Source organism: Streptomyces sp. SUK 48 (genome assembly GCF_009650765.1).
In the GTDB taxonomy this organism is placed as follows: domain Bacteria; phylum Actinomycetota; class Actinomycetes; order Streptomycetales; family Streptomycetaceae; genus Streptomyces.
The window spans coordinates 6,432,814-6,546,411 of the sequence record NZ_CP045740.1 but is presented as its reverse complement, the minus strand read 5'-3'; the positions used below and the strand labels follow the sequence as shown (position 1 = coordinate 6,546,411).

General features: G+C 72.1%; 101 protein-coding genes and 6 pseudogenes (2 of these 107 cut by a window edge). 33 read left to right on the top strand and 74 right to left on the bottom strand.

Annotation, left to right across the window (positions count from 1 at the left end):
• Together argH and GHR20_RS29030 are read right to left on the bottom strand one after the other, a co-directional pair.
• Positions 1 to 923 carry the 5' portion of an argininosuccinate lyase gene (argH, locus tag GHR20_RS29035; RefSeq protein WP_153814834.1) on the bottom strand. The gene continues 505 nt to the left of window position 1, outside the view, so the window shows 923 of its 1,428 coding nt (coding positions 1-923); the start codon lies at positions 921 to 923; its stop codon lies off the left edge, out of view.
• Positions 924 to 1,025: 102 nt separating this feature from the next.
• Positions 1,026 to 2,219: an argininosuccinate synthase gene (locus GHR20_RS29030; protein WP_153814833.1), complete on the bottom strand. Its 1,194-nt coding sequence runs from the start codon at positions 2,217 to 2,219 to the stop codon at positions 1,026 to 1,028.
• 97 nt (positions 2,220 to 2,316) lie between these two features.
• Between GHR20_RS29030 and GHR20_RS37755 the strand changes: the two are divergent.
• Both GHR20_RS37755 and GHR20_RS29025 read left to right on the top strand, forming a co-directional pair.
• Positions 2,317 to 2,537 (top strand): annotated as a pseudogene (locus GHR20_RS37755) (pyridoxamine 5'-phosphate oxidase family protein); the annotation flags it as partial.
• Between the two features lie 5 nt (positions 2,538 to 2,542).
• Positions 2,543 to 3,255 (top strand): annotated as a pseudogene (locus GHR20_RS29025) (L,D-transpeptidase family protein).
• 54 nt (positions 3,256 to 3,309) lie between these two features.
• Here GHR20_RS29025 and GHR20_RS29020 read toward each other — a convergent pair.
• Positions 3,310 to 4,830: a HAMP domain-containing sensor histidine kinase gene (locus tag GHR20_RS29020; protein WP_153814832.1), complete on the bottom strand. Its 1,521-nt coding sequence runs from the start codon at positions 4,828 to 4,830 to the stop codon at positions 3,310 to 3,312.
• Between the two features lie 14 nt (positions 4,831 to 4,844).
• On the bottom strand, positions 4,845 to 5,591 hold the full coding sequence (locus tag GHR20_RS29015; RefSeq protein ID WP_111585316.1) for a response regulator transcription factor: 747 nt from the start codon (positions 5,589 to 5,591) through the stop codon (positions 4,845 to 4,847).
• A 248-nt stretch (positions 5,592 to 5,839) separates the two neighbouring features.
• Between GHR20_RS29015 and GHR20_RS29010 the strand changes: the two genes are divergently transcribed.
• From GHR20_RS29010 to GHR20_RS37745, 6 genes and pseudogenes are all read left to right on the top strand, one after another.
• Positions 5,840 to 7,192: a ferric reductase-like transmembrane domain-containing protein gene (locus tag GHR20_RS29010; RefSeq protein WP_153814831.1), complete on the top strand. Its 1,353-nt coding sequence runs from the start codon at positions 5,840 to 5,842 to the stop codon at positions 7,190 to 7,192.
• A 10-nt stretch (positions 7,193 to 7,202) separates the two neighbouring features.
• A complete protein-coding gene (locus GHR20_RS29005) occupies positions 7,203 to 7,712 on the top strand; it encodes an FMN-binding protein (protein ID WP_153814830.1) in 510 nt (169 codons plus the stop codon).
• A complete protein-coding gene (locus GHR20_RS29000) occupies positions 7,705 to 8,478 on the top strand; it encodes an FAD:protein FMN transferase (RefSeq protein WP_243878151.1) in 774 nt (257 codons plus the stop codon). Before GHR20_RS29005 ends, GHR20_RS29000 begins: the two co-directional genes overlap by 8 nt.
• A 97-nt stretch (positions 8,479 to 8,575) precedes the next feature.
• Positions 8,576 to 8,782: a hypothetical protein gene (locus tag GHR20_RS28995; RefSeq protein ID WP_148027625.1), complete on the top strand. Its 207-nt coding sequence runs from the start codon at positions 8,576 to 8,578 to the stop codon at positions 8,780 to 8,782.
• A 158-nt stretch (positions 8,783 to 8,940) separates the two neighbouring features.
• A pseudogene (locus GHR20_RS37750) lies at positions 8,941 to 9,765 on the top strand (ABC transporter ATP-binding protein); the annotation flags it as partial.
• A gap of 203 nt (positions 9,766 to 9,968) precedes the next feature.
• Positions 9,969 to 10,700, top strand: a complete 732-nt coding sequence (locus tag GHR20_RS37745) for an ATP-binding cassette domain-containing protein (RefSeq protein WP_243878150.1) — start codon at positions 9,969 to 9,971, stop codon at positions 10,698 to 10,700.
• Between the two features lie 24 nt (positions 10,701 to 10,724).
• On the opposite strand, the gene GHR20_RS37740 is transcribed toward GHR20_RS37745, so the two are convergent.
• From GHR20_RS37740 to argC, 8 genes and pseudogenes are all read right to left on the bottom strand, one after another.
• Entirely contained in the window at positions 10,725 to 11,081 is a 357-nt protein-coding gene (locus GHR20_RS37740) for a hypothetical protein (RefSeq protein WP_243878149.1), read from the bottom strand.
• Positions 11,063 to 11,509 (bottom strand): zf-HC2 domain-containing protein, encoded by a 447-nt coding sequence (locus tag GHR20_RS37735; RefSeq protein WP_243878148.1) that lies wholly within the window; start codon positions 11,507 to 11,509, stop codon positions 11,063 to 11,065. The genes GHR20_RS37740 and GHR20_RS37735 overlap by 19 nt, the downstream gene beginning before the upstream one ends.
• Positions 11,499 to 12,085, bottom strand: a pseudogene (locus tag GHR20_RS28980) (sigma-70 family RNA polymerase sigma factor). Before GHR20_RS28980 ends, GHR20_RS37735 begins: the two are co-directional and overlap by 11 nt.
• A 128-nt stretch (positions 12,086 to 12,213) precedes the next feature.
• A complete protein-coding gene (locus GHR20_RS28975; protein ID WP_037651166.1) occupies positions 12,214 to 12,759 on the bottom strand; it encodes an arginine repressor in 546 nt (181 codons plus the stop codon).
• A 7-nt stretch (positions 12,760 to 12,766) separates the two neighbouring features.
• Positions 12,767 to 13,975, bottom strand: coding sequence for an acetylornithine transaminase (locus tag GHR20_RS28970; protein ID WP_153814829.1), 1,209 nt, complete (start codon positions 13,973 to 13,975; stop codon positions 12,767 to 12,769).
• Positions 13,972 to 14,880: an acetylglutamate kinase gene (gene argB / locus GHR20_RS28965; protein WP_153814828.1), complete on the bottom strand. Its 909-nt coding sequence runs from the start codon at positions 14,878 to 14,880 to the stop codon at positions 13,972 to 13,974. Before argB ends, GHR20_RS28970 begins: the two co-directional genes overlap by 4 nt.
• Positions 14,877 to 16,028: a bifunctional glutamate N-acetyltransferase/amino-acid acetyltransferase ArgJ gene (gene argJ / locus GHR20_RS28960; RefSeq protein WP_153814827.1), complete on the bottom strand. Its 1,152-nt coding sequence runs from the start codon at positions 16,026 to 16,028 to the stop codon at positions 14,877 to 14,879. The genes argB and argJ overlap by 4 nt, the downstream gene beginning before the upstream one ends.
• Positions 16,025 to 17,053, bottom strand: coding sequence for an N-acetyl-gamma-glutamyl-phosphate reductase (gene argC / locus GHR20_RS28955; protein ID WP_148027620.1), 1,029 nt, complete (start codon positions 17,051 to 17,053; stop codon positions 16,025 to 16,027). Before argC ends, argJ begins: the two co-directional genes overlap by 4 nt.
• A gap of 191 nt (positions 17,054 to 17,244) precedes the next feature.
• Here argC and GHR20_RS28950 point away from each other — a divergent pair, with 191 nt between their 5' ends.
• Positions 17,245 to 17,940, top strand: a complete 696-nt coding sequence (locus GHR20_RS28950; protein ID WP_153814826.1) for a DUF4232 domain-containing protein — start codon at positions 17,245 to 17,247, stop codon at positions 17,938 to 17,940.
• A 58-nt stretch (positions 17,941 to 17,998) separates the two neighbouring features.
• Positions 17,999 to 18,739 carry a VOC family protein gene (locus tag GHR20_RS28945; protein WP_153814825.1) on the top strand — a complete coding sequence of 247 codons (741 nt, stop codon included), beginning with the start codon at positions 17,999 to 18,001 and terminating at the stop codon, positions 18,737 to 18,739.
• A gap of 70 nt (positions 18,740 to 18,809) precedes the next feature.
• Here GHR20_RS28945 and GHR20_RS28940 read toward each other — a convergent pair whose 3' ends face one another.
• The 4 genes from GHR20_RS28940 to GHR20_RS28925 all read right to left on the bottom strand — a co-directional run bounded on the left by GHR20_RS28940 (position 18,810) and on the right by GHR20_RS28925 (position 24,430).
• Complete coding sequence (locus GHR20_RS28940) at positions 18,810 to 19,202, bottom strand: GtrA family protein (RefSeq protein ID WP_111585257.1); 393 nt, start codon at positions 19,200 to 19,202, stop codon at positions 18,810 to 18,812.
• A complete protein-coding gene (locus GHR20_RS28935) occupies positions 19,199 to 20,149 on the bottom strand; it encodes a glycosyltransferase family 2 protein (protein WP_111585256.1) in 951 nt (316 codons plus the stop codon). The genes GHR20_RS28940 and GHR20_RS28935 overlap by 4 nt, the downstream gene beginning before the upstream one ends.
• Positions 20,150 to 20,184: 35 nt before the next feature.
• On the bottom strand, positions 20,185 to 22,752 hold the full coding sequence (locus GHR20_RS28930) for a YfhO family protein (RefSeq protein ID WP_153814824.1): 2,568 nt from the start codon (positions 22,750 to 22,752) through the stop codon (positions 20,185 to 20,187).
• A gap of 244 nt (positions 22,753 to 22,996) precedes the next feature.
• Complete coding sequence (locus GHR20_RS28925; protein WP_194859018.1) at positions 22,997 to 24,430, bottom strand: PLP-dependent aminotransferase family protein; 1,434 nt, start codon at positions 24,428 to 24,430, stop codon at positions 22,997 to 22,999.
• On the opposite strand from GHR20_RS28925, the gene GHR20_RS28920 reads away from it, so the two are divergent.
• Both GHR20_RS28920 and GHR20_RS28915 read left to right on the top strand, forming a co-directional pair.
• Positions 24,429 to 25,343 (top strand): DMT family transporter, encoded by a 915-nt coding sequence (locus tag GHR20_RS28920; RefSeq protein WP_153814823.1) that lies wholly within the window; start codon positions 24,429 to 24,431, stop codon positions 25,341 to 25,343. The two genes, GHR20_RS28925 and GHR20_RS28920, sit on opposite strands and share 2 nt — an antisense overlap.
• A 20-nt stretch (positions 25,344 to 25,363) precedes the next feature.
• Positions 25,364 to 25,561, top strand: coding sequence for a DUF1918 domain-containing protein (locus GHR20_RS28915; protein WP_111585314.1), 198 nt, complete (start codon positions 25,364 to 25,366; stop codon positions 25,559 to 25,561).
• 68 nt (positions 25,562 to 25,629) lie between these two features.
• Here the strand turns inward: GHR20_RS28915 and GHR20_RS28910 are convergent, their stop codons facing one another.
• Positions 25,630 to 26,922, bottom strand: a complete 1,293-nt coding sequence (locus tag GHR20_RS28910; protein WP_153814822.1) for a family 10 glycosylhydrolase — start codon at positions 26,920 to 26,922, stop codon at positions 25,630 to 25,632.
• Positions 26,923 to 27,096: 174 nt separating this feature from the next.
• Between GHR20_RS28910 and GHR20_RS28905 the strand changes: the two genes are divergently transcribed.
• Entirely contained in the window at positions 27,097 to 27,972 is an 876-nt protein-coding gene (locus tag GHR20_RS28905) for a 3-hydroxybutyryl-CoA dehydrogenase (protein WP_111585251.1), read from the top strand.
• Positions 27,973 to 28,167: 195 nt separating this feature from the next.
• Complete coding sequence (locus tag GHR20_RS28900) at positions 28,168 to 28,428, top strand: hypothetical protein (RefSeq protein ID WP_111585250.1); 261 nt, start codon at positions 28,168 to 28,170, stop codon at positions 28,426 to 28,428.
• 66 nt (positions 28,429 to 28,494) lie between these two features.
• Here the strand turns inward: GHR20_RS28900 and GHR20_RS28895 are convergent, their stop codons facing one another.
• The 10 genes from GHR20_RS28895 to infC all read right to left on the bottom strand — a co-directional run bounded on the left by GHR20_RS28895 (position 28,495) and on the right by infC (position 39,406).
• On the bottom strand, positions 28,495 to 29,031 hold the full coding sequence (locus GHR20_RS28895) for an NUDIX hydrolase (RefSeq protein WP_111585249.1): 537 nt from the start codon (positions 29,029 to 29,031) through the stop codon (positions 28,495 to 28,497).
• A gap of 65 nt (positions 29,032 to 29,096) precedes the next feature.
• Positions 29,097 to 30,437: a transcriptional regulator gene (locus GHR20_RS28890; RefSeq protein ID WP_111585248.1), complete on the bottom strand. Its 1,341-nt coding sequence runs from the start codon at positions 30,435 to 30,437 to the stop codon at positions 29,097 to 29,099.
• Between the two features lie 194 nt (positions 30,438 to 30,631).
• Positions 30,632 to 31,681, bottom strand: a complete 1,050-nt coding sequence (locus GHR20_RS28885) for a PP2C family protein-serine/threonine phosphatase (RefSeq protein ID WP_153816169.1) — start codon at positions 31,679 to 31,681, stop codon at positions 30,632 to 30,634.
• A 281-nt stretch (positions 31,682 to 31,962) separates the two neighbouring features.
• Positions 31,963 to 34,479, bottom strand: coding sequence for a phenylalanine--tRNA ligase subunit beta (gene pheT, locus GHR20_RS28880; RefSeq protein WP_153814821.1), 2,517 nt, complete (start codon positions 34,477 to 34,479; stop codon positions 31,963 to 31,965).
• On the bottom strand, positions 34,479 to 35,600 hold the full coding sequence (pheS, locus tag GHR20_RS28875) for a phenylalanine--tRNA ligase subunit alpha (protein ID WP_148027611.1): 1,122 nt from the start codon (positions 35,598 to 35,600) through the stop codon (positions 34,479 to 34,481). The genes pheT and pheS overlap by 1 nt, the downstream gene beginning before the upstream one ends.
• Positions 35,601 to 35,731: 131 nt before the next feature.
• Positions 35,732 to 36,862 carry an ATP-binding protein gene (locus tag GHR20_RS28870; RefSeq protein ID WP_148027610.1) on the bottom strand — a complete coding sequence of 377 codons (1,131 nt, stop codon included), beginning with the start codon at positions 36,860 to 36,862 and terminating at the stop codon, positions 35,732 to 35,734.
• A 50-nt stretch (positions 36,863 to 36,912) separates the two neighbouring features.
• Positions 36,913 to 37,773 carry an RNA methyltransferase gene (locus GHR20_RS28865; protein ID WP_111585243.1) on the bottom strand — a complete coding sequence of 287 codons (861 nt, stop codon included), beginning with the start codon at positions 37,771 to 37,773 and terminating at the stop codon, positions 36,913 to 36,915.
• 179 nt (positions 37,774 to 37,952) lie between these two features.
• Positions 37,953 to 38,336: a 50S ribosomal protein L20 gene (gene rplT / locus GHR20_RS28860; RefSeq protein WP_037651207.1), complete on the bottom strand. Its 384-nt coding sequence runs from the start codon at positions 38,334 to 38,336 to the stop codon at positions 37,953 to 37,955.
• Positions 38,337 to 38,434: 98 nt separating this feature from the next.
• Complete coding sequence (gene rpmI, locus GHR20_RS28855; protein ID WP_004933563.1) at positions 38,435 to 38,629, bottom strand: 50S ribosomal protein L35; 195 nt, start codon at positions 38,627 to 38,629, stop codon at positions 38,435 to 38,437.
• A gap of 114 nt (positions 38,630 to 38,743) precedes the next feature.
• Positions 38,744 to 39,406: a translation initiation factor IF-3 gene (infC, locus tag GHR20_RS28850; protein ID WP_181516519.1), complete on the bottom strand. Its 663-nt coding sequence runs from the start codon at positions 39,404 to 39,406 to the stop codon at positions 38,744 to 38,746.
• A 382-nt stretch (positions 39,407 to 39,788) separates the two neighbouring features.
• Here infC and GHR20_RS28845 point away from each other — a divergent pair, with 382 nt between their 5' ends.
• Complete coding sequence (locus tag GHR20_RS28845; protein ID WP_111585240.1) at positions 39,789 to 40,145, top strand: DUF1844 domain-containing protein; 357 nt, start codon at positions 39,789 to 39,791, stop codon at positions 40,143 to 40,145.
• Position 40,146: 1 nt separating this feature from the next.
• Here GHR20_RS28845 and GHR20_RS28840 read toward each other — a convergent pair whose 3' ends face one another.
• From GHR20_RS28840 to GHR20_RS36930, 3 genes are all read right to left on the bottom strand, one after another.
• Positions 40,147 to 40,878: an SseB family protein gene (locus GHR20_RS28840; RefSeq protein WP_153814820.1), complete on the bottom strand. Its 732-nt coding sequence runs from the start codon at positions 40,876 to 40,878 to the stop codon at positions 40,147 to 40,149.
• Positions 40,879 to 41,015: 137 nt separating this feature from the next.
• Entirely contained in the window at positions 41,016 to 42,176 is a 1,161-nt protein-coding gene (mycP, locus tag GHR20_RS28835) for a type VII secretion-associated serine protease mycosin (RefSeq protein WP_153814819.1), read from the bottom strand.
• Positions 42,173 to 43,990: a hypothetical protein gene (locus tag GHR20_RS36930; RefSeq protein WP_194859017.1), complete on the bottom strand. Its 1,818-nt coding sequence runs from the start codon at positions 43,988 to 43,990 to the stop codon at positions 42,173 to 42,175. Before GHR20_RS36930 ends, mycP begins: the two co-directional genes overlap by 4 nt.
• A gap of 196 nt (positions 43,991 to 44,186) precedes the next feature.
• Between GHR20_RS36930 and GHR20_RS28825 the strand changes: the two genes are divergently transcribed.
• A complete protein-coding gene (locus GHR20_RS28825) occupies positions 44,187 to 45,389 on the top strand; it encodes an amino acid deaminase/aldolase (RefSeq protein WP_153814818.1) in 1,203 nt (400 codons plus the stop codon).
• 67 nt (positions 45,390 to 45,456) lie between these two features.
• On the opposite strand, the gene GHR20_RS28820 is transcribed toward GHR20_RS28825, so the two are convergent.
• Positions 45,457 to 46,077, bottom strand: coding sequence for a TetR/AcrR family transcriptional regulator (locus GHR20_RS28820; RefSeq protein WP_153814817.1), 621 nt, complete (start codon positions 46,075 to 46,077; stop codon positions 45,457 to 45,459).
• Positions 46,078 to 46,180: 103 nt separating this feature from the next.
• On the opposite strand from GHR20_RS28820, the gene GHR20_RS28815 reads away from it, so the two are divergent.
• Positions 46,181 to 47,713: an FAD-dependent monooxygenase gene (locus tag GHR20_RS28815; protein WP_243878147.1), complete on the top strand. Its 1,533-nt coding sequence runs from the start codon at positions 46,181 to 46,183 to the stop codon at positions 47,711 to 47,713.
• A gap of 44 nt (positions 47,714 to 47,757) precedes the next feature.
• Here GHR20_RS28815 and GHR20_RS28810 read toward each other — a convergent pair whose 3' ends face one another.
• Genes GHR20_RS28810 through GHR20_RS28800 form a run of 3 tightly spaced genes read right to left on the bottom strand, consistent with a single transcriptional unit; the run spans position 47,758 to position 51,315 of the window.
• On the bottom strand, positions 47,758 to 48,540 hold the full coding sequence (locus tag GHR20_RS28810) for a 3-oxoacyl-ACP reductase (protein WP_111585236.1): 783 nt from the start codon (positions 48,538 to 48,540) through the stop codon (positions 47,758 to 47,760).
• Positions 48,537 to 49,910: an aldehyde dehydrogenase family protein gene (locus tag GHR20_RS28805; RefSeq protein ID WP_153814816.1), complete on the bottom strand. Its 1,374-nt coding sequence runs from the start codon at positions 49,908 to 49,910 to the stop codon at positions 48,537 to 48,539. The genes GHR20_RS28810 and GHR20_RS28805 overlap by 4 nt, the downstream gene beginning before the upstream one ends.
• Before the next feature lie 46 nt (positions 49,911 to 49,956).
• Positions 49,957 to 51,315 (bottom strand): glutamine synthetase family protein, encoded by a 1,359-nt coding sequence (locus GHR20_RS28800; protein WP_148027603.1) that lies wholly within the window; start codon positions 51,313 to 51,315, stop codon positions 49,957 to 49,959.
• Between the two features lie 95 nt (positions 51,316 to 51,410).
• On the opposite strand from GHR20_RS28800, the gene GHR20_RS28795 reads away from it, so the two are divergent.
• Positions 51,411 to 52,148, top strand: a complete 738-nt coding sequence (locus GHR20_RS28795; protein WP_153814815.1) for an FCD domain-containing protein — start codon at positions 51,411 to 51,413, stop codon at positions 52,146 to 52,148.
• 47 nt (positions 52,149 to 52,195) lie between these two features.
• Positions 52,196 to 52,882: a gamma-glutamyl-gamma-aminobutyrate hydrolase family protein gene (locus GHR20_RS28790; RefSeq protein WP_153814814.1), complete on the top strand. Its 687-nt coding sequence runs from the start codon at positions 52,196 to 52,198 to the stop codon at positions 52,880 to 52,882.
• 172 nt (positions 52,883 to 53,054) lie between these two features.
• On the opposite strand, the gene GHR20_RS28780 is transcribed toward GHR20_RS28790, so the two are convergent.
• Entirely contained in the window at positions 53,055 to 53,987 is a 933-nt protein-coding gene (locus tag GHR20_RS28780) for a LysR family transcriptional regulator (protein ID WP_153814812.1), read from the bottom strand.
• 71 nt (positions 53,988 to 54,058) lie between these two features.
• Between GHR20_RS28780 and GHR20_RS28775 the strand changes: the two genes are divergently transcribed.
• Positions 54,059 to 55,228, top strand: a complete 1,170-nt coding sequence (locus GHR20_RS28775; RefSeq protein WP_153814811.1) for a TDT family transporter — start codon at positions 54,059 to 54,061, stop codon at positions 55,226 to 55,228.
• On the opposite strand, the gene GHR20_RS28770 is transcribed toward GHR20_RS28775, so the two are convergent.
• From GHR20_RS28770 to GHR20_RS28755, 4 genes are all read right to left on the bottom strand, one after another.
• Complete coding sequence (locus tag GHR20_RS28770) at positions 55,140 to 55,862, bottom strand: helical backbone metal receptor (RefSeq protein WP_153814810.1); 723 nt, start codon at positions 55,860 to 55,862, stop codon at positions 55,140 to 55,142. The genes GHR20_RS28775 and GHR20_RS28770 overlap by 89 nt on opposite strands.
• Positions 55,859 to 56,431: a helix-turn-helix domain-containing protein gene (locus tag GHR20_RS28765; RefSeq protein WP_111585228.1), complete on the bottom strand. Its 573-nt coding sequence runs from the start codon at positions 56,429 to 56,431 to the stop codon at positions 55,859 to 55,861. Before GHR20_RS28765 ends, GHR20_RS28770 begins: the two co-directional genes overlap by 4 nt.
• A 373-nt stretch (positions 56,432 to 56,804) precedes the next feature.
• Positions 56,805 to 58,607 (bottom strand): ABC transporter permease/substrate binding protein, encoded by a 1,803-nt coding sequence (locus tag GHR20_RS28760; protein WP_153814809.1) that lies wholly within the window; start codon positions 58,605 to 58,607, stop codon positions 56,805 to 56,807.
• On the bottom strand, positions 58,600 to 59,685 hold the full coding sequence (locus tag GHR20_RS28755; RefSeq protein WP_111585226.1) for a betaine/proline/choline family ABC transporter ATP-binding protein: 1,086 nt from the start codon (positions 59,683 to 59,685) through the stop codon (positions 58,600 to 58,602). The genes GHR20_RS28760 and GHR20_RS28755 overlap by 8 nt, the downstream gene beginning before the upstream one ends.
• A gap of 246 nt (positions 59,686 to 59,931) precedes the next feature.
• Here GHR20_RS28755 and GHR20_RS28750 point away from each other — a divergent pair, with 246 nt between their 5' ends.
• Together GHR20_RS28750 and GHR20_RS28745 are read left to right on the top strand one after the other, a co-directional pair.
• Positions 59,932 to 60,861: a 5'-3' exonuclease gene (locus GHR20_RS28750; protein WP_243878411.1), complete on the top strand. Its 930-nt coding sequence runs from the start codon at positions 59,932 to 59,934 to the stop codon at positions 60,859 to 60,861.
• Positions 60,862 to 60,993: 132 nt separating this feature from the next.
• The gene (locus tag GHR20_RS28745) at positions 60,994 to 61,872 is read left to right on the top strand and encodes a siderophore-interacting protein (protein ID WP_153814806.1); all 879 of its coding nucleotides are present in this window, start codon (positions 60,994 to 60,996) and stop codon (positions 61,870 to 61,872) included.
• Positions 61,873 to 61,899: 27 nt separating this feature from the next.
• Here the strand turns inward: GHR20_RS28745 and GHR20_RS28740 are convergent.
• Together GHR20_RS28740 and GHR20_RS28735 are read right to left on the bottom strand one after the other, a co-directional pair.
• Positions 61,900 to 62,831 (bottom strand): annotated as a pseudogene (locus GHR20_RS28740) (5'-nucleotidase).
• Positions 62,832 to 62,887: 56 nt separating this feature from the next.
• Positions 62,888 to 63,469 (bottom strand): GNAT family N-acetyltransferase, encoded by a 582-nt coding sequence (locus tag GHR20_RS28735; protein WP_153814805.1) that lies wholly within the window; start codon positions 63,467 to 63,469, stop codon positions 62,888 to 62,890.
• A gap of 47 nt (positions 63,470 to 63,516) precedes the next feature.
• On the opposite strand from GHR20_RS28735, the gene GHR20_RS28730 reads away from it, so the two are divergent.
• Positions 63,517 to 64,464, top strand: a complete 948-nt coding sequence (locus GHR20_RS28730; protein ID WP_153814804.1) for an RluA family pseudouridine synthase — start codon at positions 63,517 to 63,519, stop codon at positions 64,462 to 64,464.
• Between the two features lie 10 nt (positions 64,465 to 64,474).
• On the opposite strand, the gene GHR20_RS28725 is transcribed toward GHR20_RS28730, so the two are convergent.
• From GHR20_RS28725 to GHR20_RS28650, 16 genes are all read right to left on the bottom strand, one after another.
• Complete coding sequence (locus tag GHR20_RS28725) at positions 64,475 to 65,974, bottom strand: cytochrome P450 (protein WP_153814803.1); 1,500 nt, start codon at positions 65,972 to 65,974, stop codon at positions 64,475 to 64,477.
• A 39-nt stretch (positions 65,975 to 66,013) separates the two neighbouring features.
• The gene (locus tag GHR20_RS28720) at positions 66,014 to 66,634 is read right to left on the bottom strand and encodes an ATP/GTP-binding protein (protein WP_111585221.1); all 621 of its coding nucleotides are present in this window, start codon (positions 66,632 to 66,634) and stop codon (positions 66,014 to 66,016) included.
• Positions 66,615 to 67,016 carry a DUF742 domain-containing protein gene (locus tag GHR20_RS28715; protein WP_243878146.1) on the bottom strand — a complete coding sequence of 134 codons (402 nt, stop codon included), beginning with the start codon at positions 67,014 to 67,016 and terminating at the stop codon, positions 66,615 to 66,617. The genes GHR20_RS28720 and GHR20_RS28715 overlap by 20 nt, the downstream gene beginning before the upstream one ends.
• A gap of 146 nt (positions 67,017 to 67,162) precedes the next feature.
• Positions 67,163 to 67,567: a roadblock/LC7 domain-containing protein gene (locus tag GHR20_RS28710; protein WP_037651243.1), complete on the bottom strand. Its 405-nt coding sequence runs from the start codon at positions 67,565 to 67,567 to the stop codon at positions 67,163 to 67,165.
• Positions 67,564 to 69,222: an ATP-binding protein gene (locus GHR20_RS28705; RefSeq protein WP_237520028.1), complete on the bottom strand. Its 1,659-nt coding sequence runs from the start codon at positions 69,220 to 69,222 to the stop codon at positions 67,564 to 67,566. The genes GHR20_RS28710 and GHR20_RS28705 overlap by 4 nt, the downstream gene beginning before the upstream one ends.
• Before the next feature lie 316 nt (positions 69,223 to 69,538).
• Positions 69,539 to 72,391: a DEAD/DEAH box helicase gene (locus GHR20_RS28700; protein WP_148027590.1), complete on the bottom strand. Its 2,853-nt coding sequence runs from the start codon at positions 72,389 to 72,391 to the stop codon at positions 69,539 to 69,541.
• Positions 72,392 to 72,475: 84 nt separating this feature from the next.
• Positions 72,476 to 73,417, bottom strand: coding sequence for a twin-arginine translocase subunit TatC (gene tatC / locus GHR20_RS28695; RefSeq protein ID WP_181516501.1), 942 nt, complete (start codon positions 73,415 to 73,417; stop codon positions 72,476 to 72,478).
• A gap of 47 nt (positions 73,418 to 73,464) precedes the next feature.
• Positions 73,465 to 73,752 (bottom strand): Sec-independent protein translocase subunit TatA, encoded by a 288-nt coding sequence (gene tatA / locus GHR20_RS28690; RefSeq protein WP_111585216.1) that lies wholly within the window; start codon positions 73,750 to 73,752, stop codon positions 73,465 to 73,467.
• Positions 73,753 to 73,985: 233 nt separating this feature from the next.
• Positions 73,986 to 74,180 carry a hypothetical protein gene (locus GHR20_RS28685; protein WP_111585215.1) on the bottom strand — a complete coding sequence of 65 codons (195 nt, stop codon included), beginning with the start codon at positions 74,178 to 74,180 and terminating at the stop codon, positions 73,986 to 73,988.
• A gap of 64 nt (positions 74,181 to 74,244) precedes the next feature.
• Complete coding sequence (locus GHR20_RS28680) at positions 74,245 to 74,538, bottom strand: hypothetical protein (RefSeq protein WP_181516500.1); 294 nt, start codon at positions 74,536 to 74,538, stop codon at positions 74,245 to 74,247.
• A 253-nt stretch (positions 74,539 to 74,791) separates the two neighbouring features.
• Positions 74,792 to 75,811: a WYL domain-containing protein gene (locus GHR20_RS28675; protein ID WP_111585214.1), complete on the bottom strand. Its 1,020-nt coding sequence runs from the start codon at positions 75,809 to 75,811 to the stop codon at positions 74,792 to 74,794.
• 14 nt (positions 75,812 to 75,825) lie between these two features.
• Positions 75,826 to 76,827: a WYL domain-containing protein gene (locus GHR20_RS28670; protein WP_111585213.1), complete on the bottom strand. Its 1,002-nt coding sequence runs from the start codon at positions 76,825 to 76,827 to the stop codon at positions 75,826 to 75,828.
• Between the two features lie 148 nt (positions 76,828 to 76,975).
• Positions 76,976 to 77,347, bottom strand: coding sequence for an FKBP-type peptidyl-prolyl cis-trans isomerase (locus tag GHR20_RS28665; protein WP_111585212.1), 372 nt, complete (start codon positions 77,345 to 77,347; stop codon positions 76,976 to 76,978).
• Between the two features lie 83 nt (positions 77,348 to 77,430).
• A complete protein-coding gene (locus tag GHR20_RS28660) occupies positions 77,431 to 78,432 on the bottom strand; it encodes an FKBP-type peptidyl-prolyl cis-trans isomerase (RefSeq protein ID WP_111585211.1) in 1,002 nt (333 codons plus the stop codon).
• 149 nt (positions 78,433 to 78,581) lie between these two features.
• Positions 78,582 to 79,943 (bottom strand): Pup--protein ligase, encoded by a 1,362-nt coding sequence (gene pafA, locus GHR20_RS28655; protein WP_111585210.1) that lies wholly within the window; start codon positions 79,941 to 79,943, stop codon positions 78,582 to 78,584.
• A gap of 9 nt (positions 79,944 to 79,952) precedes the next feature.
• The gene (locus GHR20_RS28650; RefSeq protein WP_111585209.1) at positions 79,953 to 81,212 is read right to left on the bottom strand and encodes an MFS transporter; all 1,260 of its coding nucleotides are present in this window, start codon (positions 81,210 to 81,212) and stop codon (positions 79,953 to 79,955) included.
• Positions 81,213 to 81,334: 122 nt separating this feature from the next.
• Here GHR20_RS28650 and GHR20_RS28645 point away from each other — a divergent pair, with 122 nt between their 5' ends.
• A complete protein-coding gene (locus GHR20_RS28645) occupies positions 81,335 to 82,357 on the top strand; it encodes a LacI family DNA-binding transcriptional regulator (RefSeq protein ID WP_153814801.1) in 1,023 nt (340 codons plus the stop codon).
• A gap of 57 nt (positions 82,358 to 82,414) precedes the next feature.
• On the opposite strand, the gene prcA is transcribed toward GHR20_RS28645, so the two are convergent.
• From prcA to arc, 6 genes and pseudogenes are all read right to left on the bottom strand, one after another.
• Positions 82,415 to 83,164, bottom strand: coding sequence for a proteasome subunit alpha (gene prcA / locus GHR20_RS28640; protein ID WP_153814800.1), 750 nt, complete (start codon positions 83,162 to 83,164; stop codon positions 82,415 to 82,417).
• 61 nt (positions 83,165 to 83,225) lie between these two features.
• Positions 83,226 to 84,070 (bottom strand): annotated as a pseudogene (gene prcB / locus GHR20_RS28635) (proteasome subunit beta).
• Positions 84,022 to 84,621, bottom strand: coding sequence for an endonuclease VII domain-containing protein (locus GHR20_RS28630; RefSeq protein WP_194859015.1), 600 nt, complete (start codon positions 84,619 to 84,621; stop codon positions 84,022 to 84,024). The pseudogene prcB and the gene GHR20_RS28630 overlap by 49 nt, the downstream one beginning before the upstream one ends.
• A gap of 32 nt (positions 84,622 to 84,653) precedes the next feature.
• Positions 84,654 to 84,872, bottom strand: a complete 219-nt coding sequence (locus GHR20_RS28625; RefSeq protein ID WP_037651273.1) for a ubiquitin-like protein Pup — start codon at positions 84,870 to 84,872, stop codon at positions 84,654 to 84,656.
• Between the two features lie 172 nt (positions 84,873 to 85,044).
• The gene (dop, locus tag GHR20_RS28620) at positions 85,045 to 86,556 is read right to left on the bottom strand and encodes a depupylase/deamidase Dop (protein ID WP_343234398.1); all 1,512 of its coding nucleotides are present in this window, start codon (positions 86,554 to 86,556) and stop codon (positions 85,045 to 85,047) included.
• A 232-nt stretch (positions 86,557 to 86,788) separates the two neighbouring features.
• The gene (gene arc, locus GHR20_RS28615) at positions 86,789 to 88,555 is read right to left on the bottom strand and encodes a proteasome ATPase (RefSeq protein ID WP_111585203.1); all 1,767 of its coding nucleotides are present in this window, start codon (positions 88,553 to 88,555) and stop codon (positions 86,789 to 86,791) included.
• 519 nt (positions 88,556 to 89,074) lie between these two features.
• Here arc and GHR20_RS28605 point away from each other — a divergent pair.
• Entirely contained in the window at positions 89,075 to 89,377 is a 303-nt protein-coding gene (locus GHR20_RS28605) for a ferredoxin (RefSeq protein ID WP_111585202.1), read from the top strand.
• 25 nt (positions 89,378 to 89,402) lie between these two features.
• Here GHR20_RS28605 and GHR20_RS28600 read toward each other — a convergent pair whose 3' ends face one another.
• From GHR20_RS28600 to GHR20_RS28590, 3 genes are all read right to left on the bottom strand, one after another.
• Positions 89,403 to 89,981, bottom strand: coding sequence for a hypothetical protein (locus GHR20_RS28600; RefSeq protein ID WP_153814799.1), 579 nt, complete (start codon positions 89,979 to 89,981; stop codon positions 89,403 to 89,405).
• 241 nt (positions 89,982 to 90,222) lie between these two features.
• The gene (locus GHR20_RS28595) at positions 90,223 to 91,125 is read right to left on the bottom strand and encodes a tRNA (adenine-N1)-methyltransferase (protein WP_111585200.1); all 903 of its coding nucleotides are present in this window, start codon (positions 91,123 to 91,125) and stop codon (positions 90,223 to 90,225) included.
• A gap of 38 nt (positions 91,126 to 91,163) precedes the next feature.
• Positions 91,164 to 92,348 carry a site-2 protease family protein gene (locus GHR20_RS28590; RefSeq protein ID WP_243878145.1) on the bottom strand — a complete coding sequence of 395 codons (1,185 nt, stop codon included), beginning with the start codon at positions 92,346 to 92,348 and terminating at the stop codon, positions 91,164 to 91,166.
• 1,006 nt (positions 92,349 to 93,354) lie between these two features.
• Between GHR20_RS28590 and GHR20_RS28585 the strand changes: the two genes are divergently transcribed.
• Both GHR20_RS28585 and GHR20_RS28580 read left to right on the top strand, forming a co-directional pair.
• Positions 93,355 to 94,233: a RecB family exonuclease gene (locus tag GHR20_RS28585; RefSeq protein WP_243878410.1), complete on the top strand. Its 879-nt coding sequence runs from the start codon at positions 93,355 to 93,357 to the stop codon at positions 94,231 to 94,233.
• A gap of 14 nt (positions 94,234 to 94,247) precedes the next feature.
• Positions 94,248 to 94,919, top strand: coding sequence for a response regulator transcription factor (locus tag GHR20_RS28580; RefSeq protein WP_111585198.1), 672 nt, complete (start codon positions 94,248 to 94,250; stop codon positions 94,917 to 94,919).
• Positions 94,920 to 95,007: 88 nt separating this feature from the next.
• On the opposite strand, the gene GHR20_RS28575 is transcribed toward GHR20_RS28580, so the two are convergent.
• From GHR20_RS28575 to metH, 3 genes are all read right to left on the bottom strand, one after another.
• Entirely contained in the window at positions 95,008 to 96,612 is a 1,605-nt protein-coding gene (locus GHR20_RS28575) for an ABC transporter substrate-binding protein (RefSeq protein ID WP_153814798.1), read from the bottom strand.
• Positions 96,613 to 97,049: 437 nt separating this feature from the next.
• Positions 97,050 to 97,751, bottom strand: coding sequence for an HAD family phosphatase (locus GHR20_RS28570; RefSeq protein WP_111585196.1), 702 nt, complete (start codon positions 97,749 to 97,751; stop codon positions 97,050 to 97,052).
• Between the two features lie 182 nt (positions 97,752 to 97,933).
• Entirely contained in the window at positions 97,934 to 101,449 is a 3,516-nt protein-coding gene (gene metH / locus GHR20_RS28565) for a methionine synthase (protein WP_153814797.1), read from the bottom strand.
• A gap of 313 nt (positions 101,450 to 101,762) precedes the next feature.
• On the opposite strand from metH, the gene GHR20_RS28560 reads away from it, so the two are divergent.
• The 5 genes from GHR20_RS28560 to GHR20_RS28540 all read left to right on the top strand — a co-directional run bounded on the left by GHR20_RS28560 (position 101,763) and on the right by GHR20_RS28540 (position 108,132).
• On the top strand, positions 101,763 to 102,527 hold the full coding sequence (locus tag GHR20_RS28560) for an IclR family transcriptional regulator (protein ID WP_111585194.1): 765 nt from the start codon (positions 101,763 to 101,765) through the stop codon (positions 102,525 to 102,527).
• 353 nt (positions 102,528 to 102,880) lie between these two features.
• A complete protein-coding gene (locus GHR20_RS28555) occupies positions 102,881 to 103,672 on the top strand; it encodes an MIP/aquaporin family protein (protein ID WP_111585193.1) in 792 nt (263 codons plus the stop codon).
• A 74-nt stretch (positions 103,673 to 103,746) separates the two neighbouring features.
• Positions 103,747 to 105,285 carry a glycerol kinase GlpK gene (glpK, locus tag GHR20_RS28550; protein WP_111585192.1) on the top strand — a complete coding sequence of 513 codons (1,539 nt, stop codon included), beginning with the start codon at positions 103,747 to 103,749 and terminating at the stop codon, positions 105,283 to 105,285.
• A gap of 48 nt (positions 105,286 to 105,333) precedes the next feature.
• Positions 105,334 to 106,950 (top strand): glycerol-3-phosphate dehydrogenase/oxidase, encoded by a 1,617-nt coding sequence (locus GHR20_RS28545; protein ID WP_153814796.1) that lies wholly within the window; start codon positions 105,334 to 105,336, stop codon positions 106,948 to 106,950.
• A 252-nt stretch (positions 106,951 to 107,202) separates the two neighbouring features.
• A complete protein-coding gene (locus tag GHR20_RS28540; RefSeq protein ID WP_111585190.1) occupies positions 107,203 to 108,132 on the top strand; it encodes a PAC2 family protein in 930 nt (309 codons plus the stop codon).
• A 185-nt stretch (positions 108,133 to 108,317) separates the two neighbouring features.
• Here GHR20_RS28540 and mshC read toward each other — a convergent pair whose 3' ends face one another.
• From mshC to GHR20_RS28520, 4 genes are all read right to left on the bottom strand, one after another.
• Positions 108,318 to 109,547, bottom strand: a complete 1,230-nt coding sequence (gene mshC, locus GHR20_RS28535; protein ID WP_153814795.1) for a cysteine--1-D-myo-inosityl 2-amino-2-deoxy-alpha-D-glucopyranoside ligase — start codon at positions 109,545 to 109,547, stop codon at positions 108,318 to 108,320.
• 93 nt (positions 109,548 to 109,640) lie between these two features.
• A complete protein-coding gene (locus GHR20_RS28530) occupies positions 109,641 to 110,468 on the bottom strand; it encodes an SCO1664 family protein (protein ID WP_111585189.1) in 828 nt (275 codons plus the stop codon).
• The gene (locus GHR20_RS28525; protein ID WP_153814794.1) at positions 110,432 to 111,022 is read right to left on the bottom strand and encodes a DUF3090 domain-containing protein; all 591 of its coding nucleotides are present in this window, start codon (positions 111,020 to 111,022) and stop codon (positions 110,432 to 110,434) included. Before GHR20_RS28525 ends, GHR20_RS28530 begins: the two co-directional genes overlap by 37 nt.
• Before the next feature lie 97 nt (positions 111,023 to 111,119).
• Entirely contained in the window at positions 111,120 to 111,806 is a 687-nt protein-coding gene (locus tag GHR20_RS28520; protein ID WP_111585187.1) for a histidine phosphatase family protein, read from the bottom strand.
• A 62-nt stretch (positions 111,807 to 111,868) separates the two neighbouring features.
• On the opposite strand from GHR20_RS28520, the gene corA reads away from it, so the two are divergent.
• Positions 111,869 to 112,870 carry a magnesium/cobalt transporter CorA gene (gene corA, locus GHR20_RS28515; RefSeq protein WP_161215498.1) on the top strand — a complete coding sequence of 334 codons (1,002 nt, stop codon included), beginning with the start codon at positions 111,869 to 111,871 and terminating at the stop codon, positions 112,868 to 112,870.
• Positions 112,871 to 113,009: 139 nt separating this feature from the next.
• Here the strand turns inward: corA and GHR20_RS28510 are convergent, their stop codons facing one another.
• Positions 113,010 to 113,598, bottom strand: partial view of an LLM class F420-dependent oxidoreductase gene (locus GHR20_RS28510; RefSeq protein ID WP_153814793.1) — the 3' portion only. It continues 467 nt past the right edge of the window; the window shows 589 of its 1,056 coding nt (coding positions 468-1,056); its start codon lies off the right edge, out of view; its stop codon occupies positions 113,010 to 113,012.

Sequence of the window (113,598 nt, the reverse complement as noted above, 5' to 3'; positions counted from 1 at the left end):
ATCAGGCGGCCGGACTTGCCCCGGGCCAGCTCCGCGATGTCCGGGTTCTTCTTCTGCGGCATGATCGAGGAGCCGGTGGAGAACGCGTCGTGGAGGGTGACGAAGGAGAACTCCTTCGTGTTCCAGATGATGATCTCCTCGGCGATCCGGGAGAGGTTCACGCCGATCATCGCGGTGATGAAGGCGAACTCCGCGACGAAGTCCCGGGAGGCCGTGCCGTCGATGGAGTTGGCGGCGCTGCCGCGCTCGAACCCGAGGTCCGCGGCCACCGCCTCCGGGTCCAGGCCGAGCGAGGAGCCGGCGAGGGCGCCCGAGCCGTACGGCGACACCGCCGTGCGCTCGTCCCACTGGCGCAGCCGCTCCGCGTCCCGGGACAGGGACTGCACATGGGCGAGGACATGGTGGGCGAAGAGCACCGGCTGGGCGTGCTGGAGGTGGGTGCGGCCGGGCATCGCCACGTCCGGGTGGGCCTCGGCCAGGCCGATCAGGGCGTCCTGGAGGTCGGCGATCAGGCCGCCGATGATCCGGGCGTGGTCCCTGAGGTACATCCGGAAGAGGGTGGCCACCTGGTCGTTGCGGGACCGGCCGGCGCGGAGTTTGCCGCCGAGGTCCGGGCCGAGGCGCTCCAGCAGGCCGCGCTCCAGGGCCGTGTGCACGTCCTCGTCGGCGATGGTGCCGGTGAAGGAGCCGTCGGCGACGTCCGCCTCCAGCCGGTCGAGCCCGGCGATCATGCGGGTCAGCTCGTCCTCGGTGAGGAGTCCGGCCTGGTGCAGCACGCGGGCGTGGGCACGCGAGCCGGCGATGTCGTAGGGCGCGAGCCGCCAGTCGAAGTGGACGGACGCGGACAGCTTCGCCAGGGCCTCGGCGGGACCGTCGGCGAAACGGCCGCCCCAGAGCCGTACGTCACCGCTTTTGCTGCTCACTGCGTTGCTCCTCGGAATGATGTCTCTGTGCCACCGCCTCCCCACCCTTGCAGGTGAGGAGGCGGCCGTCGGCGTGATGCGTGCGAGGTGAACCCGTAGGGGTTACGCGAGATCCCGCTTGGCGGCGATCTTCGACGACAGGCTGTAGATGTCGATGAAGCCCTTGGCCGCGGCCTGGTCGAAGCTGTCGCCGGTGTCGTAGGTGGCGAGGTTGAAGTCGTACAGCGACGACTCGGAGCGCCGGCCGGTGACGACCGCGCGGCCGCCGTGCAGGGTCATCCGGATGTCGCCGTTGACCTGCTGGCTGGCCTCGTCGATGAAGCCGTCCAGGGCGCGCTTGAGCGGGGAGAACCACTGGCCGTCGTAGACCAGCTCGCCCCAGCGCTGCTCGACCTGGCGCTTGTAGCGGGCCAGTTCGCGCTCGACCGTGACGTTCTCCAGCTCCTGGTGGGCGGTGATCAGGGCGATCGCGCCGGGGGCCTCGTAGACCTCGCGGGACTTGATGCCGACCAGGCGGTCCTCGACCATGTCGATCCGGCCGATGCCCTGGCCGCCCGCGCGCTCGTTGAGCTGCTGGATGGCCTGGAGGACGGTGACGGGCCTGCCGTCGATCGCGACCGGGACGCCCTGCTTGAAGCTGATGACGACCTCGTCGGCCTCGCGCGCGGTGGCGGGGTTGGAGGTGTACTCGTAGATGTCCTCGATCGGGGCGTTCCAGATGTCCTCCAGGAAGCCCGTCTCGACGGCGCGTCCGAAGACGTTCTGGTCGATGGAGTACGGGGACTTCTTGGTGGTGGCGATCGGGAGCTGCTTGGCCTCGCAGAAGGCGATCGCCTTGTCCCGGGTCATCGCGTAGTCGCGGACCGGGGCGATGCACTTCAGGTCGGGGGCGAGGGCGACGATGCCGGCCTCGAAGCGGACCTGGTCGTTGCCCTTGCCGGTGCAGCCGTGGGCGACGGTGGTGGCGCCGTGCTTCTGGGCGGCGGCCACGAGGTGCTTGACGATCGTCGGCCGGGAGAGGGCGGAGACCAGCGGGTAGCGGTCCATGTACAGGGCGTTGGCCTTGATCGCCGGGAGGCAGTACTCGTCGGCGAACTCGTCCTTGGCGTCGGCGACCTCGGCCTCGACCGCGCCGCACGCGAGGGCGCGCTTGCGGATGACGTCCAGGTCCTCGCCGCCCTGGCCGACGTCGACCGCAACGGCGATGACCTCGGCGCCCGTCTCCTCGGCGATCCAGCCGATGGCGACGGAGGTGTCCAGACCGCCTGAATAGGCGAGTACGACGCGCTCGGTCACGGGTTTCTCCTCACAGTGCATTCGCTGACATGCATGAGTATGCAGGGTTCCGCATGATTCGTCAATCACCCCTCCGGGTGACTGCGCGAGAACGGGCGGATCACGCGCGCTCGTCGTCGTGCACGCCGAGTTGGTGCGGGACGCCTGCGGGTCCGCCGTCCCCTTCATGGCGTACGGGAGGAGCGCGATCTGCCCGAGCGGCGCTTCGCGCGGCAGGACGACGCCTCCCCGAACGACTGCTTCACCAGGAAGGAGCACATCGCCCGGAGCCTGGACGGACCGCCCGGGCTGCCGTCGCCGCTGCCCCCGTCTAGCGTCTGGGCATGCGCCCCGGTGTCGTCGCCAGCCTCGTGTCCGCCTCCCTGCTCGGCCTGCTCGGGGCCGCGCCCGCGCCGCGCGCGCCGGTGCCGGTGCCGCTGCCCGCGCGCCTCGCGGACACCGGCGGCGGGAGCCAGCTGATCATCGCGCGGGCAGCGGACACGTCGGCCACGACGGGCACGGTCACCTGGTGGGACCTGCGGGACGGCACCTGGACGCAGGCCGGTTCCGCGCCGGCGCGGTTCGGGGCGAAGGGACTGGTCGAGGGGAACGCGCGCGTCCAGGGGACGGACACGACGCCGGCCGGGTTGTACGACCTGCCGTTCGGGTTCGGCGTCCGGGCGGCGCCGGCCGGGACGGGGATCTCCTACCGGGCGGTGACGGAGAGTTCCTGGTGGTGCGAGGACAACGCGTCCTCCTCGTACAACCGCTGGACGGATCCGCTGCCGGGCGACTGCCGGGCCGCGGAGGCGGAGCGGCTGAGCGCCTACGGCACGCAGTACGCGTACGCGCTCGTCGTGGGGTTCAACTACCACCGGCCGGTGCGGGGGCGGGGGCGGGGATCTTCCTGCACGTCGACGGGGCCGGAGCCACGGCCGGGTGTGTGTCGGTGCCGGAGGATGCCATGCGGCGGATTCTGCGGTGGGTGGTGCCGGGGGCGGCGCCGCACATCGCCATCGGCACGGAGGGCGGCGCCACCGCGGTCACCCGGTACTGAGCTCGCCGTGCGCCCGCGCGGCGAGGCGCGTACCGGCGCGGCCCCGCGCCCCGTTCAGGCGGGCAGGCAGACCCGGAACGTCGTGGCGCCCGGGGCGCTCTCCACGCCCACCGTGCCTCCGTGCGCCTCCACCACCGCCGACACGATCGACAGGCCGAGGCCCGCGCCGGTGGCGGACGCGTCGCCGTGGCGGCGGTGGTCGGCGCGGGTGAAGCGTTCGAAGACGGCGGAGTCGAGGTCCTCGGGTATGCCGGGGCCGTCGTCGTGGACGGAGAGGGTGACGGCGCGGGCGCCGGCGTCGGGGCCGGGGTCCAGGGTGATGGTGACCTTGGTGCCAACGGGTGTGTGCAAACGCGCGTTGGCCAACAGGTTGGCCAACACCTGGTGGAGGCGGTGGGCGTCGCCGGTGACCGTGACCGGGTCCGCCGGGAGGTCCAGGGCCCAGCCGTGGCCGGGACCCGCGGCGCGGGCGTCGGTGACCGCGTCCAGGACCAGCCGGGTCAGGTCGACCGGGCCGCGCTCCAGCGGGCGTCCCGCGTCGAGGCGGGCGAGCAGCAGCAGGTCGTCCACCATCAGGCCCATCCGCGCGGACTCGGCGGCGATCCGCTCCAGGGCCCGGGTGACCTCCGGCGGCACCGGGCCCGGGTGCAGCAGGCCCAGTTCGGCGTGGCCCCGCACCGAGGCGACCGGGGTGCGCAGCTCGTGGCTGGCGTCGGCGGCGAACCGGCGCAGCCGCTCCTCGCTCGCGTGCCGCTTGGTGAGCGCGTCCTCGACATGGCCGAGCATGCCGTTGAGGGCCGCGGCGACCTGGCCCACCTCGCTGTGCGGGTCGGCGACGGGGGCGCGCGCGGGCAGCGCCACCACGCCGCTGGCGAGCGGGAGTTCGCTGACCCGGGCGGCGGTGGCGGTGACCCGGCCGAGGGGGCGCAGGGACCAGCGGACCCAGAGCGCGCCGCTCACCCCGGCCGTCACGAGGGCGAGGCCGAAGACGATTCCGGCGACCAGTTCCAGCCGGTGCACGGCCGCCTCGACGGGCTTCAGCGGGAGCCCCGCCATCAGTACGTCGCCGTCCCGGCCGGGGGTGGCGAGTACCCGGTAGTGGCCCAGGGCGGAGAGTTCGACGGTGTGCGGGTGGCCGTCGTCGGGGACGCGGGCGAGGCGTTCGGCGTCCCGCGCGGTCAGGGTGATGTCCAGGTCGACGGATAGGTCGCCGGAGCGGATGAGGCCCTTGTCCGTGACGGCGCCGCCGCGCAGGCAGGCGCCGAAGGTGCCGGTGGCCATCCGGCGGGTGTCGGCGTCCTCGTCCCCGTCGTGGTCGTCGGGCAGCCTGCCGTCGTGCTCCAGGCTCTCCGGGAACCGGGTGCCGACCTGGGCGAGCTGCTCGTCCAGGCGCTGGGTGAGGAAGCCGTTCAGCTCGACCACGGCGGCCACCCCGACCGCGGCGCAGCTCACCGCGAGCAGCACGACCAGGCCGAAGGTGATCCGGGCGCGCAGGGTGCGGAACCGGGGCAGCCGGGCGAGCAGGCCGACGGGTCCCGTCCGGCCACCGGAGGCCGCCCGGCCACGTGACGTCATCCGGTCATGCGACGTCACCCGGTCACCGGTTTCAGTACGTACCCCGCCCCGCGCACCGTGTGGATCATGGGCTCGCGGCCGGCGTCGATCTTCTTGCGCAGGTAGGAGATGTACAGCTCGACCACATGGGCCCGGCCGCCGAAGTCGTAGGACCAGACCCGGTCGAGGATCTGCGCCTTGCTGAGGACGCGGCGGGGGTTGCGCATCAGGAAGCGCAGGAGCTCGAACTCGGTCGGCGAGAGTTCGATCAGCGCGCCGGCCCGGGTCACCTCGCGGGCGTCCTCGTCCATCACCAGGTCGCCCACGACCAGCCCGGGGTCCTCCTCCGGCTCCGGGCGGCGGGCCATGCCGGCGCGGCGCAGCAGTCCGCGCAGCCGGGCCACGACCTCCTCCAGGCTGAAGGGCTTGGTGACGTAGTCGTCGCCGCCCGCGGTGAGCCCGGCGATCCGGTCCTCGACCGCGTCCCGCGCGGTGAGGAAGAGCACGCACACCTCGGGCTGGGTCTCGTGCAGCCGGCGCAGCACGGTGAAGCCGTCCATGTCGGGGAGCATCACGTCCAGCACCACGGCGTCGGGCATCAGCTCGCGCGCCGCGGCGAGGGCGGCGGCGCCGTCGGCGGCGGCGCGCACCTGCCAGCCCTCGTAGCGCAGGGCGCCGGTGAGCACCTCGGCGAGGTCGGGGTCGTCGTCCACGACGAGGACGCGCAGCGCGGTGCCGTCGGGACGGGTGAGGGCCGGGCGGCCGGAACGGGTCGTGTTCATCGCGCCTCCCAGCATCGCGGGTGCGCGCGGCGGCCGGTCCCCGCGGCGGCTCTGAGTTTCCTCTGAGTCGGCTCGGCGGGTGTCGTACTGGCTGGTCAGAGCGGTTGGTGAGAGCTCTCTGAGACTTCTGTGAGAAGGCTCTCGGAGATCCGGCCGCGGGCCGCTTCTCAGAGGTGACTCAGAGCCGGGTCCCGCACAGTGGCTGCGCCGGCCGGTGGTCCGGACGGCGGACGGAGGGAACGGCACTGATGACAGCCGTGGACATGGGACGGGCGGCGCCGCCCCGGCCGGGGGCCGCGCGACGCTCCCTGGCGGGGCCGCTGCGGGCGGTGCTGTGGGCGGGGGCGGCGGCCGTCGTCGCGCTGTGGTGGACGGACACCGACTCCGTGGTCGGTACGGCCGGCCGGCTGACCGGCGCGGGGCGGCTCGCCGGACTGTTGTGCGGGTACGCCTGCGCGGTGCTGGTCGCCCTGATGGCGCGGGTGCCGGCGCTGGAGAACCGGGTGGGCGCGGACCGGGTGGCGCGCTGGCACGCGATGGCCGGGCGGTACACGGTGTGCCTGCTGGTGGCGCACAGCGCGCTGATCCTCGGCGGGTACGCCGCGCAGGACCGGGCGTCGCTGTGGCACGAGACGGTCACCGTGGTGCTGGACTACCCGGACATGCTGAAGGCCACCGCCGGCACGCTGATCCTGTTCGCGGTCGGCGTCACCTCGGCGCGGGCGGCCCGGCGCCGGCTCCGGCACGAGGTCTGGTACCACCTCCATCTGCTGACGTACGCGGCCGTGTTCCTGGCCTTCTTCCACCAGGTGTCGCTGGGCGAGCAGTTCAGCGGCGAGCCGGTGGCCACCGCCGCCTGGTACGCGCTGTATCTCGGGGTCGCGGCGCTCGTGGTGTGGTTCCGGGTCCTCGTGCCGGTCCGGCTCAACCGGCGCCACCGGCTGCGGGTGGAGTCGGTACGGCGGGAGGCGCCGGGGGTGTTCTCGGTCGTGGTGCGCGGGCGGGACCTCGACCGATTGGGGGCGCGCCCCGGGCAGTTCTTCCGCTGGCGGTTCCTCGCCGCGGGCCTGGCCTGGACGTCCACGCCGTACTCCCTGTCGGCGCCGCCGCGCCCGGACCGGCTGCGGATCACGGTGAAGGCGCTGGGCGACCACAGCGCGGCGGTGTCCACGCTCCGGCCCGGCACCCGGGTGTGGGCGGAGGGGCCCTACGGGGCACTCACCGCCGACCGGGCCACCGGCGGGCGGACCCTGCTGATCGCGGCCGGGGTCGGCATCACCCCGCTGCGGGCCCTGTTCGAGACGCTGCCCGGCGAGGTCACGCTGCTGTACCGGGCGCGTTCGGCACAGGACCTGGCGCTGGGCCGAGAGCTGGAGGCGATAGCGCGGTGGCGGGGCGCCGAGGTGCTGTACGCGCTGAACGGTCCGCATGGTGAGCGCCCCCGCATCACCGCCGAGTCGCTGCGGGCGCGGTTCCCCGATCTGCCCGCCCGTGACGTCTACGTCTGCGGGCCCCACGGGTTCGCCCGGGACGTGTACGAGGCGCTGCGCGCGGCGGGGTCGCCGGACCGCCGCATCCATCACGAGTCGTTCGAGCTGTGAGGCCGAGGTCATGCACGCGTTGAGGAAGAACCGCCCGCTGCGCCGCGTCGTGCTGGCGAGCGCCACGACGGTCTCCGCCGTGGTCCTGCTGCTGTCCCTGAAGCCGCACACCAGCCCGGGACTCGCCCTGGGCGCGTCGGCCCAGGCACCCTCGGGCGGCGCGAACGCCCCCGCCGCGTCCGGGAGTTCCCCGGCACCGGGAGACTCCCCGGCGGCCGGGGGCGCCCCCGCCGCCGGAGGTGCCGCGAAGACCGTCACCGGCGAGACCGCGCGGACCCGCTGGGGCCCGGTCCAGGTACGGGTGACGGTCACGGGCGGCAGGCTCACCGAGGTGGCGGCCGTCCGGTACCCGACGGAGAACCCGCGCGACCGGGAGATCGACGGCTACGCGCTCCCCCGGCTGCGGCGCGAGGCGCTGGCCTCGCAGAGCGCGCGGATCGACACGGTCTCGGGCGCGACCTACACCAGCACCGGCTACCGGCAGTCCCTGCAGTCCGCCCTGGACCGGCTCCATGGGTGAGGTCGTGCGGCACGCGGAGGAGGTGATGGGGACCGTGTTCTCCTTCGAGGTGCGGGGCGGCCGGTCGAGTGCGGTGCGGGCGGCGCTCGACGAGGCGGTGGCCCGGCTGCACGCCATGGACGCGGTGTTCAGCACCTGGCGCCCGGACAGCGCGGTGTCGCGGCTGGCCCGGGGCGAACTCGCGGTGGAGCAGTGCCCGCCGGAGGTCGCGCTGGTGCTGGGGCTCGCGGCGCGGGCGGAGCGGGTCAGCGAGGGCTGGTTCAGCGCGCGATACCGGGGGGTGCCGGACCCCACCGGGATCGTCAAGGGATGGTCGGCGGAGCGGGCGGCGCGGCGGCTGGCCGGGGTCGCCGGGGTAACCGGGGTGAGCGTCAACGGCGGCGGTGACGTACAGACGCTCGGCGCCCCGGAGCCGGGGCGCTCCTGGCAGGTGGGGATCGCGGACCCGCTGCGGCCGGGCGAGCTCGTCGCGGTGGTGTCGACGGCGGGGGCGGGCGAGCTGGCCGTCGCCACCTCGGGCACGGCCGAGCGGGGCGCCCACATCGTGGACCCGCGCACCGGACGGCCCGCGGTCACCGACCTGGTGGCGGTGACCGTGGTGGCACCCCGGCTGACCTGGGCGGACTGCTGGGCGACGGCCGCGTTCGCGCGGGGTTCGCGGGCGGGTCTGCGGTGGCTGGAGTCGCTGCCCGGCACCGAGGGACTGCTGATCACGGCGGACGGCGAGGTGCTGCACACCGAGGGACTGTCCATGGACAGAGCGTGAAAAAGGGGTTGAAAGGGAAATTTTTTCGCTCAGGAGCCATCCGCGTCGCGTTCTCGGACGTATTACCTGTGCAGCGAAATTTTCCGGGAGGAACGCTATGGCTATCTTCAGCAGTCTGCTGCCCAAGGGTTGCGGCGGCGGCCGCGGTCACGACCACGGCCACGGCCGTTACGACGACGACCGCTTCGACGCCTTCGACCGCTTCGACCGCCACGGAGACCGGCACGGCGACCGCCACGGTGGCCGCGACCACGGACGCGGTGGCCACGGTCACGGCGGCCGCGGCGGCCACGGCGGCTACTGACCGACCCGCACAGGCTGAGCGGACCGGGGCCCGGAGGACCCGGTCCGCCCGGCCGCTGTCCGAGGAACGCATCCCATGGCGCAAGTCCTGCGGCGTCTGCTGTCCTGGGGGACCCCGACGGCTCCTCCTCCGACACCCCCGAGGCATCCGGCGATGTCGTGGCGGCCGCGCCCGTGGTCTCCCCGCGCGCGGTCTTCCGCCGGTTCTGGCCCTACACGCGCGGCAACCGGCGCTGGCTCGTCCCGCTGCTGCTGCTCAGCCTGACCGGACCGGTCATCGACGCCGGGGAGCTGTGGCTGTTCAAGAGCGTCGTGGACCAGGTGCTGGTCCCCCGCGACCTGCGCCCCTTTCTGTGGATCGCCCCGGCCTACCTGGGGCTGATCCTATGTTCCGGCGTCCTCGGCTTCGCCGACGAGATGACCTCCACCTGGGTCGGCGAGCGCTTCCTGCTCTCCCTGCGCCGCGATGTCTTCCGGCATGTGCAGGGCCTGTCCCTCGGCTTCTTCGAACGCCGCCGGCTCGGCGATGTGCTCTCCCGCGTCACGGGTGATGTGGACGCGGTCGAGACCTTCCTGCTCTCGGGCGTGGCGGACGCCCTGTACTACGTGCTCCAACTGGCCGTCTTCGTCGGCCTGCTGTTCTATCTGAGCTGGGATCTGACCCTGCTCGCGCTGGTCATCGTGCCGCTGTTCTGGGGCGCGGCCCGGCACTTCTCACGGCTGATCAAGGACGCCTCCCGGGAGCGCAGGAGGCGCACCGGCTCGCTCAGCGCGATCGCCGAGGAGGTCCTCGGCAATGTCGCGCTGGTGCAGGCGTACAACCGGCAGAGCTGGGAGGCGCGCCGGTTCGAGCGGGAGAGCGTGGGCCGGTTCCGGGCGGTGATGGCCTCGACGCGGATACGGTCCCTGTACGCGCCCCTCGTGGAGATCATCGAGGTGGCGGGCGGGCTCGCGGTGCTGGGCCTCGGCACCTGGAAGCTGTCCCAGGGCCAGCTCACCCTGGGCGGGCTGCTGGTCTTCCTCGCCCTGATCGGCAAAATGTACAGCCCGGTGCACGGCCTGTCCGGGCTCGGCACCACCTTCTACACCGCCGCCGCCTCGGCCGAGCGGATCATCGAACTGCTGGACCAGCGGCCGCAGGTCACCGAGCGCCCCGGTGCCCGCCCCTCGGCCGGGCGCGCGGGGCGGTGGAGTTCGACGGCGTCTGGTTCCGCTACCCGGGCACCACGCCGTGGGCCCTCGCGGACGTGTCCTTCCGGGTGGCGCCCGGCGAGACGCTGGCGCTGGTCGGGGCGAGCGGCGCGGGCAAGTCCACCGCCGCGCGGCTCCAGCTGCGGTTCTACGACCCCGACCGGGGCGCGGTCCGGCTCGACGGCACCGATCTGCGCGATCTGCAGCTGGCCGACGTGCGCGAGAGCGTCGCGGTGGTACTCCAGGAGACCCTGGTCTTCCACGGCACGGTGCGGGAGAACATCGCCTACGGCCGCCCGGAAGCCGCCGAGGCGGAGATCGTCGCGGCGGCGCGCGCGGCGGACGCGCACGAGTTCATCGAACGGCTCCCGGAGGGCTACGACACCCTCGTCGGCCAGCGCGGCCGTACCCTGTCCGGCGGCCAGTGCCAGCGCCTCGCGATCGCCCGCGCGATGGTCAGGGACGCGCCGGTGCTGCTGCTGGACGAGCCGACCACCGGGCTGGACGCGCGTTCCGGCCGCCGGATCATGGAGCCGCTGCGCCGGCTGATGGCCGGGCGGACCACCATCGTCATCTCGCACAACCTGCTCACCGTGCGCGACGCCACCCGGATCGTGGTGCTCGACCGGGGCCGGGTCGTGGAGGACGGCGCCCACAAGGATCTGCTGGTGCGCGACGGGACGTACGCCCGGCTGCACCGGCTGAACACCGGCACCGTGGTGTCGTAGCTCTCGCCGTCCCCGTGGCCGCCCTCACGTCTGCTGGGACGGCGCATGCGTCTCCCGGGTCAGTACGTGCCCGGTCTGGAGGTGGGCGCGGGCGAGGACCGTGCCGTCGGTGGAGGTCAGCCGGGCGCCGGAGATCGCGTCCGCGTCGACGGGCGCCTGAGCCCCCCAGTGGCCCTGCCCGTTGCGCACGGTGAAGTCGCCCACCCGCACGGTCGTACCGTCGGAGCGCTCCAGCACACAGCTGACCCGGCCGGTGTACGCGCTGCCGTGCCCGGCGAGGTCGACGCTCACGAAGATCCAGCCGGGGCTGCCGGGATGGGCGTAGACCTCGCCGATGGGTGAGCCGTCGGCGGAGTCCGCGGTCATGTCGCCGACCAGCATCGGCTCGGACTCCATGGTGCGCGGGGACGAGGCGGTGACCGTCTCCACGGCGGTGCCGATGCCCCAGCCGGCGAACCCGGCGACCACGGCGAGACCGGCCGCGGCCGCCCCAGCCGGATCCGGGCCCGGCGCGCGCGGCCGCGCAGGACCGGGAACGCCAGGGTGCGCGCGCCGGTGCGCCCGTCCGCGGCCGCCTGCTGGGCGAGGCTGCGGGCCACCCGGGTCTCGAAGCCCAGCGGCGGCTCCTGGCAGGGCAGCAGGCCGATCAGCCGGTCGCCGACCAGGGTCAGCTGCCGGACGAACTCGCGGCAGTCCGCGCAGGTATCCAGATGGGCGACCGCCTCCGCACGCTCCCGCCCGGGCAGCACGCCCAGCGCCAGCTCGGCGCCGATCTCGCGCATTTTCTCGCAGTTCGCGTCACTGGACATGGCCGCCTCGCTCCGGAGCCGACAGTGTGGTGCGCAGTTTGCCCATCGCCGCTCTGATGCGGGTCTTGGCGGTGCCCAGCGGGATCTGTTCCGTGTCGGCGACCTGCTGGGCGGTCATTCCGTAGATGCCGGCCATCATCAGGGCCCGGGCCTGTTCGCGGGGCAGCCGGGAGACCGCGGCCCGCAGCCGGGCGGACGCCTCGTCGGCCAGCGCCCAGCGCTCGGGGTCTCGGTGACGGTGCCGAGGAGGGCGTCGAGGTCCTCGGGGGCCACCGGCTCGGTGCGCCGGGCGCGTACGGCGTCGATGGCCAGGTTGTGCGCGATGGTGGTCAGCCAGGTGGTGACCGAACCACGGCGCGAGTCGTAGATCTGCGCGTGCCGCCACGCGCGCTCGAACGTCTGCTGGGCGACGTCCTCGGCGAGCTGACGGTCCCCGGTGACGGCCATGGCGACGCCGAAGACCCGGTGCTGGAAACGTCGCACGAAGACGACGGCCAGCTCCTGGTCTCCGGTGGCCAGCCCGGACAGCAGAGCCTCGTCCGGGAGGCGACCCACGGGGAACCGCAAACCCGACACACCTCTTTATACGGCCGACGGCCACAAGGGGATTGCCGCTCCCATTCTCCGCCGGGGTGCCGGGGCCCGCATGCCGGTCGGCGCCGGGCACCGGGTCGGGGCCTCTCCCGCGGATCAGGCCGGGCGGCTCAGTGGCCGTTCTGCGCGAGCTTGAGCAGATGGTCCGCGAGGGCCTGGCCGCCGGTCGGGTTGCGGCTGATCAGCAGCAGGGTGTCGTCGCCGGCGATGGTGCCGAGGATGTCGTGGAGTTCGGCCTGGTCGATGGCCGAGGCGAGGAACTGGGCGGCCCCGGGCGGGGTGCGCAGCACCACCAGGTTGGCCGATGCCTCCGCGGAGATCAGCAGCTCCTGGGACAGACGCCGCATCCGCTCCTCCTTGGCGGACTCGCCGAGCGGTGCGCGCGGGGTGCGGAAGCCGCCCTCGCTGGGCACGGCGTAGATGAGGTCGCCGTCGTTGTTGCGGATCTTGACCGCGTTCAGCTCGTCGAGGTCCCGGCTCAGCGTCGCCTGGGTGACGCTGAGCCCGTCGTCGGCGAGCAGCTTGGCCAGCTGGCTCTGCGAGCGCACGGGCTCCCGGTTGAGGATGTCCACGATCCGGCGGTGCCGTGCGGTGCGCGTCTGCGGCACGGCGGGCCCGGCACCTGTCTGCTGCTCGTGCTCCTGCGCCTGGCTCATCGTCGTCTCATTCTCCGGATCGTCCGTCCCCGCCTGCGTCGAGGATGCCGGGCAGCGCCTGGAGCAAGGCGCCCGCCTCGTCGTCGCGCAGGTTCAGCGGGGGCATGAGCCGTACGACGTCGGGGGCGGGGGCGTTCACCAGGAACCCGGCCTCCTGGGCCGCCTGCTGCACCTCGTGCGCGCGCGGCCCCGTGAGCACGATACCCAGGAGCAGGCCCGCGCCCCGGACATGGTCGACCAGCGGGTGGCCGAGCGCCTCGATGCCGGCGCGCAGCTTCTCGCCCTGCCGCTTCACGTTCTCCAGCAGCCCCTCGCCCTCGATGGTGTCCAGGACGGCGAGGCCCGCGGCGCAGGCGACCGGGTTCCCGCCGAAGGTCGTACCGTGCTGGCCCGGCCGGAGCAGGTCGGCGGCGCGGCCGAAGGCGACGGTGGCGCCGAGCGGGAGGCCGCCGCCGAGCTGCTTGGCGAGGGTGACCACATCGGGCAGCACGCCCTCGTGGGCCTGGTAGGCGAACCAGGTGCCGGTGCGGCCGACGCCGGTCTGCACCTCGTCCAGGACCAGCAGGGCGCCGGTGGCGGCGGTGATGGCGCGGGCGGCCTTGAGATAGCCGGCCGGGGGCACGACGACGCCGTTCTCGCCCTGGACCGGCTCGATGATCACCAGGGCGGTCTCGTCGGTGACGGCCGCGGCCAGGGCCTGGGCGTCGCCGTAGGGCACATGGGTGACATCGCCGGGCAGCGGCCGGAAGGGGTCCTGCTTGGCGGGCTGCCCGGTGAGCGCGAGGGCGCCCATCGTACGGCCGTGGAAGCCGCCCTCGGTGGCGACGACATGGGTGCGCCCGGTGAGCCGGCCGATCTTGAAGGCGGCCTCGTTGGCCTCGGCGCCGGAGTTGCAGAAGAACACCCGGCCCTCGCGGCCGAAGAGCTGGAGCAGCCGTTCGGCGAGCGTGACGGGCGGCTCGGCCACGAACAGGTTGGAGACGTGCCCGAGGGAGGCGATCTGCTTGCTGACGGCGTCCACGATCGCCGGGTGGGCGTGGCCGAGCGCGTTGGTGGCGATGCCGCCGACGAAGTCGGTGTACGCGCGGCCCTCGGCGTCCCACACGGTGGCGCCCGCGCCGCGCACCAGCGGCAGCCGGGGGGTGCCGTAGTTGTTCATGAGCGCGCCCTGCCAGCGCCGGGTCAGGTCCTGGTTGCCGTTCTGCTGCCCCGTCACGGTGCGTCCCCTTCGGGCTCGTCGGGCACGACCATGGTGCCGATGCCCTCGTCGGTGAAGATCTCCAGCAGGATGGAGTGCTGTACCCGGCCGTCGATGACGCGGGCGGTGCGCACGCCGCCGCGCACCGCGTGCAGGCAGCCCCGCATCTTGGGCACCATGCCGGAGCTCAACTCCGGCAGCAGCTTCTCCAGTTGGGTGGCGGTGAGGCGGCTGATCACCTCGTCGGAGTGCGGCCAGTCCTCGTAGAGGCCCTCGACATCGGTGAGGACCATGAGAGTTTCGGCGCCAAGGGCCGCAGCGAGTGCCGCAGCCGCCGTATCAGCATTGACGTTGTAGACATGACCGTCGTCCTGACTGCGGGCGATGGAGGAGACGACCGGGATGCGGCCGTCGGCGAGCAGGGCCTCGATGGCGCCGGTGTCGATCGCGGTGATCTCGCCGACGCGCCCGATGTCGACCAACTCCCCGTCGATCTCGGGCAGATGCTTGGTGGCGGTGATGGTGTGCGCGTCCTCGCCGGTGAGGCCGACGGCGAGCGGGCCGTGCTGGTTGAGCAGGCCGACCAGTTCGCGCTGCACCTGTCCGGCGAGCACCATCCGGACGACGTCCATGGCGTCCGCGGTGGTGACCCGCAGCCCGGCCTTGAACTCGCTGACGATGCCGTGCCGGTCGAGGGCGGCGCTGATCTGGGGGCCGCCGCCGTGCACCACGACCGGTTTGAGCCCGGCGTGCCGCAGGAAGACGACGTCCTGGGCGAAGGCGGCCTTCAGCTCCTCGTCGACCATGGCGTTGCCGCCGAACTTGATGACGACGGTCTTTCCGTGGTGCCGGGTCAGCCAGGGCAGCGCCTCGACGAGGGTCTGCGCCTTGGGCAGGGCCGTGTGCTTACGGGTCGGGGTCATGAGGAGTAGGCGCTGTTCTCGTGGACGTAGTCGGCGGTCAGGTCGTTGGTCCAGATCGTCGCGGTCTCGGCGCCGGCGGCGAGGTCGGCCACGATGTGGACCTCGCGGTAGCGCATGTCGACCAGGTCGCGGTCCTCGCCGACGGAGCCGTTCTTGCAGACCCAGACGCCGTTGATGGCCACGTTGAGCTGGTCCGGCTCGAAGACGGCGCCCGTGGTGCCGATCGCGGACAGGACGCGGCCCCAGTTGGGGTCCTCGCCGTGCAGGGCGCACTTGAGGAGGTTGTTGCGGGCGATGGAGCGGCCCACCTCGACGGCGTCCGCCTCGCTGGCCGCGCCCACGACCTCGACCTTGATGTCCTTGCTGGCCCCCTCGGCGTCGCCGATGAGCTGGCGGCCGAGGTCGTCGCAGACCTGCCGTACGGCCTCGGCGAACGCGTCGTACTCGGGGGTGACGCCGGAGGCGCCGGAGGAGAGCAGCAGCACGGTGTCGTTGGTGGACATGCAGCCGTCGGAGTCGACCCGGTCGAAGGTGACCTTGGTGGCGGCGCGCAGGGCCTGCTCCAGGGTGGCGTCGTCCACGTCGGCGTCGGTGGTGATCACGACCAGCATGGTGGCGAGGCCGGGGGCGAGCATGCCGGCGCCCTTGGCCATGCCGCCGACGGTCCAGCCGTCCCCGGTGACGACCGAGGTCTTGTGCACGGTGTCGGTGGTCTTGATGGCGATGGCGGCCTTCTCGCCGCCGTGCTCGGACAGCTGGGCCGCGGCGGTGCCGATGCCGGGGAGCAGCTTGTCCATGGGCAGCAGGACACCGATGAGGCCGGTGGAGCAGACGGCGACCTCGATGGCGCCGCGGCCGAGGACCTCGCCCGCCTTCTCGGCCGTCGCGTGGGTGTCCTGGAAGCCCTGGGGGCCCGTACAGGCGTTGGCGCCGCCGGAGTTGAGGACCACGGCGGAGACCTGGCCGCTCTTCACGACCTGCTCGGACCACAGGACCGGCGCGGCCTTGACGCGGTTGGCGGTGAAGACGCCGGCGGCGGCACGGCGGGGCCCGTCGTTGACCACGAGGGCCAGGTCGGGGTTGCCGTTCTGCTTGATCCCGGCGGCGATACCGGCCGCCCGGAATCCCTTGGCTGCCGTGACGCTCACGGTGCGACTCCGATCGTGGAAAGCCCGGTGGTCTCGGCGAGACCCAGGGCGAGGTTCATGCTCTGGACGGCACCGCCGGCGGTGCCCTTGGTCAGGTTGTCGATGGCGCTGATCGCGATGATGCGGCCCGCGGCAGCGTCGTACGCGACCTGCACCTGAACGGCGTTGGAACCGTGGACGGCGGCCGTGGCGGGCCACTGCCCCTCGGGCAGCAGACACACGAAGGGCTCGTCGGCGTACGCCTTCTCGTAGGCGGCGCGCACGGCCTGCGCGTCCACTCCGGGCAGGGCCTTCGCGCTGCACGTGGCGAGGATGCCGCGGGGCATCGGGGCGAGGGTCGGCGTGAAGGAGACGGTGACCGGCTCCCCCGCGACCGCGCCGAGGTTCTGGATCATCTCGGGGGTGTGCCGGTGGCCGCCGCCGACGCCGTACGGCGACATGCTGCCCATGACCTCGCTGCCCAGCAGGTGCGGCTTGGGCGCCTTGCCCGCGCCGGAGGTGCCGGAGGCGGCGACGATCACGGCCTCGGGGCCGGCGATCCGCGCCGCGTACGCCGGGAAGAGGGCCAGGGTCGCGGCGGTGGGGTAGCAGCCGGGGACGGCGATCCGCTTGGAGCCGGTGAGCGCGGCGCGAGCGCCGGGCAGCTCGGGCAGGCCGTAGGGCCAGGTGCCGGCGTGCGGGGAGCCGTAGAACTTCTCCCAGTCGGCCGCGTCCCTCAGCCGGAAGTCGGCGCCCATGTCGATCACGAGCACGTCCGGGCCGAGCTGCTCGGCGACGGCAGCGGACTGTCCGTGCGGCAGCGCGAGGAAGACCACGTCGTGCCCGGCGAGGTTCGCCGCGGTGGTCTCGGCGAGCACCCGCCCGGCCAGCGGCCACAGGTGCGGCTGGAGCGCGCCGAGCCGCTGCCCGGCGTTCGAGTTCCCGGTCAGGGTCCCGATCTCGACCTCGGGGTGCGCGAGGAGCAGCCGCAGGACCTCTCCGCCCGCGTACCCGCTCGCCCCGGCAACCGCCGCACGTACCGCCATGTCCGTCCTCCTCTGGATGGCATGACTATACGCAGCATTGCACGTTTATGCAATGAGTATGCAGGGCGGGACGTCCGGGGCCGCTCCGAGGCCGTGACAGAACGCGGACAACGTGGAGAACCGCCTGTAACTGGCTGCGCGATACAAATATTTCCGACCACGCGCATTGCACTGTTTCTGGGGGAAACACCGTGAAGACCACTCGTATCATCGCACTCACATCCCTGGGCCTCGCCGCCACCCTCTCGCTCACCGCCTGCGGTGACGACTCCGGCAAGGGCACGTCCTCGAAGGGCTCTTCGGCCTCGTCCGCGCCCACGGACTCGTCCTCGGCGTCGTCCTCCTCGTCCGCGGACGGCGGCGCGCCGTCGCAGGGCGGCTCGGGCTCCGGCGGCTCGGCGGCCGGACAGTCGGCGTCGTCCTCCGGCGGGAGCGGCAAGTCCGGCTCCGGCGGCACGGGCGGCGGGACGGCGACCGGGGGCAAGGTCACGTTCTGCCGGACGGCGAACCTGGCCATCGACGCCGTCGACGCCTCGCCCGACAAGGTGTCCGGCAGGATCGACATCACCATGGTCAACCGGGGTTCGACCACCTGCTCGGCGACGGGTTTCGCGGGCGTCGACATCAAGGACGCCGACCACACCTCCAGCCCCGTCGACCGCGGGCACGCCGAGCCGCGTATCACCGTCCTGAAGCCCGGTGACGCCGCCGTCTTCGACATCGCCTACGACATCGACTCCAGCGGCAAGAGCCTCACGTCCCCGACCGACATCCTGGTGACGCCCCCGAACGAGACCCACACCGTGGACCTGAAGTGGCCCGCGGGCGCGAAGCCGGTCAAGGGCTCCTACATCGGTGTCCAGGTCTTCCCGACGCACAACAAGTAGGGGCGGCGGCCGTGAGACCCCGGATTCCGTCGGGCGCCGGCCGCATAGGATCGCCGGCATGGCGCTGCGACCCGTCCAGGTGAACATCGAGGCCCTCGACCCCTGGGCGGCCGGCCGGTTCTGGGCGGCGGCGCTCGGCTGGAGCGCGTCCCGCGCCGGAGCGGCCACTCACGTCGGACCCGCGGGCGGCCCCGTCCGGCCGGACCCGGCCCAGGTCGGCATCGGCCTGGTGCCCGTCCCGGATGCCAAGACGGCGGTGAAGAACCGCGCGCACCTCGATCTCGCCACCACCTCCCCGGCCCACCAGGCGGAGCTGGTCGCGTGTCTGACGGAGCTCGGCGCGACCCCCGTCGACGTGGGGCAGGGCGAGGTGCCCTGGCGGTGCCTCGCCGACCCGGAGGGCAATGAGTTCTGTGTGCTGGAGCCCCGGGAGGTCTACCGGGACACCGGGCCGATCGCCGCGATCGTGGTCGACTGCGCGGATCCGCGCGCCATGGCCCGGTTCTGGGGCGCGGCGACGGACTGGACCACGCACCGCGTGACCGCCGATCTCGCGGTGCTGCGCTCCCCCGAGGGCACCGGCCCCCACCTGGAATTCCTCCGCACGCCCGATGCGAAGACCGCTCCGGACCGGGTCCGCCTCGACCTGCTCCCCCGCCCGGGCGACGACAGGGAGGCGGAGGCGGCCCGGCTGCGGTCCCTCGGCGCCACCGGTCTCGGCCTTGCCCGGGGCGACGCCCCGTGGACCTGCCTGGCGGACCCGGAGGGCCACGAGTTCCGCGTGCTCGAGCCGTCCTGAGCCGCCGCCGAAACGGCTTTCGGAGATCGCCGGGCGAGGGGCGGGGTGCGCTCCGGCCGGTCGCCGGGGATCATTCCCCGGCCGCCACCCGCGGCGACGCCCCCGGCAGCATGATCCAGCGGGACACCACGAAGGTGATCGGGATCGCGGCCGCCGAGGCGAGCAGGGGGGCGAAGCGGCTGCCGGCGTGCAGGACGTCCACGATCACGTACACGCCCACCGTGGTGATCACGAAATTCGCGGCATTGGTCAGCGGGAACAGCAGGAATTTCCGCCAGGTCGGCCGTATGCGGTAGGTGAACCGCGCGTTGAGGAAAAAGGAACCGATCATGCTCAGCGCGAAGGCGAGAACATGCGCGGCGAGATACGGCAGCCAGGTGAGGAAGAGCAGGTAAAGACCGTAGTAGACGGCCGTGTTGAGCACGCCGACCACGGCGAAGGTGATGATCTGTCGCGCTATCAAGGAATGAGATCTTTCGTCCGTTCCACATTGGTCGCCTTCACCAGGAAGTGCGGGCGGCCCTTCACCTCGTAGTAGATGCGGCCGGTGTACTCCCCGATCACTCCCAGCATCACCATCTGTACACCGGCGAGGGCGGTGACCGCGGTGATGATGGTGACATATCCGGGCGTCTGCACACCGTGCAGCAGCGCGGCGACCACGATCCACGCGGTGTAGAGGCCGGCGCACAGCAGCAGGCTGATGCCGAGCCAGAGGGCGGCGCGCAGCGGACGGTTGTTGAAGGAGAGGACGCCGTCGAGGCCGTAGTCGAGCAGTCCGCGCAGGCTCCAGGAGCTGCTGCCGGCCTCGCGCACGGCGTTCTCGTACGCGAAGGTGGTGCTGGGGAAGCCGACCCAGGCGAACAGGCCCTTGGAGAAGCGGTTGTACTCGGTCAGCCCGAGCACCGCGTCCACCACCCGGCGCGACAGCAGCCTGAAGTCGCCCACGCCGTCCCTGAGTTCGACGTCGACCAGGCGGTTGACGAGACGGTAGTAGAGCCGGGCGGTGAGCGTGCGGGCGAGGCCGTCGCCGGTGCGGGTGCGGCGGGCGATGACCTGGTCGTAGCCCTGTTCGCGCAGCCGGACCATGCGGGCGATCAGCTCGGGCGGGTGCTGGAGGTCGGCGTCCATGACGACGACCGAGTCGCCGGAGGCGTGCCGCAGCCCGGCAAGCAGGGCGGCTTCCTTGCCGAAGTTGCGGCTGAAGGACACGTAGCGCACCCGCGGGTCGCGGGCGGCGAGGCGTTCGAGGACGGCGAGGGTGCGGTCGCGGCTGCCGTCGTCGACGTACACGAACTCCATGTCGTGGCCGAGCGGCAGCAGTTCGTCGGAGATCCGCTGGACGGCTTGGTGGAAGCGGTCCAGGACGGCTTCCTCGTTGTAGCAGGGCGCGACGATCGATATCAGCATGGCGGAGGTCCCCCAGGGGCGCGGTCGGATCGCGGTCAGGGCGCGGCTGTCACGCGCTCGCGCGCTGCCGGTGGTGTGGTCGGGGCGGGCGTCGGGACACGTCGGCGGCGAACCGCGGTCGCGGCGGTGAGCAGCAGGAGCGCCGCGAGCGAGGCGAGGCCGACGGCCGTGCCGAGGCGGCAGCCGGGTGGGTGGAAGGTGCAGGTCAGGCTGGTCTCGGTGCCGTCCAGGGGGACGGCGATCAGTCCGTGGTACTGCCGGGCGGGGCGGGCCGGGCCGTCCCCCGCGGCGCAGCGCCAGCCGGCGATGCGGGGCGCGGCGAGGACGGCGAGTCCCCTGCTCCCCGGGGGGAGTTGGGCCCGTACGGTGCCGTCGGAGACGGTGACGGAGGTGGCGCCGCCGGCCTTGAGGCGGGCGGCGGCGGCGCTCAGCCGGGCGGTGTCCAGACAGCCGACGGCACCCGGCGGGATGCGGCCGGGCCGGTCGGGGACCAGGTCGATCCGTACCCGCCCGGAGGCGGGGGCGCGGCCCAGCGGCTCCATGGCGGCCAGGGCGCGCCCGCGGTCGTAGTGGAACGGGGCGGCGCTCTCCGTGCCCCCGGCGAGCCGCGCGGTGCCGGAGAACTGCGGGGCGGCCAGGTACACCTGGGTGCCGGCCGGGCAGCGGGCACCGATCGCCGGCCCGGCCTGCGCGGTGCCCGAGCCGACCCGGCGGCCGGGCGCGGGGGCTCCGTCGTCGCCCCGCACGGTGATCCGGGGCACGGTGTAGACGCGGCTGCCGAGCAGCAGTTCCTGGTTGCGGTACGGCGAGGAGCCGAAGGGCGCCGCGTCGGGGTGGGTCCGCACGGTCACCAGGGGCGGCACGTCCCGCCGGGTGACGGTCGGCGCGGCGGTGTCCGCGGGCTGGTGGGTCTGGTGCGGGTCGGGCGGGCTGTGCACCCGGGCGCCGACGGAGAAGAGCACGTCGGTCACGGCGTTGTCGAGGCTCTGCACGCCCCGGCCGCCCGAGGTCCAGCCGCCGCCGAGGGCGGTGAGGGTGCGGGTCAGGACGTCGGAGGTCAGGCTGCTGTAGTAGGCGGCGCCCTGGCCGCCGACCGCCAACGGGTCGTTGGCGACGGTCTGTTCGCGGCCGGGGTCGGTGCGGTAGCGGGGCCAGCCGTCGGCGCGGGCGATCGCGGCGGCCTCCAGTCGCTGCCGCTCGCCCCAGGGCGCGTAGTCGTCCAGGTGTTTGAGACGCAGTCCGCTCGCCACGGCGGCGCCGGCGGCGCTCTCCCCCGCCTGTGCGCCGAACAGCACGAGCACGGCCAGCACGGCGAGCCGGCCCCGCTCCCCGCTGCGGCGCAGCAGGAGAAGCCCGGTGAGCGCCCCGGCGACGCCGAGCAGCAGCACCGGCCAGGTGTGCGCGTGGATCAGGTGCGTGCCGGTCGCGGCGGTGACGATGAGGGCGAGCAGGGCGGCCGCCGCGCCGAGGGCGGACAGCCCCGGCGGGCCGTACGCCAGCGCGTGCCAGGCGGCGATGACCAGCAGCCCGCACAGCACGAAGCTCTGCCGGTAGGAGCTGCCCTGGGGAACGGCGAAGGCGTGCCAGGCCAGGCTGGTGGGCGCCCATTGCAGGGAGAGGGCCACCAGGAGCACCAGCGCGGTCCAGCCGGCGCGGACGCGGCCGGGGACGGCCCGGTGGAAGGGCAGGGCGAGGGCGAGGAGCAGGGCGGTGGTGCCGACGTAGAGCGCCGGGGAGCTGTAGTCGTACGTCGCCGGGAGCAACCGGGCCAGCAGGTTCCCGGCCGGCACCGGGTGGAACGCGGCGAGGCGGCCCGGGTAGGCGTGCCGGGTGCCGAGGTAGACGACGGCCAGCAGCGGGGCGGCGAGGCCCGTGCCGAGGAGGACGGTGAGTACGGCGCGGCCGGCGGCGGCGAGGGCCCGGCGGCGCGGTGGGGCGGCGAGCAGCAGCCGTACCAGCAGGACGAGTGCGGCGCCGAGGGTGGCCATGTAGGCGGTGTAGAAGTTGGCGCTCCAGGCGAGCGTGACGATCAGTACGCCGAGGACCCGGCGCCGTCCGGCGAGAGCCCACTCGCCGACCAGGCAGAGCAGGGGCAGCGCGATCAGTCCGTCGAGCCACATCGGGTTGTAGTCCGCGGCGAGCGTCCAGCCGCACAGCGCGTACGACGCCCCGAGCAGCCCCGCCGCCCACCAGCGGCCGGGCCGCAGTCGGAGCAGCAGCCAGGCCATGGCGGCCGCGGCGGCCGCGATCTTCAGGACGGTGATCACGTACACGGCGAGGTCGATCCGGTCGCGCGGGAAGAGCGCGACGAGGGGTGCGAACGGGCTGGAGAGATAGGTGCCGAAGTCCGGCAGGAAGCTGGAGCCGTATCCGGACTGCCAGTTGACCAGGAGGCCGCCGTCCGCCCTGCCGTGCAGCAGGTCCCAGAGATGGGCGTGCAGCGGCACGTACTGATTGCCCAGGTCGTTGACGCTGCGGGTGCGGGAGCCGAAGGGATAGTTGCCGGCCAGCAGATCACCGGCGCACAGGGCCACGCCCGCCACGAGGGCGGCGAGCGACGCGGCGGCCCGGCGCCTCGCACCCGGCACGGTCGAACGGTCCATCGGTCGGCAGACCCCCAGTGAATTCACCTTGGATTTCGCCAACCTAGACGGGACGGCATTCCGATCGGTTGTGCCCGCGACGGAAGTTGATGCGTTTTACGGCGAACCTCACCGGAAATTGGACGAGATGATGTCCGGCCGGGAAACTCGGCCTTTCCTGCGCGTTATTCACAGATGTTTTCAAGGTGACGTGCTTTTCGGGCCGCACAGGCCGACGCCAGGTGCCCACACCGGCGGTCTCCCCCTACAGCACCTCGTCGCACGCCGTCCGCAGCCGCCGTACCCCCTCCGTGATCTCTCCGACGCCCGCCACCGCGGCGAAGCTCAACCGGACGTAGGAAGCGGGGGGTTCGGCGCTGAAGTAGGGGCGCCCCGGAGTGAGGGCCACACCGGCGCGCAGGGCGGCGGCGCCGAACGCGTCGTCGTCGGTGCCCTCGGGCAGCCGCGCCCACAGGTGGTAGCCGCCGGACGGGATGTGCGGCAGGGCGAGTTCGGGCAGCCGCAGCGCGAGCGCGCCCGTCATGGCGTCCCGGCGTTCCTTCAACTCCCCCGACAGGGAGCGCAGATGGCGGGACCAGGCCGGTGAGCCGACGAGTTCGAGGGCGGCCTCCTGGAGCGGGCGGGGCACGAAGAAGGAGTCCACCACCTGGATGGCGCGCAGCCGTTCCAGTACCGGGCCGTGCGCGGCGAGGGCGCTCACCCGGAAGCTGGGCGAGGTGGCCTTGGTCAGCGAGCCGACGTGCACCACCACGCCGTCGGGATCGTCGGCGGCCAGCGGGCGGGGCAGCGGGCCCGCGTCGGCGTGCACGAGGCGTCGTACGAAGTCGTCCTCCACGACGAAGGCGCCGGCCGCGCGGGCGATGCCCAGCACCTCGGCGCGCCGGGCGGGGGCGAGGACCGCGCCGGTCGGGTTCTGGAAGAGCGGCTGGCAGACGAACACCCGGGCGCCGGTGGCCCGGAAGGCGTCCGCGAGCAGTTCGGGCCGTACGCCGTCGCGGTCCACCGGTACCGGGACCGGGCGCAGGCCGCCCGCGCGGGCGAGGGCCAGCATGCCGGGGTAGGTGGGCGACTCGACCAGCACCGGGGCGCCGGGCGGGGCGAGCGCGCGCAGGGCGGTGGCCAGCGCGGCCTGGCCGCCCGCCGCGATCAGCACCTCGGCCGCGGTGACCGCGCCGCCGATCTCCCGCGCGAACCACTCGCGCAGCTCCGGCAGCCCCTCCAGCGGCGGCCGTCCCCAGGCGCCGGGCCGCCGCCCCGCGCGGGCGAGCGCCGCCGCCATGGCCCGCTCGGGCTGGAGCGAGGGATGCGGATAGCCGCCGTTGAACTCCAGCACCCCGGGCGGCGGGGCGGCGAGCGAGACGGTGACCCCGGTGGCGTCCACCGTGCGCGGCACGAGGTCGGCGGTGCCGTCGGCGCTCAGCGCGACCTCCTGCCAGGAGGTGTCCCCGGCCGGCGTCTCAAGGGTGCGCGGCCGGGCCCGGAAGGCGCCCGCGCCGGGCCGGGTGACGACCAGACCCTCGGCGGCCAGCTGGGCGAGCGCCCGCGAGACGGTCACCGGGCTCACCCGGAACCGCTCGACCAGCGCGCGGCTCGACGGCAGCTTTCCACCCGGAGAGTAGCGGTCAAGCTCCCTTCGGAGCTGCCCCGCCAGTTCTCCCACGCTGCTACGCTCATGCATGAAGACACAGAGTAGCGCTACTGCAGCCGGGCCGATAGCGATCACCGCTCCCCGGCCGGAGCACCGGACGCTCGGCACCGCGCTCGCCGCCCTCGGCGTCGCCGCCTTCTCCCTCACCTTCCCGGCCACCGCCTGGGGTCTGGAGGGCTTCGGCCCCTGGACGCTGGTGACCGTGCGCAGCGTGCTGGCCGCCCTGGTCGCGGGCGGCGCCCTGCTGGCCCTGAAGGTACGGCCGCCCGAGCGGCGCCGGCTGCGCGGCCTCGCCGTCGTCGCGCTCGGCGTGGTCCTCGGCTTCCCGGCGCTGACCACGCTCGCGCTGCGCACCTCCACCACCGCGCACGCGGCCGTCGTGGTGGGCCTGCTGCCGCTGACCACGGCCGTCTGCTCGGCGCTGCGCACCGGCCACCGCCCCTCGCGCCGGTTCTGGCTCGCGGCGGTGGCGGGCGCGGTGGCGGTGCTCACCTTCACCGTCGTCCAGAGCGGGGGCGCGCTCACCGCGGCCGACGGCTGCCTGTTCGCGGCCCTGCTGGTGTGCGCCGCCGGGTACACCGAGGGCGGGCTGCTGGCCCGGGTGATGCCGGGCTGGCAGGTCATCGCCTGGGCGCTGGTGCTCTGCCTGCCGCTGACGCTGCCGGCCGCCGCGCTGGCACTGTCGTACGAGCCGTCGCGGATCACCGCGCACGGGGTCGCCGGGCTGCTGTGGGTGGCGCTCGGGTCGCAGTTCCTCGGACTGGTCGTCTGGTACCGGGGGATGGCGGCCATCGGGGTGCCCCGGGCGAGCCAGTTGCAGTTGGCTCAGCCGCTGCTCACACTGGTGTGGTCGGCGCTGCTGCTGGGCGAACACTTCACGGCGGCCGCTCCCCTGACCGCCGTCGCCGTACTCGTGTGCATCGCCGTCACCCAGCGGTCGTGATCGTTGAGGAGGGCCTGGAGATGCGCGCAGCCAAGGGCGACCGGCTTGTCCAGCACGGCAGGGTGGTCGGCCAACACGACCAGGAGTCCGAAGTCGTCGAGGTGATGGGGCAGGAGGGCAGTCCGCCCTACCGGGTCCGGTTCACGGACGGGCACGAGGCGATCATGTCGCCGGGGCCCGACTGCCAGGTCAAGCACAAGGACGACCGGCAGCGGTAGTCCCAGCGGTCCCTCGGTTCACCGGCCCCTCGACTCACCGGCTCACCGGCCCTCATCGGCTCCCCGGTTCAGCGGGGCGGGCTCGCCGGTCGCGCGTAGTGGTCCGCGACCACGCGGCGCATCGCCCCGATCGGATCGTCCGCCACGTCCTTCGCGGCGAAGAAGATGTGCCCGCCCACCTGCGGACGGCGGGCGGCCAGGGTGAGGTGCCGGGTCAGCTCCGCCGGGTCCTGCCAGGCCGCGGGGCGGCCGTCCGCGCCGGCGGCCCCCGCGCGGTACAGGGCCTCGCCGATGTACAGGCGTGTCCCGGTGCCCTCGGCGACCCGCGACCACCAGTCCAGCAGCGTCGCGTAGTCGGCTCCGCTCGCGCCGATCTCCCAGTACAGCTGGGGCGCGATGTAGTCGATCAGGTTCTCGCGGACCCAGGTGCGGGTGTCGGCGTACAGGTCGTCGTACGTCTGCGCGCCCGCGTCCGTGTCGGAGCCGCGCGGGTCGGTCGACGCGTTGCGCCACACCCCGAAGGGGCTGATCCCGAACCGGGTGCCGGGCCGTACCCGCTTGATGCCCGCCGCCATCTCCGTGACCAGCCGATCGATGTTGTCCCTGCGCCAGTCGGCCCGGTCGGTGAAGGCGCCCCGGTGACGCGCGTACGCGTCGTCGTCCGCGAACGCCTCCCCGTCCTCGGGATAGGGGTAGAAGTAGTCGTCGAAGTGCACCGCGTCCACCGGGTAGCGGGCGACCGCGTCGAGCATCGCCCGCTGGACGAAGGCACGTACCTCGGGCAGGCCCGGGTTGTAGTAGAGCTTGCCGCCGTACGGCACCGCCCAGTCGGGATGGACGCGCGCCGGGTGGGTGGCGGCGAGCAGGCCCGGGTCGGTGTGGTTCGCGATCCGGTACGGGTTGAACCAGGCGTGCAGCTGGAGTCCCCGGGCGTGGGCCTCGCGCACGGCGGTGCCCAGCGGGTCCCAGCCGGGGTCGCGGCCCTGGGTGCCGGTGAGGAACCCCGACCAGGGCTCGTACGGCGAGGGCCACAGCGCGTCGGCGGTGGGCCGCACCTGGAGCAGCACGGTGTTCAGCCGGTCGCGCACCGCCCGGTCGAGGTGGGCGATCAGCTCGTTGCGCTGCGCGGCGGCGGTCAGACCGGGGCGCGAGGGCCAGTCCCGGTTCTCGACGGTCGCCATCCACACGCCCCGCATCTCGGTGGCCGCGCGGGCGCCGGGCGCGCCGGTGGCGCCCTCGGCCCCGGCACTCCCGGCGGGCGGCTTGATCCGCGCGGGCCCGGTCGTCGCCGTGTCGCATCCCGCCGCGGTCAGCGCCGACAGCGTCCCCAGGGCGAAGGCCCGGCGTGAGATGGGTGCCATCGGCCACTTTCCCTAACGTTCCGGATCCGTTCGGTCACGGATGGTCTCCGTGGCCAAGAATGCCCGCACCCCGACGATCGATCATCGATACTTCGCGGTAACGTGCACGATCGGAGCAGGCGCCGAAAACCGGAGGTCTGCCAGCCAAAGCCGGAGAACAGCGAAGGGGACGATGTGACAGGCATCCCATCGGGCGATATCGCGCGCGTCGGAGTCGTGGGCTGCGGCCAGATGGGCGCGGGCATCGCCGAGGTGTGCGCCCGCGCGGGTCTGGACGTGAGGGTCGCCGAGACCACCGGCGAGGCCCTGGAGATCGGCCGTACCCGGCTGCACAACTCCCTGTCCAAGGCGGCCGAGCGCGGCAAGATCTCCGCGGAGGAGCGGGACGGCACCCAGGCGCGGCTCAGCTTCACCACGGATCTCGGCGAGTTCGCCGACCGCGACCTCGTGATCGAGGCGGTCGTGGAGAGCGAGGCCGTGAAGACGGAGATCTTCCAGGTCCTCGACCAGGTGGTGACCCGGCCGGACGCGATCCTGGCCTCCAACACCTCCTCCATCCCGCTGGTGAAGCTCGCGGTCGCCACCTCGCGCCCGGACCATGTCGTGGGCATCCACTTCTTCAACCCGGCCCCGGTGCAGAGCCTGGTGGAGCTGATCCCGGCGCTCACCACCTCCGAGGGCACCCTCAGCCGTGCCCAGGCATTCGCCGAGAAGGTGCTCGGCAAGCACGCGATCCGCGCCCAGGACCGCTCCGGCTTCGTGGTGAACGCGCTGCTCGTGCCCTATCTGCTCTCCGCGATCCGGATGTTCGAGTCGGGCATCGCGAGCCGCGAGGACATCGACAACGGCATGGAGATGGGCTGCGCCCACCCGATGGGCCCGCTGAAGCTGTCCGACCTGATCGGCCTGGACACCATCGTCTCCATCGCCAACTCGATGTACGCCGAGTACAAGGAGCCGCTGTACGCCGCTCCCCCGCTGCTCCAGCGCATGGTCGAGGCGGGCCGGCTCGGCCGCAAGACCGGCTCGGGGTTCTACTCCTACGGCTGATCACGCTCAGCTACCAACGGATGTGCCCGGCACCGGATTCGGTGCCGGGCACATCCGTTTCACACACCGTGTGTGCGCCGGGCCCGCAGACACCCGGCGCACACGCTCCCCACGCGACCACCAGGCGAGTTCACTCTCTATGCGCATGCAAGGGGGTGCGGAACCCCCCGTTCTACTACGGAGAGGAGTGGACCCTTGACCGGCGATCCGGAGCACCCCGTGGTCCATGGAGAACTCGCAGAGTTACGGCGCCGACTGGACGTGGCCTACGCCCGGGTCGAGGGCGGACTCGCACTGCTCGGTCATCGCACCGAGGAGACCGCCAAGGAACTGGACGAGCTGAACTCCCGCATGGTCTCGCTGGAACACACGCGCTGGCCGCTGCCCTCGCTCGCCGCGCTGACCGCGCTCGGCGCGCTGGTGGTGACCGTCTGGGGAGCGCTGCGCGCCCATTAGCCCTCGATGAGCGGACCTCGGTGACGGGCGCTCAGCGACCGGCACTCGGTGACCGGCGCCCGGTGATCAGCCGTCGGCGAGCCTGAGGTGGTGCAGCAGCAGTAACGCGGCCGCCATGTTGGCGGCCGGGACCTCCCCGCGGGCGATCAGGTCGGGGACGAGCTTGAGGGGTACCCACTCCCGGCGGTCCGACTCGAAGTCGTCCACGGGGTGCCCGAGGTACTCGCCTTGGTCGGACCAGTAGATGTGGTGCCGGGCGTCGGTGAGGCCGTTGGACGGCTCCACCGTCATCAGGTGCCGCAGGGGCCCCGGCCGCCAGCCGGTCTCCTCCTCCAGTTCCCTGGCGGCCGCGCTCGCGATGTCCTCGCCGTCCTCGACGACGCCGGCGGGCAGTTCCCAGCCCCAGGTGTCGGTGATGAAGCGGTGCCGCCAGAGCAGCAGGACCTCGTTGGCCTCGTTGACGACCGTGGCGACGGCCACCGGGCGCATCCGGATGAGGAAGTGGTCCAGATGCCGGCCGTCGGGCAGCTCGACATCCGCGAGATTGACGCTGAACCAGCGGTTTTCATACACCGTTTGTTCGTTCTGTTTCGTCCACTGCATGGTTCTGCCACCTTTCGGGGGGTAGGTGGCAATATCGCAGCAGCGGACGTGCGCCCACAGGGCGCCTACAGGGGCACGCGCAGCGCCCCGTCGATGAGTTCGGCGGCCTCGGTGGTGCCGGGTGAGCCGCAGCGCGCCAGATGTTCGCGCACCGCACGCAGCCGGTCGCGCAGCCGCTGGGACTCCATGCCGCGCGCCTGCTCGGCCATCTGCACGGCGGTGACCACGGCCTTCTCCGCGTTGCCCTGGCGCAGTTCGATGGTGCTGAGCATGGCCAGTCGGTGCACCCGGCCCCGGTCGTGCGCGGGGTTGTCCACGGCGGCCGCCGCGTGCTCCCGGGCGGCGGCGAGTTCACCCAGGCTGAGCAGTGCCTCGGCGACCTGCACATTGACCAGGCCCGGCTGCACATAGCCGGTCTCGTCGGGTTCATGGCCGCGCCGGATGCGTTCGGCGGCGCTCTCCGCCCGCCGGATGCAGCCGAGGGCGCTGCCCGCGTCGCCCAGGTGCGCGTACGCCTTGGCCTGCATCGCGTACAGGTCGGAGGCGAGCGCGGGAGTGATGTGCCGGCCCGCGGTGCGCAGCGCGGCCTCCGCGAAGGCCACCGCCTGCCGGAACTCCCGCATGAACAGGGACTGGTTGACCAGCAGCGCTATGACGTAGGCGCCGAGTCCCCGGTCCCCGCTGGCCTTTGCCAGCCGCAGCGCCTGGTGGAAGTAGCGCTGGGCGAGTCCGTGCGCGTCGGAGTCGTACGCGCAGATCCCGGCGACGGCGACCAACCCGCCGGTGGCGCGGTGCAGTTGGCGGCCGGTGGCGTCGGTGTAGCTGCCGCGCAGCAGGGGCGCCGCCTCGGCGTTGAGGAAGCCGACGATCCGGGCGCGGGTCGCGACACCGCCGGCCTTGCGGTACATCTGCTCGTAGTGGGCGCGGGCCGCGCGCAGCGTCTCGATGTCGGCCGCCGTGACCCGGTGTCTGCCACCCCGCGAGACATCGGTGTCCTCCGGCGGGTTCTCCCATTCCCAGACCGGCATCACGGCGGGGGTGCCGGTGACGGCCGGGGCGCCCAGCACATGGGGGCGCTGCTGTTCGTCCGAGCGCCACAGGGCGGTGGCCCGCTCCACGAAGCCGGACAGGGTGCCGGCGGACCCGGTGCCGGGCCGGCCGGGCACACCGAGGCCGATGTCGTCCAGGGTGACGGGCCGGTGCAGCCGGGCGGCCAGCACCTCGCAGATCAGGTCGGGCACCTGGCCGCGGGGCCGCTGGCCCTTCAACCACCGCGCCACGGCGGTGTGTTCGTAGCGGAGCGCGAGGCCCCGGCGGCGCCCTGCCTGGTTCACATGGGCGGCGAGACCCGCGTGCGAGATCCCCGCCTCGTCCAGGATGGCGTCAAGGAGAGTGTTGGGCTGCATGGGAAGACCCCCGAGTGCCTGATGCCGTTCAGCGTACTGGCCCTGCCTTCACACGGGGTGTGAACCGAATGCCCGCATCCGGGGCGTGCGCGCGCTGTCGCGGAGCGTGGCCGGCCGCTTCACTGGTGGTCCTCCTCGAGAGGCCCGCCGGGCCACCGGCTCCCCCTCCTACAGCGGTGGTCCGGCGGGAACCATCAGCCGTGCGTGGTGGTGGCCGGGCGGGCCGGCTCCCGCGCCCTGGCCGACGGTCCCCGCTCGTTGCGCAGCACCAGCAGGGCCACGTCGTCGGTGGGGGCGCCGCCGGTGTGCCGCAGCAGCGCCGTGAAGAGGGCCCGCAACACCCGCTGCGGCGAGGCGGGCTGGTCCCGTACGGCGGTGCGCAGCGCGTCGGGCAGGGCGAAGAACCGGCCCCGGGCGTCCCGGGCGTCCTCGGCGCCGTCGGTGAACAGGACCAGCGACTCGGCGGGCCGCAACGGCGCGCAGCGCCGTGGGGCGAGGTCCGCCGGGAGCGGGAACGGGCCCAGCGGGGGCAGCGGTTCGGCACGGGTCAGGGGTTCGACGGCGGTGCCGGTGAGCCGATAGGGCCAGGGATGACCGCAGTTGAGGGCGCCGAGGGTGCCGTCCGGGCCGATCTCCAGGAGCAGGACGGTGACGAACTCCTCGGCGACGGGGTGGTCGAGGTCCGCGGTGCCGCCGGTCGAGGGGTGTTCGGCGCGGGCTCGTTCGCGCAGGTGCCGGGCGAGCGCCCGCTCCAGTCTGCGCAGCACGCCGTCGAGCCGGGCCTCGTCATGGGCGGCCTCGCGGAAGCTGCCGAGGAGGGCGGCGACGGTGCCGAGGGCGGCCAGGCCGTGCCCGCGCACGTCCCCCATCACCACCCGCACCCCGTGCTCGGTGGCGACGGCCTCGTACAGATCGCCGCCGACGCTCGCGCCCCGGTCCGCGGACAACTGGGCGGCGGCGAGGCCGAGTCCGTCGAGCCGTGGGGGCGGTGGCCGCAGGACGACGCCCTGTGCGACCCGGGCCGCCCGCCGGGCGAGCCGCAGCTCCCGCAGCAGGGCGCGCCGCACATGGACCAGCAGCCCGATGCCCACGCCGAAGAACACGACACTGGCGGCGATGCGGGCGCCGAGCCGCTCCTGGGTGGCGAGCGGGCAGCCGAACTTGTAGGCGACCGCCAGCGCGCCCCACAGTGTGGGGAGCACGGCGCCTCGCGCGGTGGGTGCCCGTGCCTTGATGCGGATCATGCCTCTGTCCCCCATGGAGAGTCCCTGACAGAGCGGACGAACCGGCCCCGAAAGGCCGGTCCGATTCTGTCGACGCCATGGCCCGAGCGGACTGGATCACCTCCGATGACCACTCGAACGAGTGAGAAAGCGCAGGTGGGAGTGCATTTATGCATCAGGGGACGGCAGGCCGGCGCTCCGCGTGTCCGGACAAGAGCGCACCCGGACAACAGCGCGCCCGGACAACAGCACGCCCGGCCACGGAACTCCGTGACCGGGCGCGCTCCTTGCTCCGAGGCGGGTCAGCCGCGCAGCACGGCTCCGGTGCGCTCGCCCGCCAGGGCGACGGCCGCGTCCCGGGCCGCCGACGCCTCGTCCACCGTCAGCGTCCGGTCGGGGGCGCGGAAGCGCAGCGCGTACGCCAGCGACTTGCGGCCCTCGCCCAGCTGCCCGTCGTTCTCGTAGACGTCGAACAGCCGGATGGACTCCAGCAGTTCACCGGCACCGGCGCGCAGCGCGGCCTCGACCTCGGCCGCCGGCACCGGCTTGTCGACCACGAGGGCGACGTCCTGCGTGGCGACCGGGAAGGAGGAGATGCCGGGCGCCATCGGGATGCCGTCGCCGGCCTCCTCCAGGGTGTCCAGGTCCAGCTCCATCGCGCAGGTGCGCTCCGGCAGGCCCAGCGCCTTGACGACGCGCGGGTGCAGTTCGCCCGCGTGGCCCACGACCCGCTCGGCGCCGTCCACGACGACGAGCAGCTCGGCGCAGCGGCCCGGGTGCCAGGGGCCGTACTGGCCCTTGCGCACGAGGAGTTCGGCACCGGCCTCGTGGGCCACGGTGCGCGCGGCCTCGACGGCGTCGGCCCAGTCGGCCGGGCGGCCCTTGCCCCACCAGCCGGCCTGCTCACGGGCGCCGGTGAGGACGACGGCGGCGTGCCGCGGCTGCTCGGGCAGCGCCGCGTTCAGGACCGCGATCTCCTCGTCGGTGGGACGCCGGTCCACCGGCAGGTGTCCGGCGGCCCGCCGCTCCGCGCGCGGGTGGAAGACCAGGCCGGTCTCGAACAGGGCCAGGTCGTGCCCGCCGCGGCCGGTGTTGCGCCGCAGCGCGCCCAGCAGGCCCGGCAGCAGCGTCGTACGGAGCGCGGGCTCCTCGTCGCTGAGCGGGTTGACCAGCTTGACGACCCGGCGGACCGGGTCGCCCGCGTCCAGGCCGAGCTGGTCGAAGACCTGCTCGCCGAGGAACGGGTAGTTCAGCGCCTCGACATAGCCGGCGCCGGCCAGCGCGCGGCCGATGCGGCGGTGCAGCCGCTGGCCGGTGGTCAGACCGCGGCCCGCCGGGGGCCTGGGCAGCGTGGCGGGCAGGTTCTCGTAGCCCTCCAGCCGGATGACCTCTTCGGCGAGGTCGTTCGGGTCCGTCAGGTCGGGCCGCCAGGACGGCACGGTGACGATCAGCTCGTCCTGGCCGTAGACGTCGCAGCCGACCTCCTGGAGGCGGCGTACGACGGTCTCGCGGCCGTAGGCGACACCCGCGACCTTGTCCGGGTGGTCCGCCGGGACGGTGATGGTGTGCGGTGCGGAGGGCGCGATGACCTCGGTGACGCCGGCCTCGGCGGTGCCGCCCGCGAGCAGCACCAGCAGGTCCACGGTGCGCTGCGCGGCGGCGGCCGCGGCGGCCGGGTCCACCCCGCGCTCGAAGCGGCGGGACGCCTCGGACAGCAGCTTGTGGCGGCGGGCCGTGCGCGCGATGGAGACCGCGTTGAAGTGGGCCGCCTCGATGACGACCTCGGTGGTCGCGTCCGCCGCGTCCTCGCCGTGGTCGGCGATCTCGGTGTTGGCGCCGCCCATCACGCCGGCGAGGCCGATGGGGCCGCGCTCGTCGGTGATGACCAGGTCCTCGGCGTGCAGCGTGCGCTCGACGCCGTCCAGGGTGACGAGCTTCTCGCCCTCCTGGGCGCGGCGCACGCCGATGGTGCCCTGGACCGAGGTGCGGTCGTAGGCGTGCAGCGGCTGGCCCAGCTCCATCATCACGTAGTTGGTGATGTCGACGGCCAGCGAGATCGGGCGCATGCCGACCTTCTGGAGCCGGCGCGTGAGCCAGAGCGGGGAGCGGGCCTCGGGGCGCAGGCCGGTGACGGTGCGCGCGGTGAAGCGGTCGCAGCCGAACGGGTCGGAGACCTGGACCGGGTAGCCGTACGCGTTGGGCGCGGGCACGTCGATCAGGGCGGGGTCGCGCAGCGGCAGGCCGTAGGCGATGGCGGTCTCGCGGGCGACGCCGCGCAGGGACAGGCAGTCGCCGCGGTTGGCGGTGACGGCGATGTCCAGGACCTCGTCCACCAGCTCCAGGAGCTCGATGGCGTCCCTGCCCGGCTCGGTCTCCGGCGGCAGCACGATGATGCCGTGCGTGCCGTCGTCGCCCATGCCCAGCTCGTCGGTGGAGCAGATCATGCCGTGCGAGACCCTGCCGTAGGTCTTGCGGGCGGCGATGGAGAAGCCGCCGGGCAGGGTGGCGCCGGGCAGCACCACGACGACCTTGTCGCCGACCGCGAAGTTGCGGGCGCCGCAGACGATCTCCTGGGGCTCACCGGTGCCGTTGGCCTGGCCGACGTCGACCGTGCAGAAGCGGATCGGCTTCTTGAAGCCCTCCAGCTCCTCGATGGTCAGCACCTGGCCCACGACCAGGGGGCCCTTGAGGTCGGCGCCGAGCTGCTCGACGGTCTCGACCTCGAGACCGGCCGAAATGAGCTTGGCCTGGACGTCACGGCCGGTCTCGGTGGCCGGCAGGTCGACGTACTCCCGCAGCCAAGAAAGCGGGACCCGCATCAGATCTCCATCCCGAAGGGCCGGGTGAACCGGACGTCACCCTCGACCATGTCTCGCATGTCTTCCACATTGTGGCGGAACATCAGCATCCGCTCGATGCCGAACCCGAAGGCGAAGCCGCTGTACTTCTCCGGGTCGACGCCGCAGGCGGTGAGCACCCGCGGGTTGACCATGCCGCAGCCGCCCAGCTCGATCCAGCCCTCGCTGGAGCAGGTGCGGCAGGGGCGGTCGGGGTTGCCGACGGACTCGCCCTTGCACACGTAGCAGAGCATGTCCATCTCGGCGCTCGGCTCGGTGAAGGGGAAGAAGTTCGGGCGCAGCCGGGTCTTCATGCCCTCACCGAACAGGGACTGGACCATGTGGTCCAGGGTGCCCTTGAGGTCGGCCATGGTCAGGCCCTCGTCCACGGCGAGCAGCTCGACCTGGTGGAAGACGGGCGTGTGCGTGGCGTCCAGCTCGTCGGTGCGGTAGACGCGGCCGGGGCAGATCACGTAGACCGGCAGGTCGCGGCCGAGCAGCGAGCGGATCTGCACGGGCGAGGTGTGGGTGCGCATGACCACACCCGACTCGGCGCCGCCGTCCGGGCCCTCGACGAAGAACGTGTCGGCCTCGCCGCGGGCCGGGTGGTCCGGGCCGATGTTCAGGGCGTCGAAGTTGAACCACTCGGCCTCGGCCTGGGGGCCCTCGGCGACCTCGTAGCCCATGGCCACGAAGATGTCCTCGATGCGCTCCGACAGCGTGGTCAGCGGGTGCCGGGCGCCGGCCTGGACGCGGTCGTACGGCAGCGTGACGTCGACGTCCTCCTCGACGAGCACCCGGGCGTCGCGCTCGGCCTCCAGCTCGGTCTGGCGGGCGGCGAGCCCCTTGTTGACGGCGCCGCGGGCCATGCCGACGCGCTTGCCGGCCTCGGCCTTGGCGTGCGGGGGCAGGGCGCCGATCTCGCGGTTGGCGAGCGAGAGCGCGGACGCGGGGCCGGTGTGGGCGACCTTGGCCTCGTGGAGCGCGTCGAGGGAGTCCGCGGCGGCGAAGGCGGCGAGCGCCTCGTCCCGCATGCGCTCGATCTCTTCGGGTTTCAACGCCTCGACCTCGACAGGGTCGTACGACTTATTGGGTGCCGACATCTCTTCCATGCTTCCGATTGCTGGCGGATGGTCCCCGTCACCGACTCGACTCGCGAGGGCCGTGTGCAGGACACAAAGGTGCCAAAGGCCGAGTCTAACGGGGTGGAGGGTGACGAAGAGCCCGTGGGCCGCTAGGCGAGATACGCCGGGGCGCTCACGGGCAAGGTAAATCGGAACTCGGCGCCGCCGCCGCGGGCACGGCCGACCGTGATGGTGCCGCCGTGGGCCTCGACGATGCCCTTGACGATGTACAGGCCGAGTCCGGTGCCGCCGCGCTTGCTGCCCCGCCAGAAGCGGGTGAAGACGCGGTTCATGGACTCCTCCGGGATGCCGGGCCCCTCGTCGCTCACCGTGACCGATGTGCCGGTCTCCTCGCCCTCGCGGGGAGACGCCGTGGGCGTGATGTCGATACTGACGGTTCCCTCGCCGTGCCGCACGGCATTTTCCAGCAGATTGCTGAGCACCTGGTCGATCTTGTCGGGGTCGGCCCACAGATCCGGCAGCGGCTGCTCGATGCGCAGCAGGAAGCGGCCGGCGCTCTGCCCGGCGGCGACGTACGCCTGGATGTGGCGGGAGACGGCGGCCCCTATGTCGACGGGCTGCCTGCGCACCTCCAGGCGCCCCGAGTCGATCCGGGAGATGTCCAGCAGCTCGGCGATGAGCCGGGTGACCCGGTCGGCGTCCGCGTCGACGGTCTCCAGCATCAGCCGCTTCTGGTCGTCGGTGAACCGCTCCCACTTGGCGAGCAAGGTCGCGGTGAAACCCTTGACGGAGGTCAGCGGGGAGCGCAGTTCATGGGCGACGGTGGCGATCAGCTCGGCGTGGCTGCGCTCGGTGCGGCGGCGGGCCTCGGTGTCCCGCAGGCAGATGATCAGACGGTGCACGGGGCCGAGGGGCGCGGTGCGGACGTACCGGGCGGTGACGAGCACCTCGCGGCCGCCGGGCAGCAGCAGATTGCGCTCGGGCTGCCGGGTCCGGGTGGGGAGGCCGCCGTAGGGGTCGGTGAGCTGCCACCAGCGGCGCCCCTCCAGGTCCTCTAACGGCAGCGCCTTCTCCAGCGACTGTCCGAGGGCCTCGGCGGCGGGTACGGCGGTGATGCGCTCCGCGGCCGCGTTGAACCCGACGACGCGGCCCTGCTCGTCGGCGACCACCAGTCCGTCGGGGAGCTGGCCGGGATCGAGCCCGCCCGCATCGCACGAGGACGCGGGCGCGCCCCGTGTGTCCCGTCCTTCCGGCCCGGTGCTCGTGCCGGCCACACTCATCCCCGTACCCCACCTCTCATACGGCGCAGGGCCCCGAGCTGGCCACCCTACTAGCTCTGGGTGACGGAACGGCACCCTCCGCGGGCGCGCTGCGCACGAGCCGAGGCGTACAGGCAGACGGCGGCGGCCGTGGCCAGGTTCAGGCTCTCGGCCTTGCCGTGGATGGGCACCCGCACGACGGCGTCGGCGAGCTCGCGGGTCTCCTCCGGCAGCCCCCACGCCTCGTTGCCGAACACCCAGGCGGTGGGCCCGCCCATGGTGCCCTTGTCCAGTTCCTCGTCCAGGTCGCGATCGCCCGCGCCGTCGGCGGCGAGGATGCGCACCCCGGCGCCCTTGAGCCGCTCGATGGCCTCTTCCACGGGGACGCCGACGGCGACCGGGAGGTGGAAGAGGGAGCCGACGGAGGCGCGTACGGCCTTGGGGTTGTACAGGTCCACGGAGGCGTCGGTGAGGACGACGGCCTCGGCGCCCGCGGCGTCCGCGCAGCGCAGCACGGTGCCCGCGTTGCCCGGGTCGCGCACGTGCGCGAGCACGGCGACCAGCCGGGGGCGGGCGGCGAGGATGTCCTCGAAGGGGGTGTCCAGGAACCGGCAGACGCCGACGAGCCCCTGCGGGGTGACCGTGGTGGAGATGTCGGCGATGACGTCCTCGGCGGCGAGATGCACCCGGGCGCCGACGGCGCGGGCCTCACCGACGATGTCGGCGTACCGCTCCGCGGCCTCGACCGTGGCGAACAGCTCGACCAGCGTCGCCTGCCCGCCGTCCCGGTGCGCCGCCGCCTCCCGCACGGCCTGCGGCCCCTCCGCGAGGAACAGCCGGTCCTTCCCCCGGACATTCCGCTTGGCGAGCCGGCGCGCGGCGGCGACACGGGCGGAACGGGGAGAGATCAGCTCGGGGCTGACGGGGACCATGCTCTTCTTCGCTTTCCGGGGGAGTCTTGTTGGTGTCGTGCCCCGAAGGGGCGCGGGAACTGCGCGAGCAACCACGGCGCACCCGCGGCCGAAAACGCACCGGGGAACCTCAACAGCGAGACCCGCAAGCCATACAGCCTGCGGGTCCCGGTATTACGACGGCTGAAGCCAGCGCAGCGTCACGCGGCCTTGGGCGCGTTGACGTCCGACGGCAGCGCCTTCTGCGCGACCTCGACGAGCGCGGCGAACGCGTTCACGTCGTTGACGGCCAGCTCGGCCAGGATCTTGCGGTCGACCTCGACGTTCGCGGCCTTCAGACCCTGGATGAAGCGGTTGTAGGTCATGCCGTTGGCGCGGGCAGCGGCGTTGATGCGCTGGATCCACAGCTGACGGAAGTCGCCCTTGCGCTTCTTGCGGTCGTTGTAGTTGTAGACCAGCGAGTGGGTGACCTGCTCCTTGGCCTTGCGGTACAGGCGCGAACGCTGACCACGGTAGCCGGAAGCCTGCTCCAGGATCGCCCGGCGCTTCTTGTGGGCGTTGACTGCCCGCTTGACGCGTGCCACTTGTTAACTCCTTGTAGCGGGGTCGTGGGTGTCCTCACACGACCCGGAAACGATTGGGTCCCGGTCCAGACGCACGGCGCTCGACGAGCGCCGCGGCGTCACTTGCCGAGAAGCTTCTTGATCTTCGCGGCGTCGCCCGGGGCCATCTCGGCGTTGCCGGTGAGGCGACGCGTCACGCGGGACGACTTGTGCTCAAGCAGGTGGCGCTTGCCGGCGCGCTCGCGGAGCACCTTGCCGGAGCCGGTGACCTTGAAGCGCTTGCTGGCACCGCTGTGCGACTTGTTCTTCGGCATAGCGCCGTTCTCTCCTCGTCGGTGGCGCTCCGGTGCCCGGTCACGAAAACCGGGCACGGTGGAGCGTCGCTCTTGTGTGGGTTACATCCTCGGGAGCCGTACGGCTCCCCGGGATCACGCCTCGGCAGGTTCCTCGGACGACGCCTCGTCCTCGACAGGTACCTCGGGCGAAGCCTCGGCCGGGTTCTGCGACTTGCCGGGGTTCGCCTTGGCCTCGGCCTTGCGGGCCTCCTGCGCCTGACGGGCCTCGGCCATCGCCTCGGTCTTCTTCTTGTGCGGACCGAGAACCATGATCATGTTTCGGCCGTCCTGCTTCGGGTTCGACTCGACGAACCCGAGGTCCTGGACGTCCTCCGCGAGACGCTGGAGCAGTCGGTAGCCCAGCTCGGGCCGGGACTGCTCGCGACCACGGAACATGATCGTGATCTTGACCTTGTCGCCCTGCTTGAGGAACCGGACGACGTGACCCTTCTTGGTGTCATAGTCGTGCGGGTCGATCTTCGGCCGGAGCTTCATCTCCTTGATGACCGTGTGCGCCTGGTTCTTGCGCGCCTCACGGGCCTTCATGGCCGACTCGTACTTGAACTTCCCGTAGTCCATGAGCTTGCACACGGGCGGACGGGCGGTCGCAGCCACCTCGACCAGGTCCAGGTCGTACTCCTGCGCAAGCTCCAGTGCCTTCGCGAGCGGCACGATGCCGACCTGCTCGCCACTGGGACCGACAAGTCGCACCTCGGGAACGCGAATCCGGTCGTTGATGCGGGGCTCGGCGCTGATGGATCCTCCTCGATAGCACCACGCGACGGCCTGGCGGACTGCCGCGTAACGTCTGTGTTCGTCAGACCAACCGCGCCGAGGCAGAAAAAATGCCCCGGACGATCACAGGCGGGGCTCCTGACTACCGGAACACCGCCGCGATGAACGCGGGGCGCGAATCGGGCGACTCCATCGTCCGTACGGAACGATGGCGGCCGCCTGACCGGAGACCCGCCGTCCCGGGGGACGGTGCGGGTGGGAGATCGGAGCCTCCACTTGTGGGCCGAGCGATGGGCATGCGCCCACGTCCGGCCGGTCGCCCACCAGATTAGCAGGATGCGAAGTCAAGGGCTAATCGGGCGGGCGTCACGGGCAGGGCGACCGGCCGCTTAGGGTGGGGGGCATGAGTGAGACCCCTGCCGAGAACCCCGACTTCGACGCGATGACCCGCGATATCGCCGAGGTCCCCGCCGTCGAGGTGATCGTGACGGTCGCCGTCAACCTGATGAGCGCCGCCGCCGTGAAGCTCGGGCTCAGCGAGGAGGGCGACACGTTCAAGGACCTGGACGAGGCCCGCAAGCTGATCACCGCCCTCGCCGGGCTGCTGGACGGCGGCGCGACCGAGATCAGCTCCTTCCACGCGGCCCCGCTGCGCGACGGTCTGAAGTCGCTCCAGCTGGCCTTCCGCGAGGCGTCGATCGTCCCGGACGAGCCGGGCCAGGGACCGGGCGAGAAGTACACCGGCCCCCTCTACGCCTGAGCTATTCCTTCACGTACAGGGGCTCGCCCGGAGGCGTCGTCCCGGCCGGCAGCAGTGCCAGGTCGAGGCCGCGCACCAGGCGGGCCCTCAGTGTTTCGTCGGCGGCGAGCCGCCCGGCGACCGCCTGCGCGGTGTCGGCGGGCGAGGCGGCCGGGTCGAGGACGAGGGCGAGGGTGCCGTCGGCCGGGCCGGGCACCAGGTGGGCACGGCGTACGGCGGGCTCGGCCGCCACCGCCGTACGCACGGCCTCGGTCACGGCCGGGTCGGCGAGCGGATCGGTACTGGTGCGGCCCTCGGCGAGGGCGAGCAGCGCGGGCCCGGTCAGCTCGAACGGCACCGGCCCTGCGAGGTCCAGCACGACCGTGTCGGCCTTCTCGTGCGCGGCGGCCTGGAGCGCCTGGTGCAGGGGGACGGCGACCGGGCGGGCCTCGGGGTCCCAGCGGGCCAGGGAATCGGTCGAGGTGAACGCGGGCAGCGCGGTGCGGCCGCCGGCCTTGAGGGTGGGTACGGCCATGTCGCTGGTCTTCTCGCGGCGCAGCCCGTTCTCGTCCTCCTCCACCTCGCCCAGCACGGCGACGACGGGCACCAGCAGCCGGGCGCCCTTCAGCGCCTGAAGGACCGGTCCGACGGCGGTGCGGTCCTCGGCCCACGCGGCGAGCGCCACGCCGAGCCGGGGGTCGGCGGAGCCGTCGTCGTCGGAGTAGCCGGAGTCGGGGATGTTCTTGTTCGCCACGGTGACCGACCCTATCGGGGGAAACGGGCCGGCCGGGCGGCGGCCCGGTGCCCGCCTCGTCAGGGGCGCCTCAGGGGTGCCTCAGGGGTGCCGGCCTCAGGGCCGCCTCCAGGGGTGCCGGCTTCAGGGGTGCCCGCTCAGAAGGGCTGCCGGCGGCCGCGCCAAAGGATCACGCCCATGACCAGCAGCACCCCGCCGACGCCGCCCGCGAGGGGCGCCGCCCAGTCGGCCGCCGATCCGGTCGCCCTGGGAGCGTCGGGCCCCGGGCCGAAGTACGTGCGGGGGTACGACGCCGGCCTCAGCTTCTCCGGCTCGAGGCGGTCGGCCGCGGCGAGGGCGGCCACCGGGTCGATCGCGCCGTAGCCCCGGGAGTCGTCGCGGCCGCCGGCCGGCGGGTCGTCGGCGGTGTGCTCCAGGAGCGACTTGATCTGGGCCGGGCCCAGCCCCGGGTGGGCCGACTTGATCAGCGCGGCGACGCCCGAGACGTAGGCGGAGGCGGCCGAGGTGCCCCAGCCCTCGTAGTACTTGTGATCGGGGTCGGCGATGACGACGTCGACGCCGGGCGCGCTGAGGGCGGCGTACCAGCGGCGGGTGGAGAAGTCGGCGCGGGTGCCGTAGCGGTCGACGGCCGTGGCGACGAGGACACCGGGATAGGCGGCCGGGTAGGAGACGTGGTCGCCCTTGTCGCCGCCGTTGCCCGCGGAGGCGACCACGACCACGCCCTTCTTCAGGGCGTACTGCACGGCCTCGTCCTCGCCGGGCTCGGGGTGGGCGGAGGCGGAGTCGTCGCCGAGGGAGAGGTTGATGACGTCGGCGCCGTGGTCGGCGGCCCAGCGGATGCCGTCGGCGAGGGCGGTGCCGCGGGTGGTGCGGGCCTTGGCGCGGGCGGGGTCGCTGTCCTCCAGGATCACCCGTACGGGAAGGATCTTCGCCTCGGGGGCTACCCCCATGACGCCGTCGGATGCGCCGGGCCCGTGGCCGTGGCCGGCGATGATCCCGGCCATGGCGGTGCCGTGCCGTCCCCAGATGCGGTCGCCGGGCCGGGCGCCGAAGCCGATCATGTCCTTGGCGGGCAGCACATTGCCGACGAGGTCGGGGTGGTCCTCCTGGACGCCGGTGTCGAGGACGGCGACGGTGACGCCCTGGCCCCGGGTGGTGTGCCACGCCTGGTCGAGGTGGAGGGCGGACAGGGCCCACTGCTGGGCGCGGATGCCGTCGGCGTGGGCGGCGGCGGTGGGCAGCAGGGTGAGGGCGCCGGCGAGCAGGGCGCTCACCGCGGCCCCGGTGGCACGCTTCATGAAGATCTCTTCGTCGCGTTCGTGGCGCTCGTGACGTTCGGGGCGCTCACGCTGTTCGGGGCGCTCATGCTGTGCAAGGCGCTCGTGGTGTTCGGGGCGGCGGAGCCGACGGCCCGGCGCAGCCGCCGCGCTATCTGTCCGGACAGTCCCCGCGCCTCGTCGCCGAGACCGGACTGGGCCTGCGCGGTGGTGGCGCCGGCCCGTACGGCGTCGGCGGCGGGCTGGGGGGTGTCCACGCTCCGGCCGTCCGCCCAGCCGGAGACGGCGTACACGACGACGGGGGCGTCGGTGCGCACGGAGATGGTCCAGGTGGCGCGCTGGTCGTCGCCGAAGCCGGCCGCGGGGGTGTTCCTCGCGGCATAGGGGCGGGGCATCAGGTCGGGGCGTTCGGCGAGGTGCTGGGTGCGGAAGCGGGTGGCGAGCGCGGACATGCCGGCGGGGTCGGCCTTGGTGAACAGCAGCCCGACGGTGGTCACATAGCTCTGGGTGGCGTCCGTGTAGGTGGCGCGCAGCAGCCGGCGGCAGCCGGCGTCGGCGAGGACCTTCCACAGCAGCGGGTCGAACCCGTCGGCGCATCCGCCGTCCGGGGCGACGGCGACCCGGGTCCAGGTCCGGTCCGCCCCGCCGGGCCCCTCCCCCGCGCCCGTCACGACGGGCGGGAAAAGGGTGTCGACGGGCACGTTGTGCCACGCGGGCGCGGCCGCGGCGAACCCCTGCGCGGCGCTGCTCTCATGATCCTCCGCGAGCCAGCTCCCGGCCGCGGCCCCGCCGATGAGCCCGAGGCCCAGCACGAGGCAGAGACCGGCGACGACGGCCCGCCCCCGCCCGCGCGCACGGAGCAGGTCGGGTTCCCCGAACGTGACATGGGGGCGGGCGGTGTTCCGCCGGAGCCGGGCGGGGGCGGGGGCGTGCGAGACGGGTGGCTGGGGGTGCCAGCGGGTGGTGGGCCGCGTCGCGGACGCGGGGCCGCCCGCGGGATCGCATGTGGGAGCGTCCGCGGGGATACCGGAGACGGGTCCGGGGCCGGACGGGTGCGGATCGGTGGCCGGGGGGCCAGGCGGGACCGGCCGAAACCGAGCAGTCGTCCCGGCGGCGTCCGCCGCGCCACCCGGGCCGGCCTGGTGCGGATCGGCGACCGGGGGGACCGGGCGCGGTCCGGCCGTCGTCTCCGGTCCGTCCTGCGTGGGCAGCGGGGCCGCCGTCCCGGGGCCGGTCCGCGCGGGTACCCCCGCCCGTCCGGCGCCGCGACCCGACGGCACGGAACCGGCGGGACCGCCGCTGCCGGACCGTACAGAATCGTCCCGCCGGCCGCCGTCCGGCGTCGCGGGACCGACCGTGCCGGCACCCGAGCCGGGACGGTCGCCGGCGCCCTCCGTACGCGTACTCCCCCCGTCGGCCGGCACGGCGCCGCCCCCGCTCGCGTCGGCGCGCGCGGGGCGCGGCGCGTCGGTCCCGGTGCGCGGGCGTGCCACGCGGGGCGGGGCGTCGGGGAAGCGGGCCGAGGCGGCGGGCGGCGGCGGGGTCACGGGGCCGGCGGCCTCGGGGACGGTACGGCTCCGGGGCGTCCCGCCCGCCGGTTCCCGGGCGCCGGACGGGCCGCGCGGGGTGAAGACGGACGGTTCGTCACCGGGGTCGTTTCCCAGGGGACCATCGGCACGCGCGGCGGCGGTCGCCCGCGGGCCGTTCGCGCCTCCCACGCCTCCCGCGCCGGGCACGCCGCCCGGGACGCCCGCGCTCCAACTGGCGCCCGCGCGGGGGCCGAAGGAGGGCGGAGGGCCTGGTGGTACGGAGGAGTCGCGTGCTTCCGTGGTCATGCGTTCCCCGTTTCCTCGCGACCCGGGCCGTCTCCTCGTACCCGTACGACCGGACCGGCATCCCGGGCGGGTCCGTCGTACGTGCGCGTCACTCTACGGGTTGTCGGGGCCCGGGGCGGAACCAGTGGGGCAGGCCGGGGCACTTGCCCGGAACGTCCCTCTACCCTGCGGTAATCCCTTCTGGCAGGCTTCCGGCATGACTGCGCGTGCCGCCGACCGGGCCCGGTACGACCGGGCCACCGCCCATCTCGAAGCGCCGCTGGCGCTCGTGGACCTGGAAGCCTTCGACGCCAACGCGGCCGATCTGGTCCGCCGCTCCGGCGGCAAGCCGGTACGGGTCGCGAGCAAGTCCGTGCGCTGCCGTGCCCTGCTGGAGCGGGTGCTGGCCAAGGACGGCTTCCAGGGCATCATGTCGTTCACCCTCGCCGAGTCGCTGTGGCTGGCGCGCTCGGGCTTCGACGACATCCTGCTCGCCTACCCCTCCGCCGACCGCTCCGGGTTCGCCGAACTGACCGCCGATCCCAAGCTGGCCGCCGCCGTCACCGTGATGGTGGACGACCCCGCCCAGCTCGACCTGATCGACGCGGCCCGCGACGGCGGGCGCGAAGTGGTGCGGATATGCCTGGAGTTGGACACCTCGCTGAAGCTGCTGGGCGGCCGGGTGCGGATCGGCGCCCGCCGCTCCCCGCTGCACTCCCCCGCCCAACTCGCCGAGGCGGCGCGGGTGGTGGCCGAGCGCCCCGGGTTCCGGCTGGTGGGGCTGATGGCGTACGAGGGGCATGTCGCGGGGGTCGGTGACGCCGTCGCCGGGCGGCCGCTGCGCTCCCGGGCGATCCGGCTGATGCAGGGCGCCGCCCGCCGGGAGCTGGCCGAGCGGCGCGGCGCGGCCGTGCGCGCGGTACGGGCCGTCGCGCCGGACCTGGAGTTCGTCAACGGCGGCGGCACCGGCAGTGTGCAGCACACCGCCGCCGAGCCCGCCGTCACCGAGATCGCGGCCGGTTCCGGGCTGTACGTGCCACGGCTGTTCGACAACTACACCTCCTTCAGCGGCCGTCCGGCGGCGCTCTTCGCGCTGCCGGTGGTACGGCGGCCCGGGGTGGGCGTCGTCACCGTGCTCGGCGGCGGCTACCCGGCCTCCGGCGCGCCGGGTCCGGACCGCTCGCCGGTGCCGTATCTGCCGCAGGGGCTGACGTACGACCCGCAGGAGGGCGCGGGCGAGGTGCAGACCCCGCTGCTCGGCTCGCCCGCCGACGATCTGCTGATCGGCGACCGGGTGTGGTTCCGGCACGCCAAGGCGGGCGAGCTGTGCGAGCGGTTCGCGTCGCTGCACCTCGTCGAGGGCGACGTGGTGACGGCGACCGTGCCCACCTACCGGGGCGAGGGGCACACCTTCCTCTGAGCGGGACGCGCAAGGCGGCGGCGGAATCGTCCGGGACGCCCGGAACGGTTCCGCCCGAGCCGTCGCGTCATGCGCCGCTGTCCGGACCGGGGCGGGAGGGGCGGACGAGGGGCAGGAAGATCGTGTCGACGATCTCCTCGATGCCTTCGTCCGGCATCGCCTGGAAGGTCATGAAGGCGTGGTGGCGCAGGAGGTCCACCGGCAGGGACCGGATGCGCGGGGTCAGCCGGCCGGGGTCGAGTTCGCCGCGCCCGGCGGCCGCGTCGAGGATCCGGTCGAGTACCGGTTCCTGCCCCTTGAGCAGCACATCGCGCAGCTCGGAGAGGGTCTCGCCGGTCTCCTGGTAGTAGCCGCCGAGCTGGACGCCCAGGACCACCGCGAAGTCCAGACGGGAGTCGTTGACCTCGCGCAGGAAGGCGACGAGGTCGCCGCGCAGGCTTCCGGTGTCCGGCATCGGGGTGCGCCGGGTCATGCCGGCGTGCGTGATGGTGGCGCGCAGCAAGTCGTTGCGGGTCGCCCACCGGCGGGCGATGACCGGTCGGCTGGTGGCGGCCCGGGCGGCCACGGCTTCGAGGGTGAAGCCGGCGTAACCGTGTTCCCGCAGCACCGCCCATGCCGCGGCGAGCAGGGCCTTCTCCAACTCCGCGCCGCGCCGGCGCTGGACCGGCCGATTCTCTTTAGGATGCACTTGCGCATCTTAACAGCCGCGCCTAGTCTCGGTCTCAGAAGATGCGGCACCGCATCTAATAAGTCGTTCGATGCCCTGCATCGGCACTTCGGGGAGGCTCGACATGAACGAGCACGGCGTGTTCCAGACCGATGTCCTGATCGTCGGAGCCGGCCCCGTGGGCCTCACGCTCGCCTGCGATCTCGCCCGACGCGGCGTCGGCTGCGAGATCGTCGAGCGGGAGGCGACCGCCGGCCGCGGGTCCAAGGCCAAGACGATCCAGCCCCGCTCCCTGGAGGTGCTCGACGACCTCGGCGCCGTCGAGCACATCGTGCGCCATGGCGTCGCCGGTCTGCCGCTGCGCTTCCACGACTCGGACGGCAGCGTCGTGGACCGGCCCTCGATCACCCTCCGCGCCAGGAGTTCCTTCCGGACGCCCTATCCCGACCCGCTCTGGATCGGTCAGTTCGACGTCGAGCACGCGCTGCGCGAACGGCTGCGCCGACTGGGCGGTTCGGTGACGCACCGGACGGAGGCGGTCGACCTCGTGCAGGACCAGGACGGGGTCACCACCACCCTCCGCACACCGGACGGCGTCCGTACGGTGCGGGCCCGATACGTCGTGGCGACCGACGGCGGCAAGAGCACGGTCCGCGGGCTGCTCGGTCTCCATCTGGAGGGGGAGACCCGCGAGACGGAGCGCTGGTACATCGGCGATGTCACCGTCGACGGCCTGGCCCGCGACCATATGCACGTGTGGACCTCCGGCGACGGGATGCTCGTCCTCACGCCGCTGCCCCACAGCGACCTGTGGCAGCTGCAAGCCCCCGTCCCGGCGGGCACGCAGCCGGGCACCCCGACCCGCGAGCTCTACCAGCGGCTGCTGGACGAGCGGAACGCCGGGGTCACGCTGACGAGCGCGACCTGGCTCTCGGTCTACCGCGTCAACATCCGCATGCTGGACGACTACCGCAGCGCACGGGTCCTGTTCGCGGGCGACGCGGCGCATGTGCACACGCCCGCCGGCGGCCAGGGCATGAACACCGGCATCCAGGACGCCTACAACCTCGGCTGGAAGCTGGGCGCGGTCGTCCGCGGCGCGCACCCCGACCTGCTGGACACCTATTCCGCCGAACGGGCGCCCGTCGCGCGGACGGTGCTCGCGCTGAGCACGCACAAGCTGGACCGGACGACCCTGCGCCTCGGCGACGACTCCGAGCTGCTGGGCACGGCCCTCGGAGAGCTCGCCGACGACGCCGTGACGACCGGCCTCAGCATCCGCTACGGCAGCCGCCGTGACGACCGCACCGAGGGGCCGGTCGCCGGAGACCGGGCACCGAACGCCACCGGGCTGCGCGGCCCTGGTTTCTCCGGCGACCTGTTCGACCTCACCCGCGGCCCGCAGTGGACCCTGATCGCCTACGGCAACGACGACCCGGCCCTCACCGACCGCGCCGACGCCGCCACCCTGCACGTGCACAGGATCGACACCGCCGGCGGGATTCTCGACGGCGCCGGCGAATACCGCCGGATCTACGCGCCGAGCCCGGGCGAGCTCATCCTCATCCGCCCGGACGGCCACATCGCCGCCCGCGTCCCCCACGACCGCTCAGCCGACCTCTTCGACGCCCTTCCCGCCGTCGCGCCGGTTCGCTGAGCGCCTCGGCGGACCTCCGCGCACGACGCTCCGGGGGAAACGGCCTAGACGGGCGTGACGTACGCGCCCGCGATGCCCCCGTCCACCAGGAAGTCGGTGGCGTTGACGAAGGAGGAGTCGTCGCTGGCCAGGAAGGCGACCGCGGCGGCGATCTCCTCGGCCTCGGCGAACCGGCCCACCGGGATGTGCACGAGCCGGCGGGCGGCCCGCTCCGGGTCCTTCGCGAACAGCTCCTGGAGCAGCGGGGTGTTGACGGGCCCGGGGCACAGCGCGTTGACCCGGATGCCCTCCCGCGCGAACTGCACGCCCAGTTCCCGGGACATGGCGAGGACGCCGCCCTTGGAGGCCGTGTACGAGATCTGGGAGGTGGCCGCGCCCATCCGGGCCACGAAGGACGCCGTGTTGATGATGGAGCCCTTGCCCTGGCGGCGCATGTAGGGGATCGCGGCCTTGCAGCACAGGTAGACGGAGGTGAGGTTGACCTCCTGGACACGCTTCCACGCCTCCAGGCCGGTCTCCAGGATGGAATCGTCGTCGGGCGGGGAGATACCGGCGTTGTTGAAGGCCACGTCCACGCTGCCGTAGGTGTCGTACGCCGTCTTGAACAGCGCCTCGACCTGCTCGGGGTCGGTGACGTCGACCTGGACGAAGAGCCCGCCCACCTCCTCGGCGGCGGCCTTGCCGCGGACCTCGTCCACGTCCGCGCAGACGACATGGGCGCCCTCGGCGGCGAGGCGGCGGGCGGTGGCGAGGCCGATGCCGCTGCCGGCTCCGGTCACGACGGCGGTACGGCCGACCAGGCGGCGGCAAACACTGTTGTCGGTCACTGTACGGGGCCCTCCGTGCTGATGAAGACGTTCTTGGTTTCGGTGAAGGCGGTCAGGGCGTCGGGGCCGAGCTCCCGGCCGAGGCCGGACTGCTTATAGCCGCCGAACGGGGTCCAGTAGCGGACGCTGGAGTGGGAGTTGACGGACAGGTTGCCCGCGCGCACGCCCCCGGAGACGCGCAGGGCGCGGCCGAGGTCGCGGGTCCACACGGAGCCGGACAGCCCGTAAGGGGTGTCGTTGGCGAGGCGGATCGCGTCCCGCTCGTCGGTGAAGGGGAGCAGGACGGCCACGGGCCCGAAGATCTCCTCGCGGGCGGCCGGGCTGTCGTGCCGCTCCCCCACGAGGACGGTCGGCGGGAACCAGAAGCCGGGTCCGTCGGGCGCGCTGCCGCGCAGGGCGGGGGCGCCGTCGGGGACGTACGACCGTACGCGCTCCCGCTGGGCCGCCGAGATCAGCGGGCCCATCTGGGTCTTCTCGTCGGCCGGGTCGCCCACGACGACGGCGGCGAGCGCGTCGGCGAGGAAGTCGCGGGCCTCGTCCAGGGCCGCCTCCTGGACGAGGACGCGGGTGCGGGCACAGCAGTCCTGCCCGGCGTTGTCCAGGAAGGAGAACGGGTCGAGGGCGGTCTTCAGGTCGGCGTCGGCGAAGACGACGTTCGGGCTCTTGCCGCCGAGTTCCAGGGTGACCGGTTTGACCAGCCGGGCGCAGCGCTCCATGATCTCGCGGCCGGTGCGGGTGGACCCGGTGAACACGATCTTGGCCACGTCCGGGTGGTCCACCAGGGCGCGTCCGGCGATGTGGCCGTGGCCCGGCAGCACCTGGAAGAGATGCTCGGGCAGACCCGCCGTCAGGGCGAGTTCGGCCAGGCGCAGGGCGGTGAGCGGGGTGGTCTCGGCGGGCTTGAGGACGACGGCGCTGCCCGCGGCGAGCGCCGGGAAGGAGCCCCAGGCGGCGATCGGCATGGGGAAGTTCCAGGGGGCGATCACGCCGACCACGCCCAGGGGTTCCTGGAAGGTGACGTTCCAGCCGCCGGGGACCGGGATCTGCCTGCCGAGCAGGCGCTCGATCCCGCCGGCCGCGTACTCCAGCAGATCGCGGGCGTTGCCGGCCTCCCAGCGGGCGTTGCCGAGGGTGTGCCCGGCCTCGCGGACCTCCAGGCGGGCGAGTTCCTCCAGGTGGGCGTCGACGGTGTCGGCGAAGCGGCGCAGCAGCCGGGCCCGGTCGGCGGGGGCCAGCGCGGCCCACCCGCTCTGGGCGCGGACGGCCCGTACGACGGCGGCGTCGACGTCCTCGGCGGTGGCGGCGGGGACGGTGGCGAGGACCTCTTCCGTGGCGGGGTTGAGGACCTTCAACTCGTCGGAGTCGGACACGGATCGACCTTTCACGGGCGGGCGGACCGGGGGGACGCGGGCGTGCTCACAGGCGTTCGAAGGAGCGGCGCAGCTCCCAGTCGGTGACGGCGGCGTCGAAGGCGTCCAGCTCGACGCGGGCCATGTTGCGGTAGTGGGCCACCACCTCGTCGCCGAAGGCGGCCCGGGCGATCGGGCTGTTCTCCCACAGCTCGGCGGCCTCGCGCAGGGAGGTCGGGACGTGTGCGAAGCCCGCGGTGTAGGCGTTGCCGGCGCAGGGCTCGGGGAGTTCGAGCTGGTGCTCGATGCCGTACAGGCCGGCGGCGACCAGTCCGGCGACGGCGAGGTAGGGGTTGACGTCGCCGCCCGGGAGGCGGTTCTCGAAGCGGGTGGAGGGGCCGTGGCCGACCACGCGCAGGGCGCAGGTGCGGTTGTCGTGGCCCCAGGCGACGGCGGTGGGGGCGAAGGAGCCGGGCTGGAACCGCTTGTAGGAGTTGATGTTGGGGGCGTAGAGCAGGGAGAAGTCGCGCAGGGCGGCGAGCTGTCCGGCGAGGAAGTGCCGCATCACCTCGGACATCCCGTCGGGGCCCGCCATGGCGTTGGCGCCGTCGGCGTCGGTGAGCGAGAGGTGGATGTGGCAGGAGTTGCCCTCGCGCTCGTTGTACTTCGCCATGAAGGTGATCGAGACGCCCTCCTGGGCGGCGATCTCCTTGGCGCCGGTCTTGTACAGGGCGTGCTGGTCGCAGGTGGTGAGCGCCTCGTCGTAGCGGAAGACGATCTCGTGCTGCCCGGGATTGCACTCGCCCTTGGCGGACTCGACGGTGAGCCCGGCGCCCGCCATGTCGTTGCGCAGCCGGCGCAGCAGCGGCTCGATGCGGCCGGTGCCGAGGATGGAGTAGTCGATGTTGTACTGGTTGGCCGGGGTCAGCCCCCGGTATCCCGCGTCCCACGCCTGCTCGTAACTGTCCTTGAAGACGATGAACTCCAGCTCGGTGCCGACCTGGGCGGTGTAGCCGAGTTCGGCGAGCCGGTCGAGCTGGCGGCGCAGGATCTGGCGCGGGGCGGCGGTGACCGGGGCGCCGTCGTTCCAGGCGAGGTCGGCGACGAGCAGGGCGGTGCCGGGGTGCCAGGGGATGCGGCGCAGGGTGGCGGGGTCGGGGCGCATGGCGAAGTCGCCGTAGCCGCGCTCCCAGGAGGACATCGCGTAGCCGTCGACCGTGTTCATCTCGGTGTCGACGGCGAGCAGGTAGTTGCAGCCCTCGGTGCCGTGTTCCAGTACCTCCTCGAGGAAGAACCGGGCGGCGAACCGCTTGCCCTGGAGGCGCCCTTGCATATCGGGGAACGCCAGGACGACAGTGTCGATCTCACCGCTCTCCACGCGGGCACGGAGTTCGTCGACGGGGAGCGGGGCTGTGCGGTCTGCCACGGAAAAGCCTCCTTGGGCGCCTTCGCGCTTCTTCGGCCGGGCCGGGAGCCATAAGGTATTGCTCAGAACCATTGCTTGGGAAGGGGGTACGGCGGATGTCGTCTCATACGGAGTGGCACGGGGTGGGTGACCACCTCGCTCCGGTGCTGCGGCCGGTGCGGGCGGGCAACGGCTTCGAGGAGGCCCTGGAGCAGATCCTCCAGGTGGTACGGCTCGGCCTGGTGCCGGGCGGCGAACGGCTGCCGGCGGAGCGGGAGCTGGCGGAGCGGCTGGGGATCAGCCGGGTGACGCTGCGCGAGGTGCTGAAGGTGCTCCAGGACCAGGGCCTGGTGGAGGCGCGGCGCGGGCGGTACGGCGGAACGTTCGTGCTGCCCCGCGCGGACGCCGGCGGCGAGGACGAGCTGCGGCGGCGGATCGCGGCGGTCGACGTGGAGGACGTGCTGCGCTTCCGCGAGGTGCTGGAGGTGGGCGCGGCCGGGCTGTGCGCGGCGCACGGGCTGAGCCGCGAGCAGGCCGAGCGGCTGCGGGAGGCGCTGGCCGGGACGCACGAGGCGCCGCTGGCCGACTACCGCCGCCTGGACACGCTGCTGCATCTGACCCTGGCCGAGCTGTGCGGCTCCCCCTCGCTGACCGCGCAGTACGCGGCGGTGCGGGCGCAGGTCAACGAGCTGCTGGACTGCATCCCGCTGCTGGTGCGCAATCTGGAGCACTCCCAGCGACAGCACACCGCACTGGTGGAGGCGGTGCTCGACGGGGACGCCGACGGCGCGCGGGAGATGATGCGGGAGCACTGCGCGGGCACGGCGGCGCTGCTGCGGGGCTTCCTGACGTAAGCGGATTCTGCAAAGGTATTCCTGTATACCTTTTTGGGGAGGCTGGCGTGGGCGGACGACCGCTGATCGGTGTGAGCACGTACCTGGAGGCCGGGACGCGCTGGGGGGTCTGGGAGCTGGAGGCCGCGCTGCTGCCCGCCGCGTATCCCCGGCTGGTCCAGCGGGCCGGGGGCCTCGTCTGCATGCTGCCGCCCGACGACCCCTCGCTGGCCGCGGCGGCGGTCGCCCGGCTGGACGGCCTGGTCGTCGCGGGCGGCCCGGACGTGGACCCGGCCCGCTACGGCGCCGAGCGCGACCCCCGCACCGGCCCGCCGGCCCCGGCCCGCGACGCCTGGGAACTCGCCCTGATCCACGCGGCGCTGGACGCGGGCACGCCGCTGCTGGGCATCTGCCGGGGCATGCAGCTGCTGAACGTGGCGCTCGGCGGGACGCTGGTCCAGCACCTGGCGGGGCACGCGGAGGTGGTGGGCGTCTTCGGCATGCACCCGGTGAAGCCGGTACCGGGCACGCGGTACGCCGCCCTCGCCCCCGAGGGGGTGTCGGTCCCCACGTACCACCACCAGTCGCTGTCCCGCCTCGGCCGTGACCTCGTGCCGTCGGCGTACGCGGAGGACGGCACGGTGGAGGCGGTGGAGCTACCGGCGGACCGGGGGTGGGTGGTCGGTGTGCAGTGGCATCCGGAGATGGGGGAGGATCTGCGGGTGATGGAGGGGTTGGTGCGGGCGGCGGGTTGATGCGTCCGCGCCGCAGGGGCCGGGGGGACCGCGGTGCCGTCGGCTTCCGGGGCGCCGCCCCCGTCGCTGCGGGCAGTCGTGCCGCTGGGGCGGCACGGGTGGGCGCTGGGGGTACCCCCTCTGGGGGAGGCACCCCGTCAGCGCGGGCAAGCGTCCCCACCCCCGCCCCGGCTCACGCCCGCGTCAGGGCCAGCAGATCCCGCGCCGGGCCCGTCGGCCGGTGCCCCTTCGGCCACACCGCCCGCAGATCGCGCCGTAGCGACACCCCCTCCACCGGCACCGCCACCAACCGTCGCAGGGCCAGTTCCTCCCGCACCGCCAGCTCGCTGAGCACCGACGGTCCCGCCCCGCTCACCGCCGACGCCTTCACCGCCGTGGTGGAGGACAGCTCGATCAGCGGACGGGCGAGCCCCCCGAGCGCCGCGTCCAGCACCTGCCGCGTCCCCGACCCCCGCTCCCGCAGGATCAGCGGCGTCTCCCCCAGCTCCTGGGGCGAGAGCGGCCGCCGGCGGCGGGCCCAGGGGTGGCCCGGCGCCGTCACCACGATCAGCCGGTCGTGCCCGATCACCACCGCGTCGAGACCCGCCGGCACGGAGAGCCCCTCCACGAACCCCAGGTCCGCCTCCCCCGACAGCAGCAGCTCCGCCACCCTCGCCGAGTTCCCGGCCAGCAGCGACACCGCCGTGTCCGGACGCTCCGCGTGCAGCGCGAGCAGCCAGCCCGGCAGCAGGTACTCGGCGATGGTCATGCTCGCCGCCACCCGCAGCCGCGAGTCCCGCCGGTCCCGCAGCGCCCGCGCCCCCGCGTCGAACGCCGCCGCCGCCTCCACCACCCGCCGCGCCCAGTCCGTCACCAGCACCCCCGCGTCGGTGAGCCGGGACCCCCGCGGGGAGCGGTCCACCAGGGCGACCCCCAGCTGCCGTTCCATCGACCGGACCCGGCTGCTCGCCGCCGGCTGCGTGATCCCGACCTCCCGCGCGGCAGCGCCGAGGCTCCCCAGCCGCGCCACCGCGAGCAGCAGTTCCAACGCCGCCAGATCCGGCACCCGGTGCGCCAACGACCCCGCGCCCTCGCGCCGCCCTGCGGACCCCTCCACCTCGCTCATAAGACCAGCTTATGCCCTCATAGAGACGAACTCCCTGGTCAGGGACGATTCCCCCGGGCACCGTGGATGCCATGGTCACCGTCGCCCAATCCCTCCCCGCCACCCGCGCGCCCCGCGCCGCCCGGGTCCGCCATCTCGGCCCGAACTGGTACGCCTCCGTCATGGGCACCGCCGCCGTCGGCACGGCCGGCACCGCGCTGCCGGTGGGCCTTCCGGCCGGCCTGCACACCCTCCTGGCGGCGGTCTGGGCACTGTCCCTGCTGATGCTGGTGACTCTGCTCGCGGCCCGCACCCTGCACTGGGTCCACCATCGCGACCAGGCCCGCGCCCATCTCCTCGACCCGGCGATGGCCCCGTTCTACGGCTGCCTCGCCATGGCCCTGCTGGCCGTCGGCGGCGGCGCGCTGACCGCGGGCCGCGACTGGCTCGGCACCGGGGCGGCCGTCGCCCTGGACACCGTGCTGTACACGGCGGGCACGGCGATCGGGCTGGTGGCGGCCGTGGCCGTGCCGTACCTGATGTCCGTACGGCATCGCATCGAGCCCTCCCACGCCTCCCCGGTGTGGCTGCTGCCGCTGGTGGCGCCGATGGTGTCGGCCGCGCTCGGCCCGCTGCTGGTGCCGCATCTGCCGCCGGGCCAGCCCCGCGCGACCCTGCTGCTGGCCTGTCTCGCGATGTTCGGACTGAGCCTGTTCGCCACCGTGCTGATGCTGCCGCTGGTCCTCGGCCGGCTGATCACCTCGGGCCCGCTGCCGCTCGCGCTCACCCCGACCCTGTTCCTGGTCCTCGGCCCGCTCGGGCAGTCCACCACCGCCCTCGGCTCGATCGCGAACGCCGCGCCGGGCGTCGTACCGGCCGCCTACGCGCACGGTCTCGCCGTGTTCTCCGTGCTCTACGGCGTGCCCGTGACGGGCTTCGCGCTGATGTGGCTGGCGCTGTCCCTGGCCCATCTGGTGCGGGCCCGCCGCCAGGGCATGAGGTTCGCGATGACCTGGTGGGGCACCACCTTCCCGCTGGGCACCTGTGTCACCGGCGCGGCCGCCCTCACCCGGCACACCTCCCTCACCGCGTTCCAGGCGCTGTCCGTCGGGCTGTACGTCCTGCTCCTCGCGGCCTGGCTCGCGGCGGCGTCCGGCACGGTGCGCGGACTGCTCAGCGGCGAGCTGCTCGCAGGGCCTCGCCCAGCGTCCGGGGCGCCCACGCCAGAGACGGGCCGTACCACGTCAGATCGCGCCCGCTGACCAGCGCGCAGGCCAGGCCCGGGAACGCCTCCGGGCCGTCCTGTGCCGTGAAGCGGTAGGGCTCGTCCGGGAGGACGACCACGTCCGGGGCGGCCGCCCGCAGCTCGTCCAGGGGGATACGGGGGTAGCGCTCCGCATGGTCCGCGTACAGGTGGTCGACGCCGAGGCGGGCCAGCACATCGCCCGCGAAGGTGTCCCGGCCGACGACCATCCAGGGCCGGCGCCAGATCGGTACGACCGCCGTGCGGCGCTCGGCGGGCGCCGGCAGCGCGCGCCAGGCCGCCTCGGCCTCCCGCAGCCAGTTCGGCCGCTCGGGCGCCCCAGAGGCCGCCAGCACCCGCGCCAGCTCCCCGAAGGCGTCCGGCACCGTCCGCACCTCGGTGACCAGCACGTCCAGGCCCGCGGCACGCAGCGCGTCGAGGTCCGGGACGCGGTTCTCCTCCTCGTTGGCGATCACCACATCGGGCGCGAGCTCGACGATGCGCTCCACCTTGGGGTTCTTGGTCCCGCCGATCCGGACGACGTCCAGCTCCCCCGGATGACTGCACCAGTCCGTGGCCCCGACGAGCGCCCCGGGCAGCGTCTCGGCCACGGCCTCGGTGAGCGAGGGGACCAGGGAGACGACGCGCTTCACCGGGTCCGGTCCCGCACGGCCTCGATGTGCTCGGCCACCGCCACCACGACGATCCGGGTGTCCGGCACGGTCGCCCGCCAGCGGTGTCTGACCCCGCCGGTGAGGTACAGCGTGTCGCCGCGGCCGAGGCGGTACGCGCGGCCCTCGGCCTCGATCTCGACGGCGCCGTCGGCGACGTACATCAATTCGTCGTTGCGATGCTGGAACTCGCGGCCCGCGTCGTGGTCGCCGGTGAACTCGGAGGCGTGCAGCTGGTGGTGGCCGCGGACCAGGTTGCGGGTGCGGGGGGCGAAGTCGTCCTCGGCGAGGGGTTCGGCGCGCACCAGGTCGACGGTGGCGGCCGGGTCGGCCGCGGCGAGGAGCTCGACGGCCGTGGTGCGCAGCGCGTCGGCCAGTTTCTCCAGGGAGGTGCTGCTGGGCCGCGCCCGGTCGTTCTCCACCTGGCTGAGGAAGGGGACGGACAGGCCGGTGCGCTCCGCGACGGCCGCGAGGGTCAGCTCCAGGGCGCGCCGGCGCCGCCGGACCGCCGCGCCCACCCGTACGGGCTGCTGCTCTTTGTGGTCGCCCATCGCTCCGGCTCCCTCCCCCGCTCGTCGTGCGTTCCTCGGATGGCTTCACTGCACCCTACGCATGTTCGGCAAACGGTTTCATGCGCGTGTCACATCCCCGTCTCACCGAATACCCCCTACCCTCGCGTTCGCGCCAGGCGCCGGCGGTCCCGGAGAGGTCCCCCGCGGCTTCCTCCCCGGGGATGAATATGCCCACCAGCCAGAGTCATCACGCTGGGTGATTGGCCGGATTCTTCCCGTAGGGGACGCGGGCGCCTCACCCCGGGAACGCCCCGAGGGGCGGACGGCTCCGTACCCCATCGTCGTACGGTGCCGTCCGCCCCTCGGGTGGCGGTCCGGGCCGGTCAGGTCACCCGGCCGCCCGGTCGGCGGGTCATCCCGCGGCCTGTTCGCCGGAGACCGGCGCCCACTTGTCGACCAGGCCGGGGTTCTCGTGCAGCCAGGAGCGGACCGCGTCCTGCTCCTTGCCCTTGCCGGCCCCCTGGATCTTCGCCTCCAGGCCGGTGAGCTGCTTCTCGGTCATGGAGAAGTTCTTCAGCCAGCGGCCGACCTGCGGGTTGTCCTCGGCGAACCCCTTGCGGGACAGGGTGTGCACGCCGTCACCCTTGCCCCAGGCGCCCTTGGGGTCCTGGAGCTTCTTCAGGTCGTAGCTGCTGTAGGCCCAGTGCGGGGACCACAGGGTGACGAGGACCGGCTGCTTGCGGGCGTAGGCGCGCTTGAGCTCGGCGAGCATGGCCGGGGTCGAGCCGTCGATCACCTGGTAGGTGCCGTCCAGGCCGTACTCCTTGAGGACCTTGGTCTTGAGCAGGCCCATCTCGCCGGCGCTGGGCTCGATGCCGACGATCTTCCCGCCGAACTCGGAGGCGTGCGCCTTGAGGTCCGCCAGCGAATCGACGTCCTTCACGTACGAGGGGACGGACAGCTCCAGGGAGGTGGGGCCGTACCACTTGCCGATGTCGTCGAGCTGCTTGCCGTACTTCTTCCAGTACTCGGCGTGCGTGGTGGGCAGCCAGGAGTCGGTCTCGAAGTCGATCTGCCCGGTGGCGAGGCCGGTGTAGAGGGGGCCGGCCGCGTACTGGGTGGTGGTGACCTTGAAGCCGCGCTCCTGGAGGATCTCCTTCCACAGGAACGTGGAGGCGATGCCCTCGTCCCAGGGGATGTAGCCGATCTTGATCTCCTTGCCCTTGCCGACATCGGTGCCGGACGCCTCGGAGGTGGTGCCGCTGGAGCCGAGGACGCCGACGCCGCCCGCCGCGAGCGCGAGGACGACGATCCCGACGACGGCGACGACCGGGCGCGGCCGGTACGACCAGGCGCGCTGCGGTGCCTTGGCGGCGGCGCGGCGGCCGGACGGGGACAGCTGGGTGCCCAGAGCGCCGGTGATGCGGTCCAGGTAGATGGCGAGGACGACGATGCCCACGCCGGCCTCGAAGCCGTAGCCGATGTCGAGCTGCCCGATGGCCTCGTTGACGGCGCCGCCGAGGCCGCCGGTGCCGACCATGCCGGCGATGACGACCATGGACAGGCCCAGCATGATCACCTGGTTGACGCCCGCCATGATGGTCGGCAGGGCGAGCGGCAGCTGGACGCGCCACAGGATGTCGCGCGGGGTGGTGCCGAACGCCTCGGCGGCCTCGACCAGGTCGGCGTCGACCTGGCGGATGCCCAGTTCGGTCATGCGGACGCCGGGGGCGAGGGCGAAGATCAGGGTGGCCACGACACCGGCCGCGGTGCCGAGCCCGAAGAAGAGCATGGCCGGGATCAGCAGGACCATGGAGGGCATCGTCTGGAGCAGGTCCAGGACGGGCCGTACGGCGGCGCCGACCGCCTTGGAGCGGGCCGCCCAGATGCCCAGCGGGATCGAGATCACCAGGGCGATCACGGTGGCCACCAGGACCAGGGCGAGCGTGGACATCGCCTGGTCCCACAGCTGGAGCGAGTCGACCAGGGCGAATCCGGCGAAGGCGAGGACACCGGCGAGCAGTCCGCGCAGCCACCAGGCGAGGACGGCGAGGATGCCGGCCATCAGCAGCGGCGTGGGCGCGCCGAGGACGGCGTCGATGCCGTTGTACATGCCCTCCATGACGGCCTTGATGGCGTCGAAGAGCCAGGAGAGGTGGGCGACCAGCCAGTTCACACCGGAGTCGACCCAGTCGCCGAGGGGCAGCCTAGGCACGGCTGATCACCTTCTTCCCGTCCGTGCCGAAGCCGTCGCAGGCGGTGGGCTCGCCCTGCTCGTCGCCGAGGAAGCCCACCAGGCGCTGCCGGGGCACCACGCCGACGAGGGTGCGGTCGGCGTCGAGGACGGCGACCGGGTGCGCCACCCGGGCGCTGATCGCGCACAGCTCGGTGAACGGGGTCTCGGGCGTCGCCGTCTCGCAGCCGCAGTCGGCCTCGTCGCCGCGCGGCGCGGTGTCCATGACGGCGCCCGCGGTGAGCACCCGGGAGCGGTCGACGTCCTGGATGAAGGACGCCACGTAGTCGTTCTCCGGGCGCAGCAGGATGTCCTCGGCGGTGCCGGTCTGCACGATCCGGCCGTCGCGCATGACGGCGATCCGGTCGCCCAGGCGCATGGCCTCGTTGAGGTCGTGGGTGATGAAGACGATGGTCTTCTTCAGCGTCTTCTGGAGCTCCAGGAGCTGGTCCTGCATGTCGCGGCGGATCAGCGGGTCCAGGGCGCTGAAGGACTCGTCCATGAGCAGCAGGTCGGCGTCGGTGGCCAGGGCGCGGGCGAGGCCGACGCGCTGCTGCATGCCGCCGGACAGCTCGTCGGGCCAGGACGTCTCCCAGCCGGCCAGGCCGCACAGGGCGAGCGCCTCGTCGGCGCGGCGTTCGCGCTCGGCGCGGGGCACGCCCTGCACTTCCAGGCCGTAGGCGGCGTTCTCGCGGACGCTGCGGTGCGGGAACAGCGCGAAGTGCTGGAAGACCATGCTGATCTTCCGGGAGCGCAGTTCGCGCAGGCCGCGGTCGCCCAGCGCGGTCAGCTCCGCGCCGTCGAAGCGCACGCTGCCCGCGGTCGGCTCCAGCAGGCCGTTGAGCATCCGCAGCAGGGTGGACTTGCCGGAGCCCGACAGGCCCATGACGACGAAGATCTCGCCGGCCTCGACCCGGAAGGACGCGTCGATCACGGCGGCCATGGTGCCGTCGGCGCGCAGTTCCTCCCGGTCGGTGCCCTCTCTCAGGCGCTCCACCGCTTCGTCCGGTCGTCTGCCGAACACCTTGAACAGGTGCTCCGCCTCAAGCCTCGCTCGCACGCGAACCTCTTGTCTCGGGAACAGGGGACAGGTGGCGAAGGTCCGTCCGGCCGTCAGCGGGGCGGGGCCCGGGGCCCCGACAGTTGAAAGGCGCACTACTTCGCTCCTGACGGCGCGCCTCCCCAGGTCAAGCAAAGGCAAACTCATTCGTGGCCGGGCTCACCGCGATGCGCAGCACGCAACGCGTTCCCGGACGGAAGGCGCGCGAGAGTGATCCCGGGGTGACTGTCAGTGGCGTACGGCATGATGCGAGACGTGACCGGACGACTGATGCTCCTCGACACCGCCTCGCTGTACTTCCGCGCCTATTTCGGCGTCCCCGACTCCGTGAAGGCGCCGGACGGCACCCCGGTGAACGCCGTGCGCGGACTGCTGGACTTCATCGACCGCCTGGTCAAGGACCACCGGCCCACCCACCTGGTGGCCTGCATGGACGCCGACTGGCGGCCGAAGTGGCGGGTCGACCTGATCCCCACGTACAAGGCGCACCGGGTCGCCGAGGAGCACACCGGCGCGCCGGACGCGGAGGAGGTGCCGGACACCCTCGCCCCGCAGGTTCCCGTCATCGATTCCGTGCTGGACGCGATCGGCATCGCCCGCGTCGGGGTCGCCGGCTACGAGGCGGACGACGTGATCGGCACCTTCACCGCCCGCGCCGCGGGCCCGGTCGACATCGTCACCGGCGACCGCGATCTGTACCAGCTGGTGGACGACGCACGGGGCGTGCGGGTGCTGTACCCGCTCAAGGGCGTGGGCACCCTCCAGCTGACCGACGAGGCGGTGCTGCGCGAGAAATACGGCGTCGACGGACGGGGGTACGCGGACCTGGCGCTGCTGCGCGGCGACCCGAGCGACGGACTGCCGGGCGTGCCCGGGGTCGGCGAGAAGACGGCCGCCAAGCTGCTCGCCGCCTTCGGCGACCTGGCCGGGATCATGGCGGCCGTGGACGACCCGAAGGCGAAGCTCACCCCCGCCCAGCGCCGGCGGCTGGCCGAGGCGCGGCCGTATCTCGCGGTCGCGCCCGAGGTGGTGCGGGTGGCCGGTGACGTCCCGCTGCCGGAGGTGGACACCGCGCTGCCGGGCGCCCCGCGCGATCCGGCGGGCCTGGACGAGCTGGCGGCCCGGTGGGGCCTCGGCGGCTCGCTCCAGCGGCTGCTGACCACGCTGAGCGCGTAGGGCCGCGCGTAAACAAAGCCGTCAGGTGGGCAATTTTCGAGCAAAGCGCGATCGTTGAACCACAAAGGAAGATCGGGCCGACAGGAGAGATGTTAACTTAGGTATACCTAACCCAGTTCGCAGGAGGCCGTGATGGCAGAGCGTCCGGAACGAAAGCCGCGCAAGGTCCACACCGCCCGCGTGGTGCGCACCGAGCGGCTGACCCCGCACATGCAGCGCGTGGTGCTCGGCGGCGACGAACTCGCCGGCTTCGCGGCGGACACCTGCACCGACCACTACGTGAAGCTCCTGTTCGGCCCGCCGGGCGTCACCTACCCGGAGCCCTTCGACCTGGAGCGGATCCGCGCCGAGTTCCCGCGCGAGCAGTGGCCGGTGACCCGGACCTACACCGTGCGCGACTGGGACGCCGAGCACGGCGAGCTGACCCTGGACTTCGTGATCCACGGCGACGAGGGCCTGGCCGGCCCCTGGGCGCTGCGCGTCCAGCCCGGCGAAAGCCTGCGCTTCATGGGCCCCGGCGGCGCCTACGCCCCGGACCCGGACGCCGACTGGCATCTGCTCGTCGGCGACGAGAGCGCGCTGCCCGCCATCGCCCGCGCCCTGGAGACGCTGCCCGCCGGCGCGCGGGCCCACGCCTTCGTGGAGGTCGCCGGGCCCGAGGAGGAGCAGAAGATCGACTCCGCCGCGGAGATCGTCTGGCTGCACCGCGGGGACCGCCCGGTCGGCGCCGCCCTGCTGGAGGCCGTCCGCGCCCTGGAGTTCCCCGAGGGCCGGGTGCACGCCTTCGTGCACGGCGAGGCCGGTTTCGTGAAGGAGCTGCGCAGCATGCTGCGGGTCGACCTGCGGATCCCGCGCGAGGACCTCTCGATCTCCGGCTACTGGCGCCTCGGTCACAACGAGGACGGCTGGCAGGCGTCCAAGCGCGAGTGGAACGCCCGTATCGAGGTGGAGCAGGAGAGCAGCGCGCAGGAGAGCGGCGCGCGGGCGGGCGGCGCCCAGGCCGCCGCCTGAGCACCCGCGGCACGAACCCCCCGGCTCTCAGCGTGCGTTGATCTCGCCGAACGGCACATGCACGCTCGGGGTCGTGCGTGCCGTGCTCTCCAGGTGTGTCACCTGGTCGTCGAAGAAGATGTGCGGGTCCAGCACCTTCATCACGGCGCCCTTGTCTATGCCGCCGAGGAAAAACGCGTCGTTGACCCGCACGCCCCACTGCTTGAGGCTGTTCACGGCCCGCTCGTGCGCCGGGGCGTTGCGCGCGGTCACGATGGAGACATGGACCCGCACCGCGTAGTCCGGGTCCGTCCTGCGCCGTTCCTCCTCCCGGTTCTGGATCCGGTTCACCCCGGCGAGGAAGTCCCGCAGCGGCCCCGCGTCGTGCGGAGTCGCCGCGTTGCGCAGCTCGTGCGCGCGAAATCCCTCCAGCCCCTCGGACTGGTAGACCTGTTCGGCCGCGTCGGTGGCGAGCACCCCGTCGAAGTCGAACGCGATCCGCAGCTCCCGGTCCGCCGCGTCGTCCGGGTACGCCGCCCCCGCACATGCCCCGCGGGCAGCCCCGCCGCGACGGCCTCCCGCACGTCGTCGCCGTTCGCCGACAGGAACAGCGACATGTTCAGCGCCGGCATGAACTTGTACGGGGACCGGCCCTGCATGAACACGGCCCGGCTGATGGCCAGTTCATGGGCCTGTATGGAGCGCATGACCCGCAGCCCGGTGTCGGGGTCGTTGCGGGACAGGATGATGACCTCGACCAGCGGATCGCCCGGCTCCCCGAGGTCGTTGAGCGAGAGCAGCCTGCGGATGAACGCGAACGCCACCCCGGGACGCAGCGTCGCGTCCCGGTTCTCCTCCTGGTAGGCCCGGTACGCCTCCTCGCCCTGCTCCCTGAACACCGCGTCGGACTCGCGCAGATCGAACAGAGCGCTGGAGGCGACACCGACGACGAGCCGGTCCGCGAGGTCATAGGCAGGCATGCGCCCCATCCTCACATCGGCCGGGCGGTCGGCGTCCCCCGGGCGCCCTCACGAGTTCAGTCCCCGCGCACCCGGGCGTGCAGATGCATGTCGTGCCAGCCGTCGAGGTGCAGATACGCCTTGCGCCGGGTGCCCTCGGGGGCGAACCCGGCCTTGGCGGCGACCCGGCAGGACGCCTCGTTGGCGGTGGAGTGCATCAACTCCAGCCGGTGGAAGCCGATCTCCTCGAACGCCCAGCGGGTCAGCGCACCGGCCGACCGGGTCGCCACGTCGCGGCCCCGGGCGTCCGCCACGGTCCAGTAGGCGAGTTCGGCCGAGCCGTCGGCCAGCTCGATCTGCCGCAGCGCGACCCGGCCCAGCAGCCGCCCGGTGCCCTCCGCCACGACCGCCCACTGCGGCTCCCGCTCCCCGGCCCACGCCCGCCGCCACTGCGCGATCCACCCGGCGGCCTCCGCCTCGGACGCGCAGGACCTGCCGTGGAAGCGGTGCATCAGCGGGTCCTGGAAGGCGGCGTACACGGCGGGCGCGTCCCGCTCCCGCCAGGGGCGCAGCACCAGGCCGTCACCGGTCGGGATGACGGGCTGGTCGGTACGGGCGAGGGCGCCGGCGGTCAGCACCGGAGTGGTGAGAAGGGGCATGACCGACATACTGCACCCGTCAGCCCTCCCCTCGTACCCTTGACCAGGTGAGACGCCGTACGCCGCCCCCGCCCGCCCCACTCCCCCAGCGCGACGGGGTCGACCCCGTGCGGGTGCGGCTGCCCGCGGGCGGCGCGTGGGCCACCGTCGGCGAGCACCTGGTGGAGCGGCTCTCCGGTGCCGGGCCCGGGGTGATCGAGGCGATGTTCGCCGCCGGGCGGATCGTGGGCGCCGACGGGCGGCCGGTACCGGCGGACGCGCCGTACCGGCCGGGGATGTTCGTATGGTTCTACCGGGAGCTGCCCGCCGAGGTGCCCGTGCCGTTCCCGCTGCCGGTGGTGTACCGGGACGAGCACATCGTCGTGGCCGACAAGCCGCACTTCCTGGCCACCACCCCGCGCGGCAGCCATGTCACCCAGACCGCGCTCGCCCGGCTCCGCCACGACCTGGGCATCCCGGCGCTCTCGGCCGCCCACCGCCTCGACCGGCTCACCGCCGGCCTGGTGCTGTTCACCGTGCGGCCCGGGGAACGCGGCGCGTACCAGACGCTGTTCGGCGCACGCCGGGTCGCCAAGGAGTACGAGGCCATCGCGCCGTACGACGCGGCGCTCGCCCTGCCCCGGACCGTGCGCAGCCGGATCCTGAAGGAGCGCGGGGTGCAGGCCGCCCGGGAGGTGACGGGCGAGCCCAACGCCGAGACCCTGGTGGAGCTGGCGGAGAAGCGGGGCGGGCTCGGCCGCTACCGGCTGCGCCCGCGCACCGGGCAGACCCACCAGCTGCGGGTGCATCTGAACGCGCTCGGCGTGCCCATCCTCGGCGACCCGCTCTACCCGGAGGTGCTCCCGCCGGTGCCGGCCGGTGACTTCCGCCGCCCCCTGCAACTGCTCGCACGGAGGCTGGAGTTCACCGATCCGGTCACCGGCGCCGCGCACGTCTTCACCAGCGGCCGCACCCTGCTGGCCTGGTCCTCCTACCCCGAGTGGGCGGCGGACTGACCCGGCCCCCTCACTCGCCGCGCCACCAGCGCAGCAGCCGCTGCCAGGGGCCCCGCGCCGGGGCGGTGGCCGGGACCGGCGGCCGGGGTGCGGGCCGGGGCGGCGGTACGGCCGCGGGGAGCGCCGCGCCCTGGGACTCCCGGCGCTGGACGGGCAGCCGCAGATCGGCGGGCAGGCCGGGGTCCCCGTAGGCGCGGGGCGGCATGTCGGTGTCCTGCTGCGGCTTGGGTTCGAACCGGACCGGCAGCGACACCAGGTGCCGGGAGGCGATGGCGGAGCGCCAGCGCAGATCGTCCTCGGCGCAGGCCAGCTGGACGTCCGGCAGCCGGGTCAGCAGGGCGTCGACGCCGACGTCGGCGATGGCGCGCCCGATGTCCTGCCCCGGGCACTCGTGCGGACCGCCGCCGAAGGCGAGGTGGGAGCGGTTGCCCTGCATGCTCGCGGCCAGGTCGGGCCGTACCCGCGGGTCGATGTTGCCCGGCGCGGGCGCGAACAGGATTCCGTCGCCCTTGGTGATGCGCTGCCCGCCCAGCTCGGTGTCCTGCTTGGCGTAGTAGCCGAGGACGGTGCTGAAGGGCGGCTCGTCCCACAGGGACTGCTCGATCGCCTCCGGCACGGTCATCTGCCCGCCGCTGAGCCGGGCCCGGAAGCCGGGCTCGGTCAGGACCATGCGCAGCGCGTTGGCGAGCAGGTTGGCGGTGGCCTCGTAGGCGGCGAACAGCACGAGCCGCAGGTGTTCGCGGACCTCGTCGTCGCTGAGCCCGGCCTCGTGCAGGACGAGGTGGCTGGTGAAGTCGTCCTCGGGCCGGGCGCGGCGGCGCTGGGTGAGCCGGTTCAGCGCGTCCATGACGTAGTCGTGGCTCTGGATGGCGGTCTCGGTGCCCTTGAGGGCGTCCCGGGCGGCCTGCACCATCCGGTCGTTGTACTCCTCGGGCATGCCGAGGATCTCGCACAGCACCGCCATCGGCAGATGCTCGGCGAACTGGGCGACCAGGTCGGCGCGGCCGCGCTCGCAGAACCCGTTGACCAGGTGCTGGGTGTGGCCGCCGATGTGCCGGCGGACGCTGCGGTGGTCGATGGTGGCCATGGCGGAGGTGACCGCGTTGCGCAGCCGCAGATGTTCGTCGCCCTCGGCGTGCGAGCAGATGGGCTGCCAGGCGATGTGCGGCATCAGCGGGTGGTCCTGCTTGACCCGGCCGTCCAGCAGCGGGGCCCAGATCCGGCTGTCGCGGGTGTACTGCGAGGGGCTGCGCACCACCTGGAGGTTCTCGGCGTGCCCGAGCACCACCCACATCGGTACGTCGTCGTGCAGCAGCACGGGGGCGACCGGACCGTACTGTTCGCGCAGCCGTTCGTAGAGGTCGTCCAGATCCTCCGCGCCCGCGCCGTAGAGCCGGTGCAGTCCCCCGGGGCCGAGGCCGTGCGCGGGGCAGCCGGGCGGCGGCCCCGGCAGGGGGTCGGGGGTGCCGGTGGCAAAGGTGGCGGTCGGAGGCTGGTGTTCAGGCGTCACAGTGATCGCTCCGGAACGGAAATAAGGAGTGCGGGTGAGTCAGGTGAGGGCGCCGGAGAGGGCGAGCGAGTGCAGGAACCGCATCAGGGTGAGCAGCACGTCCTTGCTGGAGGCGCGGCGGCGCACATCGCATTCGACGATCGGGATCTCGGGAGTCAGGTCGAGCGCGGTGCGCAGTTCCTCGACGGGGTAACGGGGCGCGTCCGGGAAGGAGTTGACGGCGACCACGAAGGGCACGCCGCGTTCCTCCAGGCGGCCCATGACGTCGAAGCTGACCTCCAGGCGCCGGGTGTCGACGAGCACGACGGCACCGAGCGCGCCCTCGAACAGGCCGTTCCACAGGAACCAGAAGCGCTCCTGGCCCGGGGTGCCGAAGAGGTAGAGCACCAGTTTGTCGGTGATGCTGATCCGGCCGAAGTCCATGGCGACGGTGGTGGCGGTCTTGGACTCGGAGCCGTAGTCGTCGTCGATCCCGATGCCGGCCTGGGTCATGGTCTCCTCGGTGGTCAGCGGTTTGATCTCGCTGACGGAGCCGACCATGGTGGTCTTGCCGACGCCGAAGCCGCCCACGATCACGATCTTCACCGCGGCCTGGGCCGTGTGCGGCAACTGGTCCGCTGCGCGCGGTCCGGGGATCGTGTCAGAGCTTTTGAAGTCCATGCATCACCGCTTCGAGGAGGGAACGGTCGGGGGCCGTGCGGCGGGTGGCCGGCGCGCGCGCCTGCACCAGTTCGGCCGTGATCATCTCCGTGATCAGTACGGTCATCGCGCTGAACGGCAGGGTGAGATACGCCGACAGCTCGGCCAGGGACAGCGGGGCGGCGCACAGGTCGAGCACCGCCGTGTGCTCCGGCGAGGCGCCGGGCGGCGGGGTCCGGCGGGCCACGATCAGGGTCACCAGGTCGAGTTCGGCGCGCCCGCCGTCGGCGGTGCCGGTGACGGCGTAGAGCCGCTCCGGGTTGCGGGGCGGGGGCTGGCCGTCCGGGGTGCCGTGCGCCTGCGGTCCCTCCGGGGCGCCGTGCGGGGACCGGCCGACCGCCACAACGTACGGGGTGCGGCCGTCCGCCGGGCCGTGCGGGACACGGCCGTCCGCCGTATCGGCGTACGGAGGCGGCCGTAACCGCGGCGAGGACGGGGAGGGTGGCGGGGTCGGCGGGTTCGGGCGGCGCCGTTGTCGTCGTGGAGGGGTCATACGGTCTGCCCGTCCCGCCGGGGCGGACTGGTGAGGTGGGCGCCGATCCGCACGACGAGGTCGCGCATCATGCCGCTCATCCGGCCGGGTTCGCAGGTGACGTCGGCGAGCACGGCGAGGTAGGCGTTGGCGCCCGCGTTCATCAGATAGAAGTAGCCGCCCTCGATCTCCACGACGACGACCTTCATCTCCCCGGCGCCGGGGATCTCCTGGATGATGGCGCCGGCCAGGCTCTGCACGCCCGCGCAGGCGGCGGCCACCCGGTCGGCGGCGTCGGGATCGCCGCCGTACCGGGCGATGCGCAGCCCGTCGGAGGAGAGCACCACGATCATCTCGATGCCCGGCACTCCGTCGTTGAGCTGCTTGAGCATCCAGTCGAAGTTGCCTCGCTGCTGGATCACTGGACGGTCCCCTCGTCGTCGGCCTCGGTGGGGGCGGCCGAGTCATCGATCAGGTGCAGGTACTTGGTGGGGTTGAGCGTGAAGTCGGTCAGCTCGGGGGCGGTGGCGTCCTCGGGCATGCCCTTGCGCAGTCCGTCGAAGAAGTCGTCGATCCACATGCCCGGCGGGCGTTCGATGAGCTTCCTGCGTTCGGGGTCCATCTCGCACTCGGGCTCGGGTTCCTGGCGGGTCCGGGACCAGATGGTGGGGCGGCCCTCGCGTTCGGCCCGCTCGATGGCGGCCTCCTCGGCCCAGCGCTGGCTCAGCGGGACCTTCACCCGGCTGCGGCGCTGCGGCAGCCCGCCCGCCGTCCACTCGGTGACCTCGGGGACGTCGTCCTCCATGGAGATCCCGGCGGGGATCTTGGGGCTGGTGGGGCGGCGCTTCTTGGGCCGCCGCTTGGGGCCCTCGACGGCGCCGAGCTCGGGCATCGGGATGCCGGTCGCGCCGATGCCGTGGGCGACGCCGACGCCGGGCTCGGTGGTGGTCATCACGCGCGGCACGATGAGGATGGCGCGCAGCCCGCCGTACGCGGAGGTGCGCAGCGAGACCTCCATGTCGAACTGCTTGCACAGCCGCCCGACGACGGCGAGGCCGAGGCGCGGGTTGTCGCCGAGGTTGTGCGCGTCGTCGCCGTTCTTGGCGTCCTCGATCATCTTCTCGATGCGGATCCGGGACTCCTCGTTGAGGCTGACCCCGGCGTCCTCGATCTCGATGACGATGCCCGTCTGCACCTCGACGGCGGTGACGTGCACCTTGGTGGTGGGCGGCGAGTAGCGGGTGGCGTTGTCGAAGAGTTCGGCCGCGGCGTGGATGACCGGCTCGACCGCGGTGCCCTTGATGTTGATGTTGCAGATCGACGCCAGGTGGATGCGGTGGTAGTCCAGGATCCGGGACATGGCGCCGCGCAGGGTGCTGTAGAGGGACACCGGCAGGGGCCACTGGCGGCCGGGACGCCCGCCGCCGAGGACGCCGATGGTGTCGGCGAGCCGGCCGATCAGCGAGCTGCCGTGGTCCAGGCGCAGCAGGTCGTCGAAGACCTCGGGGTTGCGGCCGTGGTCCTCCTCCATCTCCCGCAGCTCCACGGCCTGCTGGTGCACGATGGCCTGGACGCGGCGGGCGATGCTGACGAAGGAGCGCTCGGTGGCGATCCGCATGGTGATCTCGTGGTCGGCGCCGCGCAGCGCGACCCGGGTCATCTCGCGGTAGACGTCGGGCAGGACCCGCAGGTCGGGGTCGGCGTCGTAGACGTTCGCCATGACGTCGCGGAGCATCTCGCCGCGCGAGAGCCGGGCGAAGCCCCACGGCAGGATGTCCTTGGCGAAGCGGTGGATCAGCGCCTCGTGGTCGGCGAGCCGCGCCTGGAGGCAGGCGGTGTCGTGGGCGTGCGCGTCCCGCTCCTCGCGCAGCAGGCGGCCGCGCCGGGCGGCCTCGCCGCCGGTGACCAGGACGAGCAGCACGGCGAGGACCCCGCACAGGCCGACGGCGACCCGGGCCGGCTCCGGCACCAGGGCGACGGCGGCCGCGCTCGCCACGGCCATCACTATGGCGGGCGGCAACAGGACGCGGGCGTAGGGACGTTCCCGGCGACCGGGCGTCTTCGGAACACTCACCATGGATGCCTTCTGGGACGGATCGGCTGGGTGTCGGGAGAGTTTTCGGGGGGAAGATTCATGGCACAGACCGGATCTTCGGCATGTTTGGGAACAAGCGCGCGAATTACCTCAAGTTGGTGCGCTGCGGGCGAGCTTAGTCCGACCGGATCATCGCCGTGTCATATTCAGCGACCGCCTGAAATCCCCCCGGCACCAGGAGTACGCTCGACCCCATTTGCACGCTGAGCTTCCGTTCGAACACGTTCGGTCAAGGTGGACGGGTATACGAAAACCGGCTCACTCCGAGGAGTGAGCCGGTCGGCGCGGAGGTGTCGCGTCAGCCCACCGACGAGTAGGCCACCACGCCCCGCAGCAGCTGGTCGACGGCCTTGCGCGCGGCCTTGGCCACGGTCGAGTCCTCGCGGGGCGCCGCCGCGGAGATCTGCCCCAGCACATCGATCACCTGCTTGCACCAGCGCACGAAGTCGCCCGCGGGCATCTCCGCCTCGCGCAGCACCTCGTCCAGGCCCTTGCCCGACGCCCACATGTAGGCGGCCCAGGCGAAACCGAGATCGGGCTCGCGCTGGCCCACGCCCTCGGTCTGGCTGATCCGGAAGTCCTCCTCCAGACCGTCGAGCCGGCCCCAGATCCGCACCATCTCGCCCAGCGCGGCCTTCGCCTTGCCGGAGGGCACCTTGGGCGCCATCGCGTCGTCGCTGAGCCGCGCCTCGTACACCAGCGCCGAGACGCACGCGGCGAGTTCGGCGGGCGCGAGGCCCTCCCAGACGCCCTCGCGCAGGCATTCGCTGGCCAGCAGGTCCAGTTCGCCGTAGAGCCGGGCGAGCCGCCGGCCGTGCTCGGTGACCTCGCTGCCCCGCAGGTAGTCCAGCTCGGTCAGCAGCGCGACGATCCGGTCGAAGGTCCGCGCGATGGTGTTCGTCCGGCCCTCGATCCGGCGCTCCAGCTGCGAGGTGTCGCGCAGCAGCCGGTGGTAGCGCTCGGCCCAGCGGGCGTGGTCCTCGCGGTCGTCGCACCCGTGGCAGGGGTGCGCGCGCAGGGCGGTGCGCAGCCGGGCGATCTCCCGGTCGTCGGCGGCCCCCGAGCGCTTCTTGCGGGCCCGCTCCGGCGGGATGTGCCCGGCCTTGGAGCGCAGCGCGGACGCCAGGTCCCGGCGCGACTGCGGCGAGCGCGGGTTGAACGTCTTCGGGATCCGCATCCGGTCCAGCGGCTCCACCGGCACCGGGAAGTCCATCGACGCCAGCCGCTTGACCTGCCGCTCGGCCGTCAGCACCAGCGGACGCGGGCCGTCCTGGTGGTCGTAGCCGCGATGCCCGTTCGACCGCCCGGCGGGCAGGCCCGGGTCCAGCACCAGGGCGAGCCCCGCGTACTTGCCCGTGGGCACATGGATGACGTCACCCGGCTTGAGCTTCTCCAGCGCTACGGTGGCCTCGGCCCGCCGCTGGTGGGCGCCCTGCCGGGCCAGCTCGGTCTCCCGGTCCTTCAGCTCACGCCGCAGCCGAGCGTACTCCTCGAAATCGCCGAGGTGGCAGGTCATGGACGCCTGGTAGCCGGCCAGCCCCTCCTCGTTGCGCTGCACCTGCCGGGAGATCCCGACCACCGAGCGGTCCGCCTGGAACTGCGCGAACGACGTCTCCAGCAGCTCGCGCGACCGGTGCCGCCCGAACTGCTCGACCAGGTTGACCGCCATGTTGTACGAGGGCCGGAAGCTGGAGCGCAGCGGATACGTACGGGTGCCCGCGAGACCGGCCAGGTGCTCGGGGCTCATACCGCGCTGCCAGAGCACCACCGCGTGGCCCTCGACATCGATGCCCCGCCGGCCCGCACGGCCCGTCAGCTGGGTGTACTCGCCCGGCGTGATGTCGGCGTGCTGCTCGCCGTTCCACTTGACGAGCTTCTCCAGCACCACCGAGCGGGCGGGCATGTTGATGCCGAGCGCGAGGGTCTCGGTCGCGAACACGGCCTTGACCAGGCCGCGCACGAACAGCTCCTCCACGACCTCCTTGAAGGTCGGCAGCATGCCCGCGTGATGGGCGGCGATGCCCCGCTCCAGGCCCTCCAGCCACTCGTAGTACCCGAGGACGTGCAGATCCTCCGAGGCGATGTGCGCGGTGCGCTCCTCGACCAGGGCCCGGACCCGCTCCCGCGCCTCCTCGTCGTTCAGCCGCAGCCCCGCGTACAGGCACTGCTGTACGGCCGCCTCGCAGCCGGCGCGGCTGAAGATGAAGGTGATGGCGGGCAGCAGGCCCTCGGCGTCCAGGCGCTCGATGACCTCGGGCCTGCCCGGCGTCCACGCCCGCGAACGCTGCCGACGCTCCCGCTCCCGGTCGGCCTCCCGCATGGAGCGCCCCCGGCGGCGGTCCTGGTACGACGGCCGGGTCGCCTCCATCCGCGCGAGGCGCGCCAGGTCGGGGTTGACGGCCTTCTTGTGGCCCTCGCCCTCCTCGAACAGGTCGTACATCCGCCGCCCGGCCAACACATGCTGGAACAGCGGCACGGGCCGGTGCTCGGAGACGATCACCTCGGTGTCGCCGCGGACGGTGTCCAGCCAGTCGCCGAACTCCTCCGCGTTCGACACGGTCGCCGACAGCGAGACCAGGGTCACGGAGGGCGGCAGGTGGATGATCACCTCCTCCCAGACGGCGCCGCGGAAGCGGTCGGAGAGGTAGTGCACCTCGTCCATGACCACATGGCCGAGGCCCAGCAGGGTCTGGGAGCCCGCGTACAGCATGTTCCGGAGCACCTCGGTGGTCATCACGACCACCGGCGCCTCGGAGTTCACGCTGTTGTCGCCGGTGAGCAGGCCGACCTTGTCTGCGCCGTAGCGGCGGCACAGGTCGGCGTACTTCTGGTTCGACAGCGCCTTGATGGGTGTCGTGTAGAAGCACTTCTTGCCCTGGAGCAGGGCGAGGTGGACGGCGAACTCGCCCACGATCGTCTTGCCCGAACCGGTGGGGGCGGCGACCAGCACGCCCTTGCCGGCTTCGAGTGCCTGGCAGGCCGCGATCTGGAAGGGGTCGAGGCCGAAGTCGTACATCTCGCGGAAGGACGCGAGCGCGGTGGCCTGCTCGGCTGCCCGCTGGCGGGCCGCCGCGTACCGCTCGGCCGGGGAGAGATCCTCTGTCATCGTGCTTTCGAGCGTACCGGGCCCCACCGACAACAGGACGATCATTATCCCGAACGTGCGCTGAGCAGAGAAACGCCCCCGGCCCGGGAGAACCCGGTCCGGGGGCACACGCCTCGTCCGCCGTGTGGGTCAGGTCACATCGTCGTAGCCGTTGACGTGGTCCCTGCCCGGCAGCTCGGGGGCGGAGCTCGCGCGCACGGACTCCACCTCGCCGACCGCCTCGGGCGTGAGGTCCAGCTCCGACGCCTCGTCGTCCGACAGACCGTCGTCCGCGCGGCGGGCCCGGCGCCGGTCGTTGAGCAGCGAGAAGGCCACCGCGACGAAGAACAGCGCCCAGATCGGCGCCGCCAGCGCCAGCATCGACATCGGGTCCGCGCCGGGCGTGGCCACCGCAGCGAAGGCGGCGATACCGACGACCATGGCCCGCCACCAGCCGAGCATGCGCTTGCCGGACAGGATGCCCGTCAGGTTGAGCATGACCAGCAGCAGCGGCATCTCGAAGGCGAGTCCGAAGACCACCACCATGCGCGTGACCAGGTCGAGCAGCTTGTCCAGCGACAGCAGGTTCTCCACCCCGGACGGGGTGAGGTCGATCATCACCTTCGCCGTGATGGGCAGCACGTGGTACGCGAGGAAGCCGCCGCCGAGGAACAGCGGCACGCCGAAGCCGACGAACGCGTACGCGTACTTCTTCTCGTTGCGGTGCAGGCCGGGCGCGACGAACGCCCACAGCTGGTAGAGCCAGACCGGGGAGGCCAGCACCACACCGGCGGTCAGCGACGCCTTCAGCGCCAGCGTGAAGGGGCCCAGCAGGTCACCGATCGTGATGTGCGCGCAGTGGGTGTCCTTGCTGGCCTTCGACAGCTCGCCGAAGGACTGGTGACAGCCCACCGAACGCAGCAGCGGCGCGGTGATGAAGTCGATGATGTCCTTGTAGAAGAAGGCGGAGACGATCGTGACGACGACGATCGCCAGGACACCCTTGGTGAGCCGGTTGCGCAGCTCACGCAAGTGATCCCCGAGCGGCATGCGCCCCTCGGGGTCCCTCTCCGTGCGGGCGGACTTGGGCAACCCACATCCTCATCTCGTGCAGCGGACCGGGACCCCCGGTCCTCGCGTCAGCGCTGGGTGGAGTCGGTCGGCTCGTTGACCGGGCGGGAGCTGGTCACATCGCCGGGCGCGGCCTGGATCGTGCGCTGCGCGGGAGTCGGCTCCTCGGCGGGCTGGGCCGAGGTGGCGTTCTGCTTGCCGCCGTCGTCCTTCATCGCCTTGGCCTCGCTCTTCAGGATGCGAGCGGACTTGCCGAGGGAACGGGCCATGTCCGGGAGCTTCTTGGAACCGAACACGAGGACGATGACCAGCACCAGAAGCACCAGGTGCCACGGCTCAAGTGCGTTGCGGAACATAAGTCTTCACCTTCTCACTGAGGCGGGGCGACGGCTTGTCCGACCGATCGGACAGGTGTCCGACCATCGTGCCGGCAGCGATCGTATCGCCCGGGGGTGAACGTCGGACACCGCCCGTGCGTACTCCAGCTCTGCGGACCGCGCCTCGATCTCCGGGCCGCGACCAGCAGCGTACCTGGCCGAAGCGGCAAGGTGACAGGGCGAAGTGACCCAAAGCGCATCACAAGACGACATCACAGGGCGTCCACCGCCCGCCCCACGCTCACCGCCGACCGTTCCAGGTCCTCGGCGGCCCGGTTGATGCGCTGCGCGGAGTCCGCGACCTGTCGCCCGAGGCGCCGCGCCTCCACGAACACCCGGACGGCGAGGACACTCAGGACGGCGAGGCCCAGGAACCCCATGGCTACGGCGAGCATCGGCCAGAACATGACGCCGAGCCTAGACCGTCCGGCGGGCCGCCCCCTACCCGGCCGCACCGGGGGCGGCCGCCGGTCACACGGCCGAGTGGAGCCGCAGGGTCCGCACCCCGCCGTCCGTGAGCAGCTCCACGATGCGCTCCCCGGCCGGCTTGCGGACCGCGGCACCGCAGTCGGGGCAGGTGAAGGAGTAGAACGTGGTCCGGTCGCTGGCGCCGATGGCCAGCCGCAGCGCGCTCGCGGACAGCTCGAAGCGGCCCCGGCAGTCCGGGCAGCCGGCCCGGAACACCACGGGGGCCACGCCCCGCATCCCCGCGAACGCGGTCGCCACCGTCATCCCGTCCGCCTCGGACACCGCGGATTCGTTCACAGCCGTCACTCCTCTTCCGCCGGCCGGACCACCGGCCGGACCACCGGCCGAAGCACCCGCCGATCCATCAGCCGGCCCGCCGACCGGCCGGCGGGCCGATCCGTCGGCAGACCAGGAGACCGGTCCGCAGGCCGATTCGCCGGCAGGGCAGGAGACCGGTCCGCCGCCCGTCCGCCATCCGGCCGCCCGCGCCGCACACGGCAGGCACGGCGGGCACGCCGTAAGGAGCCGGCGGGGCCAGCCGCCCCGCGGCTCATCCGCGCGCCCCCGCGGCGTCCGGCGCCGGGCCGGGCGGGACGTCGTACGCCGCCAGCGCCTCGCCGGCCGCGCGGCGGGCGCTGTCGGCCAGCTCGGGCGGCGAGACGATCCGGCCGTCACGGCCCAGGCGCAGCGCCAGCCGGCGCAGGGAGGCCGGCTCGGGGGTGCGCAGGGTGATGCGCAGCCCGCCGTCGGACAGCTCCTCGGCGCTGTCGTGCGGGTAGTACTCGGCGACCCAGCGGCCGCCGGGCCCCACCTCGATGACCACCTCGGGGTCCTCGGCGGCGGGCTGCACCAGCGCCTCGGACAGGTCGCGCAGCTCCACCTCGGGCGGCGCGGACGGCTCGTCCAGGATGCGGATCTCGGCGACCCGGTCGAGCCGGAAGGTCCGCCGGGCCTCGGAGCGGCGGCACCACGCCTCGACATAGGTGTGGCCGACGCTGACCAGGCGGATCGGGTCGATCTCGCGCTCGGTGACCTCGTCGCGGGCCGGGGAGTAGTAGCGGATCCACAGCCGGCGGCGCTCGGAGATGGCGCGGTCCACGTCCGCGAAGACACCGCCCTCCGACTCGAAGGTCACCGACAGCCGGGAGCTGGCGCCCGCGGCCTCGCCCGCCGCCGTCTCCACCTTGGCGGTGGCCCGCAGCAGCGCCTGCCGGTCGCCCTCGCGCAGCCCCGGCAGGGTGGCCACGGCGCGGGCGGCCACCAGCAGGGCGGTGGCCTCGTCGGCGGCCAGCCGCAGCGGCTCCGCGGCCTCCTCGCCCAGCGCGGCCGGGTTGTGCCACCAGATCCGCTCGCCGTCGGTGTCGATGTCCAGCAGATCGCCGCCGCGGAAACTGGTCCCGCACATCGGCAGCAGATCGAGGTCGGCGACCAGCTCGTCCTCGGTGATCCCGAAGGCGCGGGCCACGTCCGCGATCCGGGCACCGGGCCGCTCGCGCAGATACGTCACCAGGGAGAGCATCCGCCGCGTCTGGTCGATGGCGTTGACCGTCCTGGCCGGTTTGCCTGCCACAGTCCTGCTCCCCCTCAGCCCTTGGCCACGGCACGCAGCCGGTCCACCACGTCGGCCCGCAGCTCGGCCGGCTCCACGACCACCACGTCCGGCCCGAACTCCACCAGCCAGGCGTCCAGGCCATGGCCGTACGGAATCTCCAGCTCGTCCCAGCCGTCCCCGAGCTCCCGCACCTTCGCGGCCTTCGCCCGCAGCGGGTACCCGGCGCCGGACCGCAGCCGGATCAGCGCCGAACGGTCGGCCGTCTCACCGGCCCAGCCCGCCACGGTCTCGCGCACGGTGACCACGTCGGGCACCGGCGCGGTGAAGCCCGTACCGCGCGAGCGGACCCTGCCGGTGATCCGGGACAGCCGGAAGACCCGCTCGGCGCCCCGGTCCCGGTCGAAGCCGGCCAGGTACCAGTGGCCGCGCCAGCACTCCAGCGCCCACGGCTCGACATGCCGGGGCTCGGGGTGGGCGGCGGACGCCTTGCGGTAGTCGAACAGGACCGGGCGGCGGTCACGGCAGGCCAGCATCAGCGGCTCGAAGGCGGCCTCGTGCACCGGGATGCGCGGCTCCAGCGCGGCATGCCCCTCGTAGGGGTCGACCTCCTCGGGCAGCCCGGCCGCGCGCAGCTTCTGCAGCGCGCCGCTGGCGGCACCGGCGAGCCGGGCCTGCTGCCAGACCTTGGCGGCCAGGCCCAGGGCGGCGGCCTCCTCGGCGTCCAGCGTGATGGGCGGCAGCCGGTTGCTGTCGCGGCGGGCAAGATAGCCGACCTCGCCGTCGAGGTTCTCGACGGTCTCGATCACCAGGCCCAGCTCGCGCAGATCGTCCTTGTCGCGCTCGAACATCCGGTTGAAGGAGTCGTCGCTGCCGCTCCCGCCCTTTTCGGACCGCGCGGACGCGCCCTTGTCCGGCCTCGCGGCCTCGACATATGCCTCGATGGAGTCGCGCAGCTCGCGCTTGCTGAGCGGCCGCCGTGCGCCGAGCAGACACAGCGCGAGGTTCATCAGCCGCTCGGCCTTGGCAATGGCCATCGACGCCCTTCGCCTTCTGTTTTGTGCTTCCGACCGTCGACCGTACCGCTCCCGGGCGCGGGGACAAAAGCCGAGGGCCCATGCCCGGACAGGCATGGGCCCCAGACGGTCGGATCCGGTCGGAAACGGCCGATGGCTCGGGTACGGCTCAGACCGCGAGCAGGTCCACCACGAAGATCAGCGTCTCGCCCGGCTTGATCGCCGGGGTCGGGCTCTGGTCGCCGTAGGCGAGGTGGGCCGGGATGGTCAGCTGGCGCCGGCCACCGACCTTCATGCCCTGCACACCGCGGTCCCAGCCCGCGATGACGCGGCCGCCACCCAGCGGGAAGCGGAACGGGGAGTTCCGGTTCCAGCTGGCGTCGAACTCCTCACCGGTGCTGAAGGCGACACCGACGTAATGCACGGTCACGGTCTGACCCGCCTGCGCGACCGGCCCCTCGCCCTCCCAGATGTCCTTGATCTCAAGGTCCTTCGGGGCCTCGCCCTCGGGGAAGTCGATCTCGGGCTTCTCGATGTTCACGTCAAAAGCTCCTGCGTAGGTACGACACGAAACACGGACAGTCTTTCATCCCCACTCCCCCACCACCCCACACGGACACCCCCCTACATCGCGGCCAGGATGTCCACCGTGAACACCAGCGTCGCCCCCTTGCCGACCGGGCTGCCGCTCGGCGGGGTGTCGCCGTACCCCAGCTGAGGCGGCACCACCACCAGCACCCGGCTGCCCACCTTCTTGCCGACCAGCCCCTGCGCCAGCCCCTTGACCGTCTCCTGCATCTGCGCCAGCGAGAACTGGCTCAACCGCCCCGAACCGTACGTCCGCTGGAACGTCTTGCCGCCGTCCCACACCAGCCCCTGGAACTGGCACAGCACCGTCTGATCCGCCTTCAGCTCCGGACCGTCGCCCTCCAGCACGTACGCGGACACCAGCTTGTCCGGCGCGTCCGTGTGCGGCACCTTCACCACCGGAACCGTGCCATCGGTGACCGTGGAGACCTTCGGCAGCGCCGGATCGTTCTGTGCAACGGCCCGGCCGCGCGCCGAACTCTTCGAGTTGAACGAATCGATCACATCGACGACGAACACCAGCGTGTCCGTCCCCTTGATCCCCGCCTGCGGATTGCCCGCCTTGCCGTACCCCCAGGTCGGCGGCACCGCGATCTCCACCCGGCTGCCCGTCTTCTTGCCGACCAGACCGTACCGCCAGCCGTCGATCAGACTGCCCTGCGCCAACTGCATCACCAGCGGCGCATGCCGGTCGTACGAATTGTCGAACACCTTGCCGGTGTCCCAGATCTGCCCCAGATAGTTCGCCTGGACGAAGTCGTTCTCCGCGACCGTACGGCCCGTACCCGGGATCGCCGTCCGCACCGCCAGATTCTTCGACGGCGCACCCGTGCCCTTCGCCACGGTCGGCTTCTCACCGAACCGCGTCCCCGCCGTGATCGCCGGCAGCGGCCCGTCCACGATCTTGGGCGGCGGCGCACTCGGCGCCGAGGGCGACGGAGACGCACCGGCCTTACTCGAACCGGACTTGCCGCCACACCCGGCGAGCGTGACCAGTCCAGCGGGAACGGTGGCGAGAAGAAGCGAACGTCGACGCACGGAAGAGCCTCGTAATCGGTCGGTCTTGCGGATGACGTGCGCGCAACTCTACGACCGACACGGGCGCCGCACACGAAACGCACGACGCGCGTGTGGCGCCGCGGCACACCATCACCACGACGCCACACCCACCACGACCAGCCGGACGGCTACATTCCGGCGATCAGCTTCTCCACCCGGTCGTCCACCGAACGGAACGGGTCCTTGCACAACACGGTCCGCTGCGCCTGGTCGTTGAGCTTCAGATGCACCCAGTCCACCGTGAAGTCCCGGCGCTGCTCCTGCGCCCGCCGGATGAAGTCACCGCGCAGCCGCGCCCGAGTCGTCTGCGGCGGAACCGACTTGCCCTCGAAGATCCGCACGTCATCGCAGACGCGCGCCGCCTGACCCTTCTTCTCCAGCAGGTAGTACAACCCGCGCCGACGGTGGATGTCGTGATACGCGAGGTCTATCTGCGCGACCCGCGGATGCGACATCGTCATGTTGTGCTTGGCCCGGTACCGCTCGATGAGCTTGTACTTCATCACCCAGTCGATCTCGGTCTCGATCCGGTCCAGCTCCTCCGACTCGATCGCGTCCAGGGTCCGGCCCCACAGCTCCAGGACCCGCTCGACCGTCCCCGTACGGATCCCGCGGCGGTCGCAGAAGTCCACCGCCTTGTCGAAGTACTCGCGCTGCACCTCCAGCGCCGACGCCTCCCGGCCACTGGCCAGACGCACCTTGCGCCGCCCCGTGATGTCATGACTGACCTCGCGGATCGCCCGGATCGGGTTCTCCAGGGTCAGATCACGCATCACCGTGCCCGCCTCGATCATCCGCAGCACCAGGTCGGTCGCCCCGACCTTCAGCAGCATCGTCGTCTCCGACATGTTCGAGTCGCCCACGATGACATGCAGCCGGCGGTAGCGCTCCGCGTCCGCGTGCGGCTCGTCACGGGTGTTGATGATCGGCCGGGAACGCGTCGTCGCCGACGACACGCCCTCCCAGATGTGCTCGGCCCGCTGACTCACGCAGTACACGGCACCCCGCGGGGTCTGCAGCACCTTCCCCGCGCCGCACAGCAACTGCCGCGTGACCAGGAACGGGATCAGAATGTCCGCGAGCCGGGAGAACTCGCCGTGCCGCGCCACCAGATAGTTCTCATGGCAGCCGTACGAGTTCCCCGCCGAATCGGTGTTGTTCTTGAAGAGGTAGACGTCGCCCGCGATTCCCTCCTCGTGCAGGCGTCGTTCCGCGTCCACCAGGAGTCCCTCGAGAATGCGCTCGCCGGCCTTGTCGTGGGTGACCAGTTCGATCACATTGTCACACTCGGGTGTCGCGTATTCCGGATGTGAGCCCACGTCGAGATACAGCCGGGCGCCGTTCCGCAGAAAGACATTGCTGCTGCGGCCCCATGACACGACACGGCGGAAGAGGTACCGCGCCACCTCGTCAGGCGACAGGCGGCGCTGTCCCCTGAACGTGCACGTGACGCCGTACTCGTTCTCCAGCCCGAAAATGCGGCGGTCCATGAGGGAACATTACGCCCGATCCGTTGAGCTGAAACGGGGTTCGACAGCACGATTTGGATCATTTTCCGATGAGGCCGCAACCACCGCGCCCCGCACAGGAGCTGCGAGGACCCGCCCCGTCGCCAGCAACACCAGCAACGACACCGCCCCCGCCGCACCCGGCACCGCGAAACCCCACACCGTGCCACCGGCCTGGACCACCGGCCCCGCGAGGCCCGTACCCACCGACGCACCCACCGTGAACGTCGTCACCAGCCACGAGAACGCCTCCGTGACCGTCCCCCGCGGCGCGTGCCGGTCCACCAGGATGAACGCACACGCGATGCACGGCGCCAGGAACACCCCCGACACCACCGACAGCAGCACCATCGCCACCGCACCCGGCATCAGCATCAACGGCAGATAACACACCGCCAGAAGCGCCACCAGCACCCGCAGTCGCCGCTCCGGCACCCCCGCCCACTGCCGCGCCCCGTACACCGAACCACCCACCAGGGCACCCAGCCCCAGCCCCGCCATCAACCAGCCGTACACCGCGTCCCCGCCATGAGCGTCCGCGTACGACACCGACGCCACCGTGATCGAACCCAGCGCCATCCCCACGAACAGGAACGCCCCCAGCAGCACCAGCAACCCCGGCGAACGCAGCGCACCCAGCCAGTGCGCCTCCCGCGGCGCCGACCGCCACGCCCGCGACGGCGCCGACACCACCACCGACAACGCGCCCAGCACCCCCAGCACATTCAGCACCAGCAGCGCCGCCCGCGCGTCCCACACCGCCGCGCACACCGTCACCAGCAGCGGCCCCACCGTGAACATGACCTCCTGCGCCACCGCGTCCATCGCGTACGCCGAGTGCACCTGCTCCTCACCCCGCAGCACCGACGGCCACAACGCCCGCAGCCCGCCCTCCAGCGGCGGCGCGCACAGCCCCGAGGCCGCCACCGCCGCATACGCCACCGGCAGCGAACCGGTGCCCGCGAACGCGAACACCGTCATCGACAACGCCGCCAGCACCGCCGCGGGCAGCTGCACCCGCGGCTGCCCGTACAGATCCACCAGCCGGCCCAGCACCGGCTGCCCCACCGCGTTCGCGACGCCGTACACCGCCGCCAGCGCGCCCGCCAGGCTGTACGTACCGCCCGACGCCCGCACGAACAGCACCAGGGCGATCGCCGCCGTCGCATTGGGCAACCGGCCCAGCAACGTGCCCGTCAGCAGCCGCAGCGCATGCCGCGCCCGGAGTATCTCCAGATAACCCGTGGCCATGTCGCGGCGCCTCCCGTGGCTCGCACCGGGCGCCTCGACGCCCCAAGTGTTACGTATAACTTCCGCTCTCATACGTACCATGTGCGCTGTTCAGGCGTCCAGGCGAAGGAGCAGGCCCACCCGTGGCACGCAGCAGCACGCGACCCACCAGCCGCGACGTGGCCCACGCGGCCGGCGTCTCCCAGGCCGCCGTCTCCCTCGTCCTCGGCGACAAATGGCGCGGCCGCGTCTCCGAGGCCACCGCCGAACGCGTCCGCGAGGCCGCCCGCGCCCTCGACTACCGGCCCAACCTCGCCGCCCGCAACCTCCGCCTCGGCCACACCCGCACCGTCCTCCTCGTCGTCCCCGCCCTCACCACCGAATTCTTCGCCGGCGTCTACACCGGCGCCGCCCGCGTCGCCGCCCAGCACGGCTTCGGCGTCGTCCTCTACCCCTCCCCCGAAGGCATCGGCCCGGCCCGCGACCCCTTCGCCTCCGCCCAGGCCGCCCTCGACGGCGTCCTCGCCTCCTCCATGGCCGCCGACGCCCTCACCGCCATCCGCGGCGACCGCCTCCCCCTCGTCATGCTCGACAGCGACCCCACCGCCAGCCCCGGCGCCGCCACCGTCAACCTCGACATCGCCGACGGCATCCGCCAGGTCGCCGACCACCTCCTCGGCCTCGGCCACCGCCGCATCCTCCACCTCGCCGCCGACGTACCCTCCTGGACCTTCGAAGCCCGCGCCCGCGCACTCACCACCCGCCTCGCCGGCACACCCGGCACCGAACTCAGCACCGCCCGCGCACCCATCTCCATCGAAGACGCCCGCACCGCCACCGAGACCGCCCTCACCACCCCAGGACCCCGCCCCACCGCCATCGTCTGCGACGACGACAAACTCGCCGCCGGCGCCTACAAGGCCGCCCGCCGCCTCGGCCTGCGCATCCCCGACGACCTCTCCGTCACCGGCCTCGACGACCTCGCCCTCGCCACCGCCCTCGACCCCGAACTCACCACCGTCCACCTCGACGCCGAACGCTTCGGCGAACGCGGCATGCACGCCCTCCTCGCCGTCCTGGAAGGCCACGAACCCCAGGGCGACGACATCCCCGTCCACCTCGTCGTACGCGGCTCCACCGCGCCCCCGCAGGCCCCCCGGGACTGAACGCGAAGTGCCCCGGCCGAAACGGCCGGGGCACCCGAGAACCAGGAAGACGGCGGACTACTCCGCGTCGTCGGACTCCTCCGAGCCGCCCGACACCGCGGCCGCGCCGCCCGCCTCCAGCAGCCGCGCCAGCTGACGGCCCACGATCCGCTTGAACTTCCGCTTCTGCGGCCGCGTACGGTCCAGCACCGCGACCTCCAGGCGCTCCGCCGGAATCTCCCGCTCACCGCCGTTCGTGTCCCGCGACAGCGCCTGCACGGCCAGCTTCAGCGCCTCGGCCAGACTCATCCCGTCCTGGTGCCGCTGGTCCAGGAAGTTGCTGATCTGCTCCGCGTTGCCACCCACCGCGACCGAACCGTGCTCGTCCACGATGGAACCGTCGTGCGGCAGCCGGTAGATCTGGTCGCCCTCCGGGGTCTCCCCCACCTCCGCCACCACCAGCTCCACCTCGTACGGCTTCTCGGCCGCCGAGGAGAAGATGGTGCCCAGCGTCTGGGCGTACACATTGGCCAGACCGCGGGCCGTCACATCGTCCCGGTCGTACGTGTAGCCACGCAGATCGGCGTAACGGACACCGCCGATGCGCAGATTCTCGTACTCGTTGTACTTACCGGCCGCCGCGAAGCCGATCCGGTCGTAGATCTCGCTGAACTTGTGCAGCGCGCGGGACGGGTTCTCGCCGACGAACACGATGCCGTCGGCGTACTGCATGACCACCAGGCTGCGGCCACGAGCGATGCCCTTGCGGGCGTACTCCGCCCGGTCGGCCATCGCCTGCTGAGGTGAGACATAGAACGGCGTCGACACCGGTTATCCGTCCCTTTCTGTCATGGTCACTGTGATCATTTCGTCAAGAACCGGGCGGCGCTCAGAGCAGAGCGGCCTTGGGGCCGTCCGGCTCCTCCAGGCGCCGCTGGAGCACCGAACGGGAGATCTCGGATGCCTCTTCCCCGGTGAGCCGGCGGAAACCGTCCTCGGTGATCACGGTGATGATCGGGTAGATCCGGCGGGCGACATCGGGACCACCGGTCGCCGAGTCGTCGTCAGCCGCGTCATAGAGGGCCTGCACCACCAGCGTGGTGGCCTGCTCCTCCGTCAGGTCGTCACGGAACAGCTTCTTCATCGCGCCCCGGGCGAAGACCGAGCCCGAACCCGTCGCCGCGAAGGCGTGCTCCTCGGAACGGCCGCCCGTCACGTCGTACGAGAAGATCCGGCCCTTGTCCCGGTCCACGTCGTACCCCGCGAACAGGGGCACCACGGCCAGGCCCTGCATGGCCATGCCGAGGTTGGAACGGATCATCGTCGACAGCCGGTTGGCCTTGCCCTCCAGGGACAGCTGGGCGCCCTCGACCTTCTCGAAGTGCTCCAGCTCCAGCTGGAAGAGCTTCACCATCTCCACGGCGAGACCGGCGGTGCCCGCGATGCCGACCGCGGAGTACTCGTCGGCCGGGAACACCTTCTCGATGTCCCGCTGCGCGATCACATTGCCCATGGTCGCGCGGCGGTCACCGGCGAGCACCACGCCACCGGGGAAGGTGACCGCCACGATGGTGGTGCCGTGCGGCGCCTCGATCACCCCCTGCGTCGGGGCAGCTGCCGGTTCCCGGGGAGCATCTCCGGCTGGTGCCCGGCGAGGAAGTCCATGAAGGAGGAGGATCCCGGCGTCAGGAAGGCAGCTGGTAGACGCCCGGTGCCACGAGTATTGGCTTCCACGAGTTTCCTTCCAGATAGGCGGCGGCCCGGCGTACGGCGTCGGGATCGTCTCCCAACTTGCCGATGGCCGAATTGCAGTTGAAGCACAGTACGCCACGGACCCTACCCGTCTTGTGACAGTGATCCACATGTGCGGCCGGAGCCTTCAGGCAGATCACGCACAAGCCCCGCTGGGAGGCCACCATCGCATCCCGCTCGGCTTCGGTGAGGCCGTACTGACGCTTGAGGTGGTCCGCGCGCCCCTTCACCGCCCGACATGCCTTGCAGCTCGTCGAGAGGCCGTCGGACGCGCTTGCGTTGCGATGCCATTCACTGTGCGGCTTGATTTCTCCGCAGCTACGGCAGAACTTGTGCTCTTCAGGCGCCTCCACCCGCGGGCGGACGTTCTTCCCCCTGGCCAGTTGGCGGGCCTGATGGTACTTGGAAGCACATTCTCGGCAGTAGCACTGAAGCCCGTCCGGCATCGCCTTGTTCCGCGCGAACGCGGCCCGCGGCCTGTACTGCGCGCACCGCGGGCAACGTTTCACGCTGTCTTCGCTTTCCAACCCCATCCCCCGGAGAGCCTTCGATTCAAAGGTGAAATCTACTCTCCACCCTTCTGAACGAAGGAGCGCACGAAGTCCTCGGCATTCTCCTCGAGCACATCATCGATTTCGTCCAGGACGGAGTCCACGTCGTCCGACAGCTTCTCCTGTCGTTCCTTGAGGTCCTCGGAGGACTGGGCGTCCTGCGCCTGCTCCTCGACCTCTTCGGTGGACCGTGTGGCCTTCTGCTGGCCGCCGCCGGTGTCCTTGGTTGCCATAACCCTCACCCCGCTCAGTTAGCCTGCCGATCGGTGATGATCAGACCCTACAAGCCGGGTCCGACATCGGCCCCGCAGTTCATGCAACGTACGGGGGCCATCTCGATGATTCCCGGGCGGCGGGATTTCCACCCGCCGCCACGGACCGCACCGCGTACTTCCCCGGCCCCGCTCACCCGCCCGACAGGACCCTGACCAGGTCTTCCGCGGTACGGCAGCGGTCCAGGAGCTCTTTGACGTGATTTCGCGTTCCGCGTAGCGGTTCCAGGGTTGGAACGCGCTGGAGGGAGTCCCGCCCGGGGAGGTCGAAGATGACCGAGTCCCAGCTGGCCGCGGCGACGTCGTCGGCGTACTGCTCCAGGCAGCGGCCGCGGAAGTACGCCCGGGTGTCCTCCGGCGGCTTGGTGCGCGCCCGCTCGACCTCGGACTCGTCCAGCAGGCGCTTCATCCGGCCGCGGGCCGCCAGGCGGTTGTACAGGCCCTTCTCGGGCCGTACGTCGGCGTACTGGAGGTCGACCAGGTGCAGCCGGGCGGCGTCCCAGTCGAGGTCGTCGCGGCGGCGGTAGCCCTCCATGAGTTCGCGCTTGGCGACCCAGTCCAGTTCGCCGGCGAGGCTCATGGGGTCGTTCTCCAGCCGGGTGAGGGTGTCCTCCCAGCGGCTGAGGACGTCCCTGGTCTGCTCGTCGGCGTCGGCTCCGTGGCGTTCCTCGACGTATTTGCGGGCCAGCTCGTAGTACTCCATCTGGAGCTGTACGGCGGTGAGTGTGCGCCCGCTGCGAAGGGTGACCAGGTGCTTGAGGCTGGGGTCGTGGGAGACCTGGTGGAGGGTGCGGACCGGCTGGTCCACGGCCAGGTCGACCGCGATGAAGCCGTCCTCGATCATGGCGAGGACCAGGGAGGTGGTGCCGAGTTTGAGGTAGGTGGAGATCTCCGAGAGGTTGGCGTCGCCGATGATCACGTGCAGGCGGCGGTACTTCTCGGCGTCCGCGTGGGGTTCGTCGCGGGTGTTGATGATGGGGCGCTTGAGGGTGGTCTCCAGGCCGACCTCGACCTCGAAGTAGTCGGCGCGCTGGCTCAGCTGGAAGCCGTGTTCGTGGCCGTCCTGGCCGATGCCGACGCGGCCGGCGCCGGCGAAGACCTGGCGGGAGACGAAGAAGGGCGTCAGGTGGCGCACGATGTCCGAGAACGGGGTCTCGCGCCGCATGAGGTAGTTCTCGTGGGTGCCGTAGGAGGCGCCCTTGTTGTCGGTGTTGTTCTTGTAGAGGTGGATGGGCTGGGCGCCGGGGAGCTGGGCGGCTCGTTCGGCGGCCTCGGCCATGATGCGTTCGCCGGCCTTGTCCCACAGGACGGCGTCGCGGGGGTTGGTGACCTCGGGGGCGCTGTATTCGGGGTGGGCGTGGTCGACGTAGAGTCGCGCGCCGTTGGTGAGGATCACGTTGGCGAGGCCGATGTCCTCGTCGGTGAGCTGGCTGGCGTCGGCGGATTCCCGGGCGAGGTCGAAGCCTCGCGCGTCGCGCAGCGGGTTCTCCTCCTCGAAGTCCCAGCGGGCCCGGCGGGCCCGGTGCATCGCCGCCGCGTAGGCGTTGACGATCTGGGACGAGGTGAGCATGGCATTGGCGTTGGGATGGCCGGGGACGGAGATGCCGTACTCCGTCTCGATGCCCATTACTCGCCGTACGGTCATGCGGCCCTCCTTGCCCGGCGGCGCCCTCGGTGATGGGTGCCGCTCACGTACCGCTGGCGCTCCGGTGCGTGTGCGGTGCCCGTGCCCGCACTGCGCGACTCGGCGGTAGGAAAGAGCCTAGAACGCCTTTGCGCTGGTGGGGAGATCATTTGCGTCATTGCCTGCTCCGGTCGTGGCCGGAATAGCAGTCGGCTGCGGGTGCCCGTGGTGGGCACCCGCAGCCGCCCTGCTTTTACAGGTACTGACCGGTGTTCGCCACCGTGTCGATGGAGCGTCCGGTGTCCGCGCCCTGCTTTCCGGTGATGAGGGTGCGGATGTAGACGATCCGTTCGCCCTTCTTTCCGGAGATTCGGGCCCAGTCGTCGGGGTTGGTGGTGTTGGGCAGGTCCTCGTTCTCCTTGAACTCGTCCACGCATGCTTGGAGGAGGTGGGAGACGCGGAGGCCCTTCTGGGTCTTTTCGAGGAAGTCCTTGATGGCCATTTTCTTGGCGCGGCCGACGATGTTCTCGATCATGGCGCCGGAGTTGAAGTCCTTGAAGTAGAGGACTTCCTTGTCTCCGTTGGCGTAGGTGACTTCCAGGAAGCGGTTTTCCTCGGATTCGGCGTACATCTGCTCGACCGCGGTCTGGATCATGGCCTGGACCGTGGCGTTCTTGTCGCCGCTGTGTTCGCCGAGGTCGTCCGTGTGGAGGGGGAGTCGCTCGGTGAGGTACTTGCCGAAGATGTCCTTGGCGGCCTCGGCGTCGGGACGTTCGATCTTGATCTTCACGTCGAGGCGGCCGGGGCGCAGGATGGCGGGGTCGATCATGTCCTCGCGGTTGGAGGCGCCGATGACGACCACGTTCTGCAGGCCCTCGACGCCGTCGATCTCGGCGAGGAGCTGCGGGACGATGGTGTTCTCGACATCGGAGCTGACGCCGGAGCCGCGGGTGCGGAAGAGGGACTCCATCTCGTCGAAGAAGACGATGACGGGGGTTCCTTCGCTTGCCTTCTCGCGGGCTCGCTGGAAGACGAGGCGGATCTGGCGTTCGGTTTCGCCGACGTACTTGTTGAGGAGCTCGGGTCCCTTGATGTTGAGGAAGAAGCTCTTGCCGGCGGCCTGGCCGGTGACTTCGGCGACCTTCTTGGCGAGGGAGTTGGCGACGGCCTTGGCGATGAGTGTCTTGCCGCAGCCGGGGGGGCCGTAGAGCAGGACGCCCTTGGGCGGGCGCAGCTCGTGCTCCTTGAAGAGGTCGGGGTAGAGGTAGGGCAGTTCGACGGCGTCGCGGATGGCCTCGATCTGGTTGCCGAGGCCGCCGATGGCTTCGTAGCCGATGTCGGGGACTTCTTCGAGGACGAGCTCCTCGACCTCGCTCTTGGGTACGACTTCGTAGACGTATCCGGAGCGGGGTTCGAGCAGGAGGGCGTCGCCGGGTCGGATGGTGACGTCGAGGAGGGGTTCGGCGAGGCGGACCACTCGTTCTTCGTCGGTGTGTCCGAGGACGAGGGCGCGTTCGCCGTCCTCGAGGATCTCCTTGAGGGTGACGATGTCGCCGACGCGCTCGTACTGCATGGCCTCGACCACGTTGAGCGCTTCGTTGAGCATGACTTCCTGGCCGCGCCGCATGTCGTCGAGTTCGACGCTGGGGCTGACGTTGACGCGGAGCTTGCGGCCGCCGGTGAAGATGTCGGCGGTGCCGTCCTCGTTGGCTTGCAGGAAGACTCCGAAGCCGGCCGGCGGCTGGGCGAGCCGGTCGACTTCTTCCTTGAGGGCCACGATCTGGTCGCGGGCCTCGCGGAGGGTGTTGGCCAGTCGTTCGTTCTGGGCGGACACGCCGGCCAGGTTCGTCTGCAGCTCGACGATCCGCTCTTCGAGAATCCTCGTGTGTCGCGGAGAGTCGGCGAGCTTGCGGCGCAGGACGGCGATCTCCTGCTCGAGATAGGCGATCTGCCCGGCCGGGTCGTCGGACCCGCGTCCCGGGCGGATGCCGCGGTTCATGTCGTCGTCGTGGGCTGCCACGGTCCTCACCTCCTCCAAGGGGAGCTGGACGCTTCCAGACCCTACCTGGGTGGGTGTCGATTGAAACCCCTAGATCACAATGACTGTCAAGGTGTGTCGTCGGTCACCCGGTGCGCACTCCCTCGCACGGAGTGGATACCCACTCAACGTGATGGGGAAGCCGCTTGTTCCTTGGTTGGCGCGGTCGAAACCCTTCGGGAGTGGCCGGAGTTGTCGGCTCCGGGCCGGGTGGGCGGGTTGTTGGGCAGGCCGGGGACCGCTCGTACGGTCATCACGTAGAGCGACGGTGTGGCCTGGCGGTGTCATGGCGGGTGTGGCTGGAAGTGTGCGTCCGGGGTCTGGAGCGTCCTGTCTCTGGTCGAGCGCTCGTACCCGAGCCGGTGGGCGCGGAAACCCGTGGGCGGCCGGAGGCGGCCGGTTCGGGGGGCGGGGGTAGGGTCGGGCGTGTTCGACTGCCGCTGGTGTGGTCCCGGTCGGTGTGTGCCGTGCCGGGGGTGCGGCGTACCGATGTCAGGAGAGGTGACCGTGCAGCAGGAGGCCCCGTCCGGTGAGGCGCTGGAGGTGTGGATCGACCAGGACCTGTGTACCGGCGATGGGATCTGTGTCCAGTACGCCCCGGAGGTGTTCGAGCTGGACATCGACGGTCTGGCCTATGTGAAGGGCGCGGACGACGAGCTGCTCCAGGAGGCGGGGGCGGTGACGCCGGTGCCGTTGCCGTTGCTCACGGATGTGGTGGATTCGGCCAGGGAGTGTCCTGGTGAGTGCATCCATGTGCGCAGGGTTTTGGACAGGGTGGAGGTTTATGGTCCGGACGCGGAGTGAACCGCGTTTTTCGGACGTGGCGTCGTCAGACGCTGTGGGCCCCGGCCGGGGTGGTGCGCAGGAAGGCTTTGCCGTTCCAGTGCCATGCGGCCGGGGTTTTCGTGTCCGGGCAGCAGCGGGGTACGGCCTCGGAGGAGTAGCCGAGCAGGGTGGCGCTGACGGTGCCGGTGTGCAGGGCGAAGTCGGTGACGGTGAGCCGGTCCTTGGGGTCGACGAGGGTGGCGACGACGCGGGGGGTGTGGCCGTCGGCGGCGCGGGTGAGGACGTAGACGCCGTCGGGTGGGGTGCCCATGGCGCTGTCGCAGCGGACGACGGCGGCGGTTTCGGGCCGGCCGTCGCCGTCGAGGTCGCCGGTGGCCTTTTTGACGACGATGGCCTTCTCGGGTCCGCAGTCGAGCGGGAAGGTGACGCCGGTGGTGGCGGGGGGCGCGGCCATGGTGCCGGGGGCGGCTTTGGTGGCGGTGGCGGGCTGGGCGGCGGTGGCCGGTCCGGGGTGGACGAGGGAGGAGAGGGCCAGGACGCCGGCGACGGCGGTGGCTGTGGCGAGCCAGTGGATGGGGCGGGTGTGGGTGTGGGCGAGCTCCGGAACGGCGGATTGCTGCACGAGGAGTGTCTCCTGTGAGGGCTGTGCCGGGGGGTGTGGCCTGCATGGTGCCACACGTCACAGGGCGTGGGAACGGCGGGGTCGGGATTCCCGGTGGTGGCGGGCCCGCGGGGGGGGGGGGTGACGTGCCGGTGGGCCGGGAGTCTGCTGCCCTGTCAACGCGTGGGCGCCGTGGCCGAGTTCCCGGGTCGGTCGGGGAACTGGGTCACGGCGCCCTGGTGTTGTGCGGGGTGCGGGTGGCTCAGCGGGCGGTGCCGCCGTCGGCGTTGGGTCCCGCGTAGTCCTCGCCGTAGGCGCCCTTGGCGGGGCGGCGGCGGCGCATGGGGGGCTCGACGCCGTCGGCGAGGCGGCGGGCGGTGAGCAGGAAGCCGGTGTGGCCGATCATGCGGTGGTCGGGGCGGACGGCGAGGCCCTCGATGTGCCAGTTGCGGATCATGGTCTCCCAGGCGGTCGGCTCGTTGAAGCAGCCGATCTCGCGGATGGATTCCACGGTGCGCGCGAGCTGGGTGGTGGTGGCCACGTAGCAGCACAGGATGCCGCCGGGGACGAGTGCCTTGGAGACGGCTTCGAGGCATTCCCAGGGGGCGAGCATGTCGAGGATGACGCGGTCGACGTCGGTGTCGGACAGGTTGTCCTGGAGGTCGCCGACGGTGAGCTGCCAGGCGGGGTGGGGGCCGCCGAAGTAGCGTTCGACGTTTTGCCGGGCGATGTCGGCGAAGTCGTCGCGGCGCTCGTAGGAGTGCAGCATGCCCTGGTCGCCGATGGCTCGCAGCAGGAAGCTGCTGAGGGAGCCGGAGCCGACGCCGGCCTCCACGACGCGGGCGCCGGGGAAGATGTCGGCGAAGGCGAGGATCTGCCCCGCGTCCTTCGGGTAGACGACGGCTGCCCCGCGGGGCATGGAGAGGACGTAGTCGGGGAGCAGGGGGCGCAGCGCGAGGTAGGCCACGTTGCCGGTGGTGCGGACAACGCTGCCCTCGGGAGCACCGATCAGTTCGTCGTGCGGGAAGGAACCCTTGTGGGTGTGGAAGTTCTTTCCGGCTTCGAGCGTGAACGTGTAGTGGCGGCCCTTGGGGTCGGTCAGCTGTACCTGGTCCCCGACCTTGAAGGGCCCGCGCCTGCGGGCGGCACCGGTCGGTTCGGACATGTGACCAGACTACCGGCAGCGGGGCGGGCCGCCGACCACTAGCTGGGGCGGGCCATGGCCTTGACGAAGGCGCGTTCCACGTCGGCGGCGGAGAGGACGCCGTAGATCTCGCCGGTGTTCTCGACCACGAGGTATTCGGTGGCGGGGGCGGCGCGCAGGGCGTCGAGGAGTTCTTCGCCGGAGAGTTCGGCGGAGACGCGCATGTCGTCGGTGAGGTCCTGGGCGAGGCCGCTGACGGGGACCCAGGGGCGGCGGTGTTCGGGTACGCCGACGATGGCGGATTCGCGGACCAGGGAGAGGGGGTGGCCGTCGGCGTCGACGACGACGAGGGCGCGGGCGCCCGCGGCGTTGGCGCGGCGCAGGGCTTCGGAGAGGGGGGTGTCGGTCTCGACGGGGACGGCGCGGCGGGTGAGGGTGCGGGCGCGCAGTTCGGGGAGGTGTTCGCGGAGCCTGGCCATGCGCAGGCTGTTGCCGGCGCCGGTCCAGATGATCGCGGCGAGGATGGCGGCGAGCAGGGCGTCGGTGACGGTGTCCATGCCGCCGGTGTCCTCGGTGCCGCCGCCGAGGCCGCCGGAGGAGTTGAGCAGGGGCAGTCCGACGAGGACGGCGACGGCGAGGGCGCGGCCGACCCAGGCGGCGGCGACGGTGCCGCTCATGGGTTTGCCGGTGATCTTCCAGACGACGGCGCGGAGCATGCGGCCGCCGTCGAGGGGGAGGCCGGGGAGCAGGTTGAAGGCGGCCACGATGAGGTTGGAGACCATGAGGCCGGCGAGGAGGACGCCGGGGACGGTGCCGGGCTGCACGGGTTTCATGGCGAGGTAGAAGAGTCCGGCGAGGACGAGGGAGAGCAGCGGGCCGACGAAGGCCAGGACGAATTCCCGGCCGGGTGTCTCGGCTTCCTTCTCGATCTCGGAGACGCCGCCGAAGAACTGGAGCTGGATGCGACGGACGGGGAGTTTGAAGCGGATCGCGGCGACGGTGTGGGCGAGTTCGTGGACGAGGACGGAGGCGTAGAAGGCGACCGCGAAGAACAGGGACACGAGGTAGCGGGCGGCGCCGAGTTCGGGCAGGACGCGGTCGAGTTGTCCGCCGAAGACCCAGGTGATCAGGGCGGCGACGAGGAACCAGCTGGGCGCGACGTACACGGGCACGCCGAAGGGGCGTCCCATGAGGATGCCGCCGCCGGGTTCCTTGGGGGGGCGCGGGGGTTCGCCCTTGGCCATGCCGGGGCCGGTGGGGGTTCGGTGTGGGGTTCGGTGTGGGCGAGGGTGCGGTGGGCTTCGGGGTCGGGGTGGGGGTGGGGCTCGTGGTGCGGGGCGGCGGGGGACGCGGTGTCGTCGTCGGCCGGAGTGTGCGCGGGACGCGTCCCGGCCTCGTCCGCCTCGTGCGTCCCGCCCTCGTGCGGCCCGGTTTCCGGCGTGGCCGGCTCGGCGGGGCCGGGCGTCTCGCCCTCGGGCTTCTCGGCGCGGGCGGTTTCGGGGCGGGCGGCTTCCGGGCCGGGGGTGCCGGTGGCGGCGGGGTCCGTGTCGGGGCCGTCTTCCGTCGGTGCCGGGGCCTCGGGGGCCTGCGGCGGGGGCGTTGGGACTGCGGGGTGCTCGGTCGGCTGGTCGTCGCCGGACCGCGGCTGCCCGCTCGCGCCGCTCACGTCCACGGTGTCCCCTCGTTCGAAGCGTCTTCCGCGCCTCTTGGGGCGGAAGGGTCTCTGATCGATGGTATGCGGCCGTGGTGGCACGTTTCGCCCCGGCACCCCTCGCCCCGGCACCCCTGGTGTTCGCCCCGTGGCCGGGCGCCCGGTCCGGGCCGCAACTGGGTCACTGTCAGTGGTGGGCCGTATGGTCTGTGGACATGGACACCAGCTTCGAGGAGGCGGGAGCCGCAGCGAGCGGTCCCGAGCCGACGGATCCGCCGGCGGCGGGCGCGACGACCGGCGCCGTGGCGACGGACACCGTGGCCCCGGACGCCATGGCGCCCCGCGCCGTGGTGCCCCCGGCGCCCGCCCCCGTGGCCGTACCGAGCCCCTCGGCCGCGCCGGACGCCGTAGCCGCGCCGAGCCCCTCGGCCACCGAAGCAGCCGGGACCGCCGAAACCGCGCAGACCGCGGGGACCACCGAGGCCGCCGGGCTCGCCGAGGCTGCCGTGACCGCTGAGGCCACCCGGACCGGCGCGGCCGCCGGATCCGCCGTGCCCGCCGCCGGTGCCCCCGCCGGAGCCGTCGCCGCCCCTGCCGCGGTGCCCGCGGCGCGCGTCCCCCGCCCGGCCTCCGCCCCCGCCTCGCTGTCCCCCTCCCGCGCCGGTGACTTCATGCAGTGCCCGCTGCTGTACCGGTTCCGGGTGATCGACCGGCTGCCGGAGAAGCCGAGCGAGGCGGCGACGCGGGGCACGCTGGTGCACGCGGTGCTGGAGCGGCTGTTCGACGCGCCCGCCGGGGAGCGGACCGCGCCGCGGGCCAGGGCGCTGGTGCCGGGCCAGTGGGACCGGCTGCGCGAGAGCCGCCCGGAGCTGGCGGAGCTGTTCGCGGACGATCCGGACGGGCAGCGGCTGGCGCGCTGGCTGGGCGAGGCGGAGCGGCTGGTGGAGCGCTGGTTCACGCTGGAGGACCCGACCCGGCTGGAGCCCGCCGAGCGGGAGCTGTTCGTGGAGGCGGAGCTGGAGTCGGGGCCCCGGCTGCGCGGCATCATCGACCGGGTGGACGTGGCGCCGACCGGCGAGGTGCGGATCGTCGACTACAAGACGGGCAAGGCGCCGCGGCCGGAGTACGCCGAGGGCGCGCTGTTCCAGATGAAGTTCTACGCGCTGGTGGTGTGGCGGTTGAAGGGCGTCGTGCCGCGCCGGCTGCAGCTGGTGTACCTCGGCAGCGGCGAGGTGCGGACGTACGATCCGGTGCTCGCCGATCTGGAGCGGGTGGAGCGCAGGCTGCGCGCGCTGTGGGACGCGATCCGGGAGGCCACGGAGAGCGGTGACTGGCGGCCGCGGCCGACGAAGCTGTGCGGCTGGTGCGATCACCAGGCGCACTGCCCGGAGTTCGGGGGCACTCCCCCGCCGTATCCGCTGCCGGTGAGGGCGCGGGAGTCGGGCGGTGTGCCGCAGGGCAGAATGGGCGCGGACTAGCGAAGGAGTGTCACGTGGCCATCCGCGTCCTACTGGTCGACGACCAGCCCCTGCTGCGTACGGGATTCCGGATGATCCTGGAGGCCGAGCAGGATCTCGCGGTCGTGGGCGAGGCCGGTGACGGCCTGCAGGCTCTCGATCAGGTGCGGGCCCTCCAGCCGGATGTCGTGCTGATGGACATCCGTATGCCGCGGATGGACGGGGTCGAGGCGACCCGGCAGATCAGCGGTCCGGAGCGGAACGGCCCGGCGAAGGTGCTGGTGCTGACGACCTTCGACCTGGACGAGTACGTGGTGGAGGCGCTGCGCGCCGGTGCCAGCGGTTTCCTGCTCAAGGACGCGCCCGCGGACGAGCTGGTGCAGGCGATCCGGGTGGTGGCGGGCGGTGAGGCGATGCTGGCGCCGAGCATCACGCGCCGGCTGCTGGACAAGTACGCGACGCATCTGCCCTCGGGCGAGGACCCGGTTCCGGACACCCTGCACACGCTCACGGACCGTGAGGTGGAGGTGCTGAAGCTGGTGGCGCGGGGGCTGTCCAACGCGGAGATCGCGGCCGATCTGTTCGTCAGCGAGACGACCGTCAAGACGCATGTCGGGCATGTGCTGACCAAGCTGGGTCTGCGGGACCGGGTGCAGGCTGCGGTGTACGCGTACGAGAGCGGTCTGGTGCGTCCCGGCGCGCAGTAGGCGGCCGGGAGGCCCGTTCGGTACGACGGCGAAGGGCGCCCCTCTCCCTGTGCGGAGAGGGGCGCCCTTCATCGCTGCTGTCGGCGTGTCAGCCGCTCACACCCCGGCCGAGCTCCCAGAGCTGGAGCGTGGAGGAGGAGTTGACGGCGTAGGAGACGCCGGTGATGTCGTCGCGGGCGGCGATGTACTGCTTGCCCTGCCACAGCGGGAGGACCGGGACGTCCTCGGCGACGTCGTCCTGGATCTTGGTCAGGCTGTCCGCGGCGGAGAGGCGGTTGGCTTCGCGGCGGGACTGCGGGATCAGGTTCCGCTGGATGTCGCTGTTGGAGTACGGCGAGCCGAGGAAGTTGTCCTTGTCGAGGAACGGCGCGAGGAAGTTGTCGGCGTCGGGGAAGTCGGGGAACCAGCCCATGCCGTAGACGTCGTACTGACCCTTCTCCTCGGCGGGGCGGAAGGCGTCCCAGGGGTGGCCCTGGATGGTGACGTCGAACAGGCCGCTGTCGTTGAGCTGCTTCTGGAGGACCTCGAACTCCTGCTTGGTGGCCGTGCCGTAGTGGTCGGTCGTGTAGTGCAGGGTCAGCTTCACCGGGGTGGTGATGCCGGCCTTGGCGAGGAGGTTCTTGGCCTTGGCGGCGCTGGGGTTGCCGTACTTGTTGAAGAACGAGTTGGAGTGCCCGGTGACGGTGGCGGGGACCAGCGAGTACAGCGGCTCGGCCTCGGTGCCGTAGACCTTGGAGACCAGTTCGCCGCGGTTGATGAGCTGGGCCATGGCCTGGCGTACGGCCTTGGACTTCACCGTGGGGGCGTTGGTGTTGAAGGCGAGGTAGCGGATCTCGAGGCCCGGCATGTCGACGAGGTCGACGTTGTCGTCGCTGCCGGAGTCCAGCTTCTGGATCTGGGCAGGCGACATGGTGCGGGTCATGACGTCGATGTCGCCCTTGTCGATGGCGGCGCCCATGGCGTCGGCATCGGCGAAGGAGCGGACCACGACCTTGTTGTTGTTCACCGTCTGGGCCCCCTTGTAGTGGGGGTTCTTGGTGAACGTCACGCTGTCGATCGCGTTGTTCTTGACCTCGGCCTGGAAGGTGTACGGGCCGGAGCCGTCCAGGTGGAAGCCGTCGCGCAGGGAGCCCTTGGGGTAGTCCTTGGGGTCGAGGATGCCCGCGACCGGGGTGGACAGCTTGTAGGGGAAGGTGGCGTCGGCCGTCTTGAGGTGGAAGACGACCTCGCGGTCGCCCTGCGTCTCGATGGTGTCGATGGTGTTCAGCAGCGAGGAGACACCGCTGTCGGCCTTGAGGTGCAGGGCGCGTTCGATGGAGAACTTGACGTCCTGGGCGGTCACCGGGTCGCCGTTGGCGAACGTGAGGCCCTCGCGGAGCTTGCAGGCGTAGCGCTCGCTGCCGCTGTCGGTGAAGCCGCAGCTTTCGGCGGCGTCCGGGACCGGGTCGCCCTCGCCCTTGGGCTCGGCCATGAGGGTCTGGACGGTCTGCCGCAGGAGGTTCCAGCTGCCGACGTCGTAGGCGTAGGCCGGGTCGACGGGCGCGGGGGCGTCCTTGGTGACGGTGAACCGGTCCGTGGTGCCGACGACGATGGCGTCGCCGCCCTTGCTCCCGCTGCCCGATCCGCCGCACGCGGCGAGGACCGGGGTGAGCAGGCCGGCCACCGCCGGCAGCACCAAAGTCTTGCGGTTCATGCGGGGGTTTCTCCAGAGCTGTTCGGGTCCGTGTTTCCGGCGCGCATGGGTGGCGCGCGGCGGGGCACGGGGGTTTCTTCGGTGATGTTCTCGCGTCGAGATTAGTCCGCGCCCCGTGGGGCGTTCACAGCCGCGTGAGTTGACTCTTCATCACGCTGTGAAACCGGGTGTGGACACACCGAAAACCCGACAGTGGCAGGATTAGTGCAGCGTCTCACCAATCGGGACACAAGGAACCGCCGTTCCCGGTCGAACCGGGTCGGTCTGCACACTCGTCACCTCTTGTCGAGGGGTCCCGGGGTGGCGAACGTCACAACTTCAACTGGGCGGGCCGGCGGTCGAATTCGGCCGTGTGGGCATGCCGTGAATTTCTCTGGACGTGCTTCCGCGGTTATTCGAGGCGGGCGGTCAATGGCCTTTGCACGCTGGGTGAACGGCTAGGGCATTTCCGTCATCAGGCCGTGCAGAAATGCGAGGTCGACGTGTTCCAGGGAGGGGACGACGGTGCGTCGTTCGGCCGGGCCGATGGGGGCGAGGGAGGGTACGGCGACGACGCGGCAGCCGGCGGCCTCGGCGGCGGCGACGCCGGTGGAGGTGTCCTCGACGACGGCGCACCGGGCGGGGTGGGCGCCGAGTCCGGCGGCGGCGAGGAGGTAGGGGTCGGGGAAGGGCTTGGTGCGGCTGACCTCGTCGCCGGCGATGGACAGGGCGAAGTGGTGCGGGCCGAGGACGGCGAGGACGCGGTCGATGATGCGCCGGTGGGAGGCGGAGACCAGGGCGGTGGGGATGCGGTGCTGGTGCAGTTCGGCGAGCAGCCGGGCGGCGCCGGGTTTGAGGGGCAGGCCGGTGCTGATGCGGGCCTCGAAGCCGTCGTTGAGCAGGACGCTGAGTTCGGCGAGGGTGATGTCGGCGCCGGTGGCTTCGATGAGGAAGCCGGCGCTGCGGGTCATCGGGCCGCCGACCACGATGTGCTTCCAGGAGTCGTCCAGGGTGTGGCCGAGGGCGGCGAAGACCTCCTCCTCGACGTCCCACCAGAAGCCCTCGGTGTCCACCAGGGTGCCGTCCATGTCGAGGAGGACCGCTTGCAGGGCGGAACCTTCGGCCGAACGGGTTCCGAGCGCGGGGACCGTGCTGGTCATCCGGGCGCACCTCCTTGAGGGACGTTCAGGCCGGTTCCCGTGCGGGGAACCGGCCTGCGGTGGACCGACCAGTGTACGACGCGGCGCGGCGAAGCGCTTCGTTTATCGCCGGTGGCCGGGGTATCCCGGAGAACACCCCCGGCGGGCCCGGAGGACGCTTCCTGATGCCCTTGGCATATGCCTCAGCGGGCGTTGAAGTACTTCGCCTCCGGGTGGTGGATCACGATGGCGTCCGTGGACTGCTCGGGGTGCAGCTGGAACTCCTCGGAGAGGTGGACGCCGATCCGCTCGGGCTCCAGCAGGGCCGCGATCTTGCCGCGGTCCTCCAGGTCCGGGCAGGCGCCGTAGCCGAGGGAGAAGCGGGCGCCGCGGTACTTCAGGGCGAACATGTCCTCGATGTCGGCGGGGTCCTCGCCGCCGAAGCCGAGTTCGGTGCGCACGCGGGCGTGCCAGTACTCGGCGAGGGCCTCGGCCAGCTGGACGGACAGGCCGTGGAGTTCGAGGTAGTCGCGGTAGGCGTTGGCCTCGAACAGCTTGGCCGTCTCCTCGCCGATGCGGGAGCCGACGGTGACGACCTGGAAGCCGACGACGTCCGTCTCGCCGGATTCCTCCGGGCGGAAGAAGTCGGCGAGGCACAGGCGGCGGCCGCGGCGCTGGCGCGGGAAGGTGAACCGGGTGCGTTCGTTGCCCTGTTCGTCCAGGACGATGAGGTCGTCGTCCTTGGAGACGCAGGGGAAGTAGCCGTAGACCACGGCCGCTTCGAGCAGGTTCTCCGTCTGGAGCCGGTCCAGGAGCCCGCGCAGCCGGGGCCGGCCCTCGGTCTCGACCAGTTCCTCGTACGACGGTCCCTCGCCGGTGCGGACCTGCTTCAGCCCCCACTGGCCCTTGAAGAGGGCGCCCTCGTCCAGCCAGGAGGCGTACTCCTTGAGCTGGATGCCCTTGATGACGCGGGTGCCCCGGAACGGCGGGGCGGGTACCGGGTTGGTGGTGGAGACGTCGGAGCGGACGTGGCCCTCCTCCGGGCGTTCGGTCACCTCGACGGGGGCCGTGGCGCGGACCCGGCGTTGCTTGAGTTCGGGGAGTTTGGCGCCGGGGACGCCGCGCTTGACGCCGATGAGGGCGTCCATCAGGCGCAGGCCCTCGAAGGCGTCGCGGGCGTAGCGGACCTCGCCCTGGTAGATCTCGTGGAGGTCCTGTTCGACGTAGGCGCGGGTGAGGGCGGCGCCGCCGAGGATGACGGGGTAGGTGCCGGCCAGGTCGCGCTGGTTGAGCTCCTCCAGGTTCTCCTTCATGATCACCGTGGACTTCACCAGCAGCCCGGACATGCCGATCACGTCGGCGCGGTGTTCCTCGGCGGCCTCCAGGATCGCGGAGACGGGCTGCTTGATGCCCAGGTTGACCACGTTGTAGCCGTTGTTCGACAGGATGATGTCGACGAGGTTCTTGCCGATGTCGTGGACGTCGCCGCGCACCGTGGCCAGCACGATGGTGCCCTTGCCGTCGGCGTCCGACTTCTCCATGTGGGGTTCGAGGTGGGCGACCGCGGCCTTCATCACCTCGGCGGACTGGAGCACGAACGGCAGCTGCATCTGGCCCGAGCCGAACAGCTCGCCGACGACCTTCATCCCGTCCAGCAGCGTCTCGTTGACGATGTCCAGGGCGGGACGGTCCTGGAGCGCGGTGTCCAGATCGGCCTCCAGGCCGTTGCGTTCACCGTCGATGATCCGCCGCTTGAGGCGCTCCTCCAGCGGCAGCGCGGCCAGTTCCTCGGCCCTGCCCGCCTTCAGCGACTTGGCGGTGGCGCCCTCGAACAGCTGCATGAGCTTCTGGAGGGGGTCGTAGCCTTCGGCGCGCCGGTCGTGGATCAGGTCGAGCGCCGTCTGCACCTCCTCCTCGGTGAAACGCGCGATGGGGAGGATCTTCGAGGCGTGCACGATGGCCGAGTCCAGGCCCGCCTTGACGCACTCGTCCAGGAACACGCTGTTGAGCAGGATGCGGGCGGCCGGGTTGAGGCCGAAGGAGATGTTCGACAGGCCCAGCGTGGTCTGCACGTCCGGATGCCGCTTCTTCAGCTCGCGGATCGCCCCGATCGTCGCGATGCCGTCCTTGCGGGACTCCTCCTGGCCGGTGCAGATGGTGAAGGTCAGGGTGTCGATCAGGATGTCCGACTCGAGGATGCCCCAGTTGCCGGTCAGGTCCGCGATCAGCCGCTCGGCGATCGCGACCTTGTTCTCGACGGTACGGGCCTGGCCCTCCTCGTCGATCGTCAGCGCGATCAGCGCGGCGCCGTGGCGGCGGGCGAGGTCGGTGACCTTCGCGAAGCGGGACTCGGGCCCGTCGCCGTCCTCGTAGTTCACCGAGTTGATCACCGCGCGGCCGCCCAGGCGCTCCAGACCGGCCTCGATGACGTTCACCTCGGTGGAGTCCAGCACGATCGGCAGGGTCGAGGCCGTCGCGAGGCGCCCGGCGAGTTCCGCCATGTCGGCGACGCCGTCCCGGCCGACGTAGTCCACGCACAGGTCGAGCATGTGCGCGCCCTCGCGGATCTGCTCCCGGGCCATCTCCACGCAGTCGTCCCAGCGGGCCTCCAGCATCGCCTCGCGGAACTTCTTCGACCCGTTCGCGTTCGTCCGCTCGCCGATCGCCAGGTAGGAGGTGTCCTGGCGGAACGGCACCGACTGGTACAGGGACGCGGCCCCCGGCTCCGGGCGCGGGTCGCGGGCCGGCGGGGTCAGGCCCCGCACGCGCTCCACGACCTGGCGCAGGTGTTCGGGGGTCGTACCGCAGCAGCCGCCGACGAGCGAGAGGCCGTACTCGCGGACGAACGTCTCCTGGGCGTCGGCCAGCTCGGGGGCGGTCAGCGGGTAGTGGGCGCCGTTCTTGCCGAGGACGGGCAGGCCCGCGTTGGGCATGCAGGACAGCGGGATGCGCGCGTTGCGGGCGAGATAGCGCAGGTGCTCGCTCATCTCGGCCGGGCCGGTGGCGCAGTTCAGGCCGATCATGTCGATGCCGAGCGGTTCGAGCGCGGTGAGGGCCGCGCCGATCTCGGAGCCCAGCAGCATGGTGCCGGTGGTCTCGACGGTGACCGAGACGATCACCGGGACGTCCAGGCCGAGCGCGGCCAGGGCGCTGCGGGCGCCGATGACGGATGCCTTGGTCTGGAGGAGGTCCTGGGTGGTCTCCACGAGGAGCGCGTCGGCGCCGCCCTCGATCAGTCCCTCGGCGTTCGCCTGGTAGGCGTCGCGCAGCGTGGGGTAGGGCGCGTGGCCGAGGGTGGGCAGCTTGGTGCCGGGGCCCATGGAGCCGAGGACCCAGCGGGGGCGGCCGTCGCGGGCGGTGAAGGCGTCGGCGCTCTCGCGGGCGACGCGGGCGCCGGCCTCGGAGAGTTCGTGGACGCGGTCGGAGATGTCGTACTCGCCGAGGGCGGAGTGGTTGGCGCCGAAGGTGTTGGTCTCGACGCAGTCGACGCCGACGGCGAAGTACTCCTCGTGGACCGAGCGGACGATGTCGGGGCGGGTGAGATTGAGGATCTCGTTGCAGCCCTCGAGCTGCTGGAAGTCGTCCAGGGTCGGGTCCTGGGCCTGGAGCATGGTGCCCATGGCTCCGTCGGCGACCACCACGCGGGTGGCGAGCGCCTCTCGGAGCGCGGACGCACGGGTCCGGCTGTCGGCGATAGGGGACGTTGGCAACGAGGCCATGTAAGGGCTCCCTGAAGGTGCGACGGCTGTCGGCTATGCGGTGCCCCACGTCAGGCGGGAGGGCCGCACGGCGCCAGACTAACCGGGAGTGGGCTTGGATGGGCACAGGCGTCCACGAGACGGACGCGGATGGCCCCGGCGCCACACGCGGGCCACGTGTGAGGTAACAGGTGTCGACCGACCATTAGCGGGAGGTCGACATGGACCGGTAGTGTTCGACATTGCCGAACGGTGGTAGCGAAGCGCAGGGAGTCGGCGGCGCTTCGCCCACAGATGTGTTTCGGCAGTCGAAGGGGACGGAGGCAGGACGGCGATGGCACGGAACATCCAGTCGCTCGAACGCGCGGCCGCGATGCTGCGGCTGCTCGCGGGCGGCGAGCGACGGCTCGGGCTGTCGGACATCGCCTCCTCGCTCGGCCTCGCCAAGGGCACCGCGCACGGCATCCTGCGCACCCTCCAGCAGGAGGGCTTCGTGGAGCAGGACGACGCCTCGGGCCGCTATCAGCTGGGCGCGGAGCTGCTGCGCCTTGGCACCACCTATCTGGACGTCCACGAGCTGCGGGCGCGCGCCCTGGTGTGGACGGACGATCTGGCCCGCTCCAGCGGGGAGAGCGTGCACCTGGGGGTCCTGCACCAGCAGGGCGTGCTGATCGTGCACCACGTCTTCCGGCCCGACGACAGCCGGCAGGTGCTGGAGATCGGGGCCATGCAGCCCCTGCACTGCACGGCGCTGGGCAAGGTGCTGTCGGCGTACGACCCGGTGGCGCACAGCGAGGCGCTGGAGGCGGAGCGCAAGGCGTTCACGGACCGCACGGTGTGCGGCGCGGCGGAGTTCGAGCACATCCTCGACCTCACCCGCGCGCGGGGCTACGCGGCCGACGTGGAGGAGACGTGGGAGGGCGTGGCCTCGATCGCCGCGCCGGTCCACGACCGCCGCCGGATGCCCGTGGGCGCCGTCGGCATCACGGGTGCGGTGGAGCGGCTGTGCCGGGACGGCGAGCTGCGGCCCGAGCTGATCGCCGCGGTGCGCGACTGCGCCCGTGCGGTCTCCAGGGACCTGGGCGCCGGGCGGTTCTGAGGGTCCCCGAGGGATCACGCTCTGTCGTGGGTATGGCCGGGACGCCGGGCGGCGTTCCGGCTCTCGGCCTACCCTGAAGTGGACAAAGCGGGGCTAAAACTACATAGCGTAGCGAAGAGTGATAGTCGTCGGCGATCAATAACGATCCGGTTTTCGATAAGAGAACTCTTGACGCACGCGTAACACCGAAGCGAGACTCCCGTCCATCGGTCGGCATTGTCGAACACCTATCGGTAATACGCGTTAGAGTGTGACAACGCCAAGGGCCGGTATCGCTCTCACCCCGAGGGCACCAGAACCCCCGGTGGGACCGGGGTTCGCTCACCCCTGGACGAAGGACAAAGGAGTCGCGGGTGTCCAGCTCCGACATCTTCATCGGCGAGACCCTCGGTACCGCCATACTCATCCTGCTCGGCGGCGGCGTCTGTGCCGCCGTCACGCTGAAGGCATCCAAGGCGCGTAACGCCGGCTGGGTCGCCATCGCCTTCGGGTGGGGCTTCGCGGTCATGACGGCCGTCTACATCTCCGCGCCGCTCTCCGGCGCCCATCTGAACCCGGCCGTCACCGTCGCCCTGGCCATCAAGAACAGCGACTGGAGCAACGTTCCGTACTACCTCGGCGGCCAGCTCCTCGGCGCCATGATCGGTGCGGTCCTGGTGTGGCTCGCCTACTACGGGCAGTTCCACGCGCACCTGACCGACAAGGAGATCGTCGGCGGTCCGGGCGCGCAGGACACGACGACCAAGGCGGTCGAGGCCCAGGAGCAGGGCGCCGGCCCGGTACTCGGCATCTTCTCCACCGGTCCGGAGATCCGGAACGTGGTGCAGAACCTCGTCACGGAGATCATCGGCACCATCGTGCTGATCCTCGCGGTCCTCACGCAGGGCCTGAACAACAATGGCAACGGCCTCGGCGCGCTCGGCGGTCTGATCACCGCCTTCGTGGTGGTGGCCATCGGCCTGTCCCTCGGCGGCCCGACGGGCTACGCGATCAACCCGGCCCGTGACCTCGGTCCGCGCATCGTGCACGCCCTGCTGCCGCTGCCCAACAAGGGCGGCTCCGACTGGAGCTACGCCTGGATCCCGGTGGTCGGCCCGCTGATCGGTGCCGCCATCGCGGCGGGTATCTACAACGTCGCCTTCTGACGAAACCCCCACAGGGAATTCGCGCACGCGCCGTACGTTCAGCCCCTCAACCACGGACCTTTCAGGAGCACACAGTGACCGACGCCCACACCGCAGGCCCCTTCATCGCGGCGATCGACCAGGGCACCACCTCCTCGCGCTGCATCATCTTCGACCGGGACGGCCGCATCGTCTCCGTCGACCAGAAGGAGCACGAGCAGATCTTCCCGAAGCCGGGCTGGGTCGAGCACAACGCCAACGAGATCTGGACCAACGTCCAGGAGGTCGTCGCCGGAGCCGTCGAGAAGGCCGGCATCACCCGCGACGACATCAAGGCCATCGGCATCACCAACCAGCGCGAGACCACCGTGCTGTGGGACAAGAACACCGGTGAGCCGGTCCACAACGCCATCGTCTGGCAGGACACCCGCACCGACGGCCTCTGCCGGGAGCTGGGCCGCAACGTCGGCCAGGACCGCTTCCGCCGCGAGACCGGCCTGCCGCTGGCCTCCTACTTCGCCGGCCCCAAGGCCCGCTGGCTGCTCGACAACGTCGAGGGCCTCAAGGAGCGCGCCGCCGCCGGGGACATCCTCTTCGGCACCATGGACACCTGGGTCATCTGGAACCTGACCGGCGGTGTGAACGGCGGCCGGCACGTCACCGACGTCACCAACGCCTCGCGCACCATGCTCATGAACCTGCACACGATGCGGTGGGACGAGAAGATCGCCGAGTCGATCGGCGTGCCGCTGAACATCCTGCCCGAGATCCGCTCCTCCGCCGAGGTCTACGGCGAGGTCACCGGCGGCAAGCTCGGCGACCTGCTGGGCGGCATCCCGGTCGCCTCCGCGCTCGGCGACCAGCAGGCGGCCCTGTTCGGCCAGACCTGTTTCTCCGAGGGCGAGACCAAGTCGACCTACGGCACCGGCACCTTCATGGTGATGAACACCGGCGACAAGATCATCAACTCGTACGCCGGTCTGCTGACCACCGTCGGCTACAAGATCGGCGAGCAGCCCACGATCTACGCCCTGGAGGGCTCGATCGCCGTCACCGGTTCGCTGGTGCAGTGGATGCGCGACCAGATGGGCCTGATCTCCACCGCCGCCGAGATCGAGACGCTCGCGCTCTCGGTCGAGGACAACGGCGGCGCCTACTTCGTGCCGGCCTTCTCCGGCCTGTTCGCCCCGCACTGGCGCTCCGACGCCCGCGGTGTGATCGCCGGTCTGACCCGGTACGTCACCAAGGCGCACCTCGCGCGCGCCGTCCTGGAGGCCACCGCCTGGCAGACCCGGGAGATCGCCGACGCCATGGTGAAGGACTCCGGCGACGAGCTGGTGGCCCTGAAGGTCGACGGCGGCATGACCTCCAACAACCTGCTGATGCAGACGCTCGCCGACGTCCTGGACGCGCCCGTGGTGCGCCCGATGGTCGCCGAGACCACCTGCCTCGGCGCCGCCTACGCCGCCGGCCTCGCCGTCGGCTTCTGGTCCAGCACCGACGAGCTGCGCGCCAACTGGCGCCGGGCCGCCGAGTGGACCCCCCAGATGGACGCGGACACCCGCGACCGTGAGTACAAGAACTGGCTCAAGGCCGTCGACCGGACCATGGGCTGGATCGAGGACGAGAACTGAGCGGCCTCTCTCGGCTCAGACCGCTCTGACGAGGAGTAAGTACCCCACATGACCAGTCAGTCCACCCTGCAGTCCGTGCCTGCCCTGGGAACGCGCCCGGCCTCCGGCTCCAACCCGAGTCGCGCCGAGACCAGGGACCAGCTCTCCAAGGCGTCGTACGACCTTCTTGTGATCGGCGGCGGCATCCTGGGCATCTCCACCGCCTGGCACGCCGCGCAGTCCGGGCTCAGGGTGGCGCTGGTCGATGCCGGCGACTTCGCCGGTGCCACGTCCTCCGCCTCCTCCAAGCTGCTCCACGGCGGTCTGCGCTACCTCCAGACCGGCGCGGTGAAGCTGGTGGCGGAGAACCACTTCGAGCGCCGTGCGGTGTCCCGTCAGGTGGCCCCCCACCTGGCGAACCCGCTGACCTTCTACCTCCCCGTGTACAAGGGCGGCCCGCACGGCGCGGCGAAGCTCGGCGCGGGCGTCTTCGCCTACTCGGCGCTGTCCGCGTTCGGCGACGGCGTCGGCCACCTGCTCTCCCCCGCCAAGGCGGCGCAGGACGTGCCCGAGCTGCGTACCGAGAACCTCAAGGCCGTGGCCGTGTACGGCGACGACCAGATGAACGACGCGCGCATGGCGCTGATGACGGTCCGCGCGGCCGTCGAGGCGGGCGCGGTCGTCCTGAACCACGCCGAGGTCACCGGCCTGCGCTTCACCCGCGGCCGGGTGACGGGCGCGGAGCTGAAGGACCGCACCTCCGGTGACGAGTTCGGTGTCGACGCCCGTCTGGTGCTGAACGCGACCGGCCCCTGGGTCGACCACCTGCGCACGATGGAGGACCCGAACGCGGCGCCGTCCATCCGGCTGTCCAAGGGCGCGCACCTGGTCCTGAAGCGGACCTCGCCGTGGAAGGCCGCGCTGGCCACCCCGATCGACAAGTACCGGATCACCTTCGCCCTCCCGTGGGAGGACATGCTGCTGCTCGGCACCACCGACGAGGAGTACGAGGGCGACCCGGCCGATGTTTCGGTCAACGACAAGGACATAGCCCAGATCCTGGACGAGGCGGCGTTCTCCGTCCGGGACCAGCAGCTGGAGAAGGACCTGATCACGTACGCGTTCGCGGGTCTGCGGGTACTGCCGGGCGGTCCCGGTGACACCGCGAAGGCCAAGCGCGAGACGGTGGTGACCGAGGGCAAGGGGGGCATGCTGTCCGTCGCGGGCGGCAAGTGGACCACCTTCCGCCACATCGGCCGTACGATCATGAAGAAGCTGGAGGCGCTGCCGGGCCACCCGCTGGGCGACGACTTCGAGCCGATCTCCTCGCTGCCGAAGAAGCTCCCGCTGCCCGGTGTCGCCAACCCGCGCGCGGTCGCGCACCGGCTGCTGGTGGACGGTCCGGCGCCCGGCCCGCGGATGGCCGCCGACACCGCCAAGCACCTGGCCACCCACTACGGCTCGCTGGCCTTCGACATCGCCCGTATGGCGAACGAGGACCCGGAGCTGGCGCGGCGGGTGCACCCGGACGCGCCGGAGATCTGGGCGCAGGTCGTGTGGGCCCGTGACCACGAGTGGGCCGAGACGGCGGACGACGTGCTGCGCCGCCGTACCACGCTGACCATCCGCGGCCTGGCCACGGACGAGGTCCGCGCGAAGGTCCAGGGTCTGCTCGACGAGAAGTAGTCCCGGCCGGACAGCGACACCGGGGAAGGGGCGGCGCCGTACGCGACGGGCCGCCCCTTCCGCGCGCACGCGCGCCCGTGTGCGCGGGTCCCGGGCCCGGGTCAGGGCTTTATCAGGGGCGCGAGGGGTGTTCGAGCGGGGAGCGCGGGGCAGTGATCCGTTCACTGCCCCCGACAAGGGGACTGCGGACGCCCTTGCGGGACGCCGTAAGGTTGGTGGGTCAAGCGAGGGCACGTCGGAAGGAGGCACTGGGTGATCGAGCTGGAGGGGGTTCCCGAGCTGATCGACCCAGTCATGGTGGCCGCGTTCGAGGGCTGGAACGATGCCGGTGACGCCGCCTCCACGGCGGTCGCGCATCTGGAACGCGAGTTCAAGGGCGAGGTGTTCGCGGCGCTGGACGCCGAGGACTACTACGACTTCCAGGTGAACCGGCCGACGGTGTTCATGGAGGACGGGGTGCGCAAGATCACCTGGCCGACGACCCGGCTCTCGGTGGTCCGCGTCGGCGGTGACAAGCCGCGCGATCTGGTGCTCGTGCGGGGCATCGAGCCGTCCATGCGCTGGCGTTCGTTCTGCAACGAGCTGCTCGGCTTCGCGCACGAACTGGGCGTGGAGCTGGTGGTCGTCCTGGGCGCGCTGCTCGGCGACACCCCGCACACACGTCCGGTACCGGTCAGCGGGGTCACCTCGGACACCGATCTGGCGCAGCGGATGGACCTGGAGGAGACGAAGTACGAGGGCCCGACGGGCATCGTCGGGGTCCTCCAGGAGGCGTGCACGCATGCCGGGGTGCCGGCGGTGTCGCTGTGGGCGGCGGTGCCGCACTACGTCTCCCAGCCGCCCAACCCGAAGGCCACGCTGGCGCTGCTGAACCGGCTGGAGGATCTGCTGGACCTGCGGATCCCGCAGGGCGAGCTGCCGGAGGACGCGCGGGCCTGGCAGGTGGGCGTGGACCAGCTGGCCGCGGAGGACAGCGAGGTCGCGGAGTACGTCCAGACGCTGGAGGAGGCCCGCGACACCGCGGAGCTGCCGGAGGCGTCCGGCGAGGCGATCGCGCGGGAGTTCGAGCGGTATCTGCGGCGGCGGGACACGCCGGGCGGCAAGGCACGGCCGCCGAGGCCCGATGCGGATGCCTCCGGCGGTTCGGCCGGGGACGACGAGGGTGACGGGTCGGAGGACTGAGGTAGGCCGAAGGGGCGGTCCCGGGTTGGGGGCCGCCCCTTCTTTTTGTCGTCGGTGCTTGTCGCAGATGCCTGTCGGCGATGCGCTACGGGGTGCCGCGCGATGCCGGCCGGGCGTCCGCGGGACCGTCGTGGTCGATCGCGCGGTTCCCCGCGCCCCTTCGGGGGCGCGGGGGTCGGCGGTGGCTACAGGGCAACGCCCAGGAGGGCGTCCACCGCCCTGCTCACCAGGCCCGGGGCGCCCGTGTCCGTGCCGCCCTCGGAGTTCTGGCGGTCGGCCCAGCGGTCCACCGCCATCAGGGCGGTGGGGGCGTCCAGGTCGTGGGAGAGGGCCTCGCGGATCTCCTCGACCAGGGCGTCGGCACCGGGCCCGTCGGGGCGGGAGACGGCGGCGCGCCAGCGGTCGAGGCGGTCGACGGCGTCCTGGAGGACCTGGTCGGTCCACTCCCAGTCGGCCCGGTAGTGGTGGGCCAGCAGGGCGAGGCGGATCGCGGCCGGGTCGACGCCGTCCCGGCGGACCTGGGAGACGAAGACCAGGTTGCCCTTGGACTTGGACATCTTCTCGCCGTCCAGGGCGACCATGCCGGCGTGCACGTACGCCTTGGCCATCGGGAACTCGCCGGTGAGCACCTGGGCGTGCGAGGCGCCCATCTCGTGGTGCGGGAAGGCGAGGTCGGAGCCGCCGCCCTGGACGTCGAAGCCCATGCCCAGGTGGTCGAGGGCGATGGCCACGCACTCGATGTGCCAGCCGGGCCGGCCGGGGCCGAGGGAGGCGCCGTCCCAGCTGGGCTCGCCTTCACGGGCCGCCATCCACAGCATCGGGTCGACCGGGTTCTTCTTGCCCGGGCGGTCCGGGTCGCCGCCGCGCTCGGCGGACAGCAGCCGCATGGCGGTCGCGTCGAGGTGCGAGACCGAGCCGAAGTGCGGGTCGGACTCGACGGAGAAGTAGATGTCGCCTTCCAGCTCGTAGGCCGCGCCGAGGTCGCGCAGCCGCTCCACGAGCGGGACGATGCCGGGTATGGCCTCGACGGCGCCTATGTAGTGCTGCGGCGGGAGCATCCGCAGGGCGGTCATGTCCTCGCGGAAGAGGGAGGTCTCCTTCTCGGCGAGAGCGACCCAGTCGACGCCGTCGCGCTCCGCGCGCTCCAGGAGGGGGTCGTCGACGTCGGTGACGTTCTGGACGTAGTGGACCTGCCGCTTGGTGTCGAGCCACACGCGCTGGACGAGGTCGAACGCGTTGTAGGTCGCCGCGTGACCCATGTGGGTCGCGTCGTACGGGGTGATGCCGCAGACGTAGATGCGGGCGACGGGACCGGGCTGGAGGGTGACCAGGCCGCCGGTCGCGGTGTTGTGGATCCTCAGGTCGCGGCCCTGACCAGGCAGGGCGGGGACCTCGGAAGCGGGCCAGGCATGCATGTACATGAGCCTAACCGGCCGCGCGTCGCGCACACGACCGGGATCGGGTCCGATGGCCTGTTGCGCGCTCTTGTATCTTCGGTCGCGCTGTGCTCACACGGGCGGCCAGGGGATCGCCGGCCAGTCCCCGCCGGGTTCGGGGTGCACCCCGGAGGCGAGGAGGGCGGCGACGCGGGCCCGGGTGGCGTCCAGTTCCGCGGCGGTGATCAGCGGGGCCAGGCGTGCGCCCAGGTCGCCGTCCAGGGCGTCGCCGAGCCGTTTGAGGACCCCGACGGCCTCGGCGGTGAGGGGTTCGCCCGCCCAGCCCCACAGCAGGGTGCGCAGTTTGTCCTCGGCGTTGAAGGTGACGCCGTGGTCGATGCCGTAGAGCCGGCCGTCGGCCGTGGGCAGCAGATGGCCGCCCTTGCGGTCGGCGTTGTTGATCACGGCGTCCAGGACGGCGAGGCGACGGAGCCGCTCGTCGTCGGCGTGCACCAGCAACGCGGTGCGCCCCTCACCGACCTCGGCGAGGCCGATGGCCTTCCAGCCGGGCTCGGGTTCCTCGCCGTCGACCAGGGCGAGGAGTTCGGGCTCCGGGGAAACCTCGATCCACAGCTGGCACATGCCCTCGCCGTAGGGGCCGTCGCGCAGCACCGTGGGCGGGACGAGGCCCCAGCCGGTGGCCTCGGAGACCTCGTAGGCGGCGACCTCCCGGGCGGCGAGGGTGCCGTCGGGGAAGTCCCACAGGGGGCGCTCCCCCGCCACCGGCTTGTAGACGCAGCCGGCTTCCCGGCCGTCCTGGGCGACGGTGCAGAACAGGGCGGCGTTCGAGGCGTCGCGGATGCGGCCGCGCACGGTCAGCTCACCGCGGGCGAGCAGTTCGGCGGCGCCCGGGTCGGCGGCGGTCACGCCCCGCGGCGGTATCCGTTCTGGCGCGGGCATACGTGTCCTTCCGGGTCGAGCGGGAGGCTGCACAGCGGGCACGGCGGCCGCCCGGCGTTGACGACGTCGAGGGCGCGCTTGGCGAAGGCACGGGCCTGCGTGCCGGTCAGCCGGACCCGCAGCATCGGGGGCCCGTTCTCCTCGTCTTGGAGCAGCCGCTCCTCGGCCTCGGCGAGGTCCTCCTCGGTGTCGGCGTCCAGCTCCACCAGGGCCTGCGCCTCCACGACCATGCGCTGTTCCTCGGCGTCCCAGGCCAGGGCCATGGTGCCGACCCGGAACTCCTCCTCGACGGGGGTCTCCAGCGGCGCGGTGTCGGAGATCTCGTTGGGCGCCATGGCCGGGACGGAGGCACTGCCGCCGCTGCGGCGCACCACCTCGTCCAGGAGTTCGTCCATGCGCTCGGCGAGCGCGGCGACCTGGGTCTTCTCCAGGACCACGCTGGTCACCCGGGGGCCCGCCATGGCCTGGAGGAAGAACGTACGGCGTCCGGGCAGTCCGACCGTGCCGGCCACGAAGCGGTCCGGCGGATCGTAGAGGAACACCTGACGGGACACGTCCTGTCTCCATGGGGTCGAGAGTTTCGGCGGTGCGGGTGCGGGCCGCTGCGGATACGCGACGGCGCGGATCGCTTCACCCTACTGCGGGCGACGATCACGGTGCGCCCGCACCGCCCCCGACCGGTGCGTCGCCGTCGGGGTGCTCCTCGCGCGGGGCGAGCGAGGCGAGATCGCCGGTGTCGCCGAGGCGGACGAGGAAGGGGCGCAGCCGGGTGTAGCGGATCGCGGTGACGGAACACGGCTCCACGGAGATCCGCTGGAAGAGATCGAGGTGGAGGCCGAGGGCCTCGGCGACCAGGGATTTGATGATGTCGCCGTGGGAGCACATCAGGTAGGTGGCGTCCGCGCCGTGGTCGCGTTCGACACGGGCGTTCCACTCGCGGACGGCCTCGGCGGCGCGGGTCTGCATGGCGCGCATGGACTCCCCGCCGGGGAAGGCGGCGGCGGAGGGGTGGGCCTGGACGACCTCCATCAGCGGCTCGTCCTTGAGTTCGGCGAGCTTGCGGCCGGACCAGTCGCCGTAGTGGCACTCCCCGATCCGGTCGTCGGTGTGGGGGGTCAGGCCGGGGCGGGCCGCGAGCAGCGGGGCCAGGGTCTCCTGGCAGCGCTGGAGCGGGCTGGTGACGATCTCGGCCAGCGGCAGGGCGGCGAGCCGGGCGGGCAGGGCGGCGGCCTGGGCGGTGCCCCGCTCGTCCAGGGAGACCCCCGGCGTCCAGCCGGCGAGCACGCCGGAGGTGTTGGCGGTGGAACGTCCGTGCCTTACGAGGATCAGCGTGGGCATGCGGACCAGGGTAGGCGCATCAGGTGATGCGCCGGTGATCTCGTGAAGGGAGAATGCGCTCCGTGATCGTCGACTGTGCCATCTACCGGCATGGAAAGCGGACCGAAGGTCCGGAGGATCTGTCCGACGCGCTCGCCGAGGCGCGGGCGGCCGGCGGGTTCGTGTGGATCGGGCTGTACGAGCCGTCCGAGCGGGAGTTCGACCTGGTGACCCAGGAGTTCGGGCTGCACCCGCTGGCGGTGGAGGACGCCCTCAAGGCTCATCAGCGGCCCAAACTGGAGGTCTACGAGGATTCGCTGTTCGTGGTGCTGAAACCGGTCGCCTACGAGCAGGAGAGCGACACGGTCTCGGCGGGCGAGGTGATGGTCTTCGTCGGCGACTGCTTCGTGGTGACGGTGCGGCACGGCGAGGCGTCACCGCTCGCGGCGGTGCGGCACCGCCTGGAGGAGGAGCCGGAGATGCTCGACAAGGGGCCCACCTCGGTGCTGTACGCGATCGCCGACGCCATCGTGGACCGCTACCTGGAGGTGGCGACCGAGCTGCAGACGGACCTGGAGGAGGTGGAGGCGGAGGTGTTCCGGCCCGAAGGGGGCGGCGCGCGCAACACCGCCTCGCGGATCTACGGCTTCAAGCGGCAGATCGTGGAGTTCCGCCGGGCGACCGGGCCGTTGACGGTGCCGCTGAACCGGCTGGCGGGCACGGGGCCGCTCGGCTCGGGCAGCGGGGTGCCGTACGTGCACGAGGAGGCGCGGCCGTTCTTCCGGGACGTCGGCGACCACCTCGCCCGGGTGAACGAGTCGGTGGAGGGCCTGGACCGGCTGGTGTCGGACGTGCTGTCGGCGCATCTCGCGCAGACGAGCGTGCGGCAGAACGACGACATGCGGAAGATCTCCGCCTGGGCGGCGATGGCGGCGGTACCCACGATGATCGCCGGGATCTACGGCATGAACTTCGACCACATGCCCGAGCTGCACTGGCTGTGGTCGTACCCGGTGGTGATCGTGGTGATGGCGCTGCTGGAGGTGGTCCTGTACCGGCTGTTCAAGCGGCGTGAGTGGCTGTGAGACGGTTCGGCCGCGGGGGCGCTCCGGAAGGAAGGGGCCGGGGAGTCGTAACCGCTCGCCGCCGGGCGCGTTGTTCCCCGTGACGGCCGTGGCGGGGAGGACCCCCGAGCCCCCACCACGGCCGTGGAAGACTTCCGGCTCAGGCGAGCCCGGCGCGCTCCAGGGCCTCGGTACCGGCGCGCAGGGAGGCGAGCCGCTCCTCCAGGGTGAACCCGGCGGGCGCGAGGCTGAGGGTGGTGACACCGGCCTCGGCGTACGCCTTCATGCGGTCCGCGATGCGGTCGACGGAGCCCAGCAGCGTGGTCTTGTCGATGAGGTCCTGCGGGATCGCGGCGGCCGCGCCCTGCTTGTCCCCGGACAGGTACTTCTCCTGGATCTCGGCGGCCTCGCGCTCGTACCCCATGCGCTGCGCGAGCTTGTTGTAGAAGTTCTGCTTGGCGCTGCCCATGCCGCCGACGTACAGCGCGGTGTAGGGGCGGAAGGTGTCGGCGAGCGCGGCCACGTCCTTGTCGTCGCCGACGGCCAGCGGCAGGGTCGGGCACACGTCGAACCCGTCGAGGGTCTTGGCCGCCTTCTGCCGGCCCGCGCGCAGATGCGTGAGGGTGGTCTCCTCCAGGTGCTCGGCCGCGGGGAAGATCAGCAGGGCGCCGTCGGCGATCTCGCCGGTCTGCTCCAGGTTCTTCGGGCCGATCGCCGCGATGTACAGCGGGATGTGCTCGCGCTTGGGG

Bases quoted from the DNA above. Each gene is read 5' to 3' on its own strand.
- GHR20_RS28590 (WP_243878145.1), bottom strand. From the start codon at position 92,348: ATGGCCAAGGGCGAACCCCCGCGCCCCCCCAAGGAACCCGGCGGCGGC.
- GHR20_RS28915 (WP_111585314.1), top strand. From the start codon at position 25,364: ATGCGCGCAGCCAAGGGCGACCGGCTTGTCCAGCACGGCAGGGTGGTC.
- GHR20_RS28545 (WP_153814796.1), top strand. From the start codon at position 105,334: ATGACCAGTCAGTCCACCCTGCAGTCCGTGCCTGCCCTGGGAACGCGC.
- GHR20_RS28520 (WP_111585187.1), bottom strand. From the start codon at position 111,806: ATGCCCACGCTGATCCTCGTAAGGCACGGACGTTCCACCGCCAACACC.
- GHR20_RS28845 (WP_111585240.1), top strand. From the start codon at position 39,789: ATGAGTGAGACCCCTGCCGAGAACCCCGACTTCGACGCGATGACCCGC.
- GHR20_RS28910 (WP_153814822.1), bottom strand. From the start codon at position 26,922: ATGGCACCCATCTCACGCCGGGCCTTCGCCCTGGGGACGCTGTCGGCG.
- GHR20_RS28595 (WP_111585200.1), bottom strand. From the start codon at position 91,125: ATGTCCGAACCGACCGGTGCCGCCCGCAGGCGCGGGCCCTTCAAGGTC.
- GHR20_RS37740 (WP_243878149.1), bottom strand. From the start codon at position 11,081: ATGCTGGTCGGCGACATGACCGCGGACTCCGCCGACGGCTCACCCATC.
- dop (WP_343234398.1), bottom strand. From the start codon at position 86,556: ATGACCGTACGGCGAGTAATGGGCATCGAGACGGAGTACGGCATCTCC.
- GHR20_RS28815 (WP_243878147.1), top strand. From the start codon at position 46,181: ATGAACGAGCACGGCGTGTTCCAGACCGATGTCCTGATCGTCGGAGCC.
- GHR20_RS28890 (WP_111585248.1), bottom strand. From the start codon at position 30,437: ATGCAGCCCAACACTCTCCTTGACGCCATCCTGGACGAGGCGGGGATC.
- GHR20_RS28930 (WP_153814824.1), bottom strand. From the start codon at position 22,752: ATGGACCGTTCGACCGTGCCGGGTGCGAGGCGCCGGGCCGCCGCGTCG.
- GHR20_RS28885 (WP_153816169.1), bottom strand. From the start codon at position 31,681: ATGATCCGCATCAAGGCACGGGCACCCACCGCGCGAGGCGCCGTGCTC.
- GHR20_RS28650 (WP_111585209.1), bottom strand. From the start codon at position 81,212: ATGGCCACGGGTTATCTGGAGATACTCCGGGCGCGGCATGCGCTGCGG.
- GHR20_RS28745 (WP_153814806.1), top strand. From the start codon at position 60,994: ATGGCAGAGCGTCCGGAACGAAAGCCGCGCAAGGTCCACACCGCCCGC.
- GHR20_RS28560 (WP_111585194.1), top strand. From the start codon at position 101,763: ATGGCACGGAACATCCAGTCGCTCGAACGCGCGGCCGCGATGCTGCGG.
- GHR20_RS28625 (WP_037651273.1), bottom strand. From the start codon at position 84,872: ATGGCAACCAAGGACACCGGCGGCGGCCAGCAGAAGGCCACACGGTCC.
- GHR20_RS37735 (WP_243878148.1), bottom strand. From the start codon at position 11,509: ATGTCCAGTGACGCGAACTGCGAGAAAATGCGCGAGATCGGCGCCGAG.
- GHR20_RS28865 (WP_111585243.1), bottom strand. From the start codon at position 37,773: ATGGTCCCCGTCAGCCCCGAGCTGATCTCTCCCCGTTCCGCCCGTGTC.
- GHR20_RS28700 (WP_148027590.1), bottom strand. From the start codon at position 72,391: ATGATCGTCCTGTTGTCGGTGGGGCCCGGTACGCTCGAAAGCACGATG.
- GHR20_RS28945 (WP_153814825.1), top strand. From the start codon at position 17,999: ATGGCGCTGCGACCCGTCCAGGTGAACATCGAGGCCCTCGACCCCTGG.
- GHR20_RS29000 (WP_243878151.1), top strand. From the start codon at position 7,705: ATGGGTGAGGTCGTGCGGCACGCGGAGGAGGTGATGGGGACCGTGTTC.
- GHR20_RS28530 (WP_111585189.1), bottom strand. From the start codon at position 110,468: ATGCCCGCGCCAGAACGGATACCGCCGCGGGGCGTGACCGCCGCCGAC.
- GHR20_RS28735 (WP_153814805.1), bottom strand. From the start codon at position 63,469: ATGCCCCTTCTCACCACTCCGGTGCTGACCGCCGGCGCCCTCGCCCGT.
- GHR20_RS29010 (WP_153814831.1), top strand. From the start codon at position 5,840: ATGACAGCCGTGGACATGGGACGGGCGGCGCCGCCCCGGCCGGGGGCC.
- GHR20_RS29015 (WP_111585316.1), bottom strand. From the start codon at position 5,591: ATGAACACGACCCGTTCCGGCCGCCCGGCCCTCACCCGTCCCGACGGC.
- pheT (WP_153814821.1), bottom strand. From the start codon at position 34,479: ATGCGGGTCCCGCTTTCTTGGCTGCGGGAGTACGTCGACCTGCCGGCC.
- GHR20_RS28685 (WP_111585215.1), bottom strand. From the start codon at position 74,180: ATGTTCTGGCCGATGCTCGCCGTAGCCATGGGGTTCCTGGGCCTCGCC.
- GHR20_RS28720 (WP_111585221.1), bottom strand. From the start codon at position 66,634: ATGGACTTCAAAAGCTCTGACACGATCCCCGGACCGCGCGCAGCGGAC.
- GHR20_RS28920 (WP_153814823.1), top strand. From the start codon at position 24,429: ATGAAGACACAGAGTAGCGCTACTGCAGCCGGGCCGATAGCGATCACC.
- rpmI (WP_004933563.1), bottom strand. From the start codon at position 38,629: ATGCCGAAGAACAAGTCGCACAGCGGTGCCAGCAAGCGCTTCAAGGTC.
- GHR20_RS28895 (WP_111585249.1), bottom strand. From the start codon at position 29,031: ATGCAGTGGACGAAACAGAACGAACAAACGGTGTATGAAAACCGCTGG.
- GHR20_RS28570 (WP_111585196.1), bottom strand. From the start codon at position 97,751: ATGACCAGCACGGTCCCCGCGCTCGGAACCCGTTCGGCCGAAGGTTCC.
- argC (WP_148027620.1), bottom strand. From the start codon at position 17,053: ATGGCGGTACGTGCGGCGGTTGCCGGGGCGAGCGGGTACGCGGGCGGA.
- GHR20_RS28870 (WP_148027610.1), bottom strand. From the start codon at position 36,862: ATGAGTGTGGCCGGCACGAGCACCGGGCCGGAAGGACGGGACACACGG.
- GHR20_RS28630 (WP_194859015.1), bottom strand. From the start codon at position 84,621: ATGGGGTTGGAAAGCGAAGACAGCGTGAAACGTTGCCCGCGGTGCGCG.
- pheS (WP_148027611.1), bottom strand. From the start codon at position 35,600: ATGTCGGCACCCAATAAGTCGTACGACCCTGTCGAGGTCGAGGCGTTG.
- GHR20_RS28795 (WP_153814815.1), top strand. From the start codon at position 51,411: ATGTCGTCTCATACGGAGTGGCACGGGGTGGGTGACCACCTCGCTCCG.
- mshC (WP_153814795.1), bottom strand. From the start codon at position 109,547: ATGCATGCCTGGCCCGCTTCCGAGGTCCCCGCCCTGCCTGGTCAGGGC.
- GHR20_RS29005 (WP_153814830.1), top strand. From the start codon at position 7,203: ATGCACGCGTTGAGGAAGAACCGCCCGCTGCGCCGCGTCGTGCTGGCG.
- pafA (WP_111585210.1), bottom strand. From the start codon at position 79,943: ATGGACCGCCGCATTTTCGGGCTGGAGAACGAGTACGGCGTCACGTGC.
- GHR20_RS28925 (WP_194859018.1), bottom strand. From the start codon at position 24,430: ATGCATGAGCGTAGCAGCGTGGGAGAACTGGCGGGGCAGCTCCGAAGG.
- GHR20_RS28670 (WP_111585213.1), bottom strand. From the start codon at position 76,827: ATGGCCATTGCCAAGGCCGAGCGGCTGATGAACCTCGCGCTGTGTCTG.
- metH (WP_153814797.1), bottom strand. From the start codon at position 101,449: ATGGCCTCGTTGCCAACGTCCCCTATCGCCGACAGCCGGACCCGTGCG.
- tatA (WP_111585216.1), bottom strand. From the start codon at position 73,752: ATGTTCCGCAACGCACTTGAGCCGTGGCACCTGGTGCTTCTGGTGCTG.
- GHR20_RS28975 (WP_037651166.1), bottom strand. From the start codon at position 12,759: ATGAGCCAGGCGCAGGAGCACGAGCAGCAGACAGGTGCCGGGCCCGCC.
- GHR20_RS28775 (WP_153814811.1), top strand. From the start codon at position 54,059: ATGGTCACCGTCGCCCAATCCCTCCCCGCCACCCGCGCGCCCCGCGCC.
- GHR20_RS28935 (WP_111585256.1), bottom strand. From the start codon at position 20,149: ATGCTGATATCGATCGTCGCGCCCTGCTACAACGAGGAAGCCGTCCTG.
- mycP (WP_153814819.1), bottom strand. From the start codon at position 42,176: ATGAAGCGTGCCACCGGGGCCGCGGTGAGCGCCCTGCTCGCCGGCGCC.
- GHR20_RS28705 (WP_237520028.1), bottom strand. From the start codon at position 69,222: ATGGTGAGTGTTCCGAAGACGCCCGGTCGCCGGGAACGTCCCTACGCC.
- GHR20_RS28765 (WP_111585228.1), bottom strand. From the start codon at position 56,431: ATGGGCGACCACAAAGAGCAGCAGCCCGTACGGGTGGGCGCGGCGGTC.
- GHR20_RS28750 (WP_243878411.1), top strand. From the start codon at position 59,932: ATGCGAGACGTGACCGGACGACTGATGCTCCTCGACACCGCCTCGCTG.
- GHR20_RS28995 (WP_148027625.1), top strand. From the start codon at position 8,576: ATGGCTATCTTCAGCAGTCTGCTGCCCAAGGGTTGCGGCGGCGGCCGC.
- GHR20_RS36930 (WP_194859017.1), bottom strand. From the start codon at position 43,990: ATGACCACGGAAGCACGCGACTCCTCCGTACCACCAGGCCCTCCGCCC.
- GHR20_RS29020 (WP_153814832.1), bottom strand. From the start codon at position 4,830: ATGACGTCACGTGGCCGGGCGGCCTCCGGTGGCCGGACGGGACCCGTC.
- GHR20_RS28825 (WP_153814818.1), top strand. From the start codon at position 44,187: ATGACTGCGCGTGCCGCCGACCGGGCCCGGTACGACCGGGCCACCGCC.
- argB (WP_153814828.1), bottom strand. From the start codon at position 14,880: ATGACCCCGACCCGTAAGCACACGGCCCTGCCCAAGGCGCAGACCCTC.
- GHR20_RS28575 (WP_153814798.1), bottom strand. From the start codon at position 96,612: ATGAACCGCAAGACTTTGGTGCTGCCGGCGGTGGCCGGCCTGCTCACC.
- GHR20_RS28780 (WP_153814812.1), bottom strand. From the start codon at position 53,987: ATGAGCGAGGTGGAGGGGTCCGCAGGGCGGCGCGAGGGCGCGGGGTCG.